Origin of the sequence: Sphingomonas kyeonggiensis, assembly GCF_014196745.1 — a bacterium.
GTDB classification, from domain to species: Bacteria; Pseudomonadota; Alphaproteobacteria; order Sphingomonadales; family Sphingomonadaceae; genus Sphingomonas; species Sphingomonas kyeonggiensis.
In genome coordinates this window covers 114,658-226,073 of sequence record NZ_JACIEH010000003.1, presented here as the reverse complement: position 1 = coordinate 226,073, position 111,416 = coordinate 114,658, and the positions used below count along the sequence as shown (strand labels likewise).

Here is a 111,416-nt window from a genome sequence, read left to right as displayed (position 1 = left end):
CAAAGCCATTGCCGACGCCAAGCGCGGCGGCACGACCCAGCTGATCGGCACGCGCCTGTTCCGCGATCTCAAGCCGGCCGGCGCGGGCAAGTGGAGCGGCAAGGTGTTCGTCCCCGACATCCGCCAGACCTTCTCGGGCACGATCCAGTTCCAGGACGGCGACAAGATGGTCGGCAAGGGCTGCGTGCTGTTCGGCATCATCTGCAAGGCCCAGACCTGGTCGCGGGTGCGCTGAATCTGTTTGGAAATGCGCGAAAGAGCGCATTTCGAGGCGGTGCCGGCCCACTCCCCCACCCGGCCGGCACCGCAATGCGCCGACAGGCGCATTCCAGGAAGCGAACTGTTTGAGCGCAGCCTTCGGGCTGGCGGGGCCGACCGGAACGTTTAGGGTACCTGCATGAGCAGTGCACCCATTCGAGTCGGCATCGGCGGCTGGACCTTCGAGCCCTGGCGCGGTTCCTTCTATCCGGAGAAGCTCTCCCAGAAGAAGGAACTCGAATATGCGTCGCGCCAGCTGACCGCGATCGAGGTCAACGGCACCTATTATTCCAGCTTCAAGCCCGCCACCTTCGAAGGCTGGGCGAAGACCGTGCCCGATGGCTTCGTCTTCGCGGTGAAGGGCTCGCGCTTCTGCACCAATCGCAAGGTGCTGGCCGATGCGGGCGAATCGGTCGCGAAGTTCGTCGGCCAGGGGATCGTCGAGCTCGGCGACCGGCTCGGGCCGCTGATGTGGCAGTTCATGGCGACCAAGAAGTTCGACGCCGCGGATTTCGGCGCGTTCCTCGATCTGCTTCCCCGCGAGCATCAGGGCGTGAAGCTCCGCCACGCCGTGCAGGTCCGGCACGACAGCTTCGCCGTCCCCGAGTTCGTCGATCTGTGCCGCAAGGCGGGCGTCGCGATCGTCTATGCCGATTCGCCGCAATATCCGGCGATCGCCGACATCACCGGCGACTTCGTCTATGCCCGGCTCGAGGCGGGCGAGGACGAGAACCCCTTCTGCTATCCCGAGGGCGACCTGCCACGCTGGACCGAGGCGGCGCGGACCTGGGCGTCGGGCGGGCGGCCCGTGGGGCTTCCCTATGTCGAGGACCGCGACCCGCCGGCCACGCGACGCGAAACCTTCATCTTCTTCATCCATGGCGGCAAGGTTCGCGCCCCCGCTGCGGCGCAAGAGCTGATCCACCGGCTCGAGGGCGCGAATCCGGGCTGATATCTGCGGGTTGATGCGGCCTTTGCGCCGCCCGAATCCGTCGCATTTCCGCCGTTTTCCGAGGCCCGGTGCGCGGACTCGAAATCCTGCGGACACACCCCGGTAAAGATGCGTGCCTTTCGGGATACAGGCCGAAGGCAAAGCGTCACCCCCTACCATCGGCTGCTTTACCCGCGAATCTCCCGCTTTCATCCCGGCGCCAGCGCATGCCGTTTCGCGGCGTGAGCCAGTTCGTACCCGCGCTTTGTTCGCGCGGGCAGTATGAAAAGGGTACCATGTTTACGCGTAACATCGCTCGCACCTTGCGGGCCGGGACCGCCCTTTCGGCGCTCACCCTGGCCACCAGTCTCCTCGCCGTCCCCGCCTTCGCGCAGGACACCGCTCCCACCACCGACCAGACCGCTCCGGAAACCCCGGCAGCCGACGAAGCCCCCGAAATCGTCGTCACCGGCTCGCTGTTCGCGACCAAGGTGACTCAGTCTCCGGTCACCACCGTCACCGCCGAATCGCTCGACGCGCGCGGCATCAGCACCGTCCAGGACGGCCTGCAGCGCCTCGCCGCCAACAACGGCCCGACCCTCACCAACAGCTTCTCGGCAAACGGCGCGTTCGCCGGCGGCGCCTCGGCGATCTCGCTGCGCGGCCTGTCGACCAACTCGACGCTGGTGCTGTTCGACGGCCTGCGCGCGGCCTATTATCCGCTCGCCGACGACGCGACCCGCAATTTCGTCGACCTGAATACGATTCCGGACGACATCATCGACCGTATCGAAGTGCTCAAGGACGGCGCTTCGTCGAGCTACGGTGCCGATGCGATCGCGGGCGTGGTCAACATCATCACCAAGCGCAGCTTCACCGGCCTCTCGGCCCGCGCCGAAGCCGGCGTTTCGCAGGACGGCATCGCCGCCACCCAGCGCTTCTCGGTCACCGCGGGTATCGGAGATCTCGATCGCGACGGGTTCAACGCCTATGTCAGCGGCTTCTACTATCATGCTGATTCGGTTGCCACCCGCGACCTGCGCTCGCCGTTCAACTCGGACGATCAGACCAGCATCGGCGGCCCGAACAACCAGGTGAACGGCGACAATTTCGCCGCCAACTATACCGGCTTCGGATCGAACCTCTATGTCGCGCCGGGCTCGGGCGGCCGCTATCAGCTGCTCGCCGGCGGCTGCGCCAATGGCAACCTGACCCAGACCACCGCTGCCCAGCAGGGCGGGAACGCCCTGCTGCCGACCAGCATCTGCCAGCAGGACCTGACCAACCGCTACGGCGTGGTCGCGCCGCAGGTCGATCGCTTCGGCATCTCGGCGCATGTCGCCAAGACGATCGGCGATTCGGCAGAGGCCTATCTCGAGCTGAATTTCCAGCAGTCGCGCAGCCAGTATAGCGGCGCGGCATCGTCGATCTATGCGAACGCACCGGCCGGCATCGACCATGAGCCCTTCTCGACCGTGGGCGGCGGCGCCAGCTTCGCCCCCGGCTCGGGCGCGCTGACGCTCCCGGTCTATGTCTGCGCCGCCCGCGTGAACTGCACCGCGGCCAACGGCACGCTCAACCCGAACAATCCGTTCGCGGCTTCGGGCCAGACCGCCACGCTGATCGGCGCGATGCCGAACCTTGTCCGCCATGACGAATCGCGCAGCCGCGTCTATCGCGCAGCCGCCGGCATCAAGGGCAGCTTCGGCGACGACTGGAACTACAAGGTCGATGCCACGGCGATGCGCAGCGAGCTGCGTCGTTCGGCCACCGGCTATGTCTATATCCAGCACCTGCTCGATGTGATCGCCGACGGCTCGTACAACTTCGTCGATCCGTCGTCGAACAGCCAGGCGGTGCAGGACTATCTGGCGCCGGCGCATTCGACCGATGCGTCCTCGGAACTCTACCAGGTCCAGGCGAGCGTGAACAAGGCGCTGTTCCAGCTGCCGGGCGGCCCGGCCCAGCTCGGCGTCGGCGGTTCGTTCTTCTACGAAGGCGTCGATTCGCCCTCGGCGAACAGCGATGCCAATGGCCCGACCGAGCGCTATTTCACGATCAACGCGTTCGGTACCAAGGGTCACCGCACGGTCACCTCGGGCTTCGGCGAACTCAGCCTGCCGGTCCTCAAGCAGCTCGAGCTCAACCTCTCGGGTCGCTATGACCATTACTCGACCGGTCCGGGCTATTTCTCGCCGAAGGTCGGTGCGAAGTTCACCCCCGTCGACATGCTGACGGTGCGCGGCACCTGGTCGCGCGGTTTCCGTATCCCGTCCTTCGGCGAAGCCAACTCGCTGCCGACCACGGGCTATGTGAACAACACGCCCAAGCTCTTCAGCGACGCGTATCTCGCCCAATATGGCTGCACGTCGACCAACTTCAACACGACGGCCTGCGCCTCCTATCTGCGTAACGGCAGCTACGGCCAGACCACGCTCGCCTCGCCGGACCTGAAGCCGGAGAAGTCGCGCAGCATCACGCTGGGCGCCGTCTTCCAGCCGATGCGCAACGTCTCGTTCTCGGTCGATTACTTCAACATCAAGAAGACCGACGCGATCACCTCGCTCTCCTCGGCGGATGCGCTGCGGGCCTATTATTCGGGCCAGGCGATCCCCGACGGCTTCACGATCATCACCGATGCACCGGATCCCGCGCATCCGGGCGCGACGCCGCGCGTGGCGTTCGTCCAGTCGCACTATGTCAACGCCAACAAGCAGAAGGCGGAAGGCATCGACTTCGGGGCGAATGGCCGATTCAACCTCGGCGGCGTGACCTGGACGACCAATCTCGACGCCACGCTCATGCTCGAGCTCAGCACCACGCTGGCCGATGGCACGCGCGAGACCTATGTCGACACGCTGGGCAACTACAACCTCACCGCGGGCACCGGCACCTTCCGCTGGAAGGGCAGCTGGATGAACAGCTTCGCGATCGGCAACTACACGGTTACCGGCACGGCCAACTACACCTCGGGCTATGATCTTTCGGCCATGGACCAGGGCAATGCGTACAAGGATTGCGGCCTGGCGCCGTCGCCCGCGTACACCGGTTGCCGCGTGAAGAGCTATTTCACCTTCGACCTCAACGCGACCGCCAAGATCGCCGACAAGTTCACGATCTATGCGAACGTGCTGAACCTGTTCGATCGCCTGCCGGACTATGATCCGGTCACCTATGGCGCGTATCTCTACAACCCGGTCCAGGCCGGCGACGGCATCTATGGCCGCCGCTTCACGGTCGGCGCCAAGGTCAATTTCTGATCTTGCGGGTTCCCGCTTAGGGAGAGGAAGGGCGGTCCCGAAAGGGGCCGCCCTTTTTCGTCAGGGCCGCCTGGGGCTCGCCCGGTCGGCGACCATCCGCTCGCCGTCGATCGTGATCGGCGATGCGATGCCGGGAAGCCCGTCGCGCTCGATCTTCATGCCGCGCGCGATCACCTGGGGATCGGCGAACACTTCGTCCACCGTGTTGATCGCACCTGCCGGCACGCCCTCCGCCTCCAGCGCCTCGTACAGGTCCGCCTTGGCCCATTGCCGGATCGCCGCCTCGAGCAGCGGCAGCAGGATCTCGCGGTTCGTCACCCGTGCCGGATTGGTCGCGAAGCGCGCGTCCGATCCATAGTCCAGCCCCAGCACCCCACAGAGCTTGCGGAACTGCGAGTCATTGCCGACCGCGATGATCAGCTCGCCGTCCCGCGCCTGGAACGCCTGGTAGGGTACGAGGTTCGCATGGCCATTGCCCATCCGGTGCGGCACCCTGGCGGGATTGGCCATCCAGTTGAGCGCCTGGTTGGCGAGCACGCCCACCTGGGTGTCGAGCAGCGCCATGTCGATATGCGCGCCTTCTCCGGTCGCATCCCGCCTGCGCAGCGCCGCCAGGATTGCCACCGCCGAATAGACGCCGGTGAAGATGTCGGCATAGGCGATGCCGGCCTTTTGCGGCGCGCCGTCGGGCTCGCCGGTCAGCGACATGAACCCGCCCATTCCCTGGATGATGAAGTCGTATCCGGCGCGCGGCGCATAGGGCCCGGTCTGGCCGAAGCCGGTGATCGAGCAGACCACCAGCCGGGGATTGAGTGCCCGCAGCGAAGCCGGATCGAGCCCGTATTTGACCAGCCCGCCGACCTTGTAGTTCTCGATGACGACATCGGCGTCGGCGACCAGCGCACGCACGGCCGCCTGGCCCTCGGGCGCGGCGATGTCGATCGCCTCGCTCGTCTTGCCGCGGTTGCAGGCGTGGAAATAGGCCGCGTCGCGATTCTCTCCCGCCGCATCGTGCAGGAAGGGCGGTCCCCAATGGCGGGTGTCGTCGCCTTCACCCGGCCGCTCGATCTTGACCACCTCGGCGCCCAGATCGGCGAGCAGCTGCCCGCACCACGGGCCGGCGAGGATCCGCGCCAGCTCGACGACCCTGATGCCCTCGAGCGGCTTCATGCGCGCCGGATCTCGTAGATCAGGTGCGGCTTCATCTCGCCCGCCATCAGCCGCTCGACCGTATCCGGCCGCGCCACGCCGCCGATCTTCTCCATCGCCTTGCGCGACCGGACATTCTCCACGCCGATCGTGAACACCGCGGTGCGCACGAAGCGGTGGATATGATCCAGCATCAGCCGCTTGATCTCGCGATTGTAGGTGCCGCCCCAATAGGCGCGGGCGAGATAGGTCCAGCCGATCTCGATCTCGTCGGCCTCGGGCTCCCAATTGTCGAAGCGCGAGGATCCGATCACCGTGCCGGTCTCGCGCTCGACAATGGTCAGCGCCCCGCCGCTGGCGATGCCCGCGTCGAAATAGGCGCGGAACACCGGCTCCTGCCAGCGGTCGTGCGCCGGATGGACTTCCCAGACGAGCGGATCGGACGCGACCGCGAACAGCGCGTCCCAATCCTCGGGCGTGCTGGGACGCAGCGTCACCAGCGCGCCTTCGAGCACCGGCTGCCGGTCCGGCGTCATCAGAACGCTGCGATCCCGGTGATCGCCCGGCCGAGGATCAGCCCGTGCACGTCGTGCGTACCCTCGTACGTGTTGACCGTCTCGAGGTTGATCGCGTGGCGCAGCACATGGAATTCGGCCGAGATGCCGTTGCCGCCATGCATGTCGCGGGCGATCCGCGCGATATCGAGCGCCTTGCCGCAATTGTTGCGCTTGATGATGCTGATCGCCTCGGGCGCCAGCGTACCCTCGTCGAACATGCGGCCCGCGCGCAGCGCCGCCTGCAGCCCGAGCGCGATCTCGGTCTCCATGTTGGCGAGCTTGAGCTGCACCAGCTGGTTGGCCGCCAGCGGCTTGCCGAACTGGGCACGGTCGAGCGTGTACTGGCGCGCGGCATGGAAGCACGCCTCGGCCGCACCCATCGAGCCCCAGGCGATGCCGTAGCGCGCGCGATTGAGGCAGCCGAACGGCCCCTTCAGCCCCTGCACCTCGGGTAGCAGCGCGTCCTCGCCCACTTCGACGCCGTCCATCACGATCTCGCCGGTGATGCTGGCCCGAAGCGAGAGCTTGCCCTCGATCTTCGGCGCGGAGAGGCCCTTCATGCCCTTTTCGAGCACGAAGCCCTTGATCCCGCCGCCATGCGCCTCGCTCTTCGCCCAGACGACGAACACATCGGCGATCGGCGAGTTGGTGATCCACATCTTCGAGCCGGTGAGGCGATAGCCGCCGTCGATCTTCTGGGCGCGGGTGCGCATGCCACCCGGGTCCGAACCGGCATCGGGCTCGGTCAGGCCGAAACAGCCGATCCACTCGCCGGTCGCGAGCTTGGGCAGGTATTTCCGCTTCTGCTCTTCCGTCCCGTACGCATTGATCGGGTGCATCACGAGGCTGGACTGCACCGACATCGCCGAGCGATAGCCCGAATCGACCCGCTCCACTTCGCGGGCCACCAGCCCGTACGAGACATAGCCGAGACCCGCGCCGCCATATTCTTCGGGGATCGTCGCGCCGAGCAGGCCGAGCGCGCCCATCTCGGACATGATCTCGCGGTCGAAATGCTCGTCCAGATAGGCCCGCGTCACGCGCGGCAGCAGCTCGCCCTGCGCATAGTCGCGCGCGGCGTCGCGGACCATCCGCTCCTCATCGGTCAGCTGCGCATCGAGCCCGAAGGGATCCGCCCAGTCGAACCGGCCCATCTCTGCCATTTTCTCGTCCTCTCCAGATTGGTCTTCGCCGTCCTAACCGCTCGCGCGCCCGAAACCTGTCGGGATGACGGCATGGGGTATGCGGTGCGGCTATCCCGCCTGGGCGGGGGGCGCCGCGGGCGGCACGTCCATCGCCGCGCGTTCGATGTCGGTGAGTGCGGTGCGGGCTGCGACATAGCGCCGTGCAGCGCCGGTCCAGCTTTCGGCGACCGAGACGCCGGGCAAATGCGCCACTTCGGCGAGCGCCGCCTCGACATCGCCGCGGTCGAGCGCGCGCCGCGCGCGGCGGAGCCGTTCGGCGGGCAGCGGGCTCGGCGTATCGGCCTGGCGCAGCACCACCAAATTGCCGAGCATCCGGCGCACCCGGTTCCACAGGCTGTCGTTCGGATCGTTGGAAAGGCGGGGCGAAAGCGTGTCGAGCGCCAGGCGGAGATCCTCCAGCGTCACCGGCTGGGCGGCGGCGCGCAGGATCGCGGCGACCGCTTCGCCATTGCGCTCGCCGAAGCGGGCGCGCAGCTGGGGCTCGAGCGGTCCCAGCGGCTGACCGCGTTCGATCGCGCGGCGCACCGCGAAGACGACCATCATCCGCTCGGCGCGGGTGGCATAGGCGGCGGCGTTCCGCGAGCTTGCATCGGAATCGCGGATACGCAGTTCGATCTGGTCGAGCTTGCCGGCCAGCATCGTCTCGCGCGCGCTCAGCGTGGCCAGGTCGGTGCCCGGCGGCAGCGCCGGGATCGTCACCTGGCTGGCGCTGGGGGCTGGGGCGGGCGCCGGGGCGGAATCGTGCGGGGAAAGCCCGCCGGCCAGCCCCACGGCACCGATGGTCACACCGACACCGCCCGCAAAGGCGATCATGCCGATCAGGCTGGCACTGCGCCACCAGGGAATGCGCTGGGGCGGGGGCGCGAGGGTCTCGTCGCTCATAAGGTCCTTATTCGCCGCGCGGCACCGCGCGGTCAATCGGCGAGCTGCAATGCGAGCGCGATCAGCGTGTCGGGATGCGTGTCCGGGGCAGTTGCGATCCGCCGCCAGCCCGGTCCCGCGGCCTCGGCGGCCCGCGCGCTGATCGCGGCGATGCTGGTGATCGCGCGGTGGTCGGGTGCCATCAGCTCGGCGAACCGCGCGCCGGCCCGGGCCGACTGGATCAGCGCCACCGTGCCGCGCAGCCGCGCCGCCTGGTCGGGCGCGATGTCGAGAGGCTCGCTCGCATAGACGGTGATCCCCCGGGCCACCACGCCGCCGGTATCGAGCATCCGCTCGCGCCCGCCGAGCAGCAGCGCGCGCGCCACGCCCATCGCCTCGGCTGTCGCGATCAGCTCGGCGGCGCCGCCCGTACCGACCTGCACGACGTCGAATCCGAAGTGCCGCGCCGCCTCGGCGGTCACCTTGCCCACGACATGGACCGGCAACCCGAGCAGAGTATCGAGCTGCGGCCCGCCATGGCGCACCGCATTGGCGCTGGTCAGCAGCAGCGCGTCGAACCCGTCGGGATCGGGCGCGGTCCAGGCGACCGGCCCGGCGGCGAACAAGGGTAGCCGGATCGCCGTCCGTCCCGCCGCCTCGATCGCCGCCGCGGTCACGCGGTTGCCGGGCTCGGGCCGGAGCACGGCGATGGCGCGGCTCATCCCTCGAACAGGCGGCGCACCGCTTCGGGCGCGCGGTCGAGCAGGTCGCGGGCGAGCGCGGCCGGCAGCGCAGGATCGAGCGGCGCACCCTCGATGCTGCCATGGACATGCGCGGCGCCGTCTTCGGACAGCAGCTCGGCCTCCAGCGTCAGGATGCCGCCCTCGATCGTCGCCAGTGCCGCGACGGGTGAATGGCAATCGGCCTTGAGCGCGGCGAGCAGCGCGCGCTCGGCGCGGACGCAGCGATGTGTCGCGGCATCGTCGATCGCGCCCACCAGCTCGCGGGCATGCGCATCGTCGGCGCGGATCTCGACGCCCACCGCGCCCTGGGCCGGGGCGGGGAGCAGCACATTGTCGGGAATCTCGACGCCGACGTCATGGCGTCCCAGCCGGTCGAGCCCAGCTGCCGCCAGCAAGGTCGCATCGGCTTCGCCCGCCGCCAGCTTGGCGAGCCGGGTGTCGACATTGCCGCGGAACAGCACGATCGAAAGATCGGGACGCAGCTTGCGCATCTGCGCGGCGCGGCGCGGCGAGCTGGTGCCGAGCACCCCGCCTTGCGGGATGGCCTCGATCGACGCGGCGCCGACCAGCCGGTCGCGCACATCGGCGCGTGGCAGCATCGCGGCGATCGCGATCATGTCGGGCCGGATGGTCTCGACATCCTTCATCGAATGGACGGCCGCGTCGATCTCGCCGTTCAGCAGCGCCCGGTCCAGCTCCTTGGTCCACAGGGCCTTGCCGCCGATCTCGGCGAGCGCGCGGTCCTGCACCTTGTCGCCGGTGGTCTTGATCACGACGATCTCGAAGGCGTCGGCGGGCAGCTTGTGCGCGGCGGCCAGCGCATCGCGCACCATCTCCGCCTGCGTCAGCGCGAGCGGCGAACCGCGGGTCCCCAGTTTGAAAACGGCCATGTCGGTTCCTTAGTGGCTCGTGCCCCGCTTGTCGAAGTGGACGCCGAAAGTTCGCACTCCCGTTAAATTCCTCGCCTGGAGCCTGCAGCTCCGGAGAGGAATTGGCGCTGCACTTCGACAAGCGCCCCCCGGCACACTAGATGCCGCAAACAACGGAGTAAGAACGAACCACCATGGCCCTGATCCTCGGCCTCGAATCGAGTTGCGACGAAACCGCCGTCGCGCTGGTCACCACCGACCGCCAGATCCTCGCCCACAAGCTGGCGCGGCAGGAGGCGGCGCATCGCCCCTATGGCGGGGTCGTGCCGGAGATTGCCGCGCGCGCCCATGTCGAGGCGATCGGCCCGCTGATCCAGGGCGCGTTCGAGGAAGCGGGCGTCACCCTCGCCGATGTCGACGCGATCGCCGCCACCGCCGGTCCCGGTCTTATCGGGGGCGTCATGGTCGGCCTGGTCGCCGGCAAGGCGCTGGCGCTGGCCGGGGGCAAGCCGCTGATCGCGGTCAACCATCTCGAAGGGCACGGCCTGTCGCCCCGGCTCACCGATCCCGACCTCGAATTCCCCTATCTGCTGCTGCTCGTCTCGGGCGGCCATTGCCAGCTGCTGCTGGTCGAGGGGGTCGGGCGCTACCAGCGCCTCGCCACCACGATCGACGATGCCGCGGGCGAAGCGTTCGACAAGACCGCCAAGATGCTCGGCCTGGGTTTCCCCGGTGGCCCGGCGGTCGAGGAAGCGGCGATGCGCGGCGATCCGAAGGCGGTGCCGCTGCCGCGCCCGTTGCTGGGGTCGGCCGAGCCGCATTTCTCCTTTGCCGGCCTCAAGAGCGACGTCGCGCGCAAGGTCGGGCTCTACAGCGCCGAGGATATTGCCGCGTCCTTCCAGCAGGCGGTGGTCGATTGCCTGCTCGATCGCACCCGCCGGGCGATCGCCAAGGTCGATGCGACGGCTTTGGTCGTCGCCGGCGGCGTGGCGGCGAACCGGGCGGTGCGCGGCGCACTGGAACAACTGGCCGCGGAAAGTAGCATGCGCTTCGTCGCGCCGCCGCTCTGGCTGTGCACCGACAATGGCGCGATGATCGCCTGGGCGGGAGCCGAGCGGTTCCTGGCGGGTTTCAGCGATCCGCTCGACGTGGTGGCGCGGCCGCGCTGGCCGCTCGATCCGGATGCGGAGAAGGTCCGCGGCGCGGGAGTGAAGGCATGAGGACAGGCCAATGAAGATCGGAGTCATCGGCGGCGGCGCCTGGGGTACGGCCCTGGCCCAGGTCGCGGCGCGGGGCGGCGAGGCGGTGCTGCTCTGGGCGCGCGAGCCCGAAGTGGTCGAGAGTGTGAATGTCCGCCACCAGAATGATCTGTTCCTCTCAGGCGTGCCGCTAAGCCCCTCGATCCGCGCCACGGGTGAACTTGGCCAACTTGCGGATATGGAAGCGTTGCTCGTCGTGGCACCCGCCCAGCATGTCCGCGCGGTCCTGTCGGAAGCCGATATCGGGGCTGTTCCCCTGGTCCTCTGCGCCAAGGGGATCGAGGCCGGCACCAAGCTGCTGGTCGGCGAGGTCGCCCACCAGGTCGCCCCCCACGCCCCGCTGGCGGTGCTCTCCGGCCCGACCTTCGCGCATGAGGTAGCCGCCGGCAAGCCGACCGCCGTCACCCTGGCCTGCGAGGACGAGGGCCTGCGCACCCGCCTGTCCGAGCGCCTCGCCGGCCCCGCCTTCCGCACCTACGGATCCTCGGACGTGGTCGGCGCCGAGATCGGCGGTGCGGTCAAGAACGTCCTCGCCATCGCCTGCGGGGTGGTCGAAGGGGCCGGGCTCGGCCTCAACGCCCGCGCCGCGCTGATCGCCCGGGGCTTTGCCGAGATGACCCGCTTCGGCATGGCCCGCGGCGCCCAGGCCGAGACGCTCACCGGCCTTTCCGGGCTGGGGGATCTCGTCCTCACCTGCTCCTCGACCAACTCGCGCAACTTCTCGCTCGGCCTGGGGCTCGGCCAGGGCCGCAGCGCCGCCGAGCTGATGGCCGATCGCAGGACCGTCGCCGAAGGCGCCTTCACCGCGCCGGTGCTGCGTGATGCCGCCCGCGATGCCGGGGTCGACATGCCGGTGACCGAGGCAGTCAACGCCCTGCTCGAAGGCGCGCCCGTGGCGCAGGTGATCGAGGCGCTGCTCAGCCGGCCCCTGCGGGAGGAAAAGGCATGAAATGGGCGGCGATGCTCCGGGGGATCAACCTGGGCAAGCGCCAGCTCAAATCGGCCGAGCTCAAGGCGGTGGTCGAGGGCATGGGCTTCACTGAGGTCAAGACGATCCTCGCCTCGGGCAATGTCGTGTTCGAGGCGAGTGACGCCACGCCGGAGGCGCTGGAGCAGGGTCTCCATGTCGCGCTGGAGAAGGCGACCGGTCTCAAGTCCGATGTCTACGTCCGCAACCGCGCCGATCTCGAGGCGCTGGTCGCGGCCAACCCCTTCCCGAAGGAGGCCGAGGAGCGTCCCAGCTTCCTCGTCGTCACTTTCCACCGCACACCGCCCGACCAGGCGGCGATCGACAGGCTGCTGGAAGGCTATGACGGTCCCGAACGGATGGTGATCGTCGGCCGCGAGCTGTTCACCGATTTCCCCGACGGCCAGGGCCGCTCGAACCTGATCCCGGCGATGCAGAAGGCCAAGTTGTCGCACGCCAATACCGGCCGCAACTGGAACACCGTGCTCAAGCTGCTGGCGGCGCTTTCCTGATCGTCAGAAGTCTACCGCCACGCCCTTGCGCTCCCAGTCGCCATAGCGAGTCGGGTCGAGCGCATCGGGTTTCTGCTCGGCCGGCGCGGGCTTCGGCACGGGCGGGCTGGGCGTCAGATACGCCGGCGGTTTCACATTTGCGGGGCGCTGGGCCATAGGCAGCAGATCGTCCTTCCAATCCACGAGGTCAAGTGAAGCCACCGCGCCGCCCCAATTCCCGCCAGAGCACCCCCGACGGCCCCGGCGTCCCCACCCGTCGTGCGGCCCTGAAGCTGCTCGATGCGGTGCTCCGGCGCGGGCTGGCGCTCGAGCAGGCGCTCGATTCGGCGGCGCAGGGCCTGGCGCCCAACGATCGCGGCCTCGCCCATGCCATTGCCGCCGAAGTGCTGCGGCGCCTTCCCGATCTCGACGCGCTGATCGATTCGGCGACCAAGCAGACCCTGCCCGAGGATGCCAAGGCGCGGTTCGCGCTGCGCATCGCGCTCGTCCAGGCGCTGGCGCTGGGCACGCCCGGCCATGCCGCGATCTCCACCGTGCTGCCTCTGGTCGATGGCGGCCCGCGCAAGCTGGTCCACGGCGTGTTCGGCACGCTGGTGCGCCAGGGCGTGACCCTGCCCGAGCCGCCGACCTTGCCCGACGCGGTGGCGCTTCGCTGGCACAGCGCCTGGGGCGACCAGATGATCGAGGATGCCGAGCGCGCCATCGCCGTGCCGCCACCGCTGGATCTCACCCTGCGCGATCCCGCGGTCGTGCCCGATCTGCCGGGCACCAGCCTGATCGCCGGTCATCTCCGCCTCGACGAGAAGGGGCCGGTGGCGATGCTGCCGGGGTACGCGGAAGGTGAGTGGTGGGTGCAGGACCTCGCCGCCTCGCTGCCCGCGCGGCTGATCGGCAAGGGGGAGGGCACCGCGCTCGACCTGTGCGCCGCGCCGGGGGGCAAGACGCTCCAGCTCGCCGCCGCCGGCTGGCAGGTGACCGCGGTCGACATCTCCGAAAGTCGTCTGGCGCGACTTCACGAGAATCTCGAGCGCGTCGGGCTCTCGGCCGAAGTGATCGATGCGGATCTGCTGGAATGGGCGCCCAAGGATGGGTTCGACGCCGTGCTGCTCGATGCGCCGTGCAGCGCCACCGGTATCTTCCGCCGTCATCCCGACGTGCTCCACCGCGTCCGCCCCAGCCTGATCCGCGAGATGGCGGAACTGCAGGGCAAGCTGCTCGCCCGCGCCGCCGACTGGGTGAAGCCTAGCGGCATCCTCGTCTTCTCCACCTGCTCCCTGGAGCCCGAGGAGGGCGAGGCGCAGCTGGAGGCGTTCCTGAAGGCGCGCTCCGATTATGCGATCGTGCCAGTGAAGCCCGAGGAGCTCCCCCATGGCGTAACACCGCGTGAGGATGGCAGTTTGCGGCTTCTGCCGGGAACGCTGGCCGATGCCGGCGGGTTGGACGGGTTCTTCATCGCAAGGCTCACCCGCAAAGCCTAGGTTGCGCGCGAATCACCGGGTGCCTAAGGATTCATCATGGCTGTCCGCATCGCACCTTCGATCCTCTCCGCTGATTTCGCCAAGCTGGGCGAGGAAATTCGCGCCATCGACGCCGCCGGCGCCGACTGGATCCATGTTGACGTGATGGACGGGCATTTCGTGCCCAACATCACGATCGGGCCGGGCGTGATCAAGGCGCTGCGCCCGCACACCGCCAAGCCGTTCGACGTGCACCTGATGATCGCGCCGGTCGATCCGATGCTCCAGGCGTTCGCGGACGCCGGCGCGGACTGCATCTCGGTGCACCCGGAATCGGGCCCGCACCTTCACCGCACGCTCCAGACGATCAAGGGCCTGGGCAAGCGCGCGGGCGTGGTGCTCAATCCCGCCACCCCGGTGGAATCGATCGATTACGTCATGGACCTGATCGACCTGGTCCTGGTGATGAGCGTGAACCCCGGTTTCGGTGGACAGAAGTTCATCGAGAGCCAACTCGGCAAGATCGCGGCGCTGCGCCAGCGGATCGACGCCAGCGGCCGCGCGATCGACCTCGAGGTCGATGGCGGCATCGACCGGGAGACCGCGCCGCGCGCCATCGCCGCGGGTGCCGACGCGCTCGTCGCGGGCACCGCCACCTTCACCGGTGGGCCCGGCCAATATGCCGCGAACATCGCCGCGTTGCGAGGCGGGTGAGCGATGACGGGACCGGCTCCGGTGCCGACGGAGTCGAGCAGGGCAAGCGGCTCATCCGCACGGGCGGCGAACGCGGCCTCAGCCTGGCCGAGCGCATCTCCGAGCGTTTTCAGCGCCTCGCCTGGCGGACACCGCTTCACAATATGCGCCTGAAGGGCCGGCATCCCCTCAAGCTGATCGCGGTCGGCGACGATCCCTTTTTCGGGGACGTCGAGCGCGGCAATGCGCTGCTCGACGGCTATGTGCTGTTCCGTGGCGAGCAACGCTCGATCACGGGGCTCGACTTCGCCCGGCCGGACTGGTCGGCGGCGATGGGGGAATATCTCCATGGCTTCGGCTGGCTGCGCGACTTGTCGAGCGTCACCACCCGCGTCACCGCCGCGCCGATCGCCGAGGCGCTGACCCAGCGCTGGCTGGCGGTGCACGGCGACAAGGTCTCAGAGCCGGCCTGGCAGGCCGATCTGGTCGGCCGGCGTATCCTCGCCTGGACCGCGCATGCCCCGCTGATCCTCTCGGCCAACGACCTGGTCTATCGCTCCTCGGTGCTCCACGCACTGGCCAAGGGCGCGCGCCATCTCGATCGCGCCGCCGATCGCGTGCCGCCCGGCCCCGGGCGCATCGCGGCATGGTCCGGGGTGCTGGTCGCCGGGCTGATGATCCCGGGCGGCGATCCGCGCCGCTCCTTCGGCGAGACCGGCCTGCGCCGCGCGCTCGAACAGTCGATGTTCGACGATGGCGGTACCGTCGGCCGCTCGCCCTGGGGCCAGCTCGAAGCGATCCAGCTGCTGACCATCCTGTCCAACGCCTATGAGGCGCGCCGGCTCGAGCCGCCGGCGATCGTCTCCTCGGCGCTCAACCGCATGGTCACCGCGCTGCTCGGCGTCTGCCATGGCGACAAGGGGCTGGGCAGCTGGCAGGGCTCGGCGCCGGTGCCGGGCGCACTGATCGAGCAGGCGGTCGAGGCCACCGGCGTGCGCACTCGCCCGCTCAAGCAGGCGCGCGAATGGGGCTATCAGCGGCTGGGTGCCGGCAGCACCGTGCTGATCATCGACGCCGCGCCGCCGCCCCTGGCGCGGCTCGCCGCCGGCGGATGCGCTTCCACGCTCGCTTTCGAACTTTCCGACGGTCCGAACCGCATCGTGGTGAATTGCGGTGGCTCGGGCATGGCCAGCCATTCGCTCCCGGCCGCGCTCACCGAGGGGCTGCGCACTACCGCGGCGCACTCCACCCTGACGCTGGCGGACAGCAACTCCACCGCGATCCATCCGGACGGCTCGCTCGGCCGCGGCGTGGTCGAAGTCGAACTGGCGCGCACCGAGAGCGAGAATGGCAGCCGGATCGAGGCGAGCCATGATGGCTATGTCCGGCGCCTGGGCTTCACCCATCGCCGGCTGATCGCGCTGGGCGGTGACGGGCGCGACGTGCGCGGGGAGGACATGCTGCTCCCCGCCGACAAGAAGAAGCGCAAGGCCAGCACTCCCTTCGCGATCCGTTTCCACCTGGCACCACAGGTCGAGATCTCGCCCACCGCCGATGGTCAGGCCGCGATCCTGCGCCTGCCGAGCGGCCAGCTCTGGCAGTTCCGCTGCAAGGGCGGGGCGCTGGCGTTCGAGGATTCGATCTGGATCGACGGCACCGGCAAGCCGGTGGCGACGAAGCAGCTCGTCATCACCGGCGAATCGCTTGCCGGTGGCGCAAATGTCAGCTGGCTGTTCCACCGCGCGAAGTGATAGACGCCTCCGGACTGATTCTGGGGGGAATGAGCGATGGCGCAGGTCGAGGTTTTCGATGAAGAGGATGCGCTGGAGCCCGTCTTCGTCAGTGAATTCAGCTTTCTGCCGCGCATAGGCGAGTATCTGTCGATCGAGGTCGAGGGCGTCTCCAGCGCCTATGTCGTCACCAGGGTCTGGTTCCGGCACGACGAGGAAAGCGCCGCATTCCAGCCCTGCCTGCAGGTCGAACTCGAAGACTAGGGGTTGCCAGCGGCCCCCCGATCCGTAGAGGGGCATGCCGCATGGACCAGATCAAGATCAGCCGTGCGCTTCTCTCCGTCTCCGACAAGACCGGGATCGTCGAACTCGCAACCGCCCTCGCGGCGCAGGGAGTCGAGCTCGTCTCGACCGGTGGCACCGCCACCGCACTGCGCGACGCCGGGCTGAGCGTCCGCGACATCTCCGATCTCACCGGCTTCCCCGAGATGATGGACGGCCGCGTGAAGACGCTGCACCCCAAGGTCCATGGCGGCCTGCTCGCGGTGCGCGGCAATGCCGAGCACGAGGCCTCGATGGCCGAGCACGAGATCGGCCCGATCGATCTCGTCGTCGTCAACCTCTATCCCTTCGCCCAGACCGTGGCGCGCGGTGCCGATCGCGAGACGATCATCGAGAATATCGATATCGGCGGCCCGTCGATGGTCCGCTCGGCCGCGAAGAACCACGAGAGCGTCGTGATCCTCACCGATCCGGCCGATTATCCGCTGGTGCACGGCGCCACGACGACGCTCGCGCAGCGCCGCACGTTCGCGGCCAAGGCCTATGCCGCCACCGCCGCCTATGATTCGATGATCTCGAGCTGGTTCGCCTTCGCCGATCAGGGCGAGGCTTTCCCGGAGACGCTCAACCTCAGCCTCAAGCGCGGCGCATCGCTCCGCTACGGCGAGAACCCGCACCAGTCGGCGGCCTTCTATGCCGCGACCGGTCCCTCGACCCCCGGCATCGGCCAGGCGCGCCAGCTGCAGGGCAAGGAGCTGAGCTACAACAATTACAACGACGCCGATGCGGCGCTCGAGCTGGTCAGCGAATTCCGCGACGGTCCGCCGACCGCGGTGATCGTCAAGCATGCCAATCCCTGCGGCGTGGCGAGCGGCGCGACGCTGGCCGAGGCCTATGCGGCGGCCTTTGCCTGCGACACCGTCTCGGCGTTCGGGGGCATCATCGCGGTCAACCGCCCGCTCGATCGCGCCACCGCCGAGCAGATCACCTCGATCTTCACCGAAGTCGTGGTCGCGCCGGGTGCCGACGAGGAAGCGCTGGCGCTGTTCGCCGCGAAGAAGAACCTGCGCCTGCTGCTCACTGACGGTCTGCCCGATCCCAAGCGCGCCGGGCTTATGGCCAAGTCGATTACCGGCGGCTGGCTGGTCCAGGGCCGCGACAATGGCGTGATCGCCGCGAGCGACCTCAAGGTCGTGACGAAGCGCCAGCCGACCGAGCAGGAGCTCGTCGACTGCTTGTTCGCCTGGACGGTGGCCAAGCACGTCAAGTCGAACGCGATCGTCTATGCCAAGGACGGGTCGACCGCGGGCGTCGGCGTCGGCCAGATGAACCGCCTGGAGAGCGCCCGCATCGCCGCGTGGAAGGCCAAGGACGCCGCGGACAAGGCCGGCTGGGCGACGCCGCGCACGATCGGTTCGGCGGTCGCCTCGGACGCCTTCTTCCCCTTCGCCGACGGCCTGCTGGCGGCGGTGGAAGCCGGCGCCACGGCGGTGATCCAGCCGGGCGGCTCGATCCGCGACGAGGAAGTCATCGCCGCCGCCGACGCAGCGGGCCTGGCGATGGTCTTCACCGGCATGCGCCACTTCCGGCACTGAGGCCGGGCCGACACCACCGGAACGTCATCCACCCTCAAACGTCATCCCGGCGAAAGCCGGGATCTCGTGCGGCTCTTTCCCGCCATCGCCTGAGATCCCGGCTTTCGCCGGGATGACGGTCGTGGTTCTGGGGAGTTAGATCTTCTCTTCGACCGGCAGCGTCGCCTCGCCCGCGCGCGGCATCTTGCGGAACAATGCCCTGTCCTCGGGGCCGAAGCCGAACTTGATGATCACGAACAGATAGGTGACCAGGATCGCCGGCATGCCGAGGCTGAGCTCGGCCCATTCGGCGCTCTTGGGCAGCGAGGTGAAGGCGCCGCCGACCAGGCAGGCGACCGCGATCGCCGCGAAGAAGCTCGGCCGGATCGAGACCACCGGCGCGCCGGTCAGGCGATAGAGCAGGGTGGCCTTCACCGCCGATCCGATGGTGAGCGACACCGCGAGCGCCAGCGCGGGGCCGGCGGCCTGGATCGGCTCGGGCCAGTCCTGTCCCCGCGCGACCATCACGAACACGAAGCTCAGCACGATCTGGAGCAGCAGCACGCATACCGAGATCGCCAGGTTCTTGTGGCGGGCGATATAGACCAGGCCGGTCTCGCAGACAGCGCCGGTCGAGGCGAGCACCTCGGCGACGAGCAGGATGCACAGCGCGCCGGCGCCGATCACGAATTCCTTGCCGATCAGCCCCATCACGCCCTCGGCGGGGATCGAGAACATCACCGCCAGTGCCGCCTGGGCGCTGGTCACCCAGAAGCCGACCTGGCGCACCTGCTTGGCCACCGCGACCTTGTCGTCCTCGGCCAGCGCCTTGGTGACCACCGGCCCCAGGATCGGGTCGAAGCTCGATTTAAGCCGCTGCGGCACCGATGCGACCTGCTGGGCCATGTAATAGATGCCGACCACCGCCGGGCTGAACAGCAGCGCCAGGATGAAGCGATCGACATTGCGCGTCGCCCATTCGATCGCGTCGGCGCCGGCGAGCGGGGCGTTGGCCCGGGCGAGCCACCAGATCGCGCTGGGTCGCGGCCGCCAGCCGCGCGGCAGGCCGTAGTCCTTGACGAAGGGCACGATCGAGGCGCCCAGCGCCGCCATCATCGACAGCACATAGGCGTAGAGCAGGCCGTCGCGCGCCGAGACATAGGAGAAGCCCCAGGCGGCGATGCTGATCGTCCAGGGCTCGATGATCGCGCGCGCGGTCACCGCCGCGCCGATATTGTGGCGATAGGCGCAGGCGGAAAGCGCGACGTCGGACAGGGCCGGGCACAGCACCACCAGCGCTAGCAGCGGTTCGAGCCCGGTCACCGGGCTGTTGGGGAACATCGCCTGGGGGAAGAGGACCAGCACGCCGCTGGCGATCAGCGAGGCGATCAGCGCGACCACCATCGCGTCCCACACGACATGGGCGTGCGGCCTGTCGGTATCGGCCAGCGCCTGGGCCAGGCCGCGCTTGAGGCCGAGCGTGGCGAGCAGCGCCGCGACCTCGATCACCAGCACCGCGATCGCATAGCGCCCGACGATGTCCGGTCCATAGGCGCGGCCGGCGATGAACAGGAAGGGCAGGCGCGCGACCAGGCGGATGATGAAGCCCAGCATGTTGGTCCGCCCGCCCTTGGCGAGCGCATTGATGTCCTCGCCCCCTGACGGCGCGGTCACTGCCTGGGTCAATGCGCGGCGCCCCAGCTCGGGCCGACGCCGATCTCGACGCCCAGCGGCACGGTGAGCTTCACCGCCGGCTCGGCCGCGGTCGCCATCACCCGCTGGATGATCGGCCTGGCGGCCTCCACGTCACCCTCGGGCAGCTCGAACACCAGTTCGTCGTGCACCTGGAGGAGCATCTTGACGTTGTGCAGCCCGGCCTCGGCGAGTGCCGGGCCCATCCGCGCCATGGCGCGCTTGATGATGTCGGCGCTGGTGCCCTGGATCGGCGCGTTGATCGCGGCGCGTTCGCTGCCGGCGCGCTCGTTCGGGTTCGAGGCCTTGAGCCGCGGGAAATGCGTCTTCCGGCCGAACAGGGTGGTGGTGTAGCCGCGCGCCTTGGCGTCGTTCAGCGTGTCGGCGATGTAGCGGTTGATGCCCGGGAAGCGCTCGAAATAGCGATTGATCATCGCCTGCGCCTCGTCGGGCGTCACGTCCAGCCGGCCGGCCAGGCCCCAGCGCGAGATGCCGTAGAGGATCGCGAAGTTGATCGTCTTGGCGCGGCCGCGGGTGTCGCGGTTCACTTCGCCGAACAGCTCCATCGCGGTGCGGTTGTGGATGTCCTCGCCCTGTTCGAAGGCTTCTCGAAGGGCAGGCACGTCGGCGATGTGCGCGGCCAGGCGCAGCTCGATCTGCGAATAGTCGGCCGAGAGGATCACATTGCCGGGTTCCGCCACGAACGCGTCCCGGATTTGTCTGCCCGTCTCGGTGCGGATCGGGATGTTCTGGAGATTGGGATCGGTCGAGCTGAGCCGCCCTGTCTGCGCGCCGGTCAGCGAGTAGCTGGTGTGCACGCGCCCGGTCGCCGGGTTGATCTGGGCCTGCAGCGCATCGGTATAGGTCGACTTCAGCTTGGTGAGCTGGCGCCAGTCGAGCACCTTCACCACCATCTCGCGCCCGGGCGAATCCTTGTCCGCCGCGATCCGCTCGAGCTCGTTGACGTCGGTGGAATAGACGCCGGACTTGCCCTTGCGGCCGCCCTTGATCCCCATCTTGTCGAACAGCACGTCGCCGAGCTGCTTGGGGCTGCCGATGGTGAACTTGAATCCGGCAATGCCGTGGATTTCCTCCTCCAGCGCCGCGATCTGGTGCGAGAAGTCGGAGGAAAGCTTGGCCAGCACGCCGGCATCCACCTTGATGCCCTCGCGCTCCATGCCGGCGATCACCGCGACCAGCGGCCGGTCGACCATCTCGTAGACCCGGGTCGAGCCCTCATAGGCGAGCCGCGGCTTGAACCGGCGCCACAGCCGCAGCGTCACGTCGGCATCCTCGGCGGCGTAGCGGGTGGCGGCCTTGAGATCGACTTCGCCGAAGCCGAGCTGGCTTTTGCCCGTGCCGACCACGTCCTTGTAGGCGATGCACGAATGCGAGAGATGGGTCGCGGCCAGCTCGTCCATGCCGTGCCCGTGCAGGCCGGCATCGAGGTCGAAGCTCATCACGATCGTGTCGTCATAGGGGGCGACATCCAGGCCGCAGCGGCCGAGCACGATCATGTCGTACTTCAGATTGTGCCCGATCTTGAGGACGGCGGGGTCCGCGAGCAGCGGTTTCAGCTTCGCGAGTGCGACGGCGCGGTCGATCTGCACCGGCCGCTCGGCGAACATGTCGGTGCCGCCATGGCCGAGCGGGATGTAGCAGGCCTTGTTGGGCTGGAGTGCCATCGAGACGCCGACCAGCTCGGCGCGGGTCGCATCGACGCCGGTGGTCTCGGTGTCGATCGCCACCCAGCCCTGGTGCCGCGCCGCTTCGATCCACTGGTCGAGTGCGGCCTCGTCGATGACGGTCTCATAGCCGTCGTGATTGCAGGGCGGGTCTTCTTCCAGCCCCGGGGTCTCGTGCGTCTCCACCGGCGCATCGGCCACCGCGGAGAGCCGGTTGAGCAAGGTGCGGAAGCCGTGATGCTCCAGGAAGGCGCGCAGCGGCGCGTCCGGAATGCCCTGCAGCGCGAAATCCTCGAGCGGCTCGGGCAGCGGCACGTCGCTCGCGAGCTGCACCAGCTTGTGCGACAGCCGCGCCATCTCGGCATGCTCGATCAGATTGTCGCGCATCTTGGACGGCTTCATCGACGGCGCCGCCTCGAGCACCGCCTCGACCGTGCCGAACTCCTGGATCAGCTTGGCGGCGGTCTTCGGGCCGATACCCTTCACGCCGGGGACATTGTCGACGCTGTCGCCCATCAGCGCCAGCACCTCGCCCAGCTTCTCGGGCAGGACGCCGAACTTCTCCTCGGTGTCGGCCGGCCCCAGCCGCCGGTTGTTCATCGTATCGAGCATGTCGACCGACGGATCGGTCATCAGCTGCATCAGGTCCTTGTCGGAGCTGACGATGGTGACCGACCAGCCCTGGGCCAGCGCCGCCTTGGTGTAGCTCGCGATCAGGTCGTCGGCTTCCCAGCCGGCTTCCTCGATGCAGGGCAGCGAGAAGGCGCGAGTCGCGTCGCGGATCATCGGGAACTGCGGCACCAGATCCTCGGGCGCCGGCGGGCGGTGCGCCTTGTACTGGTCGTACAGCTCGTTGCGGAAAGTGTGCTCGCTCTTGTCGAGCACCACCGCCATGTGAGTCGGGCCGTCGGCCTTGTTCAGCTCGTCGACCAGCTTCCACAGCATGGTCGTATAGCCATAGACGGCGCCCACCGGCTCACCATGTTTATTGGTGAGCGGCGGCAGCCGATGATAGGCGCGGAAGATATAGCCGGAGCCGTCGACGAGATAGAGATGTGGCATTGCCGCGCCGGGATAGCCGAGCCGGTGCGCCGAACAAAGCCCCTCAGGCCATTACGATATTTTGCAGGGTGAACTGGAAGGGCGAGGCGTCGTCACCCGGGCCGCTGCCGGTCATCACGATATCGGCGCTGGCGATGCCGAGCAGGGATATCTCGCTATTGTCCTGCGCAACGCTCATCGAAACCGGCGAATCCGCCGGCGTCATCTGGGAGACGGTGCCGATCCAGAGCCGGGGCTCCAGCACGAACTCGGCCCGCGCGCCCGGATGGATGACGGCCCCGCCCGCATAGAGCCGGCCGTCCTTGTAGATCTGGGCGGTGATCGCCCCGCTCGGCAGGGTATTGATCAGCTCGATCGCCTGGGGGTTGGTCGCCGGGCCGGTCATCCGGATCGTGTCGCCGGCATTGGTGAAGGTCGCCGCGAAGCTCTGGCCGGCTTCGGCCGGCAGGCGCGGCGTGTAGTTGCCGTCGCTGTCGAGATAGCCGATCTGCGAAGCCGCCGGATAGGTGAAGGGATGATTGCTGCCCGGCCCGCAATTGCGGATCACTTTCCAGGCGGCCGCGGGGCCTGCCTGGGGAGGCAGCAGGTTCTCGGAATAGAACAGCACCTGGGTGTTGTGGGTATCGTTCGAGTTGTTGATGAAATTCAGCCGGATATCCATGCGACCACTCCCAGGTTTCATCGATTATCCGGCGTTTTCGTTACGCTGGCGAGTCGAGATTACACCGAATCATGGAATATCACGCCGAGCGTATGACGCCGGCCCGAGCGCACCTCACTGACGCCATGACGCATCGTCACGCGGTAGTCGCCCCGGCTGCCGCGCAGCGGGCGCTGGTTCACCGCGAAGATCACCGCGTCGCCCTGCGCGAGCGGCACCACCGAAGCGCGCGACTGCATGCGCGGGCGCTGCTCGGTCAGCACGAACTCGCCGCCGCTGAAGTCGCGCCCCGGCTCGGAGAGCAGCACCGCGAGCTGGAGCGGGAAGACGTGCGCGCCGTACAGGTCCTGGTGCAGGCAGTTATAGTCGCCCGGGCCATAGCGGAGCAGCAGCGGGGTAGGGCGTAGCTGGCCGGCTTCGTGGCAGCGCGCGAGGAAGTCGCCATGTGCCGGCGGAAAGCGGTGCGCGAGCCCCATCCGGTGGTGCCAGAGATTGGCGATGGCGGCGAGCGGCGGGTAGAGCCCGGTCCGCAGCGCTGCGACCGTGTCGGGCAGCGGATAGGCGAAATAGCGATATTCGCCGCGGCCGAAGCCGTGGCGCGCCATCACCACCCGGCTGCGGAACCCCGCTTCGTCGTCATAGCGCGCGGCGGTCGCCGCGCACTGGTCGGGGGAGAGTAGGCCGGGCAGCACGGCCCAGCCTTGCGTGTCGAGTGCCGCGGTGATCGCGGTCCAGTCATATCGGTCGAGCATGGGCGCGGACTAGCGCGCCGGATCCCGGCGCGCCTTCCGGCTTTTGCTTCCGAACTTACTTGCTGCCGAACTTACTTGCTGCTCGTGAAGGCCTTCCAGGCCGGATCGACATTGTCCTCGACCCGCGACCCGCCGCCATGATTGGCGACGATCGCCTGTGCCACCGCCTGCATCAGCAGCTGGCGCTCGCGGATCGGGCGGCGGGTATCGCCGATCATCACGGCGAGGGCATAGGATTTGCCGTCGGGTGCGGTCAGGATACCGACATCGTTGAAGCCCGCGGTGCGCGTGCCCAGGTCCTGGCCGGTGCCGGTCTTGTGGCCATAGACCCAGCCCGCCGGCACCGCGCCGTGCACGCGGGCGCGGCCCGTCCGGGCGCCGTCCATCGTCTGGAGCAGCCAGGCGGTCGAGCTCGGCGAAAGCAGTTCGCCGCGCTTCAGCCGGGCCAGCGCCACCGAGATCGCGCCGGCGGCGGCGCCGTCGGGCGGATCCTTCACATAGGCTTCATAGGCGTTGAGCCGTACCGACGGCGCCAGCCGCGAACGGGCGACCGCGAAGGCATTGCCCATCGAATATTCGGGCTTCCACTCCAGCCCGGCGGTGCCGGCCTGGAGCAATTTCTCGCCCGGGCCGAACTTCACGCCGGTGATGCCCTTGCGCGCCAGGAAGGCGCGGACCGCGTCGGGCCCGCCGACCAGCCGCAACAGCTTGTCGTTGCAGGTGTTGTCGCTCATCTGCATCGCGCGGCGGATGATCTCGCCGACGGTGGCGGTATAGCCGGCATCGCCCTTCACCAGCGCGGCGACCGGCTGGTGGAACAGGGTGAAATCGGACCGGGTGATGGTGAGCGGATCGTCGAGGCGGATCCTGCCCTGGTCGACCGCGTCGAGCACGGTCATCGTCACCCATAGCTTGGAGACGCTCTGCTGCGGCATCGGCCGCGCGGCGTCGTTCGAGGTGACGATCCAGCCATCCTGCACGCTGGTGATCGCAACGCCGACCAGCCCGTCGAAATTGCGGGTGATGCCGTCGATCGCATTGACCAGCCCGTGCGGCGCGCGCGCGGTCGGCTTCCAGGCATTGGCGCTGGGCTGGGTATTGCCTTCCCAGGGAAAGGCGAAGCTCACGCCGTACGCGGCGGGAAGATAGGTGGCGAGCGAAGGATCGCCGTGCACCGTGCAGCCGACCAGCATCGCCGGACCGAGGCCCGCCACTGTCACTGCCCGTTGAAACGCCGAGAAGTCCTCGAACTTGAACACTTTAATACGACCCCTTGCCCCGCCGGCAACCATGGGGCGGATGTGGTTGGCGGAAAAGTCCGCGCCACGCCGGGTTGCGACGAATGACAATCTTGTAGCGGTGAAGCGTGAATGCAGCGGAAACGCACCGCCAGTTTTTTCAAAAACGCAGGGAAAGACCTGAGGTTTCAGTTGTTCGTGGCGCGCAGCCAGGCGTTGAGCGTGGGCAGCGCCGGATCGGGCGTGCAACTGCCGGTCCGGCGCAGTACGCAGCCCGGCGCATCGGAGACGCTGGGTATGGCGCAGAACTCCAATCGATATTGCTTCGGCAGCTCTGCGATGTGCGCGCGCGGCGTGACCACGACGTCAAAGGCCTCCGCACGACCGGCGAGGTCGCCCGGCGTCTCGATCCTGTAGATCGGGGTGGCGCGACGATAGAGCGCATAGGCGCCCGGCACGGTCTCGCGCGGGCGGTAGAGTGCCAGGCCACAGGTAGCGGCAGGCCGGCCCGCCCGTTCGAGCGCGGCGGCGAGATCGGCCTCCATCGTCCAGTTCGGACGGAAATAGCCCATGGCCAGGCCGGCCGAGGCAAGGCTCCACAGCGCCAGCGCTACGGCCGTCGCGGGCACCAGCCGCTGGCGGGGCAGGCGGCGCAGCAGCTCGGCGGTACCGATCGCGGCCAGGATCACCAGCAGCGCGCTGCTCGCCAGCACGAAACGATATTCCTTGTGTGCGATCAGCGAATGGAAGGCGAGATGGACCAGCGCCACCCAGAGCAGCGCCGGATACCGCTTCGCGCCCAGCCAGGCGAGCATCAGGATCGGGACGATCACCAGGTTCCAGTTGGCGGCGAGGAGCGACAGATAGCCGGTGACCGCCATCGTGCCATATTCGTTGGCACGTCCCTCGATCAGGTTGATCCGCGCCGCCTCGATCATCCAGCGGAAGGGCACCGCGCCCATGGCCAGATTGGCAAGCGCGTCGATCGCCAGCGCGCCGCATCCGCCCGCGATCATCGGCAGCCAGGCACCGCGCCAGTCGCGCTTCGCGGTGAAGATCGCCAGCGTCAGCAGCGCGGGTGCGTACTGGATGCGCGCGACGAAGCAGAGCCCCATCAGCAGCCCGGCGATCGCGAACTGGCGTGGACCCGGCGCGCGGCGTGCCAGGAGCAGCCAGATCGCCCCCATCAGCAGCGCGAGGCCGATCGGCTCGGACAGGGCGCGCGGCGCGAAATAGACCAGCTCGAACCAGCTCGCCGCGACGAACCCGGCCACGATGCCGTGCAGCCGCGAGAGCCTGAGCCCCAGCGACACCGCGCTGCCGACGATCACCAGCGAAAGCGCCGCCAGCGTCAGCCGCACCAGCAGCAGGTGCAGCGTGGTGTCGGGCGACAACGCATGGCCGATTCCCATCGGCACGCTGAGCAGCTCGGGGATCAGCCAGCTCCTGAGGCCGGCGCGGAAGTCCCAGGTCTGCACCCAGGGACCTGCGACCAGGTGCCAGGCGGGTTCGAGATACTGCCAGATCTCGTCGAACCAGTTGACCATGAACGGAATCGACGCGGCAGCGCGCAGCACCGCCGCGAGCAGGAGCGCCCCCCAGAAGATCCGCCTGGCGCTCAGGGCACCAGCACCGTGTCGATCGCTTGCGGAAGCGTCTCGGGATAATCGAGATTATAGTGCAGGCCGCGGCTCTCCTTGCGGTGGAGCGCCGAGCGGACGATCAGGTCGGCGCTCTCCAGCAGGTTGCGCAGCTCGATCAGGTCGGGCGTCACGCGGAAATGGCCGTAATAATCGGCAACTTCCTCGCGCAGCATCTTGATCCGGTGTGCCGCCCGCTCGAGCCGCTTGGTGGTCCGCACAATGCCGACATAATTCCACATGAAGCGGCGGATCTCGGTCCAGTTCTGCTTGATCACCACTTCCTCGTCGGAATCGGTGACGCGGCTTTCGTCCCATGGCCGGATCGCCGGCGGCGGGGCGAGGTCGCCCCAATGCGTGGTGATGTGGTTGGCCACCGCCTCGCCGAACACGAAGCATTCGAGCAGCGAGTTGGAGGCCAGGCGATTGGCGCCGTGCAGCCCCGACTGGCTGACTTCGCCGGCCGCATAGAGATTGGGCAGGTCGGTCCGCCCGTCGCGGTCGATCACCACGCCGCCACAAGTGTAGTGCTGGGCGGGGACGACCGGGATTGGCTCCTTGGTCATGTCGATGTCGAGATCGAGCAGCCGGGCGTGGATGGTCGGGAAGTGATGCTTCACGAACTCCGGCCCCATGTGACTGATGTCGAGATGGACATAGTCGAGGCCGAGCCGCTTGATCTCATGGTCGATCGCGCGGGCGACGATGTCGCGCGGCGCCAGTTCCGCCCGGGGGTCGAGATCGGGCATGAAGCGCTTGCCCGCCTCGTCGCCGGCATCGGGCGGGAGGAGCAGTCGCCCGCCCTCGCCGCGCACCGCCTCGGTGATCAGGAAGTTCTTGACCTCGAGATTGTAGAGGCAGGTCGGGTGGAACTGCATCATCTCCATGTTCGAGATGCGGCAGCCCGCCCGCCAGGCCATGGCGATGCCGTCGCCGGTCGCGCCCCGCGGCGCGGTCGAGAACAGATAGGTCCGCCCCGCGCCGCCCGTCGCCAGCACCGTGGCGCGCGCGGTGAACAGCTCCACCCGGTTGGTCCGCCGGTTGAAGGCATAGACGCCCCAGACATTGCCGGCGCCCGAATAGCGTTCCTCGTGCCGGCTCGTCGCCAGGTCGATCACCACCTGGTCGGGCACCAGGGTGATGTTCGGATTGGCCTGCGCCGCCTTGAGCAAGGCGGTCTGCACCGCCAGGCCGGTGGCGTCGTCGACATGGACGATGCGGCGATGGCTGTGGCCGCCCTCGCGGGTGAGGTGGAGCGCGCCGCCCTCGGTGTTGAACGGCACGCCGATCTCGGCCAGCCGGGCGATCGCGGCGGGTGCGTTCTCGACCACCATCTCCACCGTGGCGCGGTCGTTCAGCCCTGCACCAGCGATCATCGTGTCCTCGATATGGCTCTCGAACGTGTCGCCGGGCTCGAGCACCGCGGCGATGCCACCCTGCGCCCAGGCGGTGGAGCCCTCGGCGAACCCGCCCTTGGCGAGCACGGTCACCTTGAAGCGCTGGGCGAGGTTGAGCGCCGCGGTCAGTCCCGCCGCGCCGGAGCCGATAACCAGGACGTCGCTGCTATGGGGATCGTTGGCCATTGTTCTTCCGCTGGTTCGCGCCCGGACTAGGCGCTAGGCGGGGGTGCTGGCAACGGGAGAGAGATATGCGCCGACAAAGCCTGGGTTTCGCGATGGCCGCGCTGGCGGCGCTCTGGTCGGCGCCCGCCGCGGCCAAGGGCTGTTCGCTGGGCGCGGTCGGCCAGACGGTGCGGATCAGCATCGGCGATACCGGGCGCTCGGCGATGCTCCACCTGCCCACCGGCTTCTCGCGCGGCCGGGCGGCACCGCTGGTGATGCTGCTCCATGGCAGTGGCGGCACCGGTGCGGGAATGCTGGAGAGCTCGAAGCTGGCCAGCGCCGCCGACGGGCATGGCTTCATCGTCCTCGCGCCCGATGCGGGAATCCCGGTGCAGAAGGGGTTCGTCTGGAACATCCCCGGCGTGCCCAGCGTCACCGGCAAGATGCCCGGCGCCGAGGATGCCGATGACGTCACCTTCCTCGAGGGCGCGATCGACTGGCTGGCGGCGAACCGCTGCATCGACCCGAGCCGGGTCTATGCCACCGGCCTGTCGGGCGGCGGGCGGATGACCAGCTGGCTCGGCTGCGTCGCCGCCGACCGTTTCGCCGCGATCGCGCCTGTCGTGGGCCTGCGCGCCGGCAACCCGCTGGCGGGCGACAAGCGCGTGCCCGATCCCGCGACCTGCCAGCCGTCCCGGCCGATGCCGGTGATCGCCTTTGCCGGCGATGCCGACCGTACCAACCCGATCCAGGGCGGCGGCGCCGGCTATTGGCAATATACGATGGCGACCGCGCTCACCCGCTGGTCCGATCTCGACGCCTGCCGGGTGGGCCCGGTGCAGCGCGATCTGGATCCGAAGACCTATGAAGTCCGCTACAGCGGCTGCCGTGCCGGCGCCGAAGTGATCGGCCGGATCACCCGCGGCGCCGGCCATGTCTGGACCGCGGACAATGATGCGATGTGGGCCTTCTTCGCGAAGCATCGCCGCCGCTAGCCCGGTGCGGCCGGTCCCGGGCTATTGCAATGTAGGATTTTGGCTGCTTGGCATATCAGGTCGCGTTGCGGCGCGACCGCTCTTTCAAGCGCCGCCCGGGAAGACGGCTAAGTGAAATGATTTGTCGCGACTCCCTTCACTTTGCGGGGAGCGGCCGGATCGCGCCCTAGGCGCGGCTCAGCCGTTCGCCGCGCGCGTGAGGTTCAGGAATACGTCCTCCAGGTCCGCCTCGCGGGTCGAGACGTCGACGATGCCGAGCCCCGCGCCCTGCACCGCGCCCAGCACCTCGCCGGCATTCGCCTGGTCCTTGCGATAGGTGATGACCAGCGTGCGCTCGCCCTTCATCTCCACCTTCTGGAAACAGGCATTGGTCGGGGGCGTCCCGATGTCACGATCGACGGTGACCTCGACCACTTTCTCCTGTGCCATGCCGACCAGCTCGCGCGTTGGCTTGTTGGCGATCAGCTTGCCGTGGTTGATGATCGCGATCCGGTCGCACAGCTGCTCGGCTTCCTCGAGATAATGGGTGGTCAGCACCACCGTCACGCCGCGCTGGTTCAACTCGCGCACATAGGCCCAGAGCTGCTGGCGCAGTTCCACGTCGACGCCCGCGGTTGGCTCGTCGAGGACGAGGACGGGCGGGGAATGGACCATCGCCTTGGCGACCATCAGTCGCCGCTTCATCCCGCCCGAGAGCGTGCGCGAATAGGCATCGGCCTTGTCCTCCAGATGCACCGCGCGCAGCAGCGTCATCGCGTCGAACCGGTCCTTCGGCACCCCGTAGAGCCCGGCCTGGATCTGCAGCGTCTCCTTCGGGGTGAAGAAGGGATCGAAGATGATCTCCTGGTTGACGATGCCGATGCTCGCCTTGGCGTTGCGCGGATGGGCGTCGATGTCGAATCCCCAGATGGAGACCGATCCGCCGGTCTTGTTGACCAGCCCCGCCAGGATGTTGATCAGCGTCGACTTGCCGGCGCCATTGGGGCCGAGCAGCCCGAAGATCTGCCCCCGGGGCACGTCGAAGGTCACCCCGTCCAGGGCGCGCTTGCCGCCCTGATAGGTCTTGCAGAGATCCTGGATCGCGATCGCAGCCTGAGTCATGCGCACCGCATAAGGCTGCGCGCGAGCGATTGCGAGCCCCCGCAGTGCTTGCTATCGGCGACTCATGACCGCGCAACAGCCCGAAGTGATCCGCACCGCCTCCGCCCGCGTCGCCTGCGACGGCACCGGCCCCGGCCTGCCCGCCGCGCTGGGCCATCCGCGCGTGTTCCTGCAGATCGACGAGCATGGCTATGTCGATTGCGGCTATTGCGACCGCCGCTTCGTGCTGATCGGCGGCCCGGCCGACGGCGCCGACCAGAGCCAGCTTCCCGACCACCCGGCTGGCGCGAGCATTTAAACCTCCTATATCGGCGGGATGAGCATTCCCTCCGATCCGCGCAGCTACATCTATCGCGACTCGCTCGATCCCGAGACCGCCGCGAAGCTCACCGCCGAAGCGCTGGCCAGCGCCGAGGATGGCGAGCTGTACCTCCAGTATCGCAAGACCGAGGCGTTCGGCTTCGACGATGGCCGGCTGAAGACCGCCTCGTTCGACACCCAGTCGGGCTTCGGCCTGCGCGCGGTATCGGGCGAGACCACCGCCTTCGCCCATGCCAACGAGATCTCGCCCGCCGCGATCCGCCGCGCGGCCGAGACGATGGCGCTGATCGACCCGGCCAAGCAGGGCAAGGCCCCGCCGCCCCAGGGCAACAATCGCCATCTCTACACCCATCAGGACCCGCTCGACCTGGTGCCTTTCGCCGACAAGGTGAACCTCTGCCAGTCGATCGACGCCGCCGCCCGGGCCCGCGATCCCCGCGTGCAGCAGGTCTCTGTCGGGCTCACCGGATCGTGGAGCGTGGTCGAGATCGTCCGGCCCGACGGTTTCATCGCCACCGATGTCCGCCCGCTCGTCCGCCTCAACGTCTCGATCGTGGTCGAGCAGAACGGCCGGCGCGAGACCGGCAGCTTCGGCCTGGGTGGCCGCACCCTTTACGACAATCTCTTCCAGCCCGAGACCTGGAACCGCGCGATCGACGAGGCGCTGGCCCAGGCGCTGGTCAATCTCGACGCGGTCGATGCCCCCGCCGGCGACATGACCGTGCTGTGCGGCCCGGGCTGGCCCGGCGTGCTGCTCCACGAAGCGGTCGGCCATGGCCTCGAAGGCGACTTCAACCGCAAGGGCACCAGCGCCTTTTCCGGCCGGATCGGCGAGCGTGTCGCTGCGCCCGGCGTCACCGTGGTCGATGACGGCTCGCTGATGGACCGCCGCGGCTCGCTGTCGATCGACGACGAGGGCACGCCGACGCGCGAGACGATCCTGATCGAGGACGGCATCCTAAAGGGCTATATGCAGGACCGGCTCAATGCCCGCCTGATGGGCGTCGAGCCGACCGGCAACGGCCGCCGCGAATCGTTCCAGCACGCTCCGATGCCGCGCATGACCAACACCTTCATGAAGGGCGGCAAGGATGATCCGGCCGAGCTGCTGTCGCGCATCAAGAAGGGCATCTTCGCCAAGTCGTTCGGCGGCGGCCAGGTCGATATCGTCTCGGGCAAGTTCGTCTTCTCCTGCACCGAGGCGTATCTGGTCGAGAACGGCAAGCTCGGCGCCCCGATCAAGGGCGCCACGCTGATCGGGGACGGCCCGACCGTGCTCAACAAGGTCACCGGCATCGGCAACGACTTCGCGCTCGACGAGGGTGTCGGCATGTGCGGCAAGGGCGGCCAGAGCGTTCCCGCCGGCGTCGGCCAGCCGACCCTGCTGGTCGACGGGCTGACGGTGGGCGGCACCGCGGCGTGATCCGGGCCGGGCGTCGCCTTCAAGCGGCGCTCGCCACCTGGCCCGATACCTCTGGCTGGAAGCGGATCGCGCGCGAGCTGCTCTGGGGCCTGCCGCTCATCGGACTGCTCGCCTTCGCAACCGGGCTTGCCCGGTTCGACCCGATGCCGTTCGGTACGAGCTGGCTCGGCTTCTTCTTCGGCCTGATGCTGGTGCCCGCCCTGGGTGAGGAACTGCTGTTCCGTGCCTTGATCGTCCCGCCGCCCGAACGGCCTTTCCCGCCATGGCAAGCTGCACTGGCGGTCGGCGTTTTCTTCCTCTGGCATCCCTTCCAGGCGCTGACCTTCGGCCCGCCCTGGTCGGCGATCTTCCTCGATCCGCGCTTCCTCGCCATCGTCGCGGTGCTCGGAGCCTTGCTTGTTCGCATCTACCGGGCGAGCGGGAGCATCTGGCCGTGCGTTCTCATCCATTGGTCGGTGGTGGCCGCGTGGAAGCTGTTGTTCGCCGGGCCGATCGGATAGGATTCGGGCATGACCCAGCCGTTGCCTCAACTCGATTGGACAAGCTGGCGCGAGACCGCTCAGCACCTCCATCTGGTCACCCAGATCATCGGCAAGGTCCGCCTCGCCCAGACCCCCTGGCTCAACCATAGCTGGCACGTGGTGCTCTATCCCGCTGCCTGGGGGCTCACCACCGGCCCGATCCCCTGCACCGACGCCACGTTGCAGCTCGATCTCGATCTGCAGGCGAGCGAGCTGCGTCTGTCCACCGACAGCGGGGGCGAGGCCGTGCTGCCGCTCGGCCCGGGCAGCATCGCCGATTTCCATGCGGCGCTGATCGCGGCGCTGGCTGCGCTCGGTACGCCGGTGGCGATCAACGGCACGCCCAGCGAGATCCCCGATGCGATTCCCTTCGTGGAAGACGTGGCGGAACGCCCTTGGGATGCCGATGCGGTGCGCGATTTCCACCGCGCCCTGCTCTGGGTCGACCGGGTCTTCCAGCAGTTCCGCACCGGTTTCCTCGGCAAGGCGAGTCCGGTCCATTTCTTCTGGGGCAGCTTCGATCTCGCGGTCACGCGTTTCTCGGGCCGTTCCGCACCCAAGCATCCGGGCGGCTTTCCCGGCCTGCCCGATGCGGTGACCTGCGAAGCCTATAGCCATGAGGAAGCCAGTGCCGGCTTCTGGCCCGGCAGCGACGCGTTCCCCAGGCCCGCCTTCTACGCCTATGGCTATCCCGCGCCGCAGGGCTATGCCGATGCCAAGGTGCCGGCCCCGGCCTATTTCGATACCGGACTCGGCGAATGGCTGCTCGACTATGATGCCGTCCGCACCGCCGCCGATCCTCGCGCGACCCTGTTCGGTTTCCTCCAGGCGAGCTATGACGCCGCCGCCGATCTCGGCAATTGGGATCGCGCCCATCTGGAATGTATGCCGGGCAAGCCCCGCAAACCGAGGATTGTCTGATGGCCCTGGTCGAACTCGGCCGCTTCGATCGGCAGGAAGCCTTTATCGTCCGGGGCCGGCTGGAGGATGAGGAGATTCCCAGCTTCGTCTTCGATGCCGGCACCAGCATCGCCGACGGCTCGTACCTGCTGATCCCGGTCCGCGTGATGGTGGACGACGAGGATCTGGCGCGGGCGCGCGAGATCCTCGACGCCGCCTAGCTCAGGAAACGATCTCGACCGGGATCGTCGCGATTCCGGTGCTGCCGCAGGAGATCACGACCGCCTTGTATTTTGGCTGGGCGTCCTGGATTTCGACTTGCAGGTCCCACTCTGTCACGACTTGCGTTACTTGGCCCGGCGCCGTCGCCACCAGGGCGAAATGCTGGGTCGGAGGCAGGGCCTTGTCGAGCGGCCCCGTGTTGAGCACCACCTTCCATCCGCCGGTGGGGGTGATCGCATGCCCAGTGACATGCAGCGTCGGGCTCGATCCCGGCCCCGGCATCACATTGACCCAGGCCTTCCAGTCCTTGGTCTTGACCTTGGCGCAGTCGTTCACGGCGGCTGCGGCAACCTCCGTCGCGGCCGACAGGTTGGCGCTTTCGTTGACTGTCTCGTTGGTAGTGGCAGCGGGTGCGGCCTTGTTGCCTTCCGATGCGGTGCAGCCGGCGGCAAGTGCCGCGGCAAGCGCCAGGCCAGGCCAGGTCATGCGGTGCATGTGCGTTCCTCCCCCCTTTGGGTTTCGAGGCAAGAAGACTGCGCCCGCAGAACCAGAAGTCAAACGGCATCGCCGCCGAAATGGACGGTCACTGCAAGTCGCACTATTATGAATTGATAATAAAGCCGATTGATTTTCACGGCGGTGCGATTGCTGGTTCTGCGATCAAGCCAATAGCAGTGCCGTCGCCTTCTTTGCGATTGCGATAAGTTCGGCGCGCGGCGTGCCGGCGCGGGCACGGGTACTCAGCGAATGGATCACCGACGAGGCGATCTGCGCATCGCCGCGCGGATCGGCGCTGCCGGCCTGGACCATCAGTTTCTCGATCCAGCCGTCCTGCAGCGCGACGAATCCGGCCAGCGCCTCGCGGATGTCGGCATCCATCACCGCCTCGGCCGCCGCGGTGTTCACGGCGATGCAGCCCGACGGGCCATATTCGCCGGTCAGAAACCCTTCGATCGCGCCGAGAAACAGTGCCTTGAGCATCTTCTCGCGCGGGTAGTTCACCCCATGGAGCGCTACAAAGGTCGAATCGACCACTGCATGGGTCCGCGCGAGCCCGGCAAGGTACAACGCCTTCTTGTCCCCGAACGCAGCATAGAGGCTCGGCCGATTCACCCCTGTTGCGGCGGCCAGCTCGTCGAGCGAGGTATTGGCATAGCCGAGCGTGCGGAAGCGCTGGGACGCTGCGCGCAACGCCGCCTCCTCGTCGAATTTGCGCGGACGGCCGCGTCCGCGTGGCGCTATTTTTGTATCGTTTCGCATTAAATTCCTTGACCCGAGTATTTTTGTGCGGGATCGTACAAAAATACAAGGGAGACTCGCCATGAAGCTCTATTTCACCCCCTTTGCCTGCTCGCTGGCGGCGCGAATCGCGCTCGAGGAGGCCGGGCTCGACGCCGAGTTCGTCCAGGTGCCCAAGGATCTGCGCCTGCCCGATGGGCGCGATTTCACCGAGATCTCGCCGATGGGTTATGTCCCGGCGATCGAGACCGGCACCGGCTTCGTGCTGACCGAGGGGCCGGCGGTGCTCACCTATATCGCCGAGCTGGCGCCGGAAGGCGCACTCAGCTTCACCGGCTTCTCGGACGCGCATTACCGGATGCTCGCCTGGCTGAACTTCATCAGCACCGAGCTGCACAAGGCGGTGTACATGCCGATCCTCGGCAAGGGCTATTCGGAAGGCGAGCAGGTCGCCGCACGTGCCCGCCATGCCAGGCCCTTCGCCGTGCTGTCGCGGCATCTCGAGGGCCGTGACTATCTCGACGACCGGTTCACCGTGGCGGACGCCTATCTGGTCGCGGTGCTCAACTGGAGCGAGTTCTCGAAGGTGCCGCTCGCCGACTGGCCGGTGCTCGCCGCCTATCGCGAGCGGGTGCGCGCCCGCCCCGCGGTGGCGCGGGCGATGGCCGCCGAATGGCCCTTGCTCAAGGCCGCCTGATCCCTCTCGAACTCCGGGCGAGGCCGCATCACGGTCTCTCCCGCCACACCTGCCCCTTCCACCCCGTCCTCGATGGCGTGCGGAAGGGGCATTTTTGTTGGAATCGGGCGAATCGCTCGGCTAGGCCTGTGCCATGCCCGCAACGATCAACTGCGACGTGGCGATTGTCGGCGGGGGCCTTGCCGGCGGGCTGATCGCGCTCGCGCTGCGCCGGAAACGGCCGGACTGCGACGTCCGCATCGTCGAGGGGGGCAGCCGGATCGGCGGCAACCATCTCTGGTCCTTCTTCGCCTCCGATGTCGCGCCCGCCGACCGCTGGCTCACCGCGCCGCTCGTCAGCCATGGCTGGCGTGGCCATGACGTCGCCTTTCCGGCGGTCTCGCGCACATTGGACACGGGCTATTATTCGATCGAATCGCGCCGGCTCGACCAGGTCGTCCGCGCCGAGCTGCCCGAGCCGGCGGTGATGACCCGCCGTAAGGCGCTTGCGGCCAGCCCCACCGCCGTGGTCCTCGCCGATGGCGACCGGATCGAGGCGCGGGGTGTGATCGATTGCCGCGGCCCCGCGGATCTGTCGGCGCTGAAATGCGGCTGGCAGAAATTCTACGGGCGCGAGCTCCAGCTCGCCGCGCCGCACGATCTCGCCCGGCCGATGATCATGGACGCGACGGTCGAGCAGCTGGACGGCTATCGCTTCGTCTATGCCTTGCCCTTCGGCCCCACCTGCGCGTTCGTCGAGGACACCTATTACAGCGATACCCCCGATCTCGATGCGGAGACGCTCGGAAACCGTATCGGGGGGTACGCCCAGGTACGCGGCTGGCAAGTCGATCATGTCGTCCGCGAGGAAGCCGGCGTGCTTCCCGTGGTGATGGGCGGCAGCTTCGCGGACTATTGGCAGGCGGGAGGCAACAAGGTCGCCAAGGCGGGCCTGCGCGCCGGCCTGTTCCACCCGCTGACCAGCTACAGCCTGCCCGATGCGGTGCGCACCGCCACCCTCGTCGCCGCCGCCAGCGATCTCGGCGGCGCGGCGCTGCACCGGCTGCTCCACGATTTCGCCAGATCGACATGGCGCCGCCGCACTTTCTACCGCATGCTCGCCGCCATGTTGTTCAAGGCCGCCGAACCCGAGGAGCGCTACCGCGTCCTCCAGCGTTTCTATCAGCTCGATCCGGGGCTCATCGGGCGCTTCTATGCCGGGCATTCGACGCTGTTCGATCGGCTGCGGATCGTTTCGGGCAAGCCGCCGGTTCCGGTGGGCAAGGCAGTGTCGGCAATCTGGGGGTCGTTCAAGTGAAGCGTGCGGCAGTGGTGGGTGCCGGGATCGGCGGGTTGGCGCTTGCGATCCGGCTGCAGTCGGCGGGCGTCGACACGGTGGTGCTGGAGGCGCGCGACAAGCCCGGCGGCCGTGCCTATTTCTGGGAGCGTGACGGCTTCACCTTCGATGCCGGTCCCACCGTGATCACCGCGCCCGAGGCGCTGGAGGAGCTGTGGCAGCTCTCCGGCCACCGCATGTCGGAGGATGTGCGGCTCAAGCCGATCTCGCCTTTCTATCGCCTGTCCTGGCCCGACGGCACGCGCTTCGACTATTCGAACGACGACCACGCGCTCGCCGCCGAGATCGCCCGGCTCGAGCCGCAGGACGTCGCCGGCTATGGCCGCTTCCTCGAATATGCCGCCGGCGTGTACGAGGAAGGCTATGTGAAGCTCGGCACCGTCGCGTTCCAGGACTTCATGTCGATGGTCCGCGCCGCGCCCGCGCTCGCCAAATATGGCGCCTGGCGCTCGGTCCATTCGAAGGTCTCCAGCTTCATCCGCAACGAGAAGCTGCGCCAGGCCTTTTCCTTCCATACCCTGCTGGTCGGCGGAAACCCGATGACCGCGAGCGCGATCTATGCGCTGATCCACCAGCTCGAGCGCCAGGGCGGCGTGTGGTGGGCCGAGGGCGGGACGAACAGGCTGATCGCCGCGATGGTCCGCCACTTCGAGCGGCTCGGCGGCACGCTGCGCCTGGGCGATCCGGTCGCCAGCATCGATACGCTGGGCGACCTGGTCACCGGTGTCCGGACGATGGGCGGCCATGAGCTGCAGGTCGATGCCGTCGCCTGCAATTCGGACGTGGTCCACAGCTATCGCGACCTGCTCAAGGGCTCGCGCTCCAGCCAGCGCGCCGCGCAGAGCCTCCAGCGCAAGCGCTTCTCGCCCTCGCTGTTCGTCGTCCATTTCGGGGTGCGCGGCACCTTCCCGGACATCGCCCACCATTCGATCCTGTTCGGTCCGCGCTACCAGGGGCTGCTCGCCGACATCTTCGATCACGGCGTGCTGGCCGAGGATTTCTCGCTCTACCTCCACCATCCGAGCGCCAGCGATCCGGCGATGGCGCCCGAGGGCCATTCGACCTTCTATGCGCTCGCGCCCGTGCCCCATCTCGGCAAGTTCCCGGCCGACTGGAGCGAGATCGGCCCGGTGCTGGAGGAGCGCATTCTCGCCGAGATCCAGCGCCGGCTGATCCCCGATCTCAAGGACCGGATCGTGACGAAGTTCAGCTATGCGCCGCCCGATTTCCGCGACGATCTCGCCGCGCATCTCGGCTCCGCCTTCAGCCTCGAGCCGATCCTCGCCCAGAGCGCCTGGTTCCGCACCCACAATCGCGACGATGCGATCCACAATCTGTTCTTCGTCGGCGCCGGTACCCACCCGGGCGCGGGCATCCCCGGCGTGGTCGGCAGCGCCAAGGCGACGGCGGCGCTGATGCTGGGCGAGGGCAAGTGAGCGACTTGCCCCCCGGCGCGTTCTGGCCGAAGGCGGGCCGGACCATGCACATCGGGAAGATCGAGATATGAAGCGCGTCGCAGTCTATTGCGGTTCGGCCAGCCCGGCCGATCCCGTCTATATCGAGGCCGCGCGCCATGTCGGCCGCACCCTGGCCGAGCGCGGCATCGGCGTCGTCTATGGCGGCGGCAAGCTCGGGCTGATGGGCGCGGTGGCGGATTCGGCGCTCGAGGCCGGCGGCGAAGTGATCGGCGTGATCCCCGAGCTGCTCGTCAACGCCGAGGTCGCGCATCGCGGGCTCACCGAGCTCCACGTCGTCGGCACGATGCACGAGCGCAAGGCGCGCTTCACCGACATCGCCGATGGCTTCATCAACCTGCCTGGCGGCACCGGTACGATGGACGAGCTGTGGGAAGCGCTGAGCTGGGCACAGCTCGGCTACCACACCGATCCGGTCGGCCTGCTCAACATCGCCGGCTATTACGACAAGCTCGTCGATTTCTGGGAGCATATGGGCCGGGTCGGCTTCGTCCGTCCGCAGCACCAGAACATGCTGATCGTCGATACCACGCTGGAAGGGCTGCTCGACAAGATGATCGCGGCCAAGCCCGTCGAGACGATCGTGCATATGCGGCGCGGCGATCTGTGAGCGAATGGCTTCCCTCGCGCGCCGCGATCGTCGCGACCGCGCGGGAAGCGATCGCGCGCGGCTCCCGCAGCTTCGGGGCCGCCAGCAGCCTGTTCGATCGCCAGACGCGCGAGCGTGCCTGGCTGCTCTATGCCTGGTGCCGCGCCTGTGACGATCTGGCCGACGGCCAGGATCATGGGCACGGCGCGATGGAGGTCGACAAGCAGGCCGGGCTGGCGCGTATCCGCGAATTGACCCAGGCCGCGCTCGACGGCCAATGGGTCGGCGATCCCGCCTTCGACGCACTGCGCATCGTCGCGGCGGAAACCGGTCTGCCCCACCGCTATGTCTGGGACCTGGTCGAGGGCTTCGCGCTCGACGCGGCCGAATGGGGCCCGCGCCACGAGGGGGATCTCTACCGCTATTGCTATCACGTCGCCGGCAGCGTCGGCTGCATGATGGCAGTGATCATGGGGGTGTCGCCCGAGGACGAGGCGACGCTCGACCGGGCCTGCGACCTCGGCATCGCCTTCCAGCTCGCCAATATCGCTCGCGATATCGAGGCGGACGACCGGATGGGCCGCTGCTACCTGCCCGACGACTGGCTGACCGAGATGGACATTCCGCCCGGCCAGCACATGAAGCCGCCCTTCCGCCAGCGCCTGGCCGTGCTCGCTGGCCGGCTGACCAGCGCGGCCACCGCCTATGCGGACAGCGCCCGCCATGGCACCCCGTCGCTGCCGTTCCGCTCGGCCTGGGCGGTGCTCGCCGCCGCCGGCATCTATGGCGAGATCGCCAGGAAGGTCGCGGCGCGGGGCGAACATGCCTGGGACCACCGCGTCGCCACGTCCGGCCTGGAGAAGCTGGGCTGGATCGGCCGCGCCTGGTGGCAGGCACAGCGCCGCAGGGACCTCTACCCACCCGCGCCGCGCGATCCGGACCTCTGGACTCGCCCGCGCTAGTTCAGCCGCGCGGATTCACCTTGCCGCCATCGGCCATTTCCGGGGTATGGCGCTGGCATTGGCCGGCGATGACCGGGAAATCCAGGTCCATGTTGCGCAGGAGCGCATCGGCCATCGCCTCCTGGCAACTGGCCCGGCTGGTATAGCGCGCCGGCTCGATCCGCGCCTGCCGGCAGTCGAGATTGTCGTCGCTGCAGCCCATGATCGCCAGCAGGTAGAAGACCTGGTCCATCGCTCCTTCCTTCCGGCGTAAATAACGGACGTGGCGGCAAGCCGTTGCATCACGGCGCCCAGCGCCCCAAATCGGGGACGATGGCTTCAAAACTCGATGCACCCTCCGGCGAGCGCCCGATGCTCGCCACGCTGCGGCGTTTCCTTCCCTATCTCTGGCCGAAGAGCGCGCCGGGGCTGCGCGTGCGCATCGTGATCGCGCTCGGCCTGGTCGTGGTGTCCAAGCTGGTCCAGGTCTATGGCGCACCCTTCGCGCTGCAGGGCGCGATCGACCGGATGGCGGGCGGCTCGCGTGACGCGGTGTGGCTCGTCGTGGCTCTGGTCGCCGGCTATGCGCTGGCCCGTTTCGGCTCGGTGCTGTTCGACAATCTGCGCAACACGGTGTTCGAGAAGGTCGGGCAGGACGCCACCCGCCGCCTCGCCGCCGACGTGTTCCGCCACCTTCACCAGCTCAGCCTGCGCTTCCATCTCGAGCGGCGCACCGGCGCGATCACCAAGGTGGTCGAGCGCGGCACCAAGAGCATCGACACGATGCTCTATTTCCTGCTGTTCAACATCGCCCCGACGATCCTGGAGCTGGCACTGGTCGTCGGCATCTTCTGGACGCGCTATGGCGTGTGGCTGGTCGCCGGCACCATGGCGATGGTGGTACTCTACATCGCCTTCACCCGCTGGGTGACCGACTGGCGCTCGAAGCTGCGTGAGCAGATGAACGACCTCGACACCGGCGCGGTCGCCCATGCGGTCGATTCGCTGCTCAACTTCGAGACCGTGAAATACTTCAATGCCGAGGAGCGCGAGGCGCGGCGCTACGAGAACGCCGTCACGGCCTATGCCCGGGCGGCGACCACGAGCGAGAACAGCCTCGCCTGGCTCAACATCGGCCAGGCGCTGATCACCAACACGATGCTCGGCGCGGGCATGGCGCTGGTCGTGTTCGGCTGGTCCTCGGGCAAGTTCACCGCGGGCGACGTGGTGCTGGTCTCGACCCTGCTCAGCCAGCTCTTCCGCCCGCTCGACATGCTCGGCTGGGTCTATCGCACCATCCGGCAGGGCGTGATCGACATGGGCTCGATGTTCGACCTGCTCGACAGCGCCGCCGAGGTGAAGGATTCGCCGAATGCGGTACCGCTCGCCATCGCCAGCGGCCATGTCCGCTTCGAGGACGTGCATTTCGCCTATGATCCCGACCGCGAGATCCTGAAGGGCATCGATCTCGACATCCCGGCCGGCGCCACTGTCGCGGTGGTCGGCCCGTCGGGCGCCGGCAAGTCGACGCTCGCGCGGCTGATGTACCGCTTCTACGACGTGACCGGCGGGCGCATCACCATCGACGGGCAGGACATCCGCGACGTCACCCAGTCTTCGCTGCGCGGCTCGATCGGCATCGTCCCGCAGGACACGGTGCTGTTCAACGACACGATCGGGTACAACATCGCCTATGGCCGCGAAGGCGCCACGCCCGACGAGATCGCGTCCGCGGCCCGGGGCGCCGCGATCGCCGGCTTCATCCAGTCGCTGCCCGATGGCTTCGAGACGCGCGTCGGCGAACGTGGATTGAAGCTCTCGGGCGGCGAGAAGCAGCGTGTCGCGATCGCGCGTACCCTGGTGAAGAACCCGCCGATCCTGATCCTCGACGAAGCGACCAGCGCGCTCGACAGCCGGACCGAGGCGGACATCCAGGCCACGCTGGAAGCCATCGAGCATGGCCGCACCACCATCGTCATCGCCCACCGGCTCTCCACCGTCGTCCATGCCGACCGGATCATCGTGCTGGAGAGTGGCCGGGTCGCCGAGCAGGGCACCCATGCCCAGCTCTTGCGGAAGAACGGTCTTTATGCCGAGATGTGGGCGCGCCAGGCGCAGGAGCGCGCGGCCGAAGGCGGGGAGGAAGTCCCCGCCGAATAGGAGGGGCAATGATCTGGTTCCTGGTTGCGCTGGCGGTGGTGATCGGGGCGCTTGTGCTCTGGTCGGCATATGTGTCGCGCGGAGTCGAGCGCTGGGTGCCGATGGATGGCAGGCAGGTCGAAGTGCCCGGCGTGCGCATCCATTATGTCGAGATGGGCCCGGCCGATGCGCCGGCGATCGTGATGATCCACGGCATCATGAGCCAGCTGCGCGTCTTCACCTATGCGCTGGCCGACCGCCTCGCCAGCGATCGCCGGGTGATCGTGATGGATCGCCCCGGCTGGGGCTATTCGGTGCTGACCGGCCCGCGGCTCGACATTCGCGGTCAGGCCGATGCGGTCGCCGCGGCGATCCTGGCGCTGGGGCTGGAGAAGCCGTTGCTGGTCGGCCATTCGATGGGCGGCGCGGTCAGCCTGGCGCTTGCGTTCCGGCATCCCGGCGCGGTCCGTGCCCTCGGCCTGATCGCACCCTATACCCAGCCGATCGACCAGCCGCCCGAGCCGCTCAAGGGCCTGGTGATCCCGGCGCCGCTCCGCCCGCTGATCGCCTGGACGATCGCGGTGCCGCTCTCGATGCGTACCGGCAGGACCAAGACGGTGGCGGTCTTCGCCCCCGATCCCCTGCCCGAGGATTTCCCGATCAAGGCCGGCGGCGCGCTCGCCATCCGCCCGGCGAGCTTCCAGATGGGCTGCTACGAGATCGAGATGGCGCCCGAGGTGATGAAGGCCCAGGCGCCGCGCTATGGCGAGATCGCGATTCCGGTCTCCATCCTCTATGGCCGCCAGGACGCGCTGCTCGATCCCGAGCTGCACGGGCGCAAGACCGCGTCGGCGATCCCCCATGGTGCGATCGAGATGCTCGATGGCGGCCATATGCTCCCGGTGACGCATGTCGACGCCACCGAGGCCTGGCTGCGCCGGCTCTAGCTGCTGCCGATCTCCGCCGGCTCGGTGGTCCAGCCGAGCCGCGGGATGGTGATCGAGCGCTTCCCCGACAGGTCGGTGCGCGTCACGAACAGCTCCTTGCTCTCGATATATTGGAGCAGACGGCGAACTCGCCCCAGCGAGCTGGTGCCATAGGTCGCGGCGATCTCGGTATCGCTCGGGCAGGGCGCGCCTTCGCGCGCGGCGCGGGCGACGAGCAGGAACGGCCCGAGCATGTCGTCGGGCAGTGCGCGCGCCGCTTCCAGCGCCTGTGCCCAGTCGTCGTCCGGATTGCCATGGATGCCCGCGCGCGCGGCCGATAGCCGGCGGACGAAGTTCGACAGGTCGAGCGGGGGCCGGGCGAGGCCGACCATCCGGCAGCGCACCAGGAAATCCTGATAGAGCACCGAAGGCGAGCGATAGGTGCTCTCCGGGTCCTCGACGATGTCGCGCAGCACGTCGGCGATCTTCTCGGCGGCTTCCTCGGCATCGACCTCGGGGACTTCCTCGCGCGCCGGCACCGAACGGGCGAGTGCCTCGAGCAGCCGGTCGGAGGCGAGCTGCGGCGCCTGGACCGGGGCGGGCGGAGTCGGCGGCGTCCATTCGGGCTCGGCCGGCGCGAGCAGCAGGTCCTTGAGCTCGGCCGAGGGCGCCTCGGGCAGCGGCGTCAGCTTGGGGCTGCCGCTGCGCGCGCTGGTCTCGACCGCGCCGATCTGGATCGACACCGGCCGGCGCGAGACCGCCGGGCCGAGCGCCAGGAAATGGCCGCGCGCCAGGTCGCGGATCGCCTCGGCCTGGCGGCGCTCCATGCCGAGCAGGTCGGCGGCGCGCGCCATGTCGATGTCGAGAAAGGTGCGGCCCATCAGGAAGTTCGAGGCCTCGGCGGCGACATTCTTGGCGAGCTTGGCGAGACGCTGCGTCGCGATCACGCCGGCAAGACCGCGCTTGCGCCCACGGCACATCAGGTTGGTCATCGCGCTCAGCGAGGCACGCCGCACATCCTCGGCCACTTCGCCGCCGCCCGAAGGGGCGAACAGCTGCGCCTCGTCGACCACCACCAGCGCGGGATACCAATGGTCGCGCGGCGCATCGAACATCGCGTTGAGGAAAGCCGCGGCGCATTTCATCTGCCCCTCGGCCTCGAGCCCCTCCAGGCTGAGCACCACCGAGGCGCGATGCTCGCGGATCCGGGTGGCGAAGCGGGCGATCTCGCGCTCGCTGTAATCGGCCGCCTCGATCGAGATATGCCCGTATTTGTCGCTCAGCGTGACGAAATCGCCTTCGGGATCGATGATCACCTGCTGGACATGGCCCGCGCTCTTCTCGAGCAGCCGGCGCAGCAGGTGCGACTTGCCGGACCCCGAATTGCCCTGGACGAGCAATCGCGTCGCCAGCAGCTCCTCGAGATCCATGGCGACGGCATCACCCTTGCCGTCCGTTCCCATGTCCACACGCACCGTCATCGCATCCGCTTTGGCCGATGGCGGGGGCGGGGGGAAGCTCGGCCGGGCGAAAAATTGTGGGCGATACGCTTCCGTTCCCATTCGTGTGCGCAAAAGGCCCGGCGCCGGTGCAAACCGCGCTTGCCGCTCTCCTCGCTCCGACGGATAGTCGCGGGGCATCAAAAGGGGGATGGCATGCGCAACGCGATCTGGATTCCGGCCGCGGCGATGATGATGGCGGTGCCGGCGGCCGCGCAGACCGTCACGCTCGCCCCGGGCGAAGGCGTCTCGGTCACCAGTCCGGGGCCCGCGCCCGTCGTCACCCGCATGAAGGCCAGCCTCACGTCGTTCGAGGCGGCGGTGGTCCGCCAGTTCGAGGCGAACCTGTTCCCCGACGCGATGGGCGCCAATTCGGCCACGGTGAGCGGCGAGGGCCTGCCCGAGCCCGAGCCGATCGCACCCAGCCGTTTCGTCGCCAAGTTCATGGCCATCGGCGGCGGCAAGGCGGCCCTGCTCGTCCTCGAGAACGGCTATGACCAGGCGATCGCCTATCGCGCCAGGATCACGGTGAAGGGAAAGACTACCCCCACCGACGTCTGCACCGTGCTGCCGGGCAAGCGCGGGTTCGAGAACTGGCCCTATGCGATCGAGAAGATCGAGCTGAGCGCGATCGCGCTTGAGAAGTATGACGGCGGCAAGCCGCGCTGCGAATAGCCTCGACTTACCCGGTCCTCGCCCGCTAACCGGGCGCGATGGTCCCCACCGATACGCTCCGCCGGGTCTTCGGCTTCGACGCCTTTCGCGGCGTGCAGGAGCAGGTCGTGGCCCGGGTCCTCGCCGGCGAGCGCACCCTGGCGGTGATGCCCACCGGCGCGGGCAAGTCGCTCACCTACCAGCTGCCCTCGGTGATGCTCGAGGGCACCTGCGTCGTCGTGTCCCCGCTGATCGCGCTGATGCACGACCAGCTCCGCGCCGCCGAAGCCGTCGGCATCCGCGCCGCGACGCTGACATCCGTCGACGACAACCGTGCCGAGACGATCGAGCGGTTCCGCGCCGGCCAGCTCGACCTGCTCTACATCGCGCCCGAGCGTGCCTCGGGTGAAGGCTTCCGCAACCTGCTCACTCAGGCGAAACTCAGCCTGTTCGCGATCGACGAAGCGCACTGCGTCTCCGAATGGGGGCATGATTTCCGCCCCGACTACCGCCTGCTCCGCCCGCTGCTCGATCGCTTCCCGGACGTCCCGCGCCTCGCGCTCACCGCCACGGCCGATGCGCATACCCGCGCCGACATCCTCGAGCAGCTCGGGCTGCCGCAGGAGGGGATGATCGTCGCCGGTTTCGACCGGCCCAACATCCGCTACGCGATCGCCCCGCGCGAGAACACCACCCGCCAGGTGATCGACCTGATCGCCGAGACGCCCGGCCCCGGCATCGTCTACGCCCAGACCCGCGCTGGGGTGGAGAAGCTCGCCGAGAAGCTCGCCGCCGAAACCGGCCGGCCGGTGCTGCCCTATCATGCCGGGCTCGATCCCGAGGTCCGCCGCCGCAACCAGGCCGCCTTCGTGGCGAGCGAGGACATGATCGTCGTCGCCACCGTCGCCTTCGGCATGGGCATCGACAAGCCCGACGTCCGCTTCGTCGCCCATGCCGGCCTGCCCAAGTCGATCGAGGCCTATTATCAGGAGACCGGCCGCGCCGGGCGCGACGGGGATCCGGCGGTCGCGCATCTCTTCTGGGGCGCCGATGATTTCGCCCGCGCCCGCCAGCGGATCGCCGAAGTCGAGCCTTCGCGCCAGCCCGGCGAGCGGACGCGGCTCACCGCGCTCGGCGCACTGGTCGAAACCGCCACCTGCCGCCGCCGCATCTTGCTCCGGCATTTCGGCGAGAACGAAGCGCCGGAACGCTGCGGCAATTGCGACAATTGCCTGAGCCCGCCCGCCGCGATCGACGCGACGGTGACCGCGCAGAAATTCCTCTCGGCGGTGTTCCGCACCGGCATGATGTTCGGCACCGGCTATATCGAGAGCATATTGCTCGGCCAGTCGAGCGATCGCAGCATCTCCAACGGGCATGAATCGCTCTCGGTCTTCGGCATCGTCGATGGCGAGGAAGCGGTGCTGATCAAGCCGGTCGCCCGCGCGTTGCTGCTGCGCGACGCGCTCAGGGCCAACGACCATGGCGGCCTCGAATTCGGGCCCGAGGCGCGCGCGATCCTCAAGGGTGGCGCCAAGGTCGAGCTGGTCCTTCCCCCGAAACGCGAGCGCCGGCGGCGCGGCGGCAAGGCGGCCGGCGACAATCCGGTCGGCAACCCGCTGTTCGAGGCGCTGCGCGCCAAGCGCCGCGAGATCGCGCAGGAAACGGGCCTGCCGCCCTATGTGATCTTCCACGATTCGGTGCTGCGCGACATGGCATTGCTCAAGCCGGAGAGCATCGCCGCGATGGGCAACATCTCGGGCGTTGGCGCGCGCAAGCTCGACGCCTATGGTGACGCCTTCCTGCAAGTGATCCGCGAGGCCGCGTGAGAATAATGCTCGCCAGTCTGGTCCTGCTCGCCGCCTGCGCGCCGCAGCCCGGGCCGGCGCCTGCCACGCCGGCGCTGTCGAGCATCACGATGGACCGCAACAGCTGGGGCCGCCCGGTCTCGCGCTGGTCGATCGATGCGGCCGGCAACGGCAGATACACGGTGCCCGAGCCCGATGTGTACAAGCCCGAGCGGCTGGTTACCCGCAGCTTCTCCGCCGGAGCCGCCGGCTTCGCCGAGATCCGCAAGCTGCTCGCTTCGGGTGAGGCGCATGCCGGGCGCGAGCTGACCTGCGGCGATCGCATCACCGATCAATATTATGGCACCGTCCGCTGGGCCGGCAGGAGCCTCACCTACGACATGGGCTGCCAGGATCCCGCCACCGAGGAAGTGCTCAAGGGCATCGCCGCGGCCGAGCGCCGGATCGCCGCCTGGGCCGCCAATCAACCGATCCTCGAGACACAGAAGGTGGAAAGCCAATGAACCTGCGCCGCGTCGACGACAGCATCTCCGTCGCTCCCCAGATCGCCGCCGAGGACATGGGCTTCCTCGCCGAGCAGGGCTTCAGCTTCGTGATCAACAACCGCCCGGACGAGGAAGAGTCGGGCCAGCCGGAAGGCGAGTCGATCCGCGCCGCGGCCGAGGCCGCCGGGCTCGGCTATGCCGCGATTCCCGTCACCCATGCCGGCTTCTCCTCCGCCCAGGTCGAGGCGATGGCCGCCGCGCTGGCCGAGGCGAACGGGCCGGTGCTGGCCTATTGCCGCTCGGGCACCCGCTCGTGCAACCTTTGGGCGCTGGCCGAGGCGTCGCGCGGCGGCGATCCAGCGGAGATCACCGCCAAGGCCGCCCAGGCCGGCTACGACATCTCGGGCATCCGTCCGCTGCTCGACCAGCTCTCGGGCAGGGCGTGACGCAACTCTACATCTTCGCCGGCTCGCTCGCCGCGATCCTGGTCATGACGCTGGTCGCCTGGGCGCTCGGGCTCGGGCGGGGCGGCGCCATCGCCAGCGCCGAGGAGGCGCGCGCGGCGGCCGAGGGAATGATCTCGGGCTTCGATGCCGGCGAGGCGCTGCTCGGCAGCGACGGCCAGGCCGCTCTGGTCCATGGCAAGGCGGGCGATGTCGCCCTGCTCAAGCTCCACGGCGCGCGTGTTGCGGCGCGGCATCTGCGCCTGCCGCTCGCCACCCAGCTGATCCCCGACGGTCTCCGTATCGACAGTGGCGACAAGCGCTTCGGAGCCGTGCTGCTGCGCGGCGTGACTCGTTACTGACATTGAGGTAAGCAGGGGCCCATGCCCGTGGTTCCGTACCTGCCCGATCCGGTCGATTATGCCATTCCCGGTTTCGTGGTGCTGGTCCTTGCCGAGATGCTGGTCGCGCGCCTGCGCGATCGCCGGCGCTTCTGCCCGAAGGATACGCTGACCAGCCTGTCGCTGGGGCTGGGCAGCACCGTTGCCGGGCTGCTCAGCGCCGGCCTGGTCTATGCGCTGGCGATGTGGGTCTATCAGTTCCGCATCTTCACCATCGGCTTCGCCTGGTACTGGTTCGTCCTGGCCTTCGTGCTCGACGATTTCGCCTATTATCTCTTCCACCGCGCTGCGCACCGCGTCCGCTGGTTCTGGGCGAGCCATGTCATCCACCATTCGAGCCAGCATTATAACCTGACCACGGCGCTCCGGCAGACCTGGACCGGCTTCATCAGCGTGAGCTTCGTCTTTCGCCTGCCGCTGTTCCTGATCGGCTTCCACCCGGCGATGATCTTCTTCGTCGCGGGGCTGAACCTGATCTACCAGTTCTGGATCCACACCGAGGTGATCGGCCGCATGCCGCGCTGGTTCGAGGCGGTGATGAACACGCCGTCGCACCACCGCGTCCACCACGCGACCAACCCGCGCTATCTCGACAGGAATTATGCCGGGGTCTTCATCGTCTGGGACCGCATGCTCGGCACCTATGAGCCCGAGCGCGACGAGGATCGCCCGCGCTACGGCATCGTCAAGGACCTGGGCAGCTTCAACCTGCTCTGGGCGGCGTTCCACGAATGGGTGGGGATCGCGAAGGACGTCTGGTCGGCACCCGACTGGAAGTCCCGAATTGGCTATATGGTCGCGCCGCCGGGCTGGAGCCACGATGGCAGCCGCGATACATCCGAGACCATAAAAGCGCGCTGGGAGGCGCGGGAGCAGCTACGGGGGGATTCGTGGAAGCAGCCGATATCGTCGTCATCGGTGGGGGATCGGGCGGGAGCGCCGTCGCAGGCCGCCTGAGCGAAGGGGGCAAGTACAGCGTCGCAGTGCTGGAAGCGGGCGGCCGCAACACCAGCATCAAGACCCGCATGCCCGGCATGATGCCGTTCCAGCGTCCGGGCGCCAACTGGGCGTTCGAGACCGTGCCGCAGCGCGGGCTCAACGGTCGGCGCGGCTATCAGCCCCGCGGCCGCGGCCTTGGCGGCTCCAGCGCGATCAACGCGATGCTCTATGTCCGCGGCCACCACCGCGACTATGACGAGTGGCGTGATCTCGGCTGCCCTGGCTGGGGCTGGGACGAGATGCTGCCCTGGTTCAGAAAAGCCGAGCACAATGTCCGCGGCGCCAGCGACTATCATGGCGACAAGGGCCCGCTCTGGGTCAGCGACCAGCTCTGGGCGCATCCGGGCAGCGAGGCGTTCATCGAGGCGTGCGGCGAACTCCAGATTCCCCGCAACCAGGATTTCAACGGCGCCGAGCAGTCGGGCGCCGGCCTGTTCCAGGTCACCCAGAAGAACGGCGAGCGCTGGACGGCCGCGCGCGCCTATCTCGATCGCCGCGACAATCTCGAGATCATCACCGATGCGATGGTCGAGCGCGTGCTGTTCGAGGACGGGCGCGTCTGGGGAGTCGCCTATCAGCGCGACGGCGTGGCGCGCGAGATCCGCGCCCGCCATGCCGTGGTCCTCGCCGCCGGCGCCTTCCAGACCCCGCAGCTGCTGATGCTGTCCGGGATCGGCCCGGGCGAGCATCTGCGCGAGATGGGCCTGTCGGTGCGGATCGACCGGCCGGCGGTCGGCGGCAATCTCCAGGACCATGTCGACTATGTCGCCGCCTTCGAGACCGAGGGCAGCTTCTTCCTCGGCCGCTCGCTGCCCGGCACGCTCAAGTCGCTCGGCTCGATCGGCCGCTGGATGGTCAGCCGCAAGGGGCGGATGACCACGCCCTATGCCGAGGCCGGCGCCTTCCTGCGCAGCGATCCGGCGCTCGAGCGGCCCGATCTCCAGCTCCATTTCCTCATCGCCATCGTCGAGGATCATGGTCGCACCGCGGTGCCAGGGCACGGCTTCAGCTGCCATGCCTGTGTGCTGCGGCCCGAGAGCCGGGGGACGGTGCGCCTCCAGTCGCTCGATCCGCGCGTGGCCCCGCTGATCGATCCCGATTTCCTCGGCGATCCGCGCGACATGGAGCTGCTCAAGAAGGGCACGCGGGCGATGTACCGCGTGCTCGAGGCGCCCCAGCTCGCCCAGTATCGCGGCCGCGACCGCTATCCGATCGACCTCGATGACGATGCCGCGCTCGAACGGCTGATCCGTGCCCGTGCCGACACGATCTACCACCCGGTCGGCACCGCCCGCATGGGATCGGACGAGGGCGCGGTGGTCACCCCGCGCCTCAAGGTCCGCGGAGTCGAGGGGCTCTATATCGCCGATGCCTCGATCATGCCCCGGCTGGTCGGCGGCAACACCAACGCGCCGAGCATCGTGATCGGCGAACGCTGCGCCCAGTTCATCAAGGAAGATTTGGCCTCCTAATTCCTCCCCCAGCTTGCTGGGGGAGGGGGACCGCTCGCGAAGCGAGTGGTGGAGGGGCCGCGCCATACGCGCGGAAGACCGTAAGGCCGTGGCTATTCCGCCGCTGGCGCGGCGCCCCTCCACCAGCTTCGCTGGTCCCCCTCCCCGAGCAAAGCTCGGGGAGGAATGGAGACATGAAAAAAGGGCCGGCGCTTTCGCACCGGCCCAGTCGTCCGCAGGAGGAACCTCGGTTGGGCGCCGCTCCTCAGGAGAGGAGAGGGAGCGGCGCCCGATCTCGTCAGTAGTTGTAGGCGCGCTCGCCGTGCGCATTGATGTCCAGGCCTTCGACCTCGACTTCCTTGTTCGGGCGGATGCCGATGGTGAACTTGAGCAGCAGGAACAGCACCAGCGAGACGCCGCCCGAGAGCAGCAGGGTCACGCCCACGCCGGTCGCCTGGGTGACCAGCTGCGTCGCCATGTCGTACTTGCCGGCAACCGCCGGGATCACGGTGAAGTCCATGAAGCCCTGGCCGCCCAGCGTCGGGTCCGCGACGACCGCGGTGCCGATCGCGCCGATGATGCCGCCGACGCAGTGGACGCCGAACACGTCGAGCGTGTCGTCATAGCCGAGCTTGTTCTTCACCGTGGTGACGAAGAAGAAGCAGACCACCGAGGCGACCGCGCCGAGCACCACCGAAGTCATCGGGGCGGCGAAGCCGGCGGCCGGGGTGATCGCGACCAGGCCGGCGACCACGCCCGAGGCCGCGCCGAGGAGCGACGGCTTGCCGTGGATCACCTGCTCGATGATCGCCCACATCGCGCCGGCAGCCGCCGTGGCGACCATGGTGTTGATGAAGGCGAGCGAGGCGAACTTGTTGGCTTCGAGGTTGGAGCCGGCGTTGAAGCCGAACCAGCCCACCCAGAGCAGCGAGGCGCCGATCATGGTCATGGTCAGCGAGTGCGGGGGCATCGGCTCGTTCTTGTAGCCGGTGCGCTTGCCGATCACGAGGCAGCCGACCAGGCCGGCGATACCCGCGTTGATGTGCACCACGGTGCCGCCCGCGAAGTCGAGCGCGCCCAGGCCCCACAGATAGCCATGGTCGTCGGGCAGGCCGGCGGTGAAGTCCGGACCCGGCCAGTACCAGACCATGTGCGCCATCGGGTAATAGACCAGGATCGACCAGGCGACGACGAAGAGGATCAGCGGCGTGAATTTCACGCGCTCGGCGAATGCGCCGACGATCAGCGCCGGGGTGATCATCGCGAAGGTCATCTGGAAGACGACGAAGGTCGTCTCGGGCAGATAGACGCCGTTCGAGAAGGTCGCGGCGAAGGTGTTGGCGTCGACGCCGTGCATCAGCGCCTTGGAGAAGCCGCCGACGAACAGGTTGAGCGCGCCGCCATTGGTGAAGGCCATCGAATAGCCGATGGTCACCCAGAGCAGGCCGGCGACGCAGACGATGGTGAGCACCTGCATCAGCACCGAGAGCATGTTCTTGGTGCGGACCAGGCCGCCATAGAAGAGCGCGAGGCCGGGCACCGACATCATCAGCACCAGCGCGGCCGAGACCAGCATCCAGCTGACGTCGCCCTTGTTGACCATCGCGTCGGTCGGCACCACCGGCGCCGCTGCGGGTGCCTGCGCAAGCGCGGGCATCGCGGCGAACAGGGCGCCGAGCCCCGCCACCGCGGCAATCTTTGCTAGTTTCATCTGGACCCCCATCTTCACAGCGCCGTCTCGTCGGTCTCGCCCGTGCGGATGCGCACGGCCTGGCCGACATCGAGGACGAAAATCTTGCCATCGCCGATCGCGCCGGTGCTGGCGGCGGCCTGGATCGCTTCGACGGCGCGGTCGGCGATATCGGCGCCCACCACGACCTCGATCTTGATCTTGGGCACCATGTTGGTGCTGTATTCCGCGCCGCGATAGATTTCGGTCTGCCCCTTCTGGCGTCCGAATCCCTTCACTTCCGACACGGTCATCCCCGCGACGCCGACGCCCGTGAGCGCCTCGCGGACCTCGTCCAGCTTGAATGGTTTTATGATGGCGATGATGAGCTTCATGTCGCCCCCTCGTTGGCGGTTATCCCGAGGGGCTTCGTCGCAAACAGCGTGCCAAGCGCAAGAATCCCATGATTCCGTGGGGTTTGGACGCAATCAAATATTACCCATGGGTAAATTTTTGTGCAGATGCGAAGGTGTGCCCAAAAAACGGGCAGGAATCATTCATCGCTGCGCGCCTTTGGGCTGTCATTGTTCGAAGACGACTGCACGGATGTCCAAAGGCGACTGCACTAGGGGCTGCGGCGCTCGCTAAGTGTCAAACACCCAAGCGGTCCGGAGTTTTGGGGAGCTCTAATCTGATGCCTCTAGGCACGTCTATCGAGCACGTTTGGCCGCCAGTCGTCTATCGAGCACATTCGCGCTAATTTGCGCGGGCGATTGGCGCGTGCCACTGCGACGAATGGGTTGCGTCTGTCGGGAATTCTGCTGAGCAGGCCTCAGCTGCGGAGGCGTCGCTGACGCGCATCGACATCCTCGTGCTCCGCATATGCGTCCCATCGCTCGGCCATTGCTCGAAGCATCGCCGCCGTGTTTGGCCAGCGCTCGATGGCGCCGGCGTTCTTTCTGAGACTGGCCGCAAGATCGCGCTCCTGATCGCCGCCGTCTAGCACGCCCCGGACGGTGACCCCGCGCATATTCACACGCTCAGTCATCATGCCTCTTGGGATCCTGCCCGCGTTCGCCTCGAGGACGTCGCGCACGAAGCGGTGGGGCCAGACGTTGTCGAGATCGTCTTCGGGGGCGTGCGCGAGCACATTGCCGACCACAATGTCGGTGACGTCCTTGCGATCATGAAGGATGCCGAGCGCTCGCATCGCATCGACCCAGGTATTTAGCGCCTCTCGGTTCGGAGGAGCTTCTGTAAAGCCAGGGACCGTCGAGAAGTGCGAAAGCAGCTTGTAGGCTTGGCGCCACTTTGAACGTTGCTCGTCCGTCTGTTCGCCGCTCGTGTCCTCCGCGTGCTCCGCCCGGTAGATGTCCCTCAGGATCTGGTGGAACATCTCCGGATCCTGCGCCATAAGGCTATGGATCTTGAGCGGACGATGCTCTCGTTCAAGAAGAGCGAGCAGCGCATATTCGCGCTGCGCGATCGCAATGTCTGGTAGGTCGCGCTTGTCGAGCGACTTGAATGTCTCCTCAAGCTCGTAGTCGAGAAGTCCACTGACGCGAGGCTTCTGACCCGCGTTCAGCTCGTTCACGATAGCATCGAGCATTCGAAGCACGAGGCAGGAAGGGACTTCATCGATGCGGTTGAGGCAGGTCTCCAAGGCGACGAGCGCCCTGTCGCGCCGCATCAGCTCGAGGACGATGGTCAGGAGGGTGCGCCGATCTCCTTGCGCGTGGAAGGGGGTCCAGTCGGTCCAGTAGTGTTCAAGCACCTCGCTGCCCAGAGATGCGACGGCTTGCCAGGTCGCATGCTCCGGCGGCCAAGAGCGCATGAGCTTGGCAACGGTCCCTGGCGTGCTGGTCTGAAGGAGGTCGGCAGCGACGGCGAGCGCGATGTCCGCATCGCTTGCCCGTCGCAGCATCGAGAAATATCCGCCAGCGTGCCAACCGTCGGGTGCTTCCGCGATTTCTCCTCTCAGCAACTGCTCGAGGAACGCTGGGCCGAGCTTCGCTTCCTCGATCGCCTCTTGCACGTAGTGCGCCTGCTGCGACCGATGGAGAAGAGCTCGGATCGCGTCGGGGCCGTTCTCCGCCGCCAGCTTCGCAACGGCGTCGACGCGTCGGCGCTGGAGGCCCTCGGGATCACTGTCGTCCCCCCACCCCCAGTAGGTGAAGAGCTCGGAGGCGATGAGCACGGGATCGGTGGGTGCGTGCTTGTTGGCTACGGCCTCCAGCTTCGCCACCTCCTGGCCGTCGAGCGCCCAAGTCGTGGATGCGAACCGCTTGTGCCGCACGATCTGATCCTGAGGCGAGGCCGGCAACCGTTCGCTCGGAAATCAGCTCGCGCTCAAATTCTGCTAAAGCAGCGAAAATTCCAAACGTAAGCTTGCCGGCGGCCGTCGTCGTGTCGATCGCCGCGCCATGACCGGTCAAGACCTTCAAGCCCACGTCACGCTCGATCAGGTCATGCACGGTATTTATCAGATGGCGCATATCGCGGCCGAGCCGATCGAGCTTCCACACGATCAGCACATCCCCTTCACGAAGGGCTTTCAGGCAGTTGGCTAGTCCGGGGCGATCATCCCGCCTGCCGGATGCCAGATCTTCGTAGATATGTGAGGGATCGACCCCGGCGGCGATGAGCGCATCGCGCTGCAAGTCGGTGGACTGGGAGCCGTCCGCCTTCGATACCCGCATATAGCCAATCAGCATCGGTAAACCCTGTCACACATACGTTCGATTATTTGACAGGATTAAAGTGGTAGGCCCTATCTGTCAAAATCGGTCACTTATTCCGTCATTTTATCTAAGGCCCGCAAACGGTGGCAATGGCAAGTTAAGTGGCAAAAACTCCCTGGGGATCTCCAGCTCGTCAAAATACCCCAGTAGTCGTTCTACGCTTTCGGGGTTTCGCGGGTACCCACAGGCGGCCAGCGTGTACAAGAAGCGGGCCGTGTCGGGATTGTGTCGCGCGTCGGCGATAGCATCGTTGATGACCGTGATCGCGTCGTCCCAACGGGCGATTTCGGCCGCCTCCCGCGCCGCCGCCGGCAGACCATTAGTGAACTCGGTTCTGCGTTCGGGTACGAATAGCGACGCTTGCGCGCCCATTGGTTGAAGCACCCTGTTTTCAAGCAAATAAATGGCCGTGGCTGCAACTTCCAGAGTTCGCAGCTGTACGTTCAGCGCAAGATTCTCAAAGCGGCGCCAAATCCGTTGGCCAGCGCGCAATGGTTGACCGCTTTGCTCCCATACATAACGAATATGTCCCGCAAACTCGTAGCATTGGGACAGCGGTGTGATTAGCTCCTCGATAAGTGTACGAAGCAATCGAAACCAGACGCCAGCATGAATGCGTCGACGAGATAGATCCACGTATCCTGCTGTCAGAGCCTGCCAAGTGCGGCGGTCCATCGCTGCAATCGTATCGCTAGCCGGACGCGGGGTACAATTAGGATCCTCCCAGCTGGTAAAGAGCCCTGGGGACCCATGATAGGTTTCTAGCCAGCAGCCATGGTGCGGGCAGCTCAGCATCAAGGGCAGCTTCCACACGAGCAGTAAAGCTTGATCTGCCGAGTTTTTGAGGCAGAGCGGACATGCCCGATGGATTGGCCAGATTGGTAGCCATGCACGCCAATATTTAATCGGCACGGGCCTATCGTTGCTCCGCGGCAGCAAAACCGAGAATTGAAGCGCATAGGTGCGCAAGGCATCAGGAAGGTCGTCATCCAGGCTATCCAGCAGCCAGGGTATCCAGCCAGCGAAACTCATGCAGCGCAGCTGATCCAGATCGATACCGCTTCGTTGGTTGATCTTCAAAAGCAGCGACGCTGGTGGGGAGGTGTCTAGATCATCGACTTGATCGTGCCCGAGGTCATACCCGAGATCATGCTTCAGCAGCTCGGGCGTATCCATATCGTAGCAAGCCGCAACACGATGAAGCCAAGATGAGAGCGCTTCCCCTTCTCTCGGGGCTGGATGTAGCGGCCAGCGGGGTTCCGTGCTCACATCAATTCCCGCTCAAACCGGCGTCGCCGTTCGCTGGGGCCAGCGTAGTCGGCCATGTTCAGCGTGCGCTGATTGATTGCTTCAACTCCACTTTCCACCGCAGCGATGGCCGCAGCGGTCAACAAGTGCGCCAACTCGCCGATAGTACCTTCGCTGCGGGTGAGCAGGTAACGGGCGAAGTCTAGCGTAGCGATCGACGAGGGGCGTCGCAGCGGAAGCGACGCCGCGAAACTTGCCAAAAGCGAACAGCAATCATCGTTAGCCTCCCACACCGGTAGCGTCATGGGTTCGAACCGATTTTCCAGCTGGTCATCCGAGCGAATGGCCAGGTACGCGTCGCGCGTGCCGACGCCGACCAACGGGATGCGCAGATCATTGCCTAGGAAGCGCAACAGATTGAGGAATTCATGCCGGCTGACACTGTTGCCGGCCAAGACATTGTGAAGTTCGTCGATCACGAGCAAGCGAACGCCGACTTTGCGCAGCAGTGCCAACGCAAGCTGCTCTATTTCCGGCATCCGCGGTCGCGGGCGCAGCGGTGCACCCATGGCAGCGACCAGCGCTACATAAAAGCGGACCACCGATGGTTCGGATGGCATCTGCACAACCAGCACGGGAATACACTCTCGATCGGCATCCGAGCTGACCGGGTGCGCCCGCCGGAACTTCTCAATGATCATCGACTTGCCGTTGTTGGTCGGGCCGACCAACAACAGGTTGGGCATGCGTTGCTTGTTGGGCCACGCATACAAAGCCTCTAGCCGATTCAGCGCTTCGACCGCGCGGGGATAGCCTATCCAGCGATCGGTTCGGATGCGTTGTACCCGCTCCTCCGCTGGCAAACGCGCCACGCCCCGCACCACCGGCAGCAGATGAGACAGATCAACGACGGGAAAATCATTCACGGCTACCACTCCTCGATCTGATCGAAAGGCTTGGCCGGCGGCAGGTCGCTTTGCAGCCCGCTCGGGGCGTTCGTCCGTGGCAGAACGCGGGTATCGGGCGGAGCCTGTGCCTCGAGATGCTGGCGGCGTTCCACGTCGCGTCGCGCCTTGCGCGTAGCCTTCTGCGCAGTGGTGACGATCTCACGCATCTGGCCGATCATGCGAAATAGGGCCGCTTCATCCACCTGTTCGCGCCCTCGCTGCCGCAGTTTCGTCAGCGCCTCCCTTTGTTCCCAAAGGGTGACAGCCGGATGCGCCAAAGTTCGGTAAGGGACCTCCAGATAGAGTTGTCCTTCGGGTTCCAGCACCCAGATCCGGCTGATATCGCGCGGGTCACGCCGGATCAGGAAAGGCCGCAAGCGGTCACGGCGCGCGATCCATGGCTTGAGTGCATCAGTATAATAATAGACGTGGTCGATGACGAAGCCGGTACGCTGCAGTGTGCGCCGAATGATGGGCAGAAAGTCTACGAGAAATGCCTTGGGGTTGGTGACGATGGCCGGCACGCCTTCGCGCGCGACAGCCTCGGCCCAGCGTGCTGCAGGTGGTTGAAGCAGGCCGCTATGTACGGACACGTGATAAGTGCCGATCGCTAGTGCGATCCAGCGCTCTAGTTCACGCAAGGTCGCGATCGCCTTCTTCTCCGACGCGTATGTCCCGCGTTGGCCGGGATTGGAGAAGGTCGTTCCTGGCAACTCGTTATGGATCATCCGCATTGTGGTGCCGATAATCCGTTCCACGATGCCGCCGTAATGTGGTTGACCGGGCGGACGATAATTCAGCTTGATGCCATGTTGTTCGCAACCGCGACGCAGAGCCTCACTTTTGAATTCGGCTGCGTTGTCCAGGTAGAGCAGTTTGGGCTTGCCGCTCATCGGCCAATCCATCTCTGCGTTCAGCTCCTGGAGCCAAGGGCGCTTGTCGCATGTGATATGTGCCAGGCAGAGGCCTACCGAGACGGCCGATGGAGCTTCAAGCGTGACCACTATGCCGACTACGCATCGGGTAAACACGTCTATGGCGATCGTGAGATATGGGCGCCCAATTGGTTGACGATCACGTTCGCCCAAGATGATCGCGTCGATGACTGTATGGTCGATTTGAACCTGTTCAAGCGGAGCGGTCAGGGCAGGAGGTCTGCCCCCGGCACTTTGTAGGCCGCGGGATGCATCCTGGCCTTCCCGGAGGCGAGTGGCTTTGATCGGATCGAGGCTAGAGATTCTTCGAGCAAGGGTACTGCGCGTTGGGATCGGGAGATTTTGGGCGATGCAAGCACGTGCAATCTCACGGTGCAATGCTGCAGCGCTCCGCTTCTGCTTAGTCAAAAACCGCTTCTGCAGAAGCTCGCGGATAATGAATTCGACCTGCTCCGATAGACGACTCTTGCCTTTGCCACCACCTGATTGCCCGCGAGCAACATCCGTCAACAACCCTTCGCCTTGGCGGGCGCGGCGGACAAGGGCATAAATCTGGCGCCTGGAAAGGCCGAGTGTTTGAGCAGCGATATCCGCAGCTTCGTGGCCGACTACTGCAAGATCCGCCAATGGTCCGATGATCTCAGCCCGGCGCCGGCATCGCGCCCATTCTTCATCGGAAAGGGTGGCCACGCCGTGTTCGGCTATCGAGTCTGTTTCAGACGCCATGCGCAAACCTCAATTTGGTGCACACGGCTATCGATCATAACGTAAATTGGTGCTGTCGTCTTCTGATCATTGGATGTCAGAAGTCGACTGCACTCTAGGCATCGCGCCCTGACAATTTGGTGCAATCGTCTTCGAACAATGACATGGGCGGAAAATGGGATAAGCCCCCTCTCATGACGCTCGCCATCTTCCTCTCCGCGCTGGCGATGACGCTGATCGTCGGGGTGCGCTATCTGCTGGCGAGCGGTGGCTTCGCGCTGGCGACCCGGTTCCGCCACCCCGACCTCTATGCCGGGCTCGACCGGCAGATCCGCCGCGAGATCGGCTGGAGCCTCGCCAGCGCCGCGATCTACGGCGTGCCCGCCGGGATCGTCGCCTGGGGCTGGCAGAACCATGGCTGGACGCGGATCTACACCGATCTCCATGCCTTCCCGCTCTGGTACCTGCCGCTCTCGGTGCTGCTCTATCTGCTCGCGCACGACGCCTGGTTCTACTGGACGCATCGCTGGATGCACCGCCCCGCGCTGTTCCGCCGCATGCACGCCGTCCACCATGCCAGCCGGCCGCCGACGGCCTGGGCGGCGATGAGCTTCCATCCATGGGAAGCGGTCACCGGCGCAGTGGTGATCCCCGCCCTGGTCTTCCTCATCCCCATCCATGTCGGCGCGCTGGGCCTGGTGCTCACGATCATGACCGTGATGGGCGTCACCAACCACATGGGCTGGGAAATCTGGCCGCGCTTCGTCTGGCAGGGGCCGCTCGGCGCCTGGCTGATCACCGCCAGCCATCATCAGCGGCACCACGAACAATATGGATGTAATTTTGGCCTCTATTTCCGTCACTGGGACCGGCTCTGCGGCACCGACAAGGGCCTTGGCGCTTTCGATCGCGGCCATGCCGCTGCTGGGCGCCGCCGCGCCCTTGCCGAATGAGGGCGGCGCGCTCGAGATAGACGTGACCGGACTGCGCTCGACCAAGGGGGTGGTGCGGATCTGCGTGGTGAAGGACCCGAGCGACTTTCCCGATTGCCGGGAAGGCAAGGGCGCCCTCAAGCGCACGCTTCCCGCCGCCAATCCGCGCATCCGCCTCGAAGGCCTGGCGATGGGCGACTATGCCATCGCCGTGATCCACGATGCCAATGGCAATGCCAGGCTCGATACGATGCTCGGCATCCCGCGCGAGGGTTTCGGCTTCTCGCGCAACCCGGCGATCCGCTTCGGCCCGCCGCGCTACAAGGACGTGCGCTTCACCCTCGGGGCTGATGCCCAGACGCAACAGGTTCGGATTCGCTACCTTTTATAGGAACTTGCGGGGATCTGGCCGCGTTTCGCAGCTGCAACATCCCTGAAGGCCAGTACATGATCCGACTTTGCGGCGCACTCCTCGTCTCGTTCCTCGCCATCGCGCCTGCCTGGGCGCAGGACGAGGCGGAACCGCAGCCCGCGCCGCAATCTGCCGAGGTCGCCGAGGCCGCCAGCGAAGGCGCCGCACGGCTAACGCTCGGCGTCGGCGCGGCCTATTTCCCCGATTACGAAGGATCGAGCCACAATCGCTGGACGCCGATCCCGGTCGCCAATGGCACGGTGGCGGGGATGAGCTTCACCCTGGTCGGCAACCGCGCCCAGCTCGACGTGATTCCGAACGGTACCGGGCCGGGCTGGGACATCCAGTTCGGGCCGGTGGCAGTCTACAACATGAACCGCTCGAACCGGGATTCCATCCGCGATCCCCGCGTCCGCGCGCTCGGCGAAGTCGATTCCGCGCTCGAGGTCGGCGGCTATTTCGGCATCGGCCGCACCGGGCTGATCACCAGCGATTTCGACAAGCTCTCGGTCACCATCTCCTATCGCAAGGACGTGACCAAGGTGCACCGCGCTGGCATCTGGAACCCGGTGGTGACCTATTCGACGCCGCTCAGCACCAAGGCGATGGTCAGCCTGTCCGCCTCGGCCGAGATCGTCGAGGATCGCTATGCCCGCACCTATTTCGGCGTCACCCCGGCGCAGAGCATCGCCAGCGGCCTGCCGATCTTCCGCCCCCAGGGCGGACAGAAGGACATCACCTTTGGCGGCTATTTCGCCTATGCGCTCACCGGCAACCTCACCAAGGGCCTGTCGCTGGTCGCCGGCGGCACCTATCGCAAGCTGGTGAACGACTTCGCCGACAGCCCGCTGGTCAGCATCGCCGGCGACCGCAACCAGTGGACCGGCGCGGCGGGCCTGGCGCTCACGTTCTGAGTGCTGGACCTGGCACCGCCAAGCGCCTAATACCGCCGTCATCCCCGGGGGACCGCTATGTCGCGGTTGAGAGGGAGGCCGCAGCCTCCGACCCGCTGAACCTGATCCGGTTGAGACCGGCGTAGGGAGGGAGCGGCCCCACCACAGGACCGTCCTCTCCCGCTATGGAGAAGTGACGAATGGCCGACATCCCCGCCAAGACCGAACTCGCCGTCACCACCGGCGCGATCCGCGGCTCGAAGAAGATCCATGTCGGCCCGCTCAAGGTCGCGATGCGCGAGATCCATCTCGAGCCGGGCTCCGGCGAGGCTCCCGTCCGCGTCTACGACACCTCGGGCCCGTACAGCGATCCCGATGCCCGCATCGACATCATGGCCGGCCTGCCCGAGCTGCGCCGCGACTGGATCCGCGCCCGCGGCGATGTGGAAGAGGTCACCCAGCGCGAGGTCCGTCCCGAGGACAATGGCCAGCTCGGCCCGGATCGCTCGGGCGGCGTCCAGCCCTTCCCCAACGTCCGCAAGAGGGTGCTGCGCGCCAAGCCGGGCGCCAACGTCTCGCAGATGTATTACGCCCGCCGCGGCATCATCACGCCCGAGATGGAATATGTCGCCGAGCGCGAGAATCTCGGTCGCGCCCGCCTCGCCGAATATGAGCGCGATGGCAACAGCTTCGGCGCTGCCATCCCCGATTACGTCACGCCGGAGTTCGTCCGCGAGGAAGTCGCCCGCGGCCGCGCGATCATCCCGAACAACATCAACCACCCCGAATCCGAGCCGATGGCGATCGGCCGCAACTTCCTGGTCAAGATCAACGCCAATATCGGCAACTCCGCCGTCGCTTCGAACGTCGCGCAGGAAGTCGACAAGATGGTCTGGGCGATCCGCTGGGGCGCCGACACGATCATGGACCTGTCGACCGGCCGCAACATCCACGACACCCGCGAATGGATCATGCGCAACGCGCCGGTCCCCGTCGGCACCGTGCCGATCTATCAGGCGCTGGAAAAGGTCGGCGGCATCGCCGAGGACCTGACCTGGGAGATCTTCCGCGACACGCTGATCGAGCAGGCCGAGCAGGGCGTGGACTATTTCACCATCCATGCCGGCGTCCGCCTGCCCTATGTGCCGCTCACCGCCAAGCGCGTCACCGGGATCGTTTCGCGCGGCGGCTCGATCATGGCGAAATGGTGCCTGGCGCACCACAAGGAGAGCTTCCTCTACGAGAAGTTCGACGAGATCACCGAGATCATGAAGGCGTACGACATCGCCTATTCGCTCGGCGACGGCCTACGCCCCGGCAGCATTGCCGACGCCAATGACGAAGCCCAGTTCGCCGAGCTCTACACGCTGGGCGAGCTCACCAAGCGCGCCTGGGAGCAGGACGTCCAGGTGATGATCGAAGGCCCGGGCCATGTGCCCATGCACAAGATCAAGGAGAATATGGACAAGCAGCTCGAGGCGTGCGGCGAGGCGCCCTTCTACACGCTCGGGCCGCTCACCACCGATATCGCGCCGGGCTATGACCATATCACCTCGGGCATCGGCGCCGCGATGATCGGCTGGTACGGCACCGCGATGCTCTGCTACGTCACGCCCAAGGAGCATCTCGGCCTGCCGGACCGCGACGACGTCAAGGTCGGCGTCGTCACCTACAAGCTCGCCGCGCACGCCGCCGATCTCGCCAAGGGGCACCCGGCCGCCAAGGTTCGCGACGATGCGCTCAGCCGCGCCCGCTTCGAGTTCCGCTGGCGCGACCAGTTCAACCTGTCGCTCGATCCCGATACGGCCGAGAAGTATCACGACCAGACCCTCCCGGCCGAAGGTGCCAAGACCGCGCATTTCTGCTCGATGTGCGGCCCGAAGTTCTGCTCGATGAAGATCACGCAGGAAGTGCGCGACTTTGCCGCCAAGCAGAACGCGCCGGTCGAGGGCTTCCTCGCGGCGGAAGATGCCGAGGCCGGCATGGCCGCGATGTCGCAGCTCTACAACGAGACCGGCCGCGAGCTGTACATGGGCCAGGGCGACCGCGAGCACGACTAAGTCCCGAATACCTCCCCGAGCGCGTCTCGGGGAGGGGGCATTCGGCGAGGCCGAATGGTGGAGGGGCAGCGCCGAAGGCACGGGGCAACCTCCTCCGGAACGGACAAGCCTCCCCCCAAAACGGACCTGACCCGCGCTAGCCTGCACCGGCGAGGCAAGCGGGGGAGGGCACGATCATGGCTGGATGGCAGGGACTTGCGGCGGCGATGCTGCTATTCGGGGGCCTCAGCCTGGCCCCGGGGGCGATGGCGCAGGAAGCAGGGCAGCTGGCCGACCGGCCCGATTTCAGCATGGTCACCAGCAAGGCGGCGGCGCAAAGGCTCGTCCGCGAGGGCCGGCTGGTCCGTATCCGCCTCTTCCCCGCCGAACTGGGCGGCCCCGCGGACCCCGGGAACCTGACCTATATCCCGCCCGCGGTGGAATATACCCGCCAGCTCCTGATCGGCACCCTCCAGCGCTTCACCGCGGAGGACCTGATCGACCAGCTCGACGTCCAGGCGGAGTACAAGGGCACCAGCATCGTCCCCTCGCGCATCCACTTCACGGCAAAGCACAGCCGCGGCGGGCCGCCGTTCGAGGGGGTGGTGGAGGTCTGGTGAGGTATGTCAGGTCGTAATAACTGGAGGGTCGTAAGGCATTTACCAATCATCATTCTAAAACTAGCATGGCTATAGGGTGGAGAATCTTGGCCATGATACGTAGCTTAGATGAAATATGCCTTCGCGTCATCTCAGGTGTTAGTCAGAAGCTAATACGCGAAGCAATCCGTTGCTATGAAGCATCTGCATACAGGGCCGCAATCATCTCGGCATGGATTGCTGTATCATCGGACTTGATAGAAAAGCTCCGAGAGCTTGCGGGAGGCGGCGATGCTAGAGCTAAAGAGCTTGAGGCGTCCTTGGATAATTTCCAAGAACGACTTCAAAATAATGATGGAGCAAGTCTGAAGGGACTTCTGGAATTTGAGAGAAATCTCATAGATTTTTTCAAGCAGGATTTCCAATTTTTTGGATCAAATGAATACATAGAGATATCTAGACTGCGTGAAGATAGGCATAGATGTGCTCATCCTTCGTACGACTTCACAGATAATATTTACCAACCATCTGCGGAAGCTGCGCGGTTGCATGTCGTCAATGCTATTGAACTGGTTCTATCTAGGTCGCCAACCTCAGGTAAGCCTGCTTTGGAAAGGTTGATATCTCTTGTATCGTCCAGGCATTTCCCCGAACGATTTGAGGATGTGGTCATTCGGCTAAAAGCTTCTGAATTTGGGCAGGCAAGGGAGTCGCTCATTAAAGCATTTGTTGACACCATGATTTATCAGAGTGTTGAAGAGGGCTCAGATCTATATCTGAATATGTCTGCCGTAATAGCGTTGCATGCCTCCATAGAGATGTATCGTGAGACTGCATTTCCGCGTGCTATTCAGCAAATAAATAAGTTGATACCTAAACTGGCAGACCAGCATATGTGGGTAGCTGCGGCAGAAGTATTTATGATACCCGATTTGAGGCCAGAAATAGATCTGGCGAATAGAGCGACCCTCAGTAGATGGATCGAGAATGAAGAAGGAGATTTAGCTGCGAGCTCTGTTAACTTTGCTCTCTCGGTGGACTGAATGAGGTCCGCGGCAATAAGATCGGTCGAAAGATTGTCTGTGGAGCAAATGAGTAGGATACTTGGTAAGCCGGACGATGTTATTCTAGATAGAATTGCTAATATTTTTTGCGAAGTGCCAAATTGGACGGAGGCAAACCTGGTATCTGAGCTGGTTGCAATTCCAAATATTCCGAATTTAGGATTTTATAGAATAGATAGGATTCTTGAGGCTGTCTCGGCTGGTAAAGCTGATTTACGAGGAAGTTTCGGTTTTCGAAAATTTATAGAGAAGCTGTATGAAGAGAGTGGAATTGGTACATCTGTGGTAAATGAGTTACTGCTGAAGCGAGATCTGAATGTGTACATGAGAGAAGGGCAAGTAGAAGGTTAGCGCCTCTTCCTTGAAAAGCTCTCGATCTTTGCCACACGGTCGGATATAACCATGCCCACTCCAGAACCCTACCCCCTCTTCACCCCCCAAGCCGCCCGCGCGACCTTCCGCGCCGGTGGGTTCGTGATGGAGGCCGAGGCGCGGGCCACGCCGCTTGGGTTGCTGGCGATCGGGGGCGTGGATCGCGACGATCCTGTTGTCGATCCCGCCGATCGTACATGCCACGCGCGGCCAGAAGCAGCTTCCCGCGCCGAAGGACCCCGGCTCCAGATCCTGATGGATGCCCTCACGCCACACTCACCGGCAAACCATCCTACAGCCCTCGCAATGTAGGATTTCGTCTGGCCTATCCTGCCCGATGAGCAGGAAACGCATCGCCGCCGCCTCGCGTGCGGCCTCCGCCGGGAAGCGTGGCGACAAGCCGCGCCTCTCCACGCCCGTCCCCGTCCGTCCGCGCCACGATGGCTGGACGCCGGAGAAGCAGGTCGATTTCATCGAGGCGCTGGCCGAGAGCGGCTGCGTTGCCCATGCCTGCCAGCGCGTCGGCATGCAGCCGCAATCGGCCTATACGCTGCGAAGGCGCGTCGATGCGCAGAGCTTCCGCGTCGCCTGGGACCTGGCGCTCGACTATGCCGTGCAGCGTCTCGCCGAGGCGGCGCTCAGCCGGGCGATCCACGGCGTCGCGGTGCCGGTCTTCTTCCAGGGCGAGCAGATCGGCGAGCGCCGCTATTTCGACGAGCGGCTCACCCGCTTCATCCTGGGGCGCCGCGATCCGGTCCGCTACGGCGCCTGGATCGATCGGGTGGAGGAGGCGCGCCGCCATCCTGACGGTGCCGCCCGCCAGCTTTCCTATGCGATCCAGAATCTCGAAGGCGATGCCTATGCCGACGAAGCGGGCGAACCGCGCCCGCGCGATCGCATGCCGATCAGTTGGGCCTTCGTCGTCGATGCCTGGGACGAACGCGTCGCCGATGTCGAACGGCGGGAGGCGGCGCGCGAAGCGGCCGAGGATGCACGCAGGGAAGCCGAATTCGAGGCCCGTCTGGAGCAGCTCGCGCGCGGTGACGAACCCGGGGAAAGCGGGCCCCCGTAGCATAAACTTCGTAAACTTCCGCGGGCGGTGCTGGCCGGCGCCGGGCCCGGCTCAGAGCCCCCGGCGGCGCTTCCAGTCGAGCGTCACGCCGATGCGCTTGTCCCAGCTACCGTCCCATAGCGTCTCCAGGCCGTGCGCCTCGAGCTCGGCGACGATCTCGCGGCCCACCGCCAGGGCGGCGTCCTCGCCTTCGTCGCAGGCGCCGTAGTTGAGGTAGAGCCCGCCGCCGTCCACCGCGCCCTCGGTGTCCTGCATGTGGTAGAAGGCATAGCCGTGCGCCGGGGCGCCGGTCTCCTCGACCGCACGGACCTCGTCCCAGATCTCGGTCGCGCCGCAATTGCCGCAGCAGCTGAAGTTCTGGCGGGCGATCACGCCGTTCTCCTCCAGCGCGGCGAAGGCGGCGTCGAGCCGGTCGCAATCGGTCTCCTCGGGCCATTGGCGCTCGGCATAGCGCTGCTCGGCCAGCGCCTCGCGCAGCGCCTTCTGCGCCATGGGGCGGAGCTCGTCGGGGGTCAGGTCGTCGGCAAAGGCGTCGGCCGCGTTGGTCAGGATCGCGTCCTCGTCATAGAAGCCGCTCGCCACGTCGCGGCGGATCTGGTCGCGCACCCATTCGGCCTTTTCCTCGGGCGGCGTCGCCGGGGGCGCCAGGGCCGCTTCGGTTTCCGCCTCGGGTGCGCGCTTGCCGAACAACCGGCCGAACAGCGACTTCATCATTTCCTCCATCGTCCGGAGGGGAAGATAGCAACTGCGGACGCCCGCGCCTATGCCGGACGCCGCAAAAACGGGGCAAAGCCTGTTCTGGAAGCGCCATCCGGCGCTTCGCGGTGCCGCCCGGAAATGCGCGGCGCGCATTTCCGCACGAGTTCAGAACAGGCCGGGCACGTCGCGCTGGGGCACGCTGGGTGCCTTGGGGCTCAGCAGTTGCTGGGCGCTCGGGCTGCCGGTCTCGCCGGTGCTGCGGGCACTGGCGCTGGTGCCGCCGACCGCGCTGATCGCGGTGCAGCTCTTGCCCTGGATGAAGTCGAGCGCGGCGCGGGTCGATGCCTCGCGCGGGTCGCCCAGCTGATAGGCGATGTCGTCCGACGCGCGGCAGCTCGCCTTCACCGTGCCGGCCAGGCCGTTGAAATAGGCGCCCTGATGGTCGCGATTCTCCAGGGCGAAGGCAATGATCCGGAAGCGGTCGTCGCAGGCAGCCTTGTCGATCGCGATCTGGCCGACCGGTTTGCCATAGGTGTTGGTGCCGACCAGCGCCATGTTGGTGCCGAGATAGGGCAGCATGCCCGCCGCGACGAGCTCGCTGGCCGATGCGGTGCTGGAGGTGCCGATGAAGGCGACCCGGGTCGGCGCGATCGACTGGGTCTGCGGCGCGAAATAGGCGGTCTCGTTCTGCGCCGACTTGCTGGCGCGGAAGGTCATGTAGTCGAACACGTCGGAGGTGCTGCGGTTGGCCCCCATCAGATTGCCCATCAGCTCGGCGATCGAGACCAGGCCGCCGCCATTGTAGCGCAGGTCGATGATCACCTCGGTCACGCCCTGCGCCTTGAAATTGGCGAAGGCGGCGCGCAGCGGCGAATCGGCGGTGTTGATGAAGGTGCGCAGATTGACATAGCCGACGCGGTGGCCGCCATCGTCGATGATCTTGGCGCCGTAGCGCGAGGAGACCGGGTCGAGGGTATAGTCGGTCTTGGAGACGGTCACCACGCGGGTGCCCCCCGCGGTGTCGTTGATCCGCATCACCCGGCTGGTGCCGGCGGTGCTCGGGCCAAGCGCGGCGGTCAGCGCGTCGGTGCCGCCCGAGGCGAGGATGTCGCTGACATTCTGCAGATTGGCGGTGGTGGTGCCGATCGCCTGGATCTCGGTACCGCGGTCGATCCCGGCGGCGAGCGCGCTGGTGCCCTCGAACGTCTCGGCCGAATAGAGGCGGTTGCCGCTCAGGTAGAGCCGGAAGCCGAAGCCCGCGCTCGAGCCGGAATTGTAATAGGCATTCTCCTCGGCGATCGAGGTGACATAGGTGAAATAGCGGTCGCGGCCCTGCGAGCGCGCGGTGGCGGTGAGCGCGTCGACATAGGCGCCAACGGTCGAATAGGGCGTCGGGTCGAGGCTGGTGGGCAGCGTCTCGGGGAAGAGATACCATTCGTTGAGCTGCGCGGCCGCCCAGGTCTGGCGCTCGCGCAGGGTGCAGCCTGCCGCGGTGGTGGGCGTGGGAGTCGGGGTGGAGGTGCCGGTCGATCCTCCGCCGGCCGAGACGGACCCGCTCCCGCCGCCCCCGCTGCAGCCGGCCAGGGAAAGCGCGATCAGGGCGGTCAGGGTACGGCGCATGGGGGTCTCCTTGGCGCGAGCTTAGGCCCGGCCGATTTGCAAGTCATCCCCTTGTTATCGCCGGATTCGACTCAATGCACGGAAAGGAACATAATAAGAACAAATCCAGTGAGTCGGAAGCGTGCCCATGTCCGAGCCAGCTCTGTACGTCATGATAAAGCCGCCGCCGGAGCTTCGCGCGCCCCTGTGCGGCTGCCGCAGCGCGCACCGGCTGGACGCGCACTATCCGCCGGACCGTCGGCATTGCACGATGCTCAAGCTCGGACTTGCCCGCAACTGGGCGCCGCACCGGCTGGGCCGGCTCCGCGAGGAACTGGGGGCGCTGTACTTCGATCCGTTCGATGTGGCGCTCGACGCGATCGACCGGCGGGCGCTGCGGGGGCGCAAGGGCATGCCCGCGCCGGCGGCGTTCCACCGTGCGCTTCGCCGGGCTGCGCGGCGTTGTGGTGTCGAGCTGCCGGTGCACAATTTCTGGCTGCACCTCAGCCTCGCCTACAAGGGCATGGGTGTGCCGCGGAGGGAGATCGATCCGATTGGCTGGCGGGTGGAGGAATTCCAGCTCATCCTGAGCGACCATGGCCACGAAGTGCTGGGTCGCTGGCCGCTCGTGCAGCGCCAGTACGCGCTAGCCCTGTAGCGGCGGCAGCGCCCAGTCGATCGGCTTCTGCCCGACGCTCTTCAGGAATTCGTTGGCCTTGGAAAAATGGCCCGAGCCGAAAAAGCCCGAATAGGCGGAGAGCGGCGAGGGGTGGGGCGCCTTGAGCACCAGGTGCCGCCCGCCCTTGTCGATCGAATCGACGAATGCCGCCTTCTTCTGGGCGTGGCTGCCCCAGAGCAGGAAGACGACCGGCTCGGCACGGGCGTTGACCAGCCGGATCACCGCATCGGTGAACCGCTCCCAGCCGCGCCCCTGGTGCGATGCGGCCGCGCCCATCTGCACGGTGAGCACGGCGTTGAGCAGCAGCACGCCCTGCTCGGCCCAATGCTCGAGAAAGCCGTGACGCGCCGGCGGGATGCCGAGGTCGGTCTCCATCTCCTTGTAGATGTTGACCAGGCTCGGCGGGGTGCGCACGCCCGGCTTGACCGAGAAGCACAGGCCATGCGCCTGGCCCTCGCCATGATAGGGGTCCTGGCCGAGGATGACGACGCGGACATTCTCCAGCGGCGTCAGGTCGAGCGCGCGGAACCATTCGCCGCCTGCGGGGAAGATGCGCTTGCCCGCGGCCTTCTCGGCGACGAGGAACTGGCGCAGCGCCGCCATGTACGGATCGGCGAACTCGCCTTGCAGCGGTTCGAGCCAGCTCGGATGGAGTTTCACCTCGGCCATGGCTTCCTGTCCGGGACCGGCGGCGCCCTGTCAATCGCTGCGCGCGCGGCAATCGGTCCGAAGCGGGCGGCGGGCGCAATCGGTGGCGTCGAAGCGGCACAGCGTCTGGCCCAGCTTCTTGGTGCCGATGTGGAAGTCGAGAAAGTCGGCGCCCTGCCATTCTGGCATCGCCGCGGTCACCGCCTCGCTCGCGTCGCGTCCCTCGGCGCTGCGCCGGACGAAGCCGGTGCGCTGGAGCACGCGCAGCACATGGGTGTCGACGATCAGCACCGGCCGGTCGAGCGTGCTGGCGTTGAGCGTCGCCGCCGCGACCTTGCGGCCGACGCCCGGCAGCCGCTCGAGCCAGCCCAGCGCCTCGCCGAGCGACAGGTCGGCCAGGAAGCGCAGGTCGAAGCCCTTGCGTTCCGCCGCGATCCGCCCGAGCGCACCGATCAGATAGCGTGCCTTGTCCTCGGCATGGGTGACCGCATGGATCTGGCGCAGCACTTCGGCCGGTCCCGCCGCCAGCACCTGGCCGGGCGTGCCGAAGCGCGCGACCAGCCGGTCATAGGCGGCGAGCGACACTGGGTCTTTCGTCCGCCCGCTGATCAGCGACTTGACCAGCGCCCCGATCGGCGAGCGGCGCGGCAGCGGGCCGGCGAGCGCCCGCATCGGCTCCAGCGCTTGCTGCCAGCGCGCTATGTCGTCATGCCCGTAGAAGCCGAAGCCCGATTGCATGGCCGGCGCAATAGAACATAATGAGAACAAGAACAATGGGGCGGCCCGTGCGTTGCCCCGCAAAACAAGAGGAGGAGACGATGCCGTTCACCGGAAGCTGCCACTGCGGCGCGATCGCCTACACGGTCGACGAGGATCCGCCCGGCCAGGCGATGCAGTGCAACTGCTCGATCTGCCGCCGCAAGGCGCCGCTGCACCATTTCACTACGCCGGACCGGTTCACCCTCCACACCCCGCGCGATGTGGTGGCGACCTATGAGTTCAACCATCACGTCATCCAGCATCACTTCTGCAGCAATTGCGGCGTCGCGCCCTTCGCCGAGGGGCGGGGCCCCAACGGGCCGATGGTCGAGATCAACCTGCGCTGCGCCGACGGCCTGGATCTCGATGCGCTGACGGTCCAGCTCTACGACGGCGCGAGCCGTTGAAGCTGGCCGGGGCGGCGGTGCGGTGGCATGGGGCCTCCATGCACATGGACCACGATCCCGCCGCCCCGGCCGCCGAGACGATCGGCTTCGACCAGTTCCTCGCCGTCGACATCCGCGTCGGCACGATCGTCGAGGCAGAGGCGTTCCCCGAGGCGCGCAAGCCGGCCTTCAAGCTGCTGATCGATTTCGGGCCGACGATCGGCCGCAAGCGCTCCTCGGCGCAGATCACCGAGCACTACACACTCGAGCAGCTGCGGGGCATGCAGGTCGCCGCCGTCGTCAATTTCCCGCCGCGCCAGATCGGCAAGATGATGTCCGAGGTGCTGACGCTCGGCTTCCCCGATGCCGAGGGCAGGGTGGTGCTGTTCCACCCCAGCGAGCGGGTGCCGGACGGGGGCCGGTTGTTCTGATCCGGTAGCGCTAACAAATCCGTTGAAACGAGCCGGACACAAGCATAGCCTCCCCGCAAAATAACGAGGGGAGGCATATATGACCAAGCGACTGGCGCTCGCCGCCATTGCCCTGGCGATTCCGGCCGGGCTCGCATTCGCACCGCTTGCCGCGCAGACGGCACCGGCGGAGCCCGAAGTCCTCAACAACGCCAATCCGGATAGCTTTCAGGTCTACGGCCTGCCGGGCGGCGCCAAGCCGCAATCGGTGAAGGACGCCAAGGTCCAGTTCGGCAAGGCGATCCGCGTCGAGACGCCGGGTGGCGGCAATCCCTGGAGCATCGGGGTCAATTCGCCGCTCCAGCTGGGGGTGAAGAAGGGTGACAAGATCGTGATCGCCTTCTACGCCCGGGTGCAGAAGCCGGCCGAGGGCGCCACCACCGCCGAGATCGCCAACGCCCAGATCCAGCTCGCGGCGGCACCCTATACCAAGCTCTTCGGCAACCCGGTGACGGTGGGTCCGGACTGGAAGCTCTACACTGCCGCCGGCCATGCCGACCGCGACTATGCCAAGGGCGAGCTCGCCGCCGCGCTCCACGTCAACACGGCGAAGCAGACGCTCGACATCGGCGCGATGGCGGTGCTGAACTATGGGCAGAAGCCCTGAAGCCATGGTTGCGTGGCCGATGCGTCTGCGCCAGTTGGCCGTGCGATAAACATCAGGAGAGCGCGTACATGGCCGAGGAACCGATCAAGGGACCTGCTTCCTATTTCCCGTCCATTGAGAAGAAATACGGCCGACCCATCGGCGAATGGCAGGAACTGGTTCGCAAGGCCTTGCCGGCAAAGCACATGGAGCTGGTCGCGATGCTGAAGGACGCGCACGGCATGGGCCACGGACATGCCAATGCCGTCGTGGCGCATGTGCTGGCGGCAGAGAAGAACTAGGCGAAGAACTAGGCCCGCACCACCGTGACCAGATAGTTCAACGCTTCGCCGGTGCCGGTCACGAACCCGCGCGCCGGCGAGAAGCCCAGGCCGGTGCGGTCGATCACCTTCAGCCCCGCGGCCGTCAGCAGTTCCTCCAGCTCCTCGGGACGGAGGAACTTGTTCCAGTCGTGCGTGCCGGGCGGGATCGCGCCGGTGCCCTCGGCGAGCGTGATCATCGCCAGGTGCGAGGCGAGCGTGCGATTGGGCGTCGAAAGGATCATCAGCCCGCCCTCGGCGAGCGCACCGGCCAGCGCGCCGACGAACGCAGCCGGATCGGTGACGTGCTCGATCACTTCCATCGAGGTGACCAGATCGAAGGTCCGGTCCGGCAGGTTCTCGATGCCACCGGCGATATACTCGATGGCGAGTCCGGTCGCGGCGGCATGGGCGCGGGCGGCGCCGATATTCTCGGGCGCGGCGTCGATGCCGGTCATCTTCGCGCCCAGCCGGGCGAGGGGCTCGGCGAGCAGTCCTGCGCCGCAGCCGACGTCGATCGCGGTCCTGCCCGCCAGCGGGGCGAAGCCGGCGGAATCGCCGCCCCAATGCGTGTCGATCGCGGCGCGGATATAGCCCAACCGCGCCGGATTCAGCCGGTGGAGCATCGCCGAGCTACCCTTGGGATTCCACCAGTCTGCCGCCAGCTTGCCGAAATGCTCAGCTTCACGCGGGTCAATTGTTGCTTTGGTTGCGCTTGCCATGCGCCGCTCCTATCAGGACGCCCCATTATCGTCATCCCCGCGCAGGCGGGGACCAGGCCCGCAAAGCAGACAGGCTCTTTCCATGGCGCGTATCGTGATGAAGTTCGGCGGCACCTCGATGGCAGGCATCGAGCGCATCCGGAACGTTGCGAAGCGCGTCAAACGCGAATGGGACGCCGGCAACCAGGTCGCGGTGGTCGTATCGGCGATGGCCGGCGAGACCGACCGGCTGGTCAATTTCTGCCGCGAGGCGAGCTCGCTCTATGATCCGCGCGAATATGACGTGGTCGTCTCCGCTGGTGAGCAGATCACCTCGGGCCTGCTTGCGGTCGCGCTGCAGGCGCTCGGCGTGCCGGCGCGCTCCTGGCTCGGCTCGCAGGTCGCGATCCATACCGATGCCGCCCATGCCAAGGCGCGGATCCAGACGATCGATTCGGCCGGCCTCGAAGAAGGTTGGGCGCGCGGTGAAGTCGCAGTGATCCCGGGCTTCCAGGGCGTCACCAACGACGGCAGCAACCGCGTCACCACGCTCGGCCGCGGCGGCTCGGACACGTCGGCGGTGGCGGTGGCGGCGGCGGTAAAGGCCGATCGCTGCGACATCTACACGGACGTCGACGGCGTCTACACCACCGATCCGCGCATCGTCCCCCGGGCCCGCAAGCTCAAGAAGGTGACGTACGAGGAAATGCTGGAGCTCGCCAGCGTCGGGGCCAAGGTGCTCCAGACGCGCTCGGTGGGCTTGGCGATGAAGGAACAGGTCCGCGTTCAGGTGCTGTCGTCGTTCACCGGCGACGATGCTCCGATGGCGGACACGCTGCCCGGAACGATGATCGTGGGCGAAGAGGAGATTCAGGACGTGGAAAGCCAGCTCATCACCGGCATCGCGCACGACAAGAACGAAGCGAAGATCACCCTCACCGCGGTGCCGGACAAGCCCGGCGCGGTGGCGTCGATCTTCAATCCGCTGGCCGCGGCCAACATCAACGTCGACATGATCATCCAGAACATCGCGCACCAGAGCGCGGGTTCGGCGAGCGCGACCGACGTGACCTTCACCGTGCCGGCGGCGGACCTCGCCCGCTCGATCGAGGCGCTGAACCAGGCCAAGGCCGCGATCGGCTTCGCCGACCTGCTCCAGGACACGCGCGTCGCCAAGATCTCGGTGGTCGGCGTCGGCATGCGCAGCCATGCGGGCGTGGCGGCGACGATGTTCAAGACGCTCGGCGAGCGCGGGATCAACATCCAGGCGATCACCACCTCGGAGATCAAGGTCTCGGTGCTGATCAACGAGGACGAGACCGAGCTGGCGGTGCGCATCCTCCACACCGCCTATGGCCTGGACGCGACGGACGAGGCCGCCTGATCCTTTTCTGATCGCCGGCTGCAACGAACCGTAACATGCGGCGCGATGCTGCCATGTTTCGGTCGCGGTGCCGCCGCGCCGCCATGGTTGGGGCAAAACCGTGATGATGTGGCTGCGCACCCGTCTCTTCGCTGATTCGGGGCTGCTGCGCAGGCGCGGCGCCGCGCTGCTCATCGCGCTCGTCATCGAGCTGCTGCTCCTGGCGCTGCTGCTGTTCTTCGTGCCGCCCTTGCCGGGCCGCAAGCACGGCAACAGCCTCAACACCTTCGGGATCGAGGCGTCGAAGGGCGAGGAAAGCCCCGACAAGAAGCCGGCCGAGAAGCAAGAGAAGAAAGCCGCGCGCGCCCAGAAGACCCAGGCACAGGCGCAGACCCAGCCGCCACCCCCGGTGCCCACGCCGATCGAGACGCCGGTGCCGGTCGGCCCGCCGACCTTCCTCAAGCTCAGCCGCAACGACTATCAGCAGGGCGACATCTCGAAGGTGCCCTCGCGTGCCGAGACCACCGACGGCGCGTCCACCGAAACGGCCGACGCCGGTGGCGGGGGCGGGTCGAACGACACACCGACCGCGGGCCGCAAGGGGCGCAACGGCGAGACGCTCTACATTGCCGAATGGGTGCGCGAGCCGACCAATGCCGAGCTCAACCCCTATATCAACGAAAACCGTGCGCGCTTTCCGGGCTTCGGTCTGGTCGCCTGCCGCACTGCGGCGCGCAACCGGGTCGAGGATTGCTACGAACTAGACGAGACGCGCGGCACCGGTTTCGCCGGATCGGTGCGCCAGGCCGCCTTCCAGTTCCTCGTGCGGCCCCCGCGGGTGAACAACAAGCTGATGGTCGGCGAATGGGTGACGATCCGCATCGACTATCACCGGACCGTCCGCGAACGTTAGGGCGGGAACTGCAGGGACCCTTGCCGGGCGACGGGTTGCGGGGCTAGGCGAGGGGGATGACCAATGCATCTTCCGTCGGCGCAGAGCGCCTGGCCCGCCGCATGGCGCGCGGCTGCGAATTCCTGGGCACCGATACCGCCATCCTGGGCGGCGCCATGTCCTGGGTGTCCGAGCGCAACCTCGTCGCCGCCATCTCCAATGCCGGCGGCTTCGGCGTGATCGCCTGCGGCGCGATGACGCCCGAGCTGCTCGACAAGGAGATCGCCGGGACCAAGGCGCTCACGTCGAAGCCCTTCGGCGTCAACCTGATCACCATGCACCCCCAGCTCTTCGAACTGATCGAAGTGTGCAAGAAGCACGATGTCGGCCATGTCGTGCTGGCGGGTGGCCTGCCGCCGGCGGGCTCGCTCGACGCGATCAAGGCGAACGGCGCCAAGCTGATCTGCTTCGCCCCCGCGCTCAGCCTCGCCAAGAAGCTGATCCGCAGCGGCGTCGATGCGCTGGTGGTCGAGGGCATGGAAGCGGGCGGCCATATCGGCCCGGTCTCGACCAGCGTGCTCGCCCAGGAGATCCTCCCCGAAGTCGCCGAGCAGGTTCCGGTCTTCGTCGCCGGCGGCATCGGCCGCGGCGAGGCGATCGCCGGCTATCTCGACATGGGCGCGGCGGGCGTCCAGCTCGGCACCCGCTTCGTCTGCGCGAGCGAGAGCATCGCGCACGCCAATTTCAAGAAGGCGTTCATCCGCGCCTCGGCCCGTGATGCGATCGCCAGCGTCCAGATCGATCCGCGCCTGCCGGTGATTCCCGTCCGCGCGCTCAAGAATGCCGCGGGCGAGCTGTTCTCCGCCAAGCAGCGCGAAGTCGCCCAGCTGCTCGACGAGGGCAAGGTCGAGATGCTCGAGGCCCAGCTCCAGATCGAGCATTACTGGGCGGGCGCCCTGCGCCGCGCGGTGATCGACGGCGATGTCGAGCATGGCAGCGTGATGGCGGGCCAGTCGGTCGGCATGGTCTCGAAGGAAGAGCCGGTCGCCGACATCATCGCCACGCTGATGGCCGAGGCGGCCCACGCGCTGGAGAAGCGCGCGGCCTGAGCCCTACAGGGGAGCGCCTCAGCGGCGCTCCCGATACAGCTGCCAGAGCTCCTTGGCGCACTGGAAGGCAGTGGCAGCGGCGACGACGATCACGGCGATCTCAAGGCTCTTGTCGAGGCTCTCCTGGATGCGGGCGGCCTTGGCCGTGTCGGTCCCGACGACGGTGACGATCTGCCCGGCCTCGTGCAGCACCTTGGCGATGAGCAGCGTGGCGGCGGTGGTACCGAGGATCAGCACGGCGCGCACGGCCTTCCAGCCCGGGCGCAGGAAGCCGATCAGGCTCAGCGCGATCCGCGACCAGACCAGCAGCGCGACCGGCCAGTAGAGCGTAGCCCAGACCTGCGCGCCGGTGATGCGCACGCCGGCATCGTGCGGCACGAAGGGGAAGGTGAAGCCGCCCGCCCACCAGATCAGGAAGGCGATGCCGAAACCGACCTCGAACAGCGGCTCCCAGCGCTTGCGCGGCGGCAGGTCGAGGCGAAGCTTGCCGAGATCGGGTAGCTCCTCCGGCTTCCATTTGGCGAGATAGGAATCGAGCCAGCCGAGCCGCTCGATCACGGCGAAGGCGAGCGTCACCAGCGCGGCATTGTAGAGCAGCGTATGCACCAGCGCGCCCGAACCGTGCGCCACCGCCTGGCCGAGGTCGCCGGTCACCACGATCCCGCCGCCGATCTGCACCAGCTCGATCACCGCGACCACGGCGAGCACGACCTTGAGCACGAACCAGTAGAAGGGAAACACCTCGGCCCCGATCAATGCGCGCTGATCGCCATACTGCCCTGCCACCGCGATCGGATGGCCGAACTCGCGCAGCAGCTGGCTGATCTCGTCGCGGGTCAGCGCACGGCCCAGGCCCTCCTCGCGATCCTCGATCCGCGCGGCGATCAGGTCGGCCAGCTCGGCGATGATGTCGTCAGCCTTGGCGGCGGGCAGGTTCCAGCGCACCGCGCCGAGATAGCGTTCGATGAGGTCCATCACTTGTCTCCCTGCGTCAGGCGGAGGATCGATTCCGAGATCGCGTTCCATTCGGCGAGCAACTGGCCGAGCACGTCGAGGCCGACCGGGGTGAGCCGGTAGAAGCGCTTGTTGCGCTTGGCCTCCTCGCGCCACTCGCTGGTGAGCAGCCCCTGTGCTTCCAGCCGGCGCAGCAGCGGATAGAGCGCGCCTTCGTCGATCGGCAGCCCGGCTTCCTCCAGGCTGGTGCGCAGCGTGTAGCCATAGCGCTCCTCGCGCAGCGCCCCGAGCACCGCCAGCACCAGCGATCCGCGTCGCAGCTCGACGCGCAGTTTCTCGAACAGGTCGTCTTCGACCGGCATCGTCCTGTGCCTCATATCGTGTATGACGCATACTATGTAGCGCACAGTATATTAAAGAGCAAGAGGCGCGCCGATCGTTACGCAAGTGCTTGTAATTTGCGACGAATCGAGGCGGTAAACTTCTGATTCAGAAGGATCCTTCAGGCCGGATTCAGCGCGATCGGTGATGCTGCCGGCAGGGGATGGAGACCGGGGGGTTTCTTGCATGAAGACGTTGATCTGGGGCGCTGCGGCGCTCGTTGGAATCGTGTGCGCGGTGCCTGCGCATGCGCAATATCGCGGTGGCCAGGGGTTCGACCGGCCCTTGCCGCCGGCGGGTTCGGTACCGAACCAGCTGATCCCGGCGATCGCCGCCGACGGGCGGTATGACACGGTCAATCACAACCTCTCGCGCGACCAGACGGCCTGGCATGTGCGTGCGGCGCTCAATGTGGCGGCGCTCGGCTGCCGTGACGTGGCGGAGCGCGAGACGGTCGCGGCGTACAATGCGATGCTCGGCCGGCACCGGGCCTCGCTCGCCGCTGCTGATGCGGCGGTGAAGGGCCAGTACCGCGTCCGCTATGGCGCGGGCTGGGATTCGCGGCACGATCGCGACATGACGCGCGTGTACAATTTCTTCGCCCAGCCGCCGGCCCAGGCCGGCTTCTGCCGCGTCGCGCGCGACGTGCTGGCCGAGGCGGGGCGGGTGGCGCCCGAGCAGTTCGCGGCCTTCGCGGCCGACGCGCTGCCCCGGCTGGAGGCGCCCTTCACCGACTTCTACCGCGACTATGACGCGTGGCGTGCCGCCGACCTCGCCTGGCGCGGGCAGCTGGCCAGCCTCCAGCGCTGAAAAACATACGCAGACGTAACGGTTTGTGTTCGCCGGCGCATGGCGTGGGCGAACACAATCTGTTAGCGCCTTGCGCATGCCCGTTTCCGCAGCCGCCTCGGCCCGTGAGATACTGACCCGCCTTCACGACGTGATGGCGTCGCGCAACCCGGCGCAATCGAAGCTCAACTCGGTGGTCAACATCATCGGCGAGGCGCTCGATAGCGAGGTCTGCTCGATCTACCTGCTGCGCGAAGGTCTGCTCGAGCTGTTCGCCACCCGCGGCCTGGCGCAGGAAGCCGTCCATGTCACCAAGCTCGCGCTCGGCGAGGGTCTGGTCGGCACGATCGCCCAGAATGTCGAGACGCTGAACCTCGACGAGGCCGAGATGCACCCGGCCTTCGCCTATCGCCCGGAGACGGGGGAAGAGGCGTTCCACAGCTTTGCCGGCGTGCCGATCATCCGCCGCGAGCAGTCGGTGGGCGTGCTCGCCGTCCAGCATGCCGAATCGCGGCGCTATGCCAGCGAGGAGATCGAGGCGCTGCAGACCGTGGCGATGGTGCTCAGCGAGCTGATCGCCAATGCCGATCTGATCGACCCGGCGAGTGCTGGCGGCTCGACCCGGCTTCAGTCGACCGCGCCCGAGCTCGGCCACGGCTTCAAGCTGGTCGACGGCATGGCCGCCGGCGTCGCGGTGTTCCACCAACCGCGCATCACCATCGAGCATACCGTCGCCGAGGATACCGAGGCGGAGCGCCACCGCGTCTATGCCGCGTTCGACAAGATGCGCGAGCAGATCGACCGGATGGCCAGCCAGGCCGAGTTCGGCGTGGGCGGCGAGCAGGACGAGATTCTCGCGACCTACAAGATGTTCGCGTACGACGAAGGCTGGTCGCGCCGGATCAACGAGGCGATCGACAGCGGCCTCACCGCCGAGGCGGCGATCGAGCGCGTCCAGCAGCGCACCCGCCAGCGCATGCGCGAGATCGACGATCCGCTGCTCCGAGACCGGATGCACGATCTGGAGGATCTCTCCAACCGGCTGCTCCGCATCGTCTCTGGCCAGCTCGGCACGGCGGCGCAGATGGGTCTGCGCCAGGATTCGATCCTGATCGCGCGCAATCTCGGTCCGGCCGAACTGCTCGAATATGATCGTCGGCGCCTCAAGGGCGTGGTGCTCGAGGAAGGCTCGCTCACCGCGCACGTCACCATCGTCGCGCGCGCCATGGGCGTGCCGGTGCTCGGCCGGGTCCGCAACATCCGCCAGCTGATCGCCGAGGGCGACATGCTCCTGCTCGACACGAGCGAGGAGAGCCTGTTCGTCCGCCCGACCCCGGCGATGCAGGAGGCGTTCGAGACCAAGCTCGAGCTCAGCCAGAAGCGCCGCGCCGCCTTCGCCCAGATGCGCGGCGTCGCGCCGGTGACCGCCGACGGCCACCGGATCACGGTGATGGTCAATGCCGGCCTGCGCGACGATCTCGCCGCGCTCGACCTTACCGGCGCCGACGGCATCGGCCTGTTCCGCACCGAGTTCCAGTTCCTCGTCTCGGCCACGCTGCCCCAGCGCGAGATGCAGCGTCGGCTCTACAAGGACGTGCTCGATGCCGCCGGGGATCGCCCGGTCACCTTCCGCACCGTCGATATCGGCGGCGACAAGGCGCTGCCCTATCTCAACCATGACGAGGACGGTGAGGAAGAGAACCCCGCGATGGGCTGGCGGGCACTCCGCCTCGCGCTCGATCGTGACGGCCTGATGAAGGCGCAGGCGCGTGCGCTGATCGAGGCGGGCGCCGGCCGCACGCTCAACATCATGTTCCCGATGGTGTCCGAGCCCTGGGAGTTCGATGCGGCGCGCGACCTGTTCGAGGCGCAGCGCGCCTGGCTCGCCGCGCGCGGGCGCAAGATGCCGACCGAGATCCGCTACGGCGCGATGCTCGAGGTGCCGGCGCTGGCAGAGGTGCTCGACGTGCTGCTGCCGCGGCTCGATTTCCTGTCGATCGGCACCAACGACCTTACCCAGTTCCTCTTCGCCGCCGATCGCGCGCATCCCAAGCTGGCGCTGCGCTATGACTGGCTGAGCCCGTCGATCCTGCGCTTCCTCAAGCGCGTGACCGCCCAGGCCCAGGCGGCGGGCGTACCGGTAGGCGTTTGCGGCGAGATGGGCGGGCGGCCGCTCGAGGCATTGGCGCTGCTCGGGCTCGGCATCGATCGCCTGTCGATCACGCCGGCGGCCGTGGGCCCGATCAAGGCGATGATCCGCTCGCTCGATCGCGCGGCGCTTATCGAGGCGATGTCCGCGATGCTCGCCGAGCCGGGCCGTTCGCTGCGGGAGGGCCTGGAGGCCTGGGCAAGCGAACATTCCGTCGAACTGGCCTGATCTACCGGCAAAATAGCCCCTGTCGGCGTTGACAGGGGCGACGTGGTGAACGACAGCTTCAGCCGTAGCGGAAGCACCGGGCGCAACCCTTCCGCTACGGAGAGTATGGATGGAAGGCGAAGCCGCCGAAGACCCGAACCTGTTTCCCGCCACGGTGGGGGACAAGCTGCGTGCCGCGCGTGAGGCGCAGGGATTGGACCTTCCCGAGATCGCCGCGCGTACCCGGATTCCGCAACGCCATCTCGAAGCGATCGAGAAGGGCAATTATGCCGGGTTGCCTTCGATCACCTATGCGCTGGGCTTCGCCAAGGCCTATGCCCGCGCCGTCGGTGCCGACGAGGTGACGATCGCGCGCGAGTTGCGCGCCGAGCTGCACCACAATCCCGAGCGCGCCGCGCCGGTCCCCGCCTATGAGACCAGCGACCCGGCGCGCGTGCCGCCGCGCGGCCTGGCGATTTTCGGCGTGATCCTCGCGCTGGTGCTGATCGTCGGCGCGATCCTCTATTACGGTACCGATCTGTTCCGTGGCAGCGCGCCGGCGCCCGAGACGCTGGCGACCGAGGAGCCGGTGGCGAACACCGCCGACAACGGCGCCGTTGCGAACAGCGTCGTGCCGGTCCCCGCGGGCGGCCAGGTCTCGCTGATTGCGCTCGACACCGTGTGGATCCGGGTGACCGATGCCAAGGGCACCAAGCTGGTCGAGCGCGAGCTCGCGCCGGGCGAGCGCTATGACGTGCCGGCCGATGCCGATCATCCGCGCATCCGCACCGGCGGGCCCGAGAAGATTCAGGTGACGCTCAACGGCTCGAACGTCGATCCGCTCGGCCGCGCCGGCACCACCGTCGATGTCGAAGTGAGCGCCGATGCGCTGCGCAACCGCAACCAGCCGGGTGCCGGCCCGATCGCCGGGGCTGCGCCGACAGCATCGGCGCCCGCCCGGCGCGAGCGGCCCGCCGCGGCGCGCCTCTCGGTGCCGACGCCCGTGCCGGACGAGCCCTTGCCTGCGACGAGCACTGGCAACAGCACGCCATAAGGATTTCCCCCGGGACTGGCGGGGAATGCCTCCTCCCGGTTATAGCTAAACTCTGTTCACCTTGTTTGACCTGCACCGGGGGGTGTGATCGATGCGTTTTCTTCTCGCTGCAACTGCAATGGCCGTCGTCTTCGGCGCCGCCGGCACCGCCCAGGCCCAGGATTCGGGCATCTCCGGCCGCGTCGACCGGCTGGAGCGCGAGATGCGCGCGGTGCAGCGCAAGGTGTTCCCGGGCGGCGCCGGCCAGACCGTCGAGCCGCAGATCACGCCCGAGACCAACACCAATATCCCGGGCATCCCGTCCAGCTCGCCGCTCAACGACCTCACCAGCCGCGTCACTGCGCTGGAGGAGCAGCAGCGCACGCTCACCGGTCAGGTCGAGCAGGGCCAGTATCGCCTGCGCCAGCTCGAGGACGCCTTCTCCGCCTATAAGCGGCTGACCGACAACCGCCTCAAGACGCTCGAGGACCGCTCGACCGCAAATGCCGCACTCGGCGGCGAGGATACGACCGTGCCTAGCGACACTGGTGGCGCGGCGATCCGTCCGCCTGCCCCGATCGGCACGCGTCCGACCATTCCGGCGCCGGGCGCGAGCACCACACCCGCGAACACGCCCAAGCCCACCGGCACGCGGGCCCAGCAGGTCGCGGCGATCGAGAAGCCCGCCTCGGGCGATCCGGCCGAGGACGGCTACACCTATGGCTTCCGCCTGTGGCAGGCCAAGCTCTATCCGGAAGCGCGCCGCGAGCTCGAAGCGGTGGCGACCAAATATCCGACGCATCGCCGCGCCAGCTATTCGCAGAACCTGCTCGGCCGCGCCTATCTCGACAGCGGTGCGCCCAGCCTCGCGGCGGTGGCCTTCTACGAGAACTACAAGAAGAACCCCAAGGGCGAGCGCGCGCCCGACAGCCTCTATTATCTGGCCCAGGCGCTCATCAAGCTGAAGAAGCCGGCCAGCGAGGTCTGCAAGGTCTACACCGAGCTCGACCAGCTCTATGGCGACAAGCTGTCGACCGAGATGAAGGCCGGTGTGGTCGAGGGTCGTGCAAGTCAGAAGTGCAAGTGACCGGCTGACGCTCGACCCTGAGGTGGTCGAGCGCTTCCGGTACGACTGCGCGGGGCTCCTCGGCGCCGTGCCATCCTCCGAACAGAAGCTCGCGCTCGCCGTGTCCGGCGGGCCGGACAGCCTCGCGCTGCTGCTCCTCGCCCATAATGCCTGGCCCGGCGCGGTGATCGCCGCGACGGTCGATCACGGCCTGCGCCCCGAAGCGGTGGAGGAGGCGGCTCTGGTCCGCCGCCTGTGCAACCAGCTCGACGTGCCGCACGAGACGTTGGCGGGCAGCGTCCCCGTCACCGGCAATCTCCAGCAGGGCGCGCGGGCGTTGCGCTATGCGCTGCTCGCCGACTGGGCGATCGGCCGTGCCGCCTGGGTCGCCACCGCGCACCAGCAGGACGATGTCGCCGAGACCTTCCTGATGCGCGCGCGCCGCGGCGCCGGAGTGGGCGGGCTCGCGGCGATGGCCGCATCGCGCCCGCTCGGCCCGGTCACGCTGATCCGCCCGCTGCTCGGCTGGACCCGCACCGAGCTGGAGGATCTGGTGGCCGCTGCCGGCATCGCCCCGGTCCGCGATCCCTCCAACGCCGATCCGCGCTTCGATCGCGCCCGCATCCGCGCGCTGCTCGCCGAGGCGGGGGACCTGCCCGCCGATCGCCTCGCGCTTGCCGCCGCCAATCTGCGCGATGCCGAGGACGCCCTGGCCTGGGCTGCCGAGCGCGAATGGCAGGCGCGTGCCACGATCACGCCGAATCAGGTGACGATCGATCCCGCCGGCCTGCCCCGCGAATTGCGCCGCCGCCTCGCCGAGCGCGCCGTCGCTACCGTCCGCGCCGCGCACGGCCTGGGGCCGGACTGGCGCGAGACCGGCCTCGAACCGCTGCTCGCCGCGCTCGATGCCGGGGGCACCGGTACCATTGCGGAAGTGATGGCGAGAACCAAAGCCGCTATGTGGCGTTTCGAACTGGCGCCACCCCGTCGATCACACTGATCGACGCTGTTCCATTGCCATTAACTTGGCCGTGCCTATCTTGGTGGGCGAAAGGTACCGATTCCGCATGAGCGACAACGACAAGCAGCAGCAGGGTCCGGAGAATGGGGGCAACCCCTGGATGAAGAGCCTGCTGATCTGGGTGGGCATCCTGGCTGCGCTCGCCCTTTTCGTGACGATGTTCGACAACCGCAACGCGCCGGCGACGGGCGATGCGATCTCCTATTCGCAGTTCATCGCCAAGGTGAACAATGGCGAGGTGAAGTCGGTCAACATCGCCCGTGGCACCGGCGTGGTGACGGGCAGCTTCACCAACGACAGCAAGTTCCGCACGAACGCGCCCGAGGATCCCCAGATGATCCGTAACCTGCTCGACAAGAACGTGCAGGTCACAGCGCGTGCCGAGGAGACGCCGTCGATCTGGTTCTACCTGCTCTACCAGTCGCTGCCGTTCCTGCTGATGCTCGGCATCGCCTTCTTCGTGATCCGCCAGATGCAAAAGGGCTCGGGCTCGGGCGCGATGGGTTTCGGCAAGTCGCGTGCGCGCCTGCTCACCCAGAAGGAAGGCAAGGTCACCTTCGACGACGTCGCCGGCATCGACGAGGCGCGCGAGGAGCTGCAGGAGATCGTCGAGTTCCTCAAGGACCCGACCAAGTTCGCTCGCCTCGGCGGCAAGATCCCCAAGGGCGCGCTGCTGGTCGGCTCGCCCGGTACCGGCAAGACGCTGCTCGCCCGCGCCATCGCGGGTGAGGCGGGCGTGCCCTTCTTCACCATCTCGGGCTCGGACTTCGTCGAGATGTTCGTCGGTGTCGGCGCGTCGCGTGTGCGCGACATGTTCGAGCAGGCCAAGAAGTCGGCCCCCTGCATCGTCTTCATCGACGAGATCGATGCCGTCGGCCGTTCGCGCGGTGCCGGCCTCGGCAACCAGAATGACGAGCGCGAGCAGACGCTCAACCAGCTGCTCGTCGAGATGGACGGCTTCGAGGCGAACGAGGGCATCATCATCATCGCGGCGACCAACCGCCCCGACGTGCTCGATCCCGCGCTGCTGCGTCCGGGCCGCTTCGACCGGCAGGTCCAGGTGCCCCGTCCGGACATCGAAGGCCGCGTGAAGATCCTCCAGGTCCATATGAAGAAGGTGCCGCTGGCGCCCGACGTCGAGCCGCGCGTCATCGCGCGCGGCACGCCGGGCTTCTCGGGCGCCGATCTCGCCAACCTGGTCAACGAGGCGGCGCTGCTCGCAGCCCGCCGCGGCAAGCGGCTGGTCGCGGCGCAGGAATTCGACGACGCGCGCGACAAGGTGCTGATGGGTGCCGAGCGCCGCTCGATGGTGATGACCGACGACGAGAAGCGGATGACCGCCTATCACGAGGCCGGCCACGCCCTGGTCTTCGCGCACGAGCCGACCGCCGATCCGATCCACAAGGCGACGATCATCCCGCGCGGCTTCGCGCTGGGCATGGTCCAGCCGCTGCCGGAGCGGGACAGCTACAGCTATCACCGCGACAAGATGCACGCCGATATCGCCGTGGCGTTCGGCGGCCGCATCGCCGAGGAGCTGATCTTCGGCTACGACAAGGTCTCGTCGGGCGCCTCGAACGACATCATGCAGGCGACGCGTCTCGCCCGCGCGATGGTCACGAAGTGGGGCCTGTCGGACAATGTCGGCCCGCTCGACTTCTCGGAGAGCGACGAGGCGTACGGCTACTCGATGGCGCGCGCCAAGCCGATGTCGGACGAGACCGCGCGGCTGATCGACAGCGAAGTGAAGGCGTTCGTCGAGCGCGGCCTCGGCCGTGCCCGCCAGCTGCTCACCGACCATATCGACCAGCTCCACACCATTGCCCAGGCGCTGCTCGAGTTCGAGACGCTCACCGGCGAGGAGATCAAGCGGCTGATCGCCGGCGAGGATCTCGGCCGCGAGGACCCGGGCACGGCGGCGCGCCCGACGGCGGTCGCGGGGACCTCCATCCCCAAGATCCGCAAGCCCAAGGGTCCGTTCGGACAGCCGACGCCCCAGGGCGCCTGATCCGGCCTTAGCCAATGAAAAGGCCCTCTCCCGAGCGATCGGGGGAGGGTTTTTCTTTGGGGTGGTTCTACAATCCTCCCCCGCCAGGGGGAGGGGGACCAGCGAAGCTGGTGGAGGGGGAAGGTAAGCAGCCAACTATCGTTTCGCTTGCCTCCCCCTCCGTCGCGCTTCGGGCGCCACCTCCCCCTGGCGGGGGAGGATTGAAAGGCGCTGCAACCTAAGACAGCGCCTTCGCCGCGCCCCTCAGGTCCTCGACGAACGCAGCGAACGCGTCCTCGGCCCTCGACTTGTCCGGCATCCGCAACAGGAAGCTCGGGTGGATCGTCACCCAGCCCAGGCCGCTCTCGGGCAGCTCGATCGCCCGGCCCCGCATCGCCGTGATCGTCACGGCCTTGCCGAGCAACTGCCGTGCGGCGGTGGCGCCCATCGCGACGGTCATCTCCGGCTTCACCAGCAGGCGTTCCTGCTCGTACCACCAGCGGCACGCCTGCATCTCGCCGGCATCGGGCCTGCTGTGGATGCGTCGCTTGCCGCGCGACTCGAACTTGAAGTGCTTCACGGCATTGGTGACATAGACGGTGTCGCGGTCGATCCGCGCATCGGCCAGGGCACGGTCGAACACCTCGCCTGCCGGCCCGACGAACGGACGACCGGCCAGATCCTCCTGGTCGCCCGGCTGCTCGCCGACGATCATCATCCGGGCATGGACCGGCCCTTCGCCGAACACGGTCTGCGTCGCGTGCCGATACAGGTCGCAGCGCGTGCAATGCGCCGCCTCGTCGCGCAGCGCCTGCCACGCGTCCTCGATATTCCCGCCCGGCCGGGCCTGTGCCGTCGCCACCATCGCCGTCTCCCGCTGGCGCGCGGTTGCGACCAACTCCTTGACCAACGCGGTCTCGGGCATGTTTTTCCAATATTTGCGCGGCATCTCCTTGCGCATCATCCCGGTCTTCAGCCGGGCCGGGTTGAAGATCGACGCGTAATAGGTCTTCCAGATATCCTCGACCGGATCGTCACCCGGCGCATCGCCGCGCGTGGCGCCGGGGCCTTCGGTGAGCGTCTCGGTGTCCCAGTGGAGCGTCAGCTCGGGGGTGAGGATCGACCAGCGCATGCTGGTGAAGCGCTCGACGAAGAAGCGGGCATTGGCGCGGACGATGTGATGCTCCGGCTCGAACCAGGCGACGTAGCGGGTATTGGGCTCGCCGGTGCCGGGGAAGGGCGGTGCGTCCTGCACCTCGCGGAAGCGGACAAAGGCGCGCATCTTGTGGATGTCCTGGCGAACGGCACGGGCCATGGCTTCCAGGCGGCGGACGAGCAGATCGGCCTGGTCGGCGACGCGATGCGGATCGCCGGCGAGCAGCGCGTAGAGCAGGGCGAAGCGCTCGGGATCGCTGTGGAGGATTGCCGACTGGGCGAGGTCGAGAAAGGCGCGGGGGACCTTGAGGGCGCGCGGTGCGGCGGGCGCCACGACCGCTTCGTCCGCGAACAGATCGGTAGCGTGCGCGCCGACCTGCCAGAGTATCTCGGATGCCGGCACCCCCGCCTGGGCGAGCCCTCGCGCGGCGTCGCGCCAGCCGGTGAAATCGTCCTCGCTTGCCAGACTTACGACGCGCACACCCGGTCCCAACCCTCATCCCGGCGAAAGCCGGGATCTCGTGCCGCGGGCCGTTCGCTCTATTTGCCTGAGATCCCGGCTTTCGCCGGGATGACGGCTACTAACGCTTGTCGGGCGTTTTCGGCATCGATTCGATCCATTCGCGGACCAGCGCGACGCCTTCCTTGTGGACGGTGGCGCGACCGAGCTCGGGCATGGCGATGCCGGGGTCGGTCGATTCCATCCGGTAGAGCAGGATCGAGGCTTCGGGATCGCCGGGGACGATGTCGAAGTCGCGGGTGCCGGCGCCGCGGCCGGCGGCGGTGGGCCGCTTGAACAGTCCGCGCTGCTCGGGATCGGTGCGGGCGAGATCGAGGAACAGGCCCGAATTGGACGCCGCGCCCTGCGGATTGTGGCAATGCGCGCAGTTGATCTCCAGCCAGGCGCGGGCGCGCTGGTCGATCGGCGCTGCCGTGTCGTCCCAGCGGGCGACTTTCGGCGCATCGGCGGGCAGCCGGTCGAGCATCCCGGCCGCCAGCAATTTCTCCAGCTGGCCGCCATGGTTGAGGTAACGCGCCTTGATGCCGATCGGGGTCACCTGCCCGGCAAGGCCATGGCAGTCCTTGCACTGGTTCTGGTTGGGCACGGCATAGCTGATGCTGTGCTGCGTGCCGGAAGGATCGGTGAAGCGCACCGGGATGCGCGTGCCGGCGCGCCTGACGTCGGCATCGGTCCCTTCCGCATTCCAGACATAGGGGATCGGCACCCAGCCGCTCGTGCGGTGGAGCAGGACGCGGGTCTCGAGCGGCTTGAACGCGCCGCCGATCCGGTAGCCGAAGGTCTTGATCAGCGCGGCGCCGACGGGAAGGTCGAGCGGCTTGTCCGGATCGTACTTCGCCCGCGTCCCCTCGGGCAGGTAGAGGTAGCGCTCCTTCTCGGCATAGTCGGAGAAGAGCGGCGTCTCGAGATCGTAGCGCATCAGCCGCTGGGCCGGTGCGCGGGTCTTCAGGTCGGTGAAGAAGCCATAGTCGGAAAGATGGGCGGGCCAGCCCTCGGCGGTGATCGCGGCGTCGTTCACCCCGGCCGGGCGGCCGAGCAGCGCGGCGGCGAACAGAGCGGCCGCGCCGAGCAGCGCCTTCATTTGGCGGCGGCCTCCATCGCCGGCGGCAGCTTGAAGGTCTGCCAGGGCGGCGGGATCTCGTCCTCGAGCTTGATCAGCTGCGGCTTGGCGGTCTCGATCCCTGCGCCGAGCGCCAGGCCGAGGGTCAGCACCGGCCCGTCATTGCCGGTCAGCTTGACCTGCTCGCCGCCGGTGCCGTCCCAGAAGACTGGCGGCAGCGTGCCGCCCAGCGCCGCGGCGAGCTCCTTGCCGCCGGGCATGGCCGGGGCGAAGCCGGCGCGGCCATGCTTGTTGCCGGCCAGGCGGATGTTGCGCGGATAGGGATCATAGCCCTTGTCTTCGAAGGGCTGGCGATAGGCGACGACCATGATGTTGGCAGTGCCGTTGCCGCTCAATTCGTTGTTCCAGACGGTGACGTCGTTCTCGGCCATCACCAGTACGCCGGTGCCGGTCGGCACGGTGGCGACGGTGTTGCCTGGCGGTGCGAAATTGGGGGTGTCGTTGTCGCGCACCTTGTTGCCCGAGACCATGACCCAGCCCTTGCCGCGGCGCGGGAGCGCAGGCAGGTCGAACACCAGGATGCCGCCGGTATTGTGGGTGGCGAGGTTGTTGGTCACTTCGGCCAGGCCGCTATTCTCGATCTCGATCCCCGCGACATTGTACATCGCGGTCGAGTTGCGGACGATGATCCGGTTAGACTGGCCGACATAGATGCCCGCGTCCGACGCCCCCTTCACCGTGACGCCGTCGATCAGCACGTCCTCGCTCTCGACCGGATAGACGCCGTACGCGCCGTTGCTGGCCTTGGGCCCGCCCGTCCATTCCACGCGGACGTTCTTGTAGACGATCCGGTCGGCGCCTTTGGACTTGATGCCGTCGCCCTTGGAGTCCTCCACCGCGAAGTCGCGCAGCACCACGTCGTCGGAGGTGACCAGCAGCCCCTCGCCGGCGCCGAGCTGGCCCTTGAAGCTGAGAACGGTCTTGAGCGGGCCGGCGCCGCGCACCGTCACGCCGTTCACGTCGAGGCTGAGGCCGTCGGTCAGCTCGAAACGCCCGGCGCCGATGCGGACGGTGTCGCCGGGCTTGGCATCGAGCAGCGCGGTCTGCAGCCGCTCCTGGGCGCCCGGCCCCGCCTCGACGATGATGTCCTTCGCCATCGCCGGAGTCGCGGCGAGCAGCACGGCAAGCGCACAGAATCGAAGCATCCCTCTCTCCCCATTTGCGTATTTTTGAAGGATGATACGCCGGTCGAGGGAAATTGACAGTCCTGTCAGTTAGGCCGGCTCGGGCTGGTGGCAGACGAACTCGATCAGCCGGCCATCGGGGTCGCGAAGATAGCCGGCATAATAGTTCGGATGGATGTGGGAGGCGAGCGCGGGGGCACGGTCGAGGACATGGCCGGCGGCGCGCCCGGCGGCATAGATGCGGTCGACCGTGGCGCGGTCCGGGGCGGTAAACGCGAAGTGCAGGTCGGATGGCACCTCGGCCTCGACCAGGAACAGGTCGAGCGCGGTCTCGTTGCCGAAGCCCTTGGCGGGACCATCGACCTTCTGCCTGTAGCCGAGCGGTGCCAGCGCGTCGGCGTAGAAGATCAGGCTCTCGGCCAGGCGGGCGGTGCGGATTTCGATATGGTCGATCATGACTGTCTCCTTCGCGGCAGGAGATAGGGCGCCGATGGCGCGGCATTCCGGCAAAGGCGCTGGCGGAATCACCGGATTTCGGCGCATTTGCGCGCTAGAGTGACGGCGATGTCCCGTTCCGATCTAGACCGCTTCGACCGCAAGCTCCTCACCCTGGTCCAGCGCGACGCCGGCCAGACCGCCGATGCGCTGGCCGAGCAGGTGGGGCTGTCGGCTTCGGCGGTGCTGCGCCGGCTCAAGCGGCTGCGCGAGACCGGCGTGATCCTGGGCGAGATCGCCGTGGTGGACCCGCTCAAGACGGGGAAGCCGAACTTCTTCCTGGCGGCGCTGGAGATCGAGCGCGAACGGCCCGAGCTGATCGCCCGGCTCCGCCAATGGATGGCGGCCGAGGAGCAGATCCAGCAGGTCTATTACGTCACCGGCACCGCCGATTTCGTGCTGGTCGTCGTCGCGCCCGACGTCGGCGCCTATGACGCGCTGATGAGCCGGCTGATGGCCGACAATCCGAACGTGCGCCGCTTCACCACCAATGTCGCGCTGGGCGTGGGCAAGCGCGGACTGTTCGTACCGATCCCCGACTAGGCTGCGAACAGTTCCAGCTGCTCGCGTTTCGGCGCCACCAGCGCGCGCAGGTCGTCGCGGTCGGACAGTGCGACCGGGCGCCAGTCCTCGGCGATCAGGAACGGGCGGACCTTGGCGATCGATGCGGTCAGCCGTGCCACGTCGTCCAGCCGCAGCCGGCGCAGGCGGCGGGTGGCGAGGATCGCGTCCACCGCCTTGAGCCCCAGCCCCGGCACGCGCAGCAGCGCCTCGCGCGGGGCGCGGTTGACGTCGACCGGGAAACGCTCGCGGAACTTGAGCGCCCAGGCGAGCTTGGGGTCGATGTCGAGCGGCAGCATGCCCGTCGGGTCCGCCGCCTGGGCGACTTCCTTCGGCTGATATTCGTAGAAGCGCATCAGCCAGTCGGACTGGTAGAGCCGGTGCTCGCGCATCAGGGGTGGGCGCTGGAGCGGCAGCACCGCGCTGGCATCGGGGATCGGGCTGAACGCCGAATAATAGACGCGGCGCAGCTGGAACTTCGCATAGAGCCCGGAGGCGCGCGCGATGATGTCGCCATCGGTGGCGGCATCGGCGCCGACGATCATCTGGGTCGATTGGCCGGCGGGCGCGAATTTCGGTGCCGACTTGTAGCGCTTGCCGGCATCCGCCGTGTCGTCGATCGCGGCGCGCACGTCCCGCATCGCGCCTTCGATCCGGCCCGCCGATTTCTCGGGCGCGAGGCGGGTGAGGCCTGCCACGGTCGGCAGCTCGACGTTGATCGAGACGCGGTCGGCATGGAGCCCGGCCTGGCGGACCAGCTCGGGATCGGCATCGGGGATCGTCTTGAGGTGGATATAGCCGCGGAAATCATGCTCCTCGCGCAGCAGCCGCGCGACGCGGACGATCTGCTCCATCGTATAGTCCGACGAGCGGATGATGCCGGAGGAGAGGAACAGCCCTTCGATATAGTTGCGCCGGTAGAAGCTCAGCGTGAGCTCGACCACTTCCTCGGGCGTGAACCGCGCGCGGCGGACGTTCGAGCTCTTGCGGTTGATGCAGTAATGGCAGTCGAAGATGCAGCTGTTGGTCAGCAGGATCTTGAGTAGCGAGATGCAGCGGCCGTCGGGCGCATAGGCGTGGCAGATGCCCATCCCCTCGGTCGAGCCGAGCCCGCCCTTGGCGCCGCTCGCCGCGTTGCGCTTGGTGGTACCGGAAGAGGCACAGCTCGCATCGTACTTGGCGGCATCGGCCAGGATGGCGAGCTTCGCGCGGAGATCGAGCTGCGACATATGTTCCTTCTATGTTCCTGATATTGCGGTGTCCAGCGGCTTGTGGGAGGAGGCGCGGCAAAGGGAGTATGCGATGCGGTGGAAGCTGGACCGGCAATTGCGGGCGCTGCTGATCGGCCTGGCGGTCACCTGCCTGCTCGGCTTCGGCTTCAAGCAGCATTGCATGCCCGGCGGCTGGACCGATTCCGAGCAGTACATCACCGGTTGCTACAGCGATGCGGTGCCCTTCTGGGGCGCCCGCCACGTCGACAAGGGGAGGATCCCCTATCTCCAGACTCCGATCGAATATCCGGTGCTGACCGGTGCTGCGATCTGGGTGGAAGGCGCCGCCACCCGCCTGATCTTCGGCCGATACGCCAATGACGCCAAGTTCCTGGGCGTGGTGACGGCGGTGAACATCGCACTCGCCTTCGTCGTGCTGGGGATGTTCTGGCGTGCAGGCATGGACCGCAAGCGGCTCTGGTGGTGGGCCGCGGCGCCCCCGCTGGTCCTCTATGTCGGGCACAACTGGGACATGATCGCGGTGACGCTGGCGGTCTGGGCGATGCTGCTCGCGCGCGAGAACCGGCTGGTCCGCGCCGCCGCTGCCGCGGGGCTGGGCGTTGCCGCCAAGCTGTTCCCGGTGGTGATGCTGCCGCTGATCGGGCTGTCGGCGCTGTTCGAGCGCGGCAAGTCCTGGTCCCTGCGCATCCGCCGCGCCGCATGGGTGACGCTGGCGGCCATCGGCGCCTGGGCGGCGGTGAACCTGCCGATCGCGCTGATCGCGCCCGATAACTGGAGCGAGTTCTACCTTTTCTCCCAGTCCCGCAGCGGCACGACGGCGGGCAGCTGGGACGTGCTTGGCAATATGGGCTGGCTGCCGCTGAGCATCGAAGAGAAGAATCTCTACGCCGCGCTCGCCTTCGTCATCGGCGGGGCGGCGATCCTCGCCCTGGGCTGGCGGCGCCACCACAGCCGGCTCTGGGTGCTGTCCACCCCGCTGCTCGCCTGGTTCATGCTGACCAACAAGGTCTATTCGCCGCAATTCGACCTCTGGCTGTGGCCGCTGCTGGTGATGACCGCGCCGCGTCTCTGGCCGGTCGCGCTGTTCGCGGTGACCGGGACGATCGCCTATTTCGCCGAATTCTGGTTCTTCGCCGGAGTGGACGGAGCCTGGCCGGCGGCTAACACGACCGACATCGCCTGGGCGGCGATTGCCCGGGCGATGGTGATGCTCTGGATCATCACCGATTGCGTGCGCCGCGAACCGCCGGCGTGGGTGGGACGCTGGCCGGCTTCGCGCTGACCAATTCTAGCCCCCTCCCTTGGAGGGAGGGGAATGAATGCAGCCCGCCTCAAGGCAGCGGCAGGTTGGTCTCGGCCTTCTTGCGCGCGCGCGTCTCGGCGCGGGCGGCGGTTGCCTGGCGGACGAAGCAGCCGGTGCCGCCACCGGCGCCGGTGGTCGAGCAGCTGCCCGTGCCGAAGTTGCCCGAGGTCATCGCATCCTCCGAGCGCACCGCCCAGCTCTCGGTCTTCTGCGGCGGACCGCCCTGCTCGCGCAGGTTGGTCGGGATGCGGTAGCGCTCGGCCTCGTCGAGGCGCTTGCAGACCACGATCTCTTCGCCGTTCGAGTTGGTCGGGCACTTGTCGTTGCCATAGATCACCAGCACGCCGTTTTGGGCTGCGTTCTGGGCCTGTGCCGCTACGGGCATCAGCATCGGAATGGCGGCGAGCGCGCCTGCGATCACGATACGCTTCAACATCGGCCTTACTCCTCTGGCGCCGTGCATCGGGGAAAACGGCTGAACCTGGGCTTTATATCCGTTTCGACAGCGCAATGGCAGCCCGGCATCCCGCCCGGATCAGGCCGGACATCAGCGGATAGGCCGGGGCGTTCTCGGCACCGTGCGCAAGCGCGGTGTCGCGGTGCTCGAGCTCCTCGTCGCGGAACTTCGCCACTGCCTCGCTGAGCTCCGGATCACCGGCGCCCAGTTCGGCGAGCTGCTGCTGGTAATGCAGGTCGATCTCGGTCTCGATCGCGGCGGTGCAGGCCATCGCCGCCTCGGGGCCGATCGCGGCGGTCGCCGCGCCCAGGGCGAAGCCGGCGACGTCCCAGAAGGGCTGCAGCGCCGTCGGGCGCACCCCGCGCCTGGCGATCATCGAATCGAAAAAGGCGCGGTGGCGCTCTTCCTGGCTCGCCATGCCGGCGATCATCCGCGCCATCGGCGTGCGATCGCCCATCACCGCCAGCTGCCCGGCATAGATGCGCGTCGCGCCATATTCGCCCGCCTGGTCGACGCGGACCATCGAGGCGGTTCCCTCGCGCCGATCGCCGGGCTTCCAGCTCATGCGCGGCGCTTCCGCAGCGCCAGCGCGGCGATGACCGCGGCGCCGGTGAGCGAGAAGATCGCGTTGAACCCGGCCAGGCTGATGCCGAACAGCGTCCATTGCGGCACGTCGCAGCGGATCAGCGGACGACGCAGCGCATCGTTGAGCATCTCCAGCGGATTGCTGCCATGGACCTGGGCGGTGCAAGCGGTGATGCCCTGCCACCATTTATACTCGACGCCGGCATGGAACACGCCGATGCCGCCGCTGACCGCCACGGCAAGGGCGGCGAGCAGGACCAGCCCGAGCTGGGCCCGGCGATTCTTCACCAGGAAGGCGGAGAGCGCGATCAGGATCGCGACATAATGCGGATAGCGCTGCCACCAGCACATCTCGCACGGCACCAGCCCGAAGAACTCGGTGCTGTGCGCGCCGCCGACCAGGGCGAGGGGCAGCAGGAGCGCGAGCCAGCGCGCGGCGCAAAGGCTGTCGAACCGCATCGCTTACTTGCTCTTCGCCGCGGCGACCTGGGTCTTGGGACCGAGGCGCGAGATGGTCTGCAGGGCATAGGAAAGCTGGAAGTCGTCCACGCCTTCCTTCTTCAGCTGCTCGGCCGTCTTGGCGAAGCGCGGATCGGTGCGGGCATCGTCCTCGAGCACCGAATCATCGACCTTGTCGTTGTTGATCAGGTGCGCGCGCAAATCCGCCTCGCGGATCGACGGGCGGCTCTTGTAGTCGGGATCGGTGAGCTGCGGCACGAGCAGGTCGGGCTTGATGCCGCCTTCCTGCACCGAGCGGCCCGACGGCGTGTAATAGCGCGCGGTGGTCAGGCGCAGCGCGGCGCGCGCGCCCATCGGCAGGATCGACTGGACCGAGCCCTTGCCGAAGCTGCGCACGCCCATGACGAGCGCGCGGTGATGATCCTGCAGCGCGCCGGCGACGATCTCGGAAGCCGAAGCGGTGCCGGCGTCGATCAGCACGACCACCGGCAGGCCCTTGGCGAGGTCGCCCGGGATGGAATTGATGCCGGGCTCGTTCACATCGGCGTACCAGCGCTCGATATCGGTCTTCTCGCGGCCGCGCTGCGAGACGATCTCGCCGTGCGACAGGAACACGTCCGAGACTTCGATCGCCTGCGACAGGAGCCCGCCGCCATTCTCGCGCAGGTCGACGATATAGCCGAGCGGCTTGTGGCCGAGCTTCTTGTCGATCTCGGCGATCGCCTTGACCGTGTCCGCGCCGGTCTGGGCGGTGAAGGTGTTGATGTTGATGATGCCGACGCCGTCCTTGACGTCCCACTTCACCGGCTTCTGCACGATGATCTCGCGCTTCATCGAGAAGGTGAGCGGCTTGTCGGCGCCCGGACGGATCACGGTGAGCGTCACGGGCGTGCCCGGCTTGCCGCGCATCTGCTCGATCGCCTCGTCCAGGCTGCCGCCGACGATGAACTTGCCGTCGATATGGGTGATGAAGTCGCCCGACTTCATGCCCGCGCGGGCCGCCGGGGTATCCTCGGTGGGGGCGACGACCTTCACCGCGCCGTCCTGCTGGGTGACGGTCAGGCCCAGCCCGCCGTAATTGCCGTCGGTCTGGATCTTGAGATTGTCGTAGTCGAGCCCGTCGGCGAAGCTGCTGTGCGGATCGAGCGCGGCGAGCATGCCCTGGATCGCGCCCTTCATCAGCGTGGCGTCGTCGACCTTGTCGACGTAGTTCGCCTTCACCTGGCTGTAGACTTCCATGAAGGTGTCGAGCTCCTTGAAGCTCGACGTATCGACGCCGGCCATCGCGCCAGAGGCGACGGGAACGAGCGCCAGCGCGCCGACGGCGGCAGTGACCTGAAGGAACGAACGGAGCATCAACAACTACTTTCCGGAAACGCGTTCGAGAAACAATCTAGGACGGGATCGCGGCAATTGCACGGCAGATTCAGCCGAGCAGCCGCGCCAGGTCCATGGGTTCGCCGCGGCGACGCAGCTCGACGGTGATCCGCGGCGCCTCGCTCGCCGGCGCGCGGCCGATGCCATCGCCCTGCGAAACCTGCTGGCCGACCCGGACGGCGATGGCGCCGAGCCCGGTGATAGAGCTGGTCCAGCCATTGCCGTGATCGATGATGACGACGCCGCCATAGTCGCGGAACGGGCCCGCGAAGAGGATGCGGCCGGCGGTGGGGGCGACGGCATCGCTATTGGCGGCGCAGGCGAGGGTGATGCCGCGGGCGCGCACCCCGGTGGGGGAAAGCTCGCCCATGCCGGTGACCACCGATCCCGTAACGGGCAGGACATAGGGGGCGCCGCCCCGGCGTCCGCTGGCGGCGACGGCGCTGCCGGGGCGCGGCAACGGGCCGGGCAGGGCGGCGAGATCGGCCTGGATCTCGGCCGCCTCGCCACTGGTCTCGATCTGGTCGACGATCTCGCGTGCGCGTTCCCCCAATGCGATCGCGCGGTCCGATTCGACCAGTGCGCTGGAGGCGAGCTGGGCCGATCGGGCGCGGTGCTCGGCCTCGAGCTTGACCAGTCCGACGCGCTCCTGCTCGATCCGCTGGCGGGCGTCGCGGAAGCTGTTGACCGCGGCGAGCGCCTGGGCGCGGAGCTGGCGGACACGGCTCAGCTCGGCGCGCACGTCGCGGGTGCGCGCCTCGACCACGGGCATCACGGTGCCGAGCACGGCGCGGACATGGACCATGTCCGCGGTCGAGCCGGGCTGGACGAGGCCGAGGACCGCGGGCCGGCGCGCCATCGACTGGAGCGCGGCGATCAGGCGCAGGATCGGCCCCTGGCGCTCGGCGACGCGGGTGCGCTGCTCGACGAGCTGGCGGTCGACGATGCCGATTCGCGCGCGGGCGGCGGCGATGTCGGCCTCGGCCGCCTTGATCCGCTCGGCGGCGGCGGCTTCGCGGGCACGCGCCTGGGCTGCCTGGTTGTTTTCCGCCGCGGCCTGGCGCTCGAGCGCGGCGCTGCGGGCCTGGGCGGCGTTGGACTGGGCGGTCGCGTCGCGCAGCCGGCCCTGCTGCTCGGCCAGGCTCGGCGCCTGCGCCGCGGCGAGATTGCCGGTGATCAGGATCGCGACCAGGCTGGCACCGAGAATCAGTGGGCGGAGCATGGGCTCAGCCTTCGCGATGATAGGGGTGGTTGGCAAGGATCGAGGTGGCGCGCCACAGCTGCTCGGCGAGCATCGCGCGGGCCATCATGTGCGGCCAGGTCGCGCGGCCGAAGCTGATCAGCAGGTCGGCCTGGGCGCGCTGGACATCGTCGAACCCGTCCGCCGCGCCGATCAGGAACCGCGCCTCGCGCACGCCATCGTCCCGCCAGGCGCCGAGCCGCTCGGCGATCGCCTTGGACGGCAGGTTCTCGCCCAGCTCGTCGAGCATGACGATCCGGGTGGTACCCGCGATGTCGGGAATCTTGCCGCCGGTGTCCGGCAGCTCGGTGACCTTTGTGGGCCACTGGATGCGCTTCAGATAGCGATCGACCAGCTCCGCCTCGGGGCTGCGACCGATCTTGCCGCGCGCGACGATGTGTAGCTGCATCGCCCGCGCGGCCCTTTACCGGATCAGGCCTGGCCGGCTTCGCCGAACGACCACATGCGCTCGAGATTGTAGAAGCTGCGCACTTCGGGGCGGAACAGGTGGATGATCACGTCGCCGGCGTCGATCAGCACCCAGTCGGCGGTGGGCAGGCCCTCCACGCGCGGGGTGCGGCCGAACTCGGCCTTGATCTTGTCGGCGAGCTTCACCGCCATCGAGGCGACCTGGCGCGTCGAGCGGCCCGAAGCCACGACCATGTAGTCGGCGATGCTGCTCTTGCCGGCGAGCGGGATCGAGACCGTCTCGACCGCCTGATCGTCGTCGAGCGACGCCATCACGAGCTGATGCAGCGCCTCGACACCATCCTTGGCATCGGAGGAACGCAGAACATTGGGCGATGTGGCCAAGGGGCCTCCTAGGGTTGCAACTGGTCTGTGTGGTGTCGGGATGGAGACGACGCCTTATCCGATCCCGTCAAAGCTTCACTTTGACCGGTACCCGCATAACGCCGGTGCCAGGCAGGATCGGCGGCCCGAAGGCTCGTCGCCGAAGTAGGATCGGGGCGGAAGCGCAACAGCACGAGGGCCGGCAATCTCCAACGCGTCCAGTTCTTCGCCTGGCCTGCGGGCCACACAGCGCGCCGCAGCCAACCCATTGCAGGACTTGCATGGGCATCGCGATCATATCCCGGACGGGCGATCACCGCAATCGGAACCTGCTCGGCAATGTCGCGCCAGCGTTCCCATTTGTGGAACTGGGCGAGATTGTCGGCCCCCATCAGCCAGATGAAGCGGTGCTGCGGGAACAGCCGGGGCAGCTTGCGCACGGTATCGGCGGTGTAGCGCGTCTTGATCCGCTTCTCGATGTCCGACACCCGAATCGGGGCATGCCGTGCCATCCGCTGGGCCGAGGCCATGCGCGCCTTGAACGGTGCCATGCCCGCCTTGTCCTTCAGCGGGTTGCCCGGCGAGACCAGCCACCACACCTCGTCGAGCCCCAGCGCACGGATCGCGTGGAGCGAGAGCTTGCGATGGCCGAGATGCGCCGGGTTGAACGAGCCGCCGAGCAGGCCGATGCGCTTCAAGGACGCGCCTGCCCCGTGCCGCGCACCACCCATTTGTACGTCGTCAGCCCCTCGAGCGCGACCGGGCCGCGCGCATGGAGGCGGCCCGTCGAGATGCCGATCTCGGCGCCCAGCCCGAACTCGCCGCCATCGGCGAACTGGGTCGAGGCGTTCCACACCACGATCGCGCTGTCGACCTGCGCCAGGAACTTCTCGGCCACAGCTTCATCCGCGGTGACGATCGCGTCGGTATGGTGCGATCCGTGCGCGGCGATGTGCGCCATCGCGTCGTCGACGCCGTCGACCAGCTTCACCGACAGGATCGAATCGAGATATTCGGTGTCCCAGTCCTCGTCGCTCGCCGCCACCGTGCGGGGCTCGAGCGCCTGGGTCTCGGCATCGCCGCGCAGCTCGCAGCCGGCATCGGCCAGCGCGGCGAGGATCGGCTTCGGGTCGGCGAAGGCGCGGTCGATCAGCAGCGTCTCGGTCGCGCCGCAGATGCCGGTGCGCCGCATCTTGGCGTTGAGCGCGAGGTCGCGCGCCATGTCGGGATCGGCGGCACCGTCGACATAGGTGTGGTTGAGCCCGTCGAGATGCGCGAGCACCGGCACCCGCGCCTCGGCCTGGACGCGGGCGACCAGCCCCTTGCCGCCGCGCGGCACGACCATGTCGATCGCGCCCTCGGCCGTGAGCATCGCGCCGACCGCCGCGCGATCGGTGACGGGAACGAGCTGCACCGCATCCTCGGGCATGCCGCCCTCGGCCAGGCCGCGGGCGAGGGCGGCGTGGATCGCGCGGTTCGATCGGATCGCTTCCGATCCGCCGCGCAGGATCGCGGCATTGCCCGCCATCGCGCAGAGCGCCCCGGCATCGGCGGTGACGTTGGGCCGGCTCTCATAGATGATGCCGATCACCCCGATCGGCACGCGCACGCGGGTCAGGACCAGGCCGTTGGGCCGCTCAACCCGGTCGAACACGTCGCCGACCGGATCGGCGAGCCCGGCCACGGCCTCGACGCCCGCCGCCATGCTCTCGATCCGCTTGCCGTCGAGCTTCAGCCGGTCGAGCAGCGCGCCGGACAGGCCGTTCGCCTCCGCGGCGGCCATGTCTTCGGCATTGGCGGCCTGGATCAGGCCCGAATCAGCACGGATCGCGGCGGCGGCGGCACGCAGCGCAGCCGCCTTGGCCGGGGTCGGCATCGCGGCGAGCTTCGTCGAGGCGAGGCGGGCGCGGGCGGCCATTTCGGCGATCAGGGTCTGGGCGTCAGTCATGATTTCGAACCGCTAGCACGTGCAGCATGAAGCTGGTAGCGAATGCGCCATGTCGGGGGAAATCGAAGCAGCCGGGGAACTGGCGACAGGGGCATTGCTCGGCCGCGCGGTCGAGCCGGGGGCGGGCGAAGGTCATGGCGGGGGTCATGGCCTGTGCCTCAATTGCGGGACCGCGCTGATCGGCCCGCATTGCCATAATTGCGGCCAGTCGGGGCATGTCCACCGCTCGCTCCACGCGATCGGGCACGACATCCTGCACGGCGTCTTCCACTTCGAAGGCAAGTTGTGGAACACGCTGCCGATGCTGGCCTGGCGCCCGGGCGAGCTGACCAAGCGCTACATCGCCGGCGAGCGCGCCCGTTTCGTCTCGCCAATGGCGATCTTCCTCTTCTCGGTCTTCGCGATGTTCGCGGTCTTCTCCTGGGTCGGCATCGCGGCGCCGAGCCAGCTCAGCAGCGGCAATCTCAAGCCGGTGGCGGCGATCGACTTCGCGCGGAAGGACGCGCAGGACGATCTGAACAAGGCGCAGAAGAAGCTCGCCAAGGCGACCGACGAGGACGACAAGGCCAAGTATCGCGAGGACATCGCCGATGCGCAGCAGCAGATCGCCGGGCTCGACAAGGCGGGCAAGGCGCTGGAGGGCGGCCCGATCGACGTGTCGACGACGGAGGCGCACACCGGCTGGCATGCGCTCGATCACGGCATCGAGAAGTGGCAGAAGAACCCGGCGCTGATGATGTACAAGCTCCAGTCGGCGAGCTACAAATTCTCCTGGCTGCTGATCCCGCTGTCGCTGCCCTTCCTGTGGGCGCTGTTCTTCTGGAAGCGCCAGTACAAGCTCTACGACCACACGATCTTCATCACCTATTCGATCGCGTTCATGTCGCTGTTCTACATCGTGATCGCGGTTGCCGCCGCGATCGGGCTGGGCGGCGGTCCGCTGGGGATGGTGGCGGTGCTGGTGCCCTTCGTCCACATCACCCGCCAGCTGAAGCAGGCCTATGACATCGGCTGGTTCTCCGCCTTCATGCGCGCCTGGGTGCTGACCTTCTTCATCGTCTGGATCCTGGTGCTCTTCCTGCTGATCCTGGTCGCGCTGGGGATGTTCGGCTGACCGTATGATCCTCCCCCGGAGCGCAGCTCCCGGGGAGGATTTGGTCACTAGAACCCCAGTCGCTCCGCGATTCCCTTCACCTTCTCCGCCCGTCCGGGCGCGAATTTCTCCACCATCGCGCGGTAGCGCGCGACGGTCTCCGCTTCCGCCCGGTCCGGCGATCCGCTGTCGAAGGGCGGGGCGGGGTCATATTCCAGGCTGAGCTGGACGAACTTCGCATGGTCCTCGCCGCGGATCGCCGCGGTCAGCGCCAGCGCGAAGTCGATGCCGGCGGTCACCCCGCCGCCGGTCGCGCGGTTGCGGTCGAACACCACCCGCTCGGCCACCGGCTCGGCGCCGAACCAGGCGAGCTGCTCGCGCGACCCCCAATGGCAGCCGGCGCGATAGCCCTTCAGCAGTCCCGCCGCGCCGAGCAGCAGCGATCCGGTGCACACGCTGGTCACCCAGGTCGCCCCCGCCGCCACCTGGCGCAGCCAGGCGAGCGTCTCGGCATCCTCCATCGCCGCCACCGTACCGAACCCGCCGGGCACGCAGAGGATGTCGGTCCTGGGCACCTCGGCAAAGGTCGCGGTCGGCAGCAGGTCGAACAGCGCATCGGTGCGCACCGGATCGCGGGTCTTCGCAACCAGGTCGAGCGTGACGTTCCCCAAGCGGGACAGCACCTGGGCCGGCCCGGTCAGGTCGAGCTGGGTCACGTCGGGGAACAGCAGGAAAGCGATATGCAACGGTTCGGGCATCAGGATCCTCCAGGTCGGAAGGGTGCCCAGGCGAACGGCGTCCACGCCCGCGCTTCCCGATGGTGCTCCATCTCGTATCGCCAGTCACGCGGACGGCTAGGAACCTACGCCTTCGATGCGCGTCTGTCATCCATCGCAACATCGCTTGCTTCACAACCGTGCATCCAATATTAGTTCGTTCGAACGAACAAGATTCGGTGCAATGACCAGCCAGACCCTGATCGACACGGCGATCGAACAGTTCGGCCGCCACGGCTTCGAAGGCGCCAGCACGCGGGAGATCGCGCGCGCCTCGGGCACGGCGATGTCGTCGATCACCTATCATTTCGGCGGCAAGCAGGGGCTCTATCTCGCCGCCGCCGATCACATCGCCGCCAGCGTGAAGACGATTCAGGGCCCGGCACTCGAAGCCGCCCGCCGGGTCGCCGAGAACGGCACGCGCGACCAGGCGATCGAGGCGCTGCTCGCGGTGCTCGACGGCTTCGCGCTGATGATGATCAGCCCGCAGACCGAGGCCTGGGCGCTGTTCATCACCCGCGAGCAGCAGAACCCCACCGAAGCGTTCGACCGGCTCTATACCGGGGTGATGCAGGGCGTGGTCGAGGTATTCGTCGCCGCGCTCGCCCGTATCCGCACCGACCTGCCGGGCGACGAGGTGCGCGCGATGGGCATCCTGCTGTTCGGCCAGTGCCTGGTGCTGCGCGTCTGCCGCGCGGCCGTCACCCGCATCCTCTCGGTCGAGACGATCGACGCGCCCACTGCCACGCTCCTGCGCGCCCGCCTGCGCGCCAACGCCCTCTGCATCCTGTCGGAGAATCCCGCATGAACCGCCGCCGCATCGCGATCCTCGTCGTCATCGCCGTGCTCGCGATAGCCGCGATCGCCACCAGCGGTTTCGGCCTGTTCAAGGCGCGGGACGATGGCGCGCTCGCGCTCAACGGCAATGTCGATATCCGCGAGGTCGATCTCGGCTTCCGGGTGAGCGGCCGCATCGCCGGCATCGCGGTGGAGGAGGGGGCCAAAGTCAAGCAGGGCCAGCTGCTCGCCACGCTCGACGCCGCGACGCTCGACAGCCGCATCGCCCAGGCGGATGCGCGCGTGTCGCAGGCCGAGGCGCAGCTCGCCAAGCTCCGCAACGGCAACCGCGTGCAGGACATCGCCCAGGCCCGTGCCCGGGTCGCCGCCGCCGCCGCGGTCGCCCAGGATGCTGAGCGCGACTATGCCCGCCGCCAGCCCTTGGTCGAGCCGGGCGCGATCAGCCGCGATATCTGGGAGCAGACCGTGGCCAGCCGCGACAAGGCGCGTGCCGACCTGCAACAGGCGCAGCAGGCGCTGTCGCTGCTGAACGCCGGCAGCCGCAAGGAGGATATCGACGCCGCCGCCGCCGATGTCCGCTCCGCCATCGCCGCGCGCCAGGGCGCCGCCACCGATCTCGGCGACGCCCGCCTGCTCGCCTCGACCGACGGCACCATCGTCACCCGCGCCCGTGAACCCGGTGCGATCGTCCAGCCCGGCGAGACGGTGCTGACCCTGGCGATACTGCGACCGCTGCGCGTGCGCGCCTATGTCGCGGAGAGCGACCTTTCGCGGATCGGCCCGGGGATGGACGTGGTGGTCACCGCCGATGGCAACCCTAGGCGCTACAAGGGCACGATCGGCTATATCTCGCCCCGCGCCGAGTTCACGCCCAAGACGGTCGAGACCGAGAACCTCCGCACCGACCTCGTCTACCAGCTGCGCATCATCGTGACCGATCCGGACGATGCGCTCCGCCAGGGCCAGCCGGTCAGCGTCTCGGTCCCCGGCGCCCGCCCGAAGCACAAGGGCTGAGCGGGGTGCGGGGCCACTCCAAAATCCTCCCCCGGAGGGGGAGGGGGACCAGCCGCAGGCTGGTGGAGGGGTATTCTCCACGAGCGATGAAGCCCGAGGCGCGCTACCCCTCCACCACCGGCTACGCTGGCGGTCCCCCTCCCCCTGCGGGGGAGGATTGGGGATGGGCATGACCCAGCCCCTCGCCCAGACCACCGACCTCGTGAAATGCTTCGACGCCAACCGCGCGCTCGACGGCGTCTCGATGGCGATCGAGCCCGGCCGCATCACCGGCCTGGTCGGGCCGGACGGGGCGGGCAAGACCACCCTTATCCGCATCCTCGCCGGACTGATGGCGCCAACTTCCGGGACCGTTGAAGTTCTGGGCGGCAAGCCCGGGGAAAAGCTCGACGATCTCGGCTACATGCCCCAGCGCTTCGGGCTCTACGAGGATCTCTCGGTCATCGAGAACCTCCGTCTGTACGCGGAAGTGCGCGGCCTGCCCCGGGCCGAACAGCAGGCCAGCTTCGACAGGCTCCTCGACTTCACCGATCTCGCCCGCTTCCAGGATCGGCTGGCGGGCAAGCTCTCGGGCGGCATGAAGCAGAAGCTCGGCCTGGCCTGCGCGCTGGTGAAGACGCCGCGGGTGCTGCTGCTCGACGAACCCGGCGTCGGCGTCGACCCGATCAGCCGCCGCGAACTTTGGAGCATGGTCGGCGACCTGACCGAACAGGGCATCGGCGTGCTCTGGTCGACCGCCTATCTCGACGAGGCGGAGAAGTGCGACACCGTCTATCTGCTCAACGAAGGGCAGCTGCTGTTCGACGGCCCCCCGGCCGAGCTGACCGGCCGCGTTCGCGACCGGGTGATCCGCGTAACCGGCTTCCAGGAGCGGCGGCGCCAATTCCTCACCCATGCGCTCGATCGCGGCGACGTGATCGACGGCACGATCCAGGGCCGCTCGGTCCGCCTGCTCGTCGCCGACGGCAAGCCGGTCCCGGATGCCGCAGCGCTTGCAGCCGGTCCGGACACCGAAGTTGGCACGGCCGATCCGCGCTTCGAGGACGGCTTCATCGAGCGGCTGGGCGGCGGTCCGAAGGGCACCTCCGCGCTGGCGGAACGCTACCGCACCATCCCCGAGACCGAGGAATGCGCGATCGAGGCCAGGGGGCTTACCAAGGTGTTCGGGGAGTTCACTGCGGCCAGGGACATGAACTTCCGCATCCCGAGGGGACAGATATTCGGACTCCTCGGCCCCAATGGCGCCGGCAAGTCGACCACCTTCAAGATGCTCTGCGGGCTACTTTCGCCCACTTCGGGGACTGGTGCGGTCGCCGGCAAGTCGCTCCGCAAGTCCGCTGCCGCCGCGCGGGCGTCGCTGGGGTACATGGCCCAGAAATTCTCCCTCTATGGCGACCTCTCGGTCCGCCAGAATCTGGATTTCTTCGCAGGGGCTTACGACCTGCCGCGCGACAAGGCGAAGCGCGCGATCGAGGCGATGATCGAGATCTTCGAGCTGGGCGACAAGGTCGACGTCAACGCCGGCACGCTCCCGCTCGGCTTCAAGCAGCGCCTCGCCCTAGCCTGCGCGGTGATGCACGAGCCCCCGGTGCTGTTCCTCGACGAGCCCACCTCGGGCGTCGATCCGGTGACGCGGCGGGAATTCTGGATGCACATCAACGGCCTGGTCGAGAAGGGCGTGACCGTCCTGGTCACCACCCATTTCATGGACGAAGCCGAATATTGCGACCGCGCGACCCTGATCTACCGCGCCGAGCAGATCGCCACCGGCACCCCCGACGAGCTCAAGGCCGAGGCCGCCCGGCTCACCAGCACCGAGGACCCGACGATGGAGGATGCCTTCATCGCCCTGATCGAGGAATTCGACCGCAAGCGTGAAGCGCGGGAGGCCGCATGAGCTTCCGCTTCGATCTCAGGCGGTTGGCCGCCCTGGTTCGCAAGGAAGCCGCGCAGATCCTGCGCGATCCCTCCACCTTCCTCATCGCCTTCGTGCTGCCGATGATCCTGCTTTTCCTGTTCGGCTATGCGGTGTCGCTCGACAGCACGCGTACCCGGGTCGGCCTCGTCCTCGAGGACAGCAGCGCGCCCGCCCTGCGGCTGGCGCAAGCCTATAGAAGCTCGCGTTATTTCGAAGTCACCGAGGCCCGCACCGTGGCCGAGGTGCGCGACAAGCTGGTCGATGGCGAGCTGCGGGCGCTGATCGTCATTCCCCAGGATTTCGGCGCGGGGATCAAGCGCGGGAAGATGCCGCCGATCCAGATCGTTACCGACGGCTCGCAGCCCAATACCGCCAATTTCGCAGCGGCTTACGGGGAGGGCGTCCGCGCCGGCTGGGCCGCCGCCGAGGGGCTGGAGCGCAATCCCGGCGCGCGCGAGCCGCCCGTCACCATCTCGGCGCGCTACTGGTACAATCCCGAGCTCAAGAGCCGCTTCTTCCTCGTCCCCGGCTCGATCGCCAACGTCATGACGATGGTCGGCACGCTGCTGACCGCGCTCGTCGTCGCGCGCGAATGGGAGCGCGGCACGATGGAGGCGATGATGGCCACGCCGATCTCGATGGCCGAGTTCATCGCTTCCAAGGTCATCCCCTATTTCTTCCTCGCCCAGGCCTCGATGACGCTCTGCGCGGTGATCGGCGTGTGGATATTCGGGGTGCCGTTCCGCGGCTCGATCTTCGCGCTCTACGCCATCTCCTCGGCGTTCCTGATGCCCGCGCTCGGCCTCGGCCTGTTCATCTCGGCGGCGACCAAGAACCAGTTCGTGGCGAGCCAGGTCGCCCTGCTCTCGGCCTTCCTGCCCACCTTCCTGCTCTCGGGCTTCATCTTCGAGATCGGATCGATGCCCTGGCCGATCCAGGCGCTGACCTATATCGTCCCGGCGCGCTACCTGATCCCCAGCCTCGAGACGGTGTTCCTGGCCGGCGACCAATGGGGCCTGCTGCTCCCGAACATCGGCATCATGCTGGTCTTCGGCATGGTCTTCTTCGCGCTCTCCTTCCGCGTCACCCGCCGGAGCCTCGACTGATGCGGCGGCTGCTTGCCATGATCGTCAAGGAGATGTGGGCGGTGCTGCGCGATCCGCAGGCGCGGCTGGTGCTGTTCGTGCCGCCGCTGATGCAGCTGTTCATCTTCACCTATGCCACCACGCTCGACGTGAAGAATGTCGATATCGGCATCCTCGATCGCAGCTCGGGTGCGCATTCGGTCGAGCTGGTCCAGCGCCTTGCCGGCAGCCCCAATTTCCGCCGGATCGAGCGGCTGCAGACGCCGAAGCAGCTCAAGTCCGCGATCGACAACCAGAAGGTGATCGCCGCTTTGGTGGTCGACGAGGATTTCGACCGGCAGCTCGCCCGCGGCGAGAGCGCGACGATCGGGCTGGTGCTCGACGGCCGCCGCTCCAACGCCGCGCAGATCGTGGCGGGATACGTCACCAACATCGCCGGCGGCATGGGCGCGGAGCTGGCGCCGGCACAAGTGCGCGGGGCCGCGGGCGGCAGCGTGGTGACCAACTGGTACAACCCGTCGCTCGACTATATCTGGTTCACCTTGCCCTCGCTGGTCGCGATCATCACCTCGGTCGCTGGCCTCGCCATCACCTCGCAATCGGTGGCGCGCGAGCGCGAGCTGGGCACGTTCGACCAGCTGATGGTCTCGCCCTTGCGGGTCCACGAGATCCTGATCGGCAAGATGGTCCCGCCCTTCATCATCGGGATGATCAACGGCAGCGTCTATCTGGTGGTGGCGCCGCTCGTCTTCGGGGTTCCCTTCACCGGATCGCTGCTGCTCTTCTGGCTGTCGCTCGGCATGTATCTGCTCGCGCTGATCGGGCTCGGCATGCTGGTCTCCGCCGCCTCGCAGACCCAGCAGCAGGCGTTCCTCGGCGTGTTCCTGGTCACCACCCCGCTGATCCTGCTCTCCGGCTATGCCAGCCCGATCGACAACATGCCGGACTGGCTGCAGACGATCACCTATCTCGATCCCGCCCGCTATTTCCTCGTCATCGTCCAGGGGCTGTTCCTCAAGGCGATGCCGGCGAGCGCGGTGTTCCACCAGCTCTGGCCGCTCGCGCTGATCGCCTGCGTGACGCTTTCCGCCTCGGCCTGGCTCTTCCGTGCGCGCATGGAGTAACCCGATGTACCGCTCGCTTCCGTTGTTCCTGTTGCCCGTGCTGCTGGCTTCCGCCTGCACGGTGGGGCCGGACTATCATCCGCCCGAGACGAAAGCCGCGCCCGAATGGGTCGAGGCCGGGACGCCCGGCGACGTCGATCTCAAATGGTGGGACCGGTTCGAGGATCCGCAGCTCTCCGCCCTCGTCCAGCGCGCGGTGGCGTCGAGCCCCGACCTGCGCGAGGCCCGGGCCCGGCTGGCCGAGGCCCGGGCCAATCGCGAGGCGATCGCCGGCGGCCGCCTGCCCAGCGTCACCGCCAAGGGTTCGGCGACGGAGAATGTGCTGAGCAACAATGGCCAGCTGCCGCTCGGCAGCATCCCCTTTCCCGGCTTCTCGCGTGATTTCCCGCTGTTCGACCTTGGCTTCGATGCCAGCTGGGAGGTCGATCTCTGGGGCCGCCGCACCCGCCAGATGCAGGGCGCTACCGCGCGCGAGGAAAGCGCCGAATATGCCCGGCGCGACGTGATGCTCACGCTGATCGCCGAAGTGGTGCGCAGTTACATGGACCTGCGCGCCGCCCAGGCGGACGCTGCCACCGCCGAGGCGCAGGCCGGCTCCGATACCGAGCTGGCCCGGCTCACCCGGCTGCGCTTCGATCATGGCGAGGCCTCGCGGCTAGAGCTCGACCGCGCCGATGCCGCGGCCAAGGCGAGTGCCTCGGCAGTGCCGGGTGCCCGAGCCCAGGCGAGTGCCGCTTCCTATCGGATCGCCACCCTGGTCGGCGTGGCGCCCGAGCAGGTCGTGCCCGAGCTGCAGGCGGCGGCGCCCCTGCCGGCCAGCCCCGATGCGATTCTGGTCGGCCTGCGCTCCGACCTGCTCGAGCGCCGCCCCGATGTCCGCCGCGCCGAGCGCGAGCTGGCCGCGGCCAGCGCCGATATCGGCGTCGCCACCGCCGATCTCTTCCCGCGTTTCAGTCTGCTCGGCAGCATCGGCCAGCAGGCGCGCAAGCCCGGCGACCTGGTTTCGGGCGATTCCTTCCGTCTCCAGATCGGGCCGAGCTTCTCCTGGCCGATCTTCCAGGGCGGCACGATCCGCGCCCAGATCCGCGCCGCCGATGCCCGGGCCGATGCCGCGGCCGCGCGCTACGAAAAGGCGGTGGTCGGCGCGCTGTCGGACAGCGAGGTGGCGATCAACCGCTTCCTCAACGCCCGCGCCGCCGCCGAGGACGCGGCCGCATCGCTCCAGCGCGAGCAGAGCGCCTTCACGCTCGCCCGGCAGCGCGCGGATCGCGGCGAGGACGACCGGCTTACGCTCGAACGCGCCCGCCAGTCGCTGCTTGCCGCCACCCGCCGCGACCAGCAGGCCCGCGCGGCCAAGGCCCAGGCGGCGACCGCGCTCTACAAGGCGCTGGGGGGCGGCTGGAGCTGAGTTTCGCGCAGGAATCTTGCAATGTAGGATTTCGCCTGCTCCAAACTGGCGGATGCAGGCCCGCTTCCCTTATCCTGTCTATCGCATGCACTCTGTGCGCCTGCACGGGAGGGGAAAACGGGGCCCCCGTAGCATCAACTTCGTAAACTTCCGCGCATCGCGAGAGGCCCGAATCGGCTTGCTAGGCGACGGGCACGCGGATCTCGAAGCTGGTGCTCCGCTCCGACGGTACCAGCGCGATCGTCCCGCCATGCGAGGCGAGCAGCGAGCGCGCGATCGGCAGGCCGAGCCCGGTGCCGCCGGCGGCGCGGCGGCTGGTGAAGAAGGGCTCGAAGATGCGCGCGCGGTCCGCCTCCGGAATGCCGGGGCCGTTATCGGCGATGCGGAGCCGGACCGTGCCATCTTCCTCGATGGCAGCCATGGTCACCCCTGTCGCCCCCGCCTGGCGGCTGTTCTCGACCAGGCTCTCGACGATCGCCTCCAGCATCGCCGCCGGCATCGCGGCGCGGGGCAGGGTGTCGGGCAGGTCGAGCGTGATCGCCAGCCCGCGATCGGTCCAGGCATCGGCGAGCCGGCGCACGGCCAGCTCGACATCGGTCGAAGCACCCGCATCCGCCTCGGCCATGTCGGCGCGAGCGAGCTCCAGCAGCCGGGTGACGAGCTGGGCGAGCCGGTCGGCATCGGCGCCGGCATTGGCGAGGAAGCGGCGGCGGTCTGCCTCGCTCATCCCGGCATGATGGTCCTCGAGGAGCTCGATCGCGCCGCGGATGCCGGCGAGCGGGGTCTTGAACTCGTGGCTCACTGCATGGGCGAAGTCGCGCAGGTAGCGCGATCGCCGGTCGATCGCGTCGGCCATGGTGGCGAAGTCGGCATAGAGTGCCTGGATCTCGATCGCGGCGGTGGGCGGCACTTCGGGCACCGCGCCCCCGCCGCCACGCGCCACGTCGCGGGTCGCCTGGCTCAGCATCTCGATCGGCCGGGCGATGCCGCGCGAGAGCAGGCCGCTCAGCACCACCAAAGTGGCGAAGATCGCGCCGATGCCGAACAGGATCTTGCCGCGATCCTCATAAAGCCCGCGGAACAGCGCGCGGGGCGAGCGCGACAGCAGCAGCACCGCCACCACTCTGTGGTTCACCACCACCGGCCGGGCGTGGTGGATGCGCAGGCCCGAGGCGCGGCTCAGCCATTCGAAGGCATATTCCGGGCGATAGTCGCCGCGCTGCCGCAGCACCGTATCGGGAT

The 111,416-nt window shown here is 67.5% G+C and carries 111 protein-coding genes and 2 riboswitches (2 of these 113 only partly in view); of the genes, 62 read left to right on the top strand and 49 right to left on the bottom strand.

The genetic code is table 11. The features are described from left to right. From GGR46_RS16110 to GGR46_RS16100, 3 genes are all read left to right on the top strand, one after another. Positions 1-235, top strand: the 3' portion of a protein-coding gene (locus tag GGR46_RS16110) for a DUF2147 domain-containing protein (protein ID WP_183999058.1). It extends 173 nt beyond the left edge of the window; only the last 235 of its 408 coding nucleotides appear in the window; its start codon lies off the left edge, out of view; the stop codon is at positions 233-235. Between the two features lie 162 nt (positions 236-397). Continuing rightward, complete coding sequence (locus GGR46_RS16105; protein ID WP_183999057.1) at positions 398-1,210, top strand: DUF72 domain-containing protein; 813 nt, start codon at positions 398-400, stop codon at positions 1,208-1,210. A gap of 275 nt (positions 1,211-1,485) precedes the next feature. After that, positions 1,486-4,449 carry a TonB-dependent receptor gene (locus tag GGR46_RS16100; RefSeq protein WP_183999056.1) on the top strand — a complete coding sequence of 988 codons (2,964 nt, stop codon included), beginning with the start codon at positions 1,486-1,488 and terminating at the stop codon, positions 4,447-4,449. A gap of 60 nt (positions 4,450-4,509) precedes the next feature. Here GGR46_RS16100 and GGR46_RS16095 read toward each other — a convergent pair whose 3' ends face one another. The 6 genes from GGR46_RS16095 to hemC form a co-directional block, all read right to left on the bottom strand. Beyond that, positions 4,510-5,619, bottom strand: coding sequence for a CaiB/BaiF CoA transferase family protein (locus GGR46_RS16095; RefSeq protein ID WP_183999055.1), 1,110 nt, complete (start codon positions 5,617-5,619; stop codon positions 4,510-4,512). Next, on the bottom strand, positions 5,616-6,134 hold the full coding sequence (locus GGR46_RS16090; RefSeq protein WP_183999054.1) for a GNAT family N-acetyltransferase: 519 nt from the start codon (positions 6,132-6,134) through the stop codon (positions 5,616-5,618). Before GGR46_RS16090 ends, GGR46_RS16095 begins: the two co-directional genes overlap by 4 nt. Further along, positions 6,134-7,318: an acyl-CoA dehydrogenase gene (locus tag GGR46_RS16085; protein ID WP_183999053.1), complete on the bottom strand. Its 1,185-nt coding sequence runs from the start codon at positions 7,316-7,318 to the stop codon at positions 6,134-6,136. The genes GGR46_RS16090 and GGR46_RS16085 overlap by 1 nt, the downstream gene beginning before the upstream one ends. A gap of 90 nt (positions 7,319-7,408) precedes the next feature. After that, positions 7,409-8,242 (bottom strand): hypothetical protein, encoded by an 834-nt coding sequence (locus GGR46_RS16080; protein ID WP_183999052.1) that lies wholly within the window; start codon positions 8,240-8,242, stop codon positions 7,409-7,411. Positions 8,243-8,274: 32 nt separating this feature from the next. Then, positions 8,275-8,943 carry a uroporphyrinogen-III synthase gene (locus tag GGR46_RS16075; protein ID WP_183999051.1) on the bottom strand — a complete coding sequence of 223 codons (669 nt, stop codon included), beginning with the start codon at positions 8,941-8,943 and terminating at the stop codon, positions 8,275-8,277. Beyond that, the gene (gene hemC, locus GGR46_RS16070) at positions 8,940-9,854 is read right to left on the bottom strand and encodes a hydroxymethylbilane synthase (protein WP_183999050.1); all 915 of its coding nucleotides are present in this window, start codon (positions 9,852-9,854) and stop codon (positions 8,940-8,942) included. Before hemC ends, GGR46_RS16075 begins: the two co-directional genes overlap by 4 nt. Positions 9,855-10,027: 173 nt before the next feature. Here hemC and tsaD point away from each other — a divergent pair, with 173 nt between their 5' ends. The 3 genes from tsaD to GGR46_RS16055 are packed head-to-tail and all read left to right on the top strand — an operon-like array spanning position 10,028 to position 12,571. Next, positions 10,028-11,053, top strand: a complete 1,026-nt coding sequence (gene tsaD / locus GGR46_RS16065; RefSeq protein ID WP_183999049.1) for a tRNA (adenosine(37)-N6)-threonylcarbamoyltransferase complex transferase subunit TsaD — start codon at positions 10,028-10,030, stop codon at positions 11,051-11,053. Positions 11,054-11,063: 10 nt separating this feature from the next. Beyond that, positions 11,064-12,041, top strand: a complete 978-nt coding sequence (locus GGR46_RS16060) for an NAD(P)H-dependent glycerol-3-phosphate dehydrogenase (protein WP_183999048.1) — start codon at positions 11,064-11,066, stop codon at positions 12,039-12,041. Continuing rightward, the gene (locus GGR46_RS16055) at positions 12,038-12,571 is read left to right on the top strand and encodes a DUF1697 domain-containing protein (RefSeq protein WP_183999047.1); all 534 of its coding nucleotides are present in this window, start codon (positions 12,038-12,040) and stop codon (positions 12,569-12,571) included. Before GGR46_RS16060 ends, GGR46_RS16055 begins: the two co-directional genes overlap by 4 nt. Positions 12,572-12,574: 3 nt before the next feature. Here GGR46_RS16055 and GGR46_RS16050 read toward each other — a convergent pair whose 3' ends face one another. Then, positions 12,575-12,727: a DUF1674 domain-containing protein gene (locus tag GGR46_RS16050; protein WP_116839481.1), complete on the bottom strand. Its 153-nt coding sequence runs from the start codon at positions 12,725-12,727 to the stop codon at positions 12,575-12,577. A 35-nt stretch (positions 12,728-12,762) separates the two neighbouring features. Between GGR46_RS16050 and GGR46_RS16045 the strand changes: the two genes are divergently transcribed. From GGR46_RS16045 to purH, 5 genes are read left to right on the top strand one after another with little or no spacing between them, the layout of a single operon-like run. Further along, a complete protein-coding gene (locus GGR46_RS16045) occupies positions 12,763-14,049 on the top strand; it encodes a transcription antitermination factor NusB (RefSeq protein ID WP_183999046.1) in 1,287 nt (428 codons plus the stop codon). 36 nt (positions 14,050-14,085) lie between these two features. After that, positions 14,086-14,742, top strand: coding sequence for a ribulose-phosphate 3-epimerase (gene rpe / locus GGR46_RS16040; protein WP_183999045.1), 657 nt, complete (start codon positions 14,086-14,088; stop codon positions 14,740-14,742). Beyond that, positions 14,739-16,472 (top strand): heparinase II/III domain-containing protein, encoded by a 1,734-nt coding sequence (locus tag GGR46_RS16035; RefSeq protein WP_183999044.1) that lies wholly within the window; start codon positions 14,739-14,741, stop codon positions 16,470-16,472. Before rpe ends, GGR46_RS16035 begins: the two co-directional genes overlap by 4 nt. A 36-nt stretch (positions 16,473-16,508) precedes the next feature. Continuing rightward, complete coding sequence (locus tag GGR46_RS16030; protein ID WP_183999043.1) at positions 16,509-16,715, top strand: hypothetical protein; 207 nt, start codon at positions 16,509-16,511, stop codon at positions 16,713-16,715. 41 nt (positions 16,716-16,756) lie between these two features. Then, complete coding sequence (gene purH / locus GGR46_RS16025; protein ID WP_183999042.1) at positions 16,757-18,328, top strand: bifunctional phosphoribosylaminoimidazolecarboxamide formyltransferase/IMP cyclohydrolase; 1,572 nt, start codon at positions 16,757-16,759, stop codon at positions 18,326-18,328. A gap of 135 nt (positions 18,329-18,463) precedes the next feature. On the opposite strand, the gene GGR46_RS16020 is transcribed toward purH, so the two are convergent. From GGR46_RS16020 to nadB, 7 genes are all read right to left on the bottom strand, one after another. Then, entirely contained in the window at positions 18,464-19,921 is a 1,458-nt protein-coding gene (locus tag GGR46_RS16020) for a lipopolysaccharide biosynthesis protein (RefSeq protein ID WP_184000056.1), read from the bottom strand. Between the two features lie 68 nt (positions 19,922-19,989). Continuing rightward, positions 19,990-22,746: a DNA polymerase I gene (polA, locus tag GGR46_RS16015; protein ID WP_183999041.1), complete on the bottom strand. Its 2,757-nt coding sequence runs from the start codon at positions 22,744-22,746 to the stop codon at positions 19,990-19,992. Positions 22,747-22,789: 43 nt separating this feature from the next. Then, positions 22,790-23,407: a hypothetical protein gene (locus tag GGR46_RS16010; protein WP_183999040.1), complete on the bottom strand. Its 618-nt coding sequence runs from the start codon at positions 23,405-23,407 to the stop codon at positions 22,790-22,792. Positions 23,408-23,466: 59 nt separating this feature from the next. Further along, on the bottom strand, positions 23,467-24,159 hold the full coding sequence (locus tag GGR46_RS16005; RefSeq protein WP_183999039.1) for a 2OG-Fe(II) oxygenase: 693 nt from the start codon (positions 24,157-24,159) through the stop codon (positions 23,467-23,469). Between the two features lie 71 nt (positions 24,160-24,230). Further along, positions 24,231-25,418 carry a serine hydrolase gene (locus GGR46_RS16000; RefSeq protein ID WP_343058198.1) on the bottom strand — a complete coding sequence of 396 codons (1,188 nt, stop codon included), beginning with the start codon at positions 25,416-25,418 and terminating at the stop codon, positions 24,231-24,233. Between the two features lie 167 nt (positions 25,419-25,585). Further along, a complete protein-coding gene (locus tag GGR46_RS15995) occupies positions 25,586-26,974 on the bottom strand; it encodes a glycosyltransferase family protein (protein ID WP_183999038.1) in 1,389 nt (462 codons plus the stop codon). Between the two features lie 41 nt (positions 26,975-27,015). Next, positions 27,016-28,620 (bottom strand): L-aspartate oxidase, encoded by a 1,605-nt coding sequence (gene nadB / locus GGR46_RS15990; RefSeq protein WP_183999037.1) that lies wholly within the window; start codon positions 28,618-28,620, stop codon positions 27,016-27,018. A gap of 65 nt (positions 28,621-28,685) precedes the next feature. On the opposite strand from nadB, the gene GGR46_RS15985 reads away from it, so the two are divergent. After that, positions 28,686-29,594, top strand: coding sequence for a CE1 family esterase (locus tag GGR46_RS15985; protein ID WP_246426188.1), 909 nt, complete (start codon positions 28,686-28,688; stop codon positions 29,592-29,594). A 177-nt stretch (positions 29,595-29,771) separates the two neighbouring features. On the opposite strand, the gene GGR46_RS15980 is transcribed toward GGR46_RS15985, so the two are convergent. Continuing rightward, entirely contained in the window at positions 29,772-30,695 is a 924-nt protein-coding gene (locus GGR46_RS15980) for an ABC transporter ATP-binding protein (protein WP_183999036.1), read from the bottom strand. 64 nt (positions 30,696-30,759) lie between these two features. On the opposite strand from GGR46_RS15980, the gene GGR46_RS15975 reads away from it, so the two are divergent. Genes GGR46_RS15975 through GGR46_RS15955 form a run of 5 tightly spaced genes read left to right on the top strand, consistent with a single transcriptional unit; the run spans position 30,760 to position 34,081 of the window. Further along, the gene (locus GGR46_RS15975) at positions 30,760-30,993 is read left to right on the top strand and encodes a zinc-finger domain-containing protein (RefSeq protein ID WP_183999035.1); all 234 of its coding nucleotides are present in this window, start codon (positions 30,760-30,762) and stop codon (positions 30,991-30,993) included. 18 nt (positions 30,994-31,011) lie between these two features. Further along, a complete protein-coding gene (gene tldD / locus GGR46_RS15970; RefSeq protein WP_183999034.1) occupies positions 31,012-32,439 on the top strand; it encodes a metalloprotease TldD in 1,428 nt (475 codons plus the stop codon). Then, positions 32,436-32,939: a CPBP family glutamic-type intramembrane protease gene (locus tag GGR46_RS25490; RefSeq protein WP_183999033.1), complete on the top strand. Its 504-nt coding sequence runs from the start codon at positions 32,436-32,438 to the stop codon at positions 32,937-32,939. Before tldD ends, GGR46_RS25490 begins: the two co-directional genes overlap by 4 nt. Before the next feature lie 9 nt (positions 32,940-32,948). Further along, a complete protein-coding gene (locus GGR46_RS15960) occupies positions 32,949-33,881 on the top strand; it encodes a DUF5996 family protein (RefSeq protein ID WP_183999032.1) in 933 nt (310 codons plus the stop codon). Beyond that, positions 33,881-34,081 carry a putative signal transducing protein gene (locus tag GGR46_RS15955; protein WP_183999031.1) on the top strand — a complete coding sequence of 67 codons (201 nt, stop codon included), beginning with the start codon at positions 33,881-33,883 and terminating at the stop codon, positions 34,079-34,081. Before GGR46_RS15960 ends, GGR46_RS15955 begins: the two co-directional genes overlap by 1 nt. A 1-nt stretch (position 34,082) precedes the next feature. Here the strand turns inward: GGR46_RS15955 and GGR46_RS15950 are convergent, their stop codons facing one another. Together GGR46_RS15950 and GGR46_RS15945 are read right to left on the bottom strand one after the other, a co-directional pair. Continuing rightward, positions 34,083-34,577 (bottom strand): hypothetical protein, encoded by a 495-nt coding sequence (locus GGR46_RS15950; RefSeq protein ID WP_183999030.1) that lies wholly within the window; start codon positions 34,575-34,577, stop codon positions 34,083-34,085. A gap of 165 nt (positions 34,578-34,742) precedes the next feature. Next, positions 34,743-35,273 carry a TetR/AcrR family transcriptional regulator gene (locus tag GGR46_RS15945; RefSeq protein ID WP_183999029.1) on the bottom strand — a complete coding sequence of 177 codons (531 nt, stop codon included), beginning with the start codon at positions 35,271-35,273 and terminating at the stop codon, positions 34,743-34,745. Positions 35,274-35,403: 130 nt separating this feature from the next. On the opposite strand from GGR46_RS15945, the gene GGR46_RS15940 reads away from it, so the two are divergent. The 5 genes from GGR46_RS15940 (at position 35,404) to GGR46_RS15920 (ending at position 40,380) form a co-directional block, all read left to right on the top strand. Then, complete coding sequence (locus tag GGR46_RS15940; RefSeq protein ID WP_183999028.1) at positions 35,404-36,018, top strand: glutathione binding-like protein; 615 nt, start codon at positions 35,404-35,406, stop codon at positions 36,016-36,018. Between the two features lie 133 nt (positions 36,019-36,151). Then, positions 36,152-37,315, top strand: coding sequence for a lycopene beta-cyclase CrtY (gene crtY, locus GGR46_RS15935; protein WP_183999027.1), 1,164 nt, complete (start codon positions 36,152-36,154; stop codon positions 37,313-37,315). Next, positions 37,312-38,790 (top strand): phytoene desaturase family protein, encoded by a 1,479-nt coding sequence (locus GGR46_RS15930; protein WP_183999026.1) that lies wholly within the window; start codon positions 37,312-37,314, stop codon positions 38,788-38,790. Before crtY ends, GGR46_RS15930 begins: the two co-directional genes overlap by 4 nt. 67 nt (positions 38,791-38,857) lie before the next feature. Continuing rightward, the gene (locus tag GGR46_RS15925; RefSeq protein ID WP_183999025.1) at positions 38,858-39,439 is read left to right on the top strand and encodes an LOG family protein; all 582 of its coding nucleotides are present in this window, start codon (positions 38,858-38,860) and stop codon (positions 39,437-39,439) included. After that, complete coding sequence (locus GGR46_RS15920) at positions 39,436-40,380, top strand: squalene/phytoene synthase family protein (RefSeq protein ID WP_183999024.1); 945 nt, start codon at positions 39,436-39,438, stop codon at positions 40,378-40,380. The genes GGR46_RS15925 and GGR46_RS15920 overlap by 4 nt, the downstream gene beginning before the upstream one ends. A gap of 1 nt (position 40,381) precedes the next feature. Here GGR46_RS15920 and GGR46_RS15915 read toward each other — a convergent pair whose 3' ends face one another. After that, positions 40,382-40,612 (bottom strand): hypothetical protein, encoded by a 231-nt coding sequence (locus GGR46_RS15915; protein ID WP_183999023.1) that lies wholly within the window; start codon positions 40,610-40,612, stop codon positions 40,382-40,384. Positions 40,613-40,692: 80 nt separating this feature from the next. Here GGR46_RS15915 and GGR46_RS15910 point away from each other — a divergent pair, with 80 nt between their 5' ends. Continuing rightward, on the top strand, positions 40,693-42,519 hold the full coding sequence (locus tag GGR46_RS15910) for an ABCB family ABC transporter ATP-binding protein/permease (RefSeq protein ID WP_246426187.1): 1,827 nt from the start codon (positions 40,693-40,695) through the stop codon (positions 42,517-42,519). 8 nt (positions 42,520-42,527) lie between these two features. Continuing rightward, the gene (locus GGR46_RS15905; RefSeq protein ID WP_183999022.1) at positions 42,528-43,445 is read left to right on the top strand and encodes an alpha/beta fold hydrolase; all 918 of its coding nucleotides are present in this window, start codon (positions 42,528-42,530) and stop codon (positions 43,443-43,445) included. Here GGR46_RS15905 and GGR46_RS15900 read toward each other — a convergent pair. Beyond that, positions 43,442-44,905: a helicase HerA domain-containing protein gene (locus GGR46_RS15900; protein WP_183999021.1), complete on the bottom strand. Its 1,464-nt coding sequence runs from the start codon at positions 44,903-44,905 to the stop codon at positions 43,442-43,444. The two genes, GGR46_RS15905 and GGR46_RS15900, sit on opposite strands and share 4 nt — an antisense overlap. A gap of 174 nt (positions 44,906-45,079) precedes the next feature. Between GGR46_RS15900 and GGR46_RS15895 the strand changes: the two genes are divergently transcribed. The 7 genes from GGR46_RS15895 to GGR46_RS15865 are packed head-to-tail and all read left to right on the top strand — an operon-like array spanning position 45,080 to position 51,185. Then, positions 45,080-45,598, top strand: coding sequence for a hypothetical protein (locus GGR46_RS15895; RefSeq protein ID WP_183999020.1), 519 nt, complete (start codon positions 45,080-45,082; stop codon positions 45,596-45,598). Between the two features lie 38 nt (positions 45,599-45,636). Then, positions 45,637-47,406, top strand: a complete 1,770-nt coding sequence (recQ, locus tag GGR46_RS15890; RefSeq protein WP_183999019.1) for a DNA helicase RecQ — start codon at positions 45,637-45,639, stop codon at positions 47,404-47,406. Between the two features lie 5 nt (positions 47,407-47,411). Further along, positions 47,412-47,888: a hypothetical protein gene (locus tag GGR46_RS15885; protein ID WP_183999018.1), complete on the top strand. Its 477-nt coding sequence runs from the start codon at positions 47,412-47,414 to the stop codon at positions 47,886-47,888. After that, the gene (locus GGR46_RS15880; protein WP_183999017.1) at positions 47,885-48,316 is read left to right on the top strand and encodes a protein tyrosine phosphatase family protein; all 432 of its coding nucleotides are present in this window, start codon (positions 47,885-47,887) and stop codon (positions 48,314-48,316) included. The genes GGR46_RS15885 and GGR46_RS15880 overlap by 4 nt, the downstream gene beginning before the upstream one ends. Further along, positions 48,313-48,675 carry a hypothetical protein gene (locus GGR46_RS15875; RefSeq protein ID WP_343058196.1) on the top strand — a complete coding sequence of 121 codons (363 nt, stop codon included), beginning with the start codon at positions 48,313-48,315 and terminating at the stop codon, positions 48,673-48,675. Before GGR46_RS15880 ends, GGR46_RS15875 begins: the two co-directional genes overlap by 4 nt. 21 nt (positions 48,676-48,696) lie before the next feature. Then, positions 48,697-49,671: a sterol desaturase family protein gene (locus GGR46_RS15870; protein ID WP_183999016.1), complete on the top strand. Its 975-nt coding sequence runs from the start codon at positions 48,697-48,699 to the stop codon at positions 49,669-49,671. After that, positions 49,605-51,185: a GMC family oxidoreductase N-terminal domain-containing protein gene (locus GGR46_RS15865; protein WP_183999015.1), complete on the top strand. Its 1,581-nt coding sequence runs from the start codon at positions 49,605-49,607 to the stop codon at positions 51,183-51,185. Before GGR46_RS15870 ends, GGR46_RS15865 begins: the two co-directional genes overlap by 67 nt. A 277-nt stretch (positions 51,186-51,462) precedes the next feature. Here the strand turns inward: GGR46_RS15865 and GGR46_RS15860 are convergent, their stop codons facing one another. From GGR46_RS15860 to GGR46_RS15830, 7 genes are all read right to left on the bottom strand, one after another. After that, on the bottom strand, positions 51,463-52,887 hold the full coding sequence (locus GGR46_RS15860; RefSeq protein ID WP_425506574.1) for an ammonium transporter: 1,425 nt from the start codon (positions 52,885-52,887) through the stop codon (positions 51,463-51,465). Positions 52,888-52,889: 2 nt separating this feature from the next. Next, entirely contained in the window at positions 52,890-53,228 is a 339-nt protein-coding gene (locus GGR46_RS15855) for a P-II family nitrogen regulator (RefSeq protein WP_183999013.1), read from the bottom strand. 437 nt (positions 53,229-53,665) lie between these two features. After that, the gene (locus GGR46_RS15850) at positions 53,666-55,078 is read right to left on the bottom strand and encodes a hypothetical protein (RefSeq protein WP_183999012.1); all 1,413 of its coding nucleotides are present in this window, start codon (positions 55,076-55,078) and stop codon (positions 53,666-53,668) included. After that, positions 54,978-55,547: a recombinase family protein gene (locus GGR46_RS15845; protein WP_246426186.1), complete on the bottom strand. Its 570-nt coding sequence runs from the start codon at positions 55,545-55,547 to the stop codon at positions 54,978-54,980. Before GGR46_RS15845 ends, GGR46_RS15850 begins: the two co-directional genes overlap by 101 nt. A gap of 90 nt (positions 55,548-55,637) precedes the next feature. Then, positions 55,638-56,843 carry a TniQ family protein gene (locus GGR46_RS15840; RefSeq protein WP_183999011.1) on the bottom strand — a complete coding sequence of 402 codons (1,206 nt, stop codon included), beginning with the start codon at positions 56,841-56,843 and terminating at the stop codon, positions 55,638-55,640. Continuing rightward, positions 56,840-57,748: a TniB family NTP-binding protein gene (locus GGR46_RS15835; RefSeq protein ID WP_183999010.1), complete on the bottom strand. Its 909-nt coding sequence runs from the start codon at positions 57,746-57,748 to the stop codon at positions 56,840-56,842. The genes GGR46_RS15840 and GGR46_RS15835 overlap by 4 nt, the downstream gene beginning before the upstream one ends. Before the next feature lie 2 nt (positions 57,749-57,750). Beyond that, positions 57,751-59,430 carry a Mu transposase C-terminal domain-containing protein gene (locus GGR46_RS15830; protein ID WP_183999009.1) on the bottom strand — a complete coding sequence of 560 codons (1,680 nt, stop codon included), beginning with the start codon at positions 59,428-59,430 and terminating at the stop codon, positions 57,751-57,753. 173 nt (positions 59,431-59,603) lie between these two features. Here GGR46_RS15830 and GGR46_RS15825 point away from each other — a divergent pair, with 173 nt between their 5' ends. The 8 genes from GGR46_RS15825 to GGR46_RS15790 all read left to right on the top strand — a co-directional run bounded on the left by GGR46_RS15825 (position 59,604) and on the right by GGR46_RS15790 (position 66,792). Further along, a complete protein-coding gene (locus tag GGR46_RS15825) occupies positions 59,604-60,362 on the top strand; it encodes a sterol desaturase family protein (protein WP_183999008.1) in 759 nt (252 codons plus the stop codon). Then, positions 60,325-60,732 (top strand): DUF2141 domain-containing protein, encoded by a 408-nt coding sequence (locus tag GGR46_RS15820; RefSeq protein WP_183999007.1) that lies wholly within the window; start codon positions 60,325-60,327, stop codon positions 60,730-60,732. Before GGR46_RS15825 ends, GGR46_RS15820 begins: the two co-directional genes overlap by 38 nt. 56 nt (positions 60,733-60,788) lie before the next feature. Beyond that, entirely contained in the window at positions 60,789-61,667 is an 879-nt protein-coding gene (locus GGR46_RS15815; RefSeq protein WP_183999006.1) for a MipA/OmpV family protein, read from the top strand. A gap of 35 nt (positions 61,668-61,702) precedes the next feature. Then, positions 61,703-61,812, top strand: a riboswitch (TPP riboswitch). Positions 61,813-61,846: 34 nt separating this feature from the next. Continuing rightward, on the top strand, positions 61,847-63,706 hold the full coding sequence (gene thiC, locus GGR46_RS15810; RefSeq protein WP_183999005.1) for a phosphomethylpyrimidine synthase ThiC: 1,860 nt from the start codon (positions 61,847-61,849) through the stop codon (positions 63,704-63,706). Positions 63,707-63,912: 206 nt separating this feature from the next. Beyond that, positions 63,913-64,305, top strand: coding sequence for a hypothetical protein (locus GGR46_RS15805; RefSeq protein WP_221262826.1), 393 nt, complete (start codon positions 63,913-63,915; stop codon positions 64,303-64,305). An 86-nt stretch (positions 64,306-64,391) separates the two neighbouring features. Next, a complete protein-coding gene (locus GGR46_RS15800) occupies positions 64,392-65,327 on the top strand; it encodes a hypothetical protein (protein ID WP_183999003.1) in 936 nt (311 codons plus the stop codon). Between the two features lie 48 nt (positions 65,328-65,375). Continuing rightward, entirely contained in the window at positions 65,376-65,699 is a 324-nt protein-coding gene (locus GGR46_RS15795) for a hypothetical protein (protein ID WP_183999002.1), read from the top strand. Positions 65,700-66,057: 358 nt separating this feature from the next. Next, positions 66,058-66,792, top strand: a complete 735-nt coding sequence (locus GGR46_RS15790; RefSeq protein WP_183999001.1) for a hypothetical protein — start codon at positions 66,058-66,060, stop codon at positions 66,790-66,792. Between the two features lie 51 nt (positions 66,793-66,843). On the opposite strand, the gene GGR46_RS15785 is transcribed toward GGR46_RS15790, so the two are convergent. Both GGR46_RS15785 and GGR46_RS15780 read right to left on the bottom strand, forming a co-directional pair. After that, on the bottom strand, positions 66,844-67,503 hold the full coding sequence (locus GGR46_RS15785) for a DUF6891 domain-containing protein (RefSeq protein ID WP_246426185.1): 660 nt from the start codon (positions 67,501-67,503) through the stop codon (positions 66,844-66,846). A gap of 153 nt (positions 67,504-67,656) precedes the next feature. Then, positions 67,657-69,111, bottom strand: coding sequence for a S41 family peptidase (locus GGR46_RS15780; protein ID WP_183998999.1), 1,455 nt, complete (start codon positions 69,109-69,111; stop codon positions 67,657-67,659). A gap of 127 nt (positions 69,112-69,238) precedes the next feature. On the opposite strand from GGR46_RS15780, the gene GGR46_RS15775 reads away from it, so the two are divergent. Further along, positions 69,239-69,748, top strand: a complete 510-nt coding sequence (locus GGR46_RS15775) for a 2'-5' RNA ligase family protein (RefSeq protein WP_183998998.1) — start codon at positions 69,239-69,241, stop codon at positions 69,746-69,748. On the opposite strand, the gene ung is transcribed toward GGR46_RS15775, so the two are convergent. Then, positions 69,737-70,438 (bottom strand): uracil-DNA glycosylase, encoded by a 702-nt coding sequence (gene ung / locus GGR46_RS15770; protein WP_183998997.1) that lies wholly within the window; start codon positions 70,436-70,438, stop codon positions 69,737-69,739. The two genes, GGR46_RS15775 and ung, sit on opposite strands and share 12 nt — an antisense overlap. 30 nt (positions 70,439-70,468) lie before the next feature. After that, complete coding sequence (locus tag GGR46_RS15765) at positions 70,469-71,155, bottom strand: endonuclease III domain-containing protein (RefSeq protein WP_183998996.1); 687 nt, start codon at positions 71,153-71,155, stop codon at positions 70,469-70,471. Positions 71,156-71,235: 80 nt separating this feature from the next. Between GGR46_RS15765 and GGR46_RS15760 the strand changes: the two genes are divergently transcribed. The 4 genes from GGR46_RS15760 to GGR46_RS15745 all read left to right on the top strand — a co-directional run bounded on the left by GGR46_RS15760 (position 71,236) and on the right by GGR46_RS15745 (position 72,920). Beyond that, entirely contained in the window at positions 71,236-71,583 is a 348-nt protein-coding gene (locus GGR46_RS15760; RefSeq protein WP_183998995.1) for a GFA family protein, read from the top strand. A 38-nt stretch (positions 71,584-71,621) separates the two neighbouring features. Continuing rightward, entirely contained in the window at positions 71,622-71,993 is a 372-nt protein-coding gene (locus GGR46_RS15755) for a tRNA-binding protein (RefSeq protein WP_183998994.1), read from the top strand. A 79-nt stretch (positions 71,994-72,072) separates the two neighbouring features. Next, complete coding sequence (locus GGR46_RS15750; RefSeq protein ID WP_183998993.1) at positions 72,073-72,639, top strand: carbohydrate binding domain-containing protein; 567 nt, start codon at positions 72,073-72,075, stop codon at positions 72,637-72,639. 68 nt (positions 72,640-72,707) lie between these two features. Then, on the top strand, positions 72,708-72,920 hold the full coding sequence (locus GGR46_RS15745) for a DUF4287 domain-containing protein (RefSeq protein ID WP_183998992.1): 213 nt from the start codon (positions 72,708-72,710) through the stop codon (positions 72,918-72,920). 8 nt (positions 72,921-72,928) lie between these two features. Here GGR46_RS15745 and ubiG read toward each other — a convergent pair whose 3' ends face one another. After that, positions 72,929-73,660: a bifunctional 2-polyprenyl-6-hydroxyphenol methylase/3-demethylubiquinol 3-O-methyltransferase UbiG gene (ubiG, locus tag GGR46_RS15740; protein ID WP_183998991.1), complete on the bottom strand. Its 732-nt coding sequence runs from the start codon at positions 73,658-73,660 to the stop codon at positions 72,929-72,931. An 82-nt stretch (positions 73,661-73,742) separates the two neighbouring features. Here ubiG and GGR46_RS15735 point away from each other — a divergent pair, with 82 nt between their 5' ends. From GGR46_RS15735 to GGR46_RS15725, 3 genes are all read left to right on the top strand, one after another. Beyond that, on the top strand, positions 73,743-75,023 hold the full coding sequence (locus GGR46_RS15735) for an aspartate kinase (RefSeq protein ID WP_183998990.1): 1,281 nt from the start codon (positions 73,743-73,745) through the stop codon (positions 75,021-75,023). 103 nt (positions 75,024-75,126) lie between these two features. Beyond that, positions 75,127-75,915 carry a hypothetical protein gene (locus tag GGR46_RS15730; protein WP_184000051.1) on the top strand — a complete coding sequence of 263 codons (789 nt, stop codon included), beginning with the start codon at positions 75,127-75,129 and terminating at the stop codon, positions 75,913-75,915. A gap of 56 nt (positions 75,916-75,971) precedes the next feature. Next, positions 75,972-77,003, top strand: a complete 1,032-nt coding sequence (locus tag GGR46_RS15725; protein ID WP_183998989.1) for an NAD(P)H-dependent flavin oxidoreductase — start codon at positions 75,972-75,974, stop codon at positions 77,001-77,003. An 18-nt stretch (positions 77,004-77,021) separates the two neighbouring features. Here the strand turns inward: GGR46_RS15725 and GGR46_RS15720 are convergent, their stop codons facing one another. Further along, positions 77,022-77,978: a hypothetical protein gene (locus tag GGR46_RS15720; RefSeq protein ID WP_183998988.1), complete on the bottom strand. Its 957-nt coding sequence runs from the start codon at positions 77,976-77,978 to the stop codon at positions 77,022-77,024. After that, positions 77,978-78,319: a PadR family transcriptional regulator gene (locus tag GGR46_RS15715; protein WP_183998987.1), complete on the bottom strand. Its 342-nt coding sequence runs from the start codon at positions 78,317-78,319 to the stop codon at positions 77,978-77,980. The genes GGR46_RS15720 and GGR46_RS15715 overlap by 1 nt, the downstream gene beginning before the upstream one ends. A 205-nt stretch (positions 78,320-78,524) precedes the next feature. On the opposite strand from GGR46_RS15715, the gene GGR46_RS15710 reads away from it, so the two are divergent. The 6 genes from GGR46_RS15710 to ftsH all read left to right on the top strand — a co-directional run bounded on the left by GGR46_RS15710 (position 78,525) and on the right by ftsH (position 86,611). Continuing rightward, on the top strand, positions 78,525-79,148 hold the full coding sequence (locus tag GGR46_RS15710) for a hypothetical protein (protein ID WP_183998986.1): 624 nt from the start codon (positions 78,525-78,527) through the stop codon (positions 79,146-79,148). A gap of 76 nt (positions 79,149-79,224) precedes the next feature. Then, the gene (gene ptsP, locus GGR46_RS15705) at positions 79,225-81,504 is read left to right on the top strand and encodes a phosphoenolpyruvate--protein phosphotransferase (RefSeq protein WP_183998985.1); all 2,280 of its coding nucleotides are present in this window, start codon (positions 79,225-79,227) and stop codon (positions 81,502-81,504) included. 109 nt (positions 81,505-81,613) lie between these two features. Then, the gene (locus GGR46_RS15700; RefSeq protein WP_183998984.1) at positions 81,614-82,537 is read left to right on the top strand and encodes a helix-turn-helix domain-containing protein; all 924 of its coding nucleotides are present in this window, start codon (positions 81,614-81,616) and stop codon (positions 82,535-82,537) included. A 91-nt stretch (positions 82,538-82,628) separates the two neighbouring features. Next, positions 82,629-83,603 (top strand): tetratricopeptide repeat protein, encoded by a 975-nt coding sequence (locus GGR46_RS15695; protein ID WP_183998983.1) that lies wholly within the window; start codon positions 82,629-82,631, stop codon positions 83,601-83,603. Next, a complete protein-coding gene (gene tilS / locus GGR46_RS15690; RefSeq protein WP_183998982.1) occupies positions 83,581-84,582 on the top strand; it encodes a tRNA lysidine(34) synthetase TilS in 1,002 nt (333 codons plus the stop codon). Before GGR46_RS15695 ends, tilS begins: the two co-directional genes overlap by 23 nt. A gap of 67 nt (positions 84,583-84,649) precedes the next feature. Beyond that, a complete protein-coding gene (gene ftsH, locus GGR46_RS15685; RefSeq protein ID WP_183998981.1) occupies positions 84,650-86,611 on the top strand; it encodes an ATP-dependent zinc metalloprotease FtsH in 1,962 nt (653 codons plus the stop codon). Between the two features lie 217 nt (positions 86,612-86,828). Here ftsH and GGR46_RS15680 read toward each other — a convergent pair whose 3' ends face one another. The 4 genes from GGR46_RS15680 to GGR46_RS15665 form a co-directional block, all read right to left on the bottom strand. Then, the gene (locus tag GGR46_RS15680; protein ID WP_183998980.1) at positions 86,829-88,226 is read right to left on the bottom strand and encodes a UdgX family uracil-DNA binding protein; all 1,398 of its coding nucleotides are present in this window, start codon (positions 88,224-88,226) and stop codon (positions 86,829-86,831) included. 100 nt (positions 88,227-88,326) lie between these two features. Then, a complete protein-coding gene (locus GGR46_RS15675; RefSeq protein WP_183998979.1) occupies positions 88,327-89,346 on the bottom strand; it encodes an SO2930 family diheme c-type cytochrome in 1,020 nt (339 codons plus the stop codon). Beyond that, positions 89,343-90,530, bottom strand: a complete 1,188-nt coding sequence (locus tag GGR46_RS15670) for a parallel beta-helix domain-containing protein (protein WP_183998978.1) — start codon at positions 90,528-90,530, stop codon at positions 89,343-89,345. Before GGR46_RS15670 ends, GGR46_RS15675 begins: the two co-directional genes overlap by 4 nt. Positions 90,531-90,599: 69 nt before the next feature. Further along, the gene (locus tag GGR46_RS15665; protein WP_183998977.1) at positions 90,600-90,965 is read right to left on the bottom strand and encodes a VOC family protein; all 366 of its coding nucleotides are present in this window, start codon (positions 90,963-90,965) and stop codon (positions 90,600-90,602) included. A gap of 108 nt (positions 90,966-91,073) precedes the next feature. Between GGR46_RS15665 and GGR46_RS15660 the strand changes: the two genes are divergently transcribed. After that, complete coding sequence (locus GGR46_RS15660) at positions 91,074-91,547, top strand: Lrp/AsnC family transcriptional regulator (protein WP_183998976.1); 474 nt, start codon at positions 91,074-91,076, stop codon at positions 91,545-91,547. Here GGR46_RS15660 and GGR46_RS15655 read toward each other — a convergent pair. Further along, entirely contained in the window at positions 91,544-92,794 is a 1,251-nt protein-coding gene (locus tag GGR46_RS15655; protein WP_183998975.1) for a putative DNA modification/repair radical SAM protein, read from the bottom strand. The genes GGR46_RS15660 and GGR46_RS15655 overlap by 4 nt on opposite strands. Before the next feature lie 73 nt (positions 92,795-92,867). Here GGR46_RS15655 and GGR46_RS15650 point away from each other — a divergent pair, with 73 nt between their 5' ends. After that, positions 92,868-94,079 (top strand): glycosyltransferase 87 family protein, encoded by a 1,212-nt coding sequence (locus GGR46_RS15650; RefSeq protein ID WP_183998974.1) that lies wholly within the window; start codon positions 92,868-92,870, stop codon positions 94,077-94,079. Positions 94,080-94,128: 49 nt separating this feature from the next. Here the strand turns inward: GGR46_RS15650 and GGR46_RS15645 are convergent, their stop codons facing one another. From GGR46_RS15645 to GGR46_RS15605, 9 genes are all read right to left on the bottom strand, one after another. Next, on the bottom strand, positions 94,129-94,536 hold the full coding sequence (locus tag GGR46_RS15645) for a hypothetical protein (RefSeq protein WP_183998973.1): 408 nt from the start codon (positions 94,534-94,536) through the stop codon (positions 94,129-94,131). Between the two features lie 52 nt (positions 94,537-94,588). Next, positions 94,589-95,122, bottom strand: coding sequence for a demethoxyubiquinone hydroxylase family protein (locus tag GGR46_RS15640; protein ID WP_183998972.1), 534 nt, complete (start codon positions 95,120-95,122; stop codon positions 94,589-94,591). Beyond that, complete coding sequence (locus tag GGR46_RS15635) at positions 95,119-95,601, bottom strand: disulfide bond formation protein B (RefSeq protein ID WP_183998971.1); 483 nt, start codon at positions 95,599-95,601, stop codon at positions 95,119-95,121. The genes GGR46_RS15640 and GGR46_RS15635 overlap by 4 nt, the downstream gene beginning before the upstream one ends. Positions 95,602-95,604: 3 nt before the next feature. Next, complete coding sequence (locus GGR46_RS15630; RefSeq protein WP_183998970.1) at positions 95,605-96,957, bottom strand: S41 family peptidase; 1,353 nt, start codon at positions 96,955-96,957, stop codon at positions 95,605-95,607. 70 nt (positions 96,958-97,027) lie between these two features. Further along, positions 97,028-98,200 carry a murein hydrolase activator EnvC family protein gene (locus tag GGR46_RS15625; protein WP_183998969.1) on the bottom strand — a complete coding sequence of 391 codons (1,173 nt, stop codon included), beginning with the start codon at positions 98,198-98,200 and terminating at the stop codon, positions 97,028-97,030. Positions 98,201-98,204: 4 nt separating this feature from the next. Further along, positions 98,205-98,627: a 23S rRNA (pseudouridine(1915)-N(3))-methyltransferase RlmH gene (locus GGR46_RS15620; RefSeq protein ID WP_183998968.1), complete on the bottom strand. Its 423-nt coding sequence runs from the start codon at positions 98,625-98,627 to the stop codon at positions 98,205-98,207. Between the two features lie 23 nt (positions 98,628-98,650). Beyond that, positions 98,651-98,959: a ribosome silencing factor gene (gene rsfS, locus GGR46_RS15615; RefSeq protein ID WP_184000050.1), complete on the bottom strand. Its 309-nt coding sequence runs from the start codon at positions 98,957-98,959 to the stop codon at positions 98,651-98,653. An 80-nt stretch (positions 98,960-99,039) separates the two neighbouring features. Then, positions 99,040-99,708, bottom strand: coding sequence for a nicotinate-nucleotide adenylyltransferase (locus tag GGR46_RS15610; RefSeq protein ID WP_246426184.1), 669 nt, complete (start codon positions 99,706-99,708; stop codon positions 99,040-99,042). Continuing rightward, entirely contained in the window at positions 99,705-100,958 is a 1,254-nt protein-coding gene (locus GGR46_RS15605) for a glutamate-5-semialdehyde dehydrogenase (RefSeq protein ID WP_183998966.1), read from the bottom strand. The genes GGR46_RS15610 and GGR46_RS15605 overlap by 4 nt, the downstream gene beginning before the upstream one ends. A 49-nt stretch (positions 100,959-101,007) precedes the next feature. Between GGR46_RS15605 and GGR46_RS15600 the strand changes: the two genes are divergently transcribed. Then, the gene (locus tag GGR46_RS15600; RefSeq protein WP_183998965.1) at positions 101,008-102,072 is read left to right on the top strand and encodes a DUF3667 domain-containing protein; all 1,065 of its coding nucleotides are present in this window, start codon (positions 101,008-101,010) and stop codon (positions 102,070-102,072) included. 47 nt (positions 102,073-102,119) lie between these two features. Here the strand turns inward: GGR46_RS15600 and GGR46_RS15595 are convergent, their stop codons facing one another. Beyond that, on the bottom strand, positions 102,120-102,809 hold the full coding sequence (locus GGR46_RS15595) for a DJ-1/PfpI family protein (RefSeq protein ID WP_183998964.1): 690 nt from the start codon (positions 102,807-102,809) through the stop codon (positions 102,120-102,122). A 17-nt stretch (positions 102,810-102,826) separates the two neighbouring features. Next, a riboswitch (ZMP/ZTP riboswitch) is annotated at positions 102,827-102,907 on the bottom strand. Positions 102,908-103,011: 104 nt separating this feature from the next. Here GGR46_RS15595 and GGR46_RS15590 point away from each other — a divergent pair. The 6 genes from GGR46_RS15590 (at position 103,012) to GGR46_RS15565 (ending at position 110,174) form a co-directional block, all read left to right on the top strand. After that, the gene (locus GGR46_RS15590; protein ID WP_183998963.1) at positions 103,012-103,635 is read left to right on the top strand and encodes a CerR family C-terminal domain-containing protein; all 624 of its coding nucleotides are present in this window, start codon (positions 103,012-103,014) and stop codon (positions 103,633-103,635) included. After that, on the top strand, positions 103,632-104,639 hold the full coding sequence (locus tag GGR46_RS15585; RefSeq protein WP_183998962.1) for an HlyD family secretion protein: 1,008 nt from the start codon (positions 103,632-103,634) through the stop codon (positions 104,637-104,639). Before GGR46_RS15590 ends, GGR46_RS15585 begins: the two co-directional genes overlap by 4 nt. A gap of 169 nt (positions 104,640-104,808) precedes the next feature. Continuing rightward, the gene (locus GGR46_RS15580; RefSeq protein ID WP_221262824.1) at positions 104,809-106,536 is read left to right on the top strand and encodes an ATP-binding cassette domain-containing protein; all 1,728 of its coding nucleotides are present in this window, start codon (positions 104,809-104,811) and stop codon (positions 106,534-106,536) included. Continuing rightward, a complete protein-coding gene (locus GGR46_RS15575) occupies positions 106,533-107,663 on the top strand; it encodes an ABC transporter permease (RefSeq protein WP_183998960.1) in 1,131 nt (376 codons plus the stop codon). Before GGR46_RS15580 ends, GGR46_RS15575 begins: the two co-directional genes overlap by 4 nt. Next, positions 107,663-108,766, top strand: a complete 1,104-nt coding sequence (locus GGR46_RS15570) for an ABC transporter permease (RefSeq protein ID WP_183998959.1) — start codon at positions 107,663-107,665, stop codon at positions 108,764-108,766. The genes GGR46_RS15575 and GGR46_RS15570 overlap by 1 nt, the downstream gene beginning before the upstream one ends. 4 nt (positions 108,767-108,770) lie before the next feature. Continuing rightward, on the top strand, positions 108,771-110,174 hold the full coding sequence (locus tag GGR46_RS15565) for an efflux transporter outer membrane subunit (protein ID WP_183998958.1): 1,404 nt from the start codon (positions 108,771-108,773) through the stop codon (positions 110,172-110,174). 181 nt (positions 110,175-110,355) lie between these two features. Here the strand turns inward: GGR46_RS15565 and GGR46_RS15560 are convergent, their stop codons facing one another. Further along, on the bottom strand, positions 110,356-111,416 hold the 3' portion of the coding sequence (locus GGR46_RS15560) for a sensor histidine kinase (RefSeq protein ID WP_246426183.1). 526 nt of this gene lie beyond the right edge of the window; only the last 1,061 of its 1,587 coding nucleotides appear in the window; its start codon lies off the right edge, out of view; its stop codon occupies positions 110,356-110,358.

Coding starts and splice junctions, on each gene's coding strand:
- GGR46_RS16105 (WP_183999057.1), top strand. CDS start 398: ATGAGCAGTGCACCCATTCGAGTCGGCATCGGCGGCTGGACCTTCGAG.
- GGR46_RS16100 (WP_183999056.1), top strand. CDS start 1,486: ATGTTTACGCGTAACATCGCTCGCACCTTGCGGGCCGGGACCGCCCTT.
- GGR46_RS16095 (WP_183999055.1), bottom strand. CDS start 5,619: ATGAAGCCGCTCGAGGGCATCAGGGTCGTCGAGCTGGCGCGGATCCTC.
- GGR46_RS16090 (WP_183999054.1), bottom strand. CDS start 6,134: ATGACGCCGGACCGGCAGCCGGTGCTCGAAGGCGCGCTGGTGACGCTG.
- GGR46_RS16085 (WP_183999053.1), bottom strand. CDS start 7,318: ATGGCAGAGATGGGCCGGTTCGACTGGGCGGATCCCTTCGGGCTCGAT.
- GGR46_RS16080 (WP_183999052.1), bottom strand. CDS start 8,242: ATGAGCGACGAGACCCTCGCGCCCCCGCCCCAGCGCATTCCCTGGTGG.
- GGR46_RS16075 (WP_183999051.1), bottom strand. CDS start 8,943: ATGAGCCGCGCCATCGCCGTGCTCCGGCCCGAGCCCGGCAACCGCGTG.
- hemC (WP_183999050.1), bottom strand. CDS start 9,854: ATGGCCGTTTTCAAACTGGGGACCCGCGGTTCGCCGCTCGCGCTGACG.
- tsaD (WP_183999049.1), top strand. CDS start 10,028: ATGGCCCTGATCCTCGGCCTCGAATCGAGTTGCGACGAAACCGCCGTC.
- GGR46_RS16060 (WP_183999048.1), top strand. CDS start 11,064: ATGAAGATCGGAGTCATCGGCGGCGGCGCCTGGGGTACGGCCCTGGCC.
- GGR46_RS16055 (WP_183999047.1), top strand. CDS start 12,038: ATGAAATGGGCGGCGATGCTCCGGGGGATCAACCTGGGCAAGCGCCAG.
- GGR46_RS16050 (WP_116839481.1), bottom strand. CDS start 12,727: ATGGCCCAGCGCCCCGCAAATGTGAAACCGCCGGCGTATCTGACGCCC.
- rpe (WP_183999045.1), top strand. CDS start 14,086: ATGGCTGTCCGCATCGCACCTTCGATCCTCTCCGCTGATTTCGCCAAG.
- GGR46_RS16030 (WP_183999043.1), top strand. CDS start 16,509: ATGGCGCAGGTCGAGGTTTTCGATGAAGAGGATGCGCTGGAGCCCGTC.
- purH (WP_183999042.1), top strand. CDS start 16,757: ATGGACCAGATCAAGATCAGCCGTGCGCTTCTCTCCGTCTCCGACAAG.
- GGR46_RS16020 (WP_184000056.1), bottom strand. CDS start 19,921: ATGCTGGGCTTCATCATCCGCCTGGTCGCGCGCCTGCCCTTCCTGTTC.
- polA (WP_183999041.1), bottom strand. CDS start 22,746: ATGCCACATCTCTATCTCGTCGACGGCTCCGGCTATATCTTCCGCGCC.
- GGR46_RS16010 (WP_183999040.1), bottom strand. CDS start 23,407: ATGGATATCCGGCTGAATTTCATCAACAACTCGAACGATACCCACAAC.
- GGR46_RS16005 (WP_183999039.1), bottom strand. CDS start 24,159: ATGCTCGACCGATATGACTGGACCGCGATCACCGCGGCACTCGACACG.
- nadB (WP_183999037.1), bottom strand. CDS start 28,620: ATGGCCAACGATCCCCATAGCAGCGACGTCCTGGTTATCGGCTCCGGC.
- GGR46_RS15985 (WP_246426188.1), top strand. CDS start 28,686: ATGCGCCGACAAAGCCTGGGTTTCGCGATGGCCGCGCTGGCGGCGCTC.
- GGR46_RS15980 (WP_183999036.1), bottom strand. CDS start 30,695: ATGACTCAGGCTGCGATCGCGATCCAGGATCTCTGCAAGACCTATCAG.
- GGR46_RS15975 (WP_183999035.1), top strand. CDS start 30,760: ATGACCGCGCAACAGCCCGAAGTGATCCGCACCGCCTCCGCCCGCGTC.
- tldD (WP_183999034.1), top strand. CDS start 31,012: ATGAGCATTCCCTCCGATCCGCGCAGCTACATCTATCGCGACTCGCTC.
- GGR46_RS15960 (WP_183999032.1), top strand. CDS start 32,949: ATGACCCAGCCGTTGCCTCAACTCGATTGGACAAGCTGGCGCGAGACC.
- GGR46_RS15955 (WP_183999031.1), top strand. CDS start 33,881: ATGGCCCTGGTCGAACTCGGCCGCTTCGATCGGCAGGAAGCCTTTATC.
- GGR46_RS15950 (WP_183999030.1), bottom strand. CDS start 34,577: ATGCACCGCATGACCTGGCCTGGCCTGGCGCTTGCCGCGGCACTTGCC.
- GGR46_RS15940 (WP_183999028.1), top strand. CDS start 35,404: ATGAAGCTCTATTTCACCCCCTTTGCCTGCTCGCTGGCGGCGCGAATC.
- crtY (WP_183999027.1), top strand. CDS start 36,152: ATGCCCGCAACGATCAACTGCGACGTGGCGATTGTCGGCGGGGGCCTT.
- GGR46_RS15925 (WP_183999025.1), top strand. CDS start 38,858: ATGAAGCGCGTCGCAGTCTATTGCGGTTCGGCCAGCCCGGCCGATCCC.
- GGR46_RS15915 (WP_183999023.1), bottom strand. CDS start 40,612: ATGGACCAGGTCTTCTACCTGCTGGCGATCATGGGCTGCAGCGACGAC.
- GGR46_RS15910 (WP_246426187.1), top strand. CDS start 40,693: ATGGCTTCAAAACTCGATGCACCCTCCGGCGAGCGCCCGATGCTCGCC.
- GGR46_RS15905 (WP_183999022.1), top strand. CDS start 42,528: ATGATCTGGTTCCTGGTTGCGCTGGCGGTGGTGATCGGGGCGCTTGTG.
- GGR46_RS15900 (WP_183999021.1), bottom strand. CDS start 44,905: ATGACGGTGCGTGTGGACATGGGAACGGACGGCAAGGGTGATGCCGTC.
- GGR46_RS15895 (WP_183999020.1), top strand. CDS start 45,080: ATGCGCAACGCGATCTGGATTCCGGCCGCGGCGATGATGATGGCGGTG.
- recQ (WP_183999019.1), top strand. CDS start 45,637: ATGGTCCCCACCGATACGCTCCGCCGGGTCTTCGGCTTCGACGCCTTT.
- GGR46_RS15885 (WP_183999018.1), top strand. CDS start 47,412: ATGCTCGCCAGTCTGGTCCTGCTCGCCGCCTGCGCGCCGCAGCCCGGG.
- GGR46_RS15880 (WP_183999017.1), top strand. CDS start 47,885: ATGAACCTGCGCCGCGTCGACGACAGCATCTCCGTCGCTCCCCAGATC.
- GGR46_RS15870 (WP_183999016.1), top strand. CDS start 48,697: ATGCCCGTGGTTCCGTACCTGCCCGATCCGGTCGATTATGCCATTCCC.
- GGR46_RS15860 (WP_425506574.1), bottom strand. CDS start 52,887: ATGGGGGTCCAGATGAAACTAGCAAAGATTGCCGCGGTGGCGGGGCTC.
- GGR46_RS15855 (WP_183999013.1), bottom strand. CDS start 53,228: ATGAAGCTCATCATCGCCATCATAAAACCATTCAAGCTGGACGAGGTC.
- GGR46_RS15845 (WP_246426186.1), bottom strand. CDS start 55,547: ATGCTGATTGGCTATATGCGGGTATCGAAGGCGGACGGCTCCCAGTCC.
- GGR46_RS15830 (WP_183999009.1), bottom strand. CDS start 59,430: ATGGCGTCTGAAACAGACTCGATAGCCGAACACGGCGTGGCCACCCTT.
- GGR46_RS15825 (WP_183999008.1), top strand. CDS start 59,604: ATGACGCTCGCCATCTTCCTCTCCGCGCTGGCGATGACGCTGATCGTC.
- GGR46_RS15820 (WP_183999007.1), top strand. CDS start 60,325: ATGCCGCTGCTGGGCGCCGCCGCGCCCTTGCCGAATGAGGGCGGCGCG.
- GGR46_RS15815 (WP_183999006.1), top strand. CDS start 60,789: ATGATCCGACTTTGCGGCGCACTCCTCGTCTCGTTCCTCGCCATCGCG.
- thiC (WP_183999005.1), top strand. CDS start 61,847: ATGGCCGACATCCCCGCCAAGACCGAACTCGCCGTCACCACCGGCGCG.
- GGR46_RS15805 (WP_221262826.1), top strand. CDS start 63,913: ATGCTGCTATTCGGGGGCCTCAGCCTGGCCCCGGGGGCGATGGCGCAG.
- GGR46_RS15795 (WP_183999002.1), top strand. CDS start 65,376: ATGAGTAGGATACTTGGTAAGCCGGACGATGTTATTCTAGATAGAATT.
- GGR46_RS15790 (WP_183999001.1), top strand. CDS start 66,058: ATGAGCAGGAAACGCATCGCCGCCGCCTCGCGTGCGGCCTCCGCCGGG.
- GGR46_RS15785 (WP_246426185.1), bottom strand. CDS start 67,503: ATGAAGTCGCTGTTCGGCCGGTTGTTCGGCAAGCGCGCACCCGAGGCG.
- GGR46_RS15780 (WP_183998999.1), bottom strand. CDS start 69,111: ATGCGCCGTACCCTGACCGCCCTGATCGCGCTTTCCCTGGCCGGCTGC.
- GGR46_RS15775 (WP_183998998.1), top strand. CDS start 69,239: ATGTCCGAGCCAGCTCTGTACGTCATGATAAAGCCGCCGCCGGAGCTT.
- ung (WP_183998997.1), bottom strand. CDS start 70,438: ATGGCCGAGGTGAAACTCCATCCGAGCTGGCTCGAACCGCTGCAAGGC.
- GGR46_RS15765 (WP_183998996.1), bottom strand. CDS start 71,155: ATGCAATCGGGCTTCGGCTTCTACGGGCATGACGACATAGCGCGCTGG.
- GGR46_RS15760 (WP_183998995.1), top strand. CDS start 71,236: ATGCCGTTCACCGGAAGCTGCCACTGCGGCGCGATCGCCTACACGGTC.
- GGR46_RS15755 (WP_183998994.1), top strand. CDS start 71,622: ATGCACATGGACCACGATCCCGCCGCCCCGGCCGCCGAGACGATCGGC.
- GGR46_RS15750 (WP_183998993.1), top strand. CDS start 72,073: ATGACCAAGCGACTGGCGCTCGCCGCCATTGCCCTGGCGATTCCGGCC.
- GGR46_RS15745 (WP_183998992.1), top strand. CDS start 72,708: ATGGCCGAGGAACCGATCAAGGGACCTGCTTCCTATTTCCCGTCCATT.
- ubiG (WP_183998991.1), bottom strand. CDS start 73,660: ATGGCAAGCGCAACCAAAGCAACAATTGACCCGCGTGAAGCTGAGCAT.
- GGR46_RS15735 (WP_183998990.1), top strand. CDS start 73,743: ATGGCGCGTATCGTGATGAAGTTCGGCGGCACCTCGATGGCAGGCATC.
- GGR46_RS15730 (WP_184000051.1), top strand. CDS start 75,127: ATGATGTGGCTGCGCACCCGTCTCTTCGCTGATTCGGGGCTGCTGCGC.
- GGR46_RS15725 (WP_183998989.1), top strand. CDS start 75,972: ATGACCAATGCATCTTCCGTCGGCGCAGAGCGCCTGGCCCGCCGCATG.
- GGR46_RS15720 (WP_183998988.1), bottom strand. CDS start 77,978: ATGGACCTCATCGAACGCTATCTCGGCGCGGTGCGCTGGAACCTGCCC.
- GGR46_RS15715 (WP_183998987.1), bottom strand. CDS start 78,319: ATGCCGGTCGAAGACGACCTGTTCGAGAAACTGCGCGTCGAGCTGCGA.
- GGR46_RS15710 (WP_183998986.1), top strand. CDS start 78,525: ATGAAGACGTTGATCTGGGGCGCTGCGGCGCTCGTTGGAATCGTGTGC.
- ptsP (WP_183998985.1), top strand. CDS start 79,225: ATGCCCGTTTCCGCAGCCGCCTCGGCCCGTGAGATACTGACCCGCCTT.
- GGR46_RS15700 (WP_183998984.1), top strand. CDS start 81,614: ATGGAAGGCGAAGCCGCCGAAGACCCGAACCTGTTTCCCGCCACGGTG.
- GGR46_RS15695 (WP_183998983.1), top strand. CDS start 82,629: ATGCGTTTTCTTCTCGCTGCAACTGCAATGGCCGTCGTCTTCGGCGCC.
- ftsH (WP_183998981.1), top strand. CDS start 84,650: ATGAGCGACAACGACAAGCAGCAGCAGGGTCCGGAGAATGGGGGCAAC.
- GGR46_RS15675 (WP_183998979.1), bottom strand. CDS start 89,346: ATGAAGGCGCTGCTCGGCGCGGCCGCTCTGTTCGCCGCCGCGCTGCTC.
- GGR46_RS15670 (WP_183998978.1), bottom strand. CDS start 90,530: ATGCTTCGATTCTGTGCGCTTGCCGTGCTGCTCGCCGCGACTCCGGCG.
- GGR46_RS15665 (WP_183998977.1), bottom strand. CDS start 90,965: ATGATCGACCATATCGAAATCCGCACCGCCCGCCTGGCCGAGAGCCTG.
- GGR46_RS15660 (WP_183998976.1), top strand. CDS start 91,074: ATGTCCCGTTCCGATCTAGACCGCTTCGACCGCAAGCTCCTCACCCTG.
- GGR46_RS15655 (WP_183998975.1), bottom strand. CDS start 92,794: ATGTCGCAGCTCGATCTCCGCGCGAAGCTCGCCATCCTGGCCGATGCC.
- GGR46_RS15650 (WP_183998974.1), top strand. CDS start 92,868: ATGCGGTGGAAGCTGGACCGGCAATTGCGGGCGCTGCTGATCGGCCTG.
- GGR46_RS15645 (WP_183998973.1), bottom strand. CDS start 94,536: ATGTTGAAGCGTATCGTGATCGCAGGCGCGCTCGCCGCCATTCCGATG.
- GGR46_RS15640 (WP_183998972.1), bottom strand. CDS start 95,122: ATGAGCTGGAAGCCCGGCGATCGGCGCGAGGGAACCGCCTCGATGGTC.
- GGR46_RS15635 (WP_183998971.1), bottom strand. CDS start 95,601: ATGCGGTTCGACAGCCTTTGCGCCGCGCGCTGGCTCGCGCTCCTGCTG.
- GGR46_RS15630 (WP_183998970.1), bottom strand. CDS start 96,957: ATGCTCCGTTCGTTCCTTCAGGTCACTGCCGCCGTCGGCGCGCTGGCG.
- GGR46_RS15625 (WP_183998969.1), bottom strand. CDS start 98,200: ATGCTCCGCCCACTGATTCTCGGTGCCAGCCTGGTCGCGATCCTGATC.
- GGR46_RS15620 (WP_183998968.1), bottom strand. CDS start 98,627: ATGCAGCTACACATCGTCGCGCGCGGCAAGATCGGTCGCAGCCCCGAG.
- rsfS (WP_184000050.1), bottom strand. CDS start 98,959: ATGGCGTCGCTCGACGACGATCAGGCGGTCGAGACGGTCTCGATCCCG.
- GGR46_RS15605 (WP_183998966.1), bottom strand. CDS start 100,958: ATGACTGACGCCCAGACCCTGATCGCCGAAATGGCCGCCCGCGCCCGC.
- GGR46_RS15600 (WP_183998965.1), top strand. CDS start 101,008: ATGTCGGGGGAAATCGAAGCAGCCGGGGAACTGGCGACAGGGGCATTG.
- GGR46_RS15595 (WP_183998964.1), bottom strand. CDS start 102,809: ATGCCCGAACCGTTGCATATCGCTTTCCTGCTGTTCCCCGACGTGACC.
- GGR46_RS15590 (WP_183998963.1), top strand. CDS start 103,012: ATGACCAGCCAGACCCTGATCGACACGGCGATCGAACAGTTCGGCCGC.
- GGR46_RS15585 (WP_183998962.1), top strand. CDS start 103,632: ATGAACCGCCGCCGCATCGCGATCCTCGTCGTCATCGCCGTGCTCGCG.
- GGR46_RS15580 (WP_221262824.1), top strand. CDS start 104,809: ATGACCCAGCCCCTCGCCCAGACCACCGACCTCGTGAAATGCTTCGAC.
- GGR46_RS15575 (WP_183998960.1), top strand. CDS start 106,533: ATGAGCTTCCGCTTCGATCTCAGGCGGTTGGCCGCCCTGGTTCGCAAG.
- GGR46_RS15570 (WP_183998959.1), top strand. CDS start 107,663: ATGCGGCGGCTGCTTGCCATGATCGTCAAGGAGATGTGGGCGGTGCTG.
- GGR46_RS15565 (WP_183998958.1), top strand. CDS start 108,771: ATGTACCGCTCGCTTCCGTTGTTCCTGTTGCCCGTGCTGCTGGCTTCC.